The 98,945-nt window shown below is 72.7% G+C and carries 93 protein-coding genes, 1 rRNA gene and 1 riboswitch; of the genes, 58 read left to right on the plus strand and 36 right to left on the minus strand.

Annotation, left to right across the window (positions count from 1 at the left end; all coding sequences use genetic code 11):
- Window positions 1-309 precede the first annotated feature (309 nt).
- Window positions 310-957, minus strand: coding sequence for a hypothetical protein (locus tag ACGF13_RS30835; RefSeq protein WP_392881393.1), 648 nt, complete (start codon window positions 955-957; stop codon window positions 310-312).
- A 100-nt stretch (window positions 958-1,057) separates the two neighbouring features.
- On the opposite strand from ACGF13_RS30835, the gene ACGF13_RS30840 reads away from it, so the two are divergent.
- Together ACGF13_RS30840 and ACGF13_RS30845 are read left to right on the plus strand one after the other, a co-directional pair.
- Window positions 1,058-1,693, plus strand: a complete 636-nt coding sequence (locus ACGF13_RS30840) for a TetR family transcriptional regulator (protein ID WP_392881395.1) — start codon at window positions 1,058-1,060, stop codon at window positions 1,691-1,693.
- Window positions 1,694-1,698: 5 nt separating this feature from the next.
- Window positions 1,699-2,445 carry a TrmH family RNA methyltransferase gene (locus ACGF13_RS30845; RefSeq protein ID WP_392881398.1) on the plus strand — a complete coding sequence of 249 codons (747 nt, stop codon included), beginning with the start codon at window positions 1,699-1,701 and terminating at the stop codon, window positions 2,443-2,445.
- Window positions 2,446-2,484: 39 nt separating this feature from the next.
- On the opposite strand, the gene ACGF13_RS30850 is transcribed toward ACGF13_RS30845, so the two are convergent.
- The 6 genes from ACGF13_RS30850 to ACGF13_RS30875 all read right to left on the minus strand — a co-directional run bounded on the left by ACGF13_RS30850 (window position 2,485) and on the right by ACGF13_RS30875 (window position 12,777).
- Window positions 2,485-3,807 carry a peptidoglycan-binding protein gene (locus tag ACGF13_RS30850; protein WP_392881401.1) on the minus strand — a complete coding sequence of 441 codons (1,323 nt, stop codon included), beginning with the start codon at window positions 3,805-3,807 and terminating at the stop codon, window positions 2,485-2,487.
- 268 nt (window positions 3,808-4,075) lie between these two features.
- The gene (locus ACGF13_RS30855) at window positions 4,076-5,083 is read right to left on the minus strand and encodes an XRE family transcriptional regulator (RefSeq protein WP_392881404.1); all 1,008 of its coding nucleotides are present in this window, start codon (window positions 5,081-5,083) and stop codon (window positions 4,076-4,078) included.
- A gap of 301 nt (window positions 5,084-5,384) precedes the next feature.
- Window positions 5,385-7,541, minus strand: a complete 2,157-nt coding sequence (locus ACGF13_RS30860) for a protease pro-enzyme activation domain-containing protein (RefSeq protein WP_392881406.1) — start codon at window positions 7,539-7,541, stop codon at window positions 5,385-5,387.
- Window positions 7,542-8,005: 464 nt separating this feature from the next.
- Window positions 8,006-9,496 (minus strand): FAD-dependent oxidoreductase, encoded by a 1,491-nt coding sequence (locus ACGF13_RS30865; RefSeq protein WP_392881408.1) that lies wholly within the window; start codon window positions 9,494-9,496, stop codon window positions 8,006-8,008.
- Between the two features lie 146 nt (window positions 9,497-9,642).
- Window positions 9,643-11,343, minus strand: a complete 1,701-nt coding sequence (gene paaN, locus ACGF13_RS30870; protein WP_392881410.1) for a phenylacetic acid degradation protein PaaN — start codon at window positions 11,341-11,343, stop codon at window positions 9,643-9,645.
- A 165-nt stretch (window positions 11,344-11,508) separates the two neighbouring features.
- Window positions 11,509-12,777, minus strand: coding sequence for a hypothetical protein (locus ACGF13_RS30875; protein ID WP_392881412.1), 1,269 nt, complete (start codon window positions 12,775-12,777; stop codon window positions 11,509-11,511).
- 139 nt (window positions 12,778-12,916) lie between these two features.
- On the opposite strand from ACGF13_RS30875, the gene ACGF13_RS30880 reads away from it, so the two are divergent.
- Window positions 12,917-13,501: a TetR/AcrR family transcriptional regulator gene (locus ACGF13_RS30880; protein ID WP_392881414.1), complete on the plus strand. Its 585-nt coding sequence runs from the start codon at window positions 12,917-12,919 to the stop codon at window positions 13,499-13,501.
- Window positions 13,502-13,508: 7 nt separating this feature from the next.
- Here ACGF13_RS30880 and ACGF13_RS30885 read toward each other — a convergent pair whose 3' ends face one another.
- Window positions 13,509-13,970, minus strand: coding sequence for an Lrp/AsnC family transcriptional regulator (locus tag ACGF13_RS30885; protein WP_392881416.1), 462 nt, complete (start codon window positions 13,968-13,970; stop codon window positions 13,509-13,511).
- 149 nt (window positions 13,971-14,119) lie between these two features.
- Here ACGF13_RS30885 and pdhA point away from each other — a divergent pair, with 149 nt between their 5' ends.
- The 4 genes from pdhA (at window position 14,120) to ACGF13_RS30905 (ending at window position 19,407) form a co-directional block, all read left to right on the plus strand.
- Entirely contained in the window at window positions 14,120-15,262 is a 1,143-nt protein-coding gene (gene pdhA, locus ACGF13_RS30890; protein WP_392881418.1) for a pyruvate dehydrogenase (acetyl-transferring) E1 component subunit alpha, read from the plus strand.
- Between the two features lie 77 nt (window positions 15,263-15,339).
- On the plus strand, window positions 15,340-16,308 hold the full coding sequence (locus ACGF13_RS30895; protein ID WP_392881923.1) for an alpha-ketoacid dehydrogenase subunit beta: 969 nt from the start codon (window positions 15,340-15,342) through the stop codon (window positions 16,306-16,308).
- Complete coding sequence (locus tag ACGF13_RS30900; RefSeq protein WP_392881925.1) at window positions 16,308-17,654, plus strand: dihydrolipoamide acetyltransferase family protein; 1,347 nt, start codon at window positions 16,308-16,310, stop codon at window positions 17,652-17,654. Before ACGF13_RS30895 ends, ACGF13_RS30900 begins: the two co-directional genes overlap by 1 nt.
- Before the next feature lie 184 nt (window positions 17,655-17,838).
- Entirely contained in the window at window positions 17,839-19,407 is a 1,569-nt protein-coding gene (locus ACGF13_RS30905; protein WP_392881420.1) for a globin domain-containing protein, read from the plus strand.
- Here the strand turns inward: ACGF13_RS30905 and ACGF13_RS30910 are convergent, their stop codons facing one another.
- Window positions 19,408-19,968 (minus strand): NUDIX domain-containing protein, encoded by a 561-nt coding sequence (locus ACGF13_RS30910; RefSeq protein WP_392881423.1) that lies wholly within the window; start codon window positions 19,966-19,968, stop codon window positions 19,408-19,410.
- Window positions 19,969-20,209: 241 nt separating this feature from the next.
- Between ACGF13_RS30910 and ACGF13_RS30915 the strand changes: the two genes are divergently transcribed.
- Window positions 20,210-21,010, plus strand: coding sequence for an IclR family transcriptional regulator (locus tag ACGF13_RS30915; RefSeq protein WP_392881426.1), 801 nt, complete (start codon window positions 20,210-20,212; stop codon window positions 21,008-21,010).
- Between the two features lie 196 nt (window positions 21,011-21,206).
- On the plus strand, window positions 21,207-21,632 hold the full coding sequence (locus tag ACGF13_RS30920) for an SsgA family sporulation/cell division regulator (protein WP_392881428.1): 426 nt from the start codon (window positions 21,207-21,209) through the stop codon (window positions 21,630-21,632).
- Between the two features lie 139 nt (window positions 21,633-21,771).
- On the opposite strand, the gene ACGF13_RS30925 is transcribed toward ACGF13_RS30920, so the two are convergent.
- Complete coding sequence (locus tag ACGF13_RS30925; protein ID WP_392881431.1) at window positions 21,772-22,152, minus strand: phage holin family protein; 381 nt, start codon at window positions 22,150-22,152, stop codon at window positions 21,772-21,774.
- A gap of 120 nt (window positions 22,153-22,272) precedes the next feature.
- On the opposite strand from ACGF13_RS30925, the gene ACGF13_RS30930 reads away from it, so the two are divergent.
- The 4 genes from ACGF13_RS30930 to thiC all read left to right on the plus strand — a co-directional run bounded on the left by ACGF13_RS30930 (window position 22,273) and on the right by thiC (window position 25,850).
- On the plus strand, window positions 22,273-22,590 hold the full coding sequence (locus tag ACGF13_RS30930; RefSeq protein ID WP_392881927.1) for a cupin domain-containing protein: 318 nt from the start codon (window positions 22,273-22,275) through the stop codon (window positions 22,588-22,590).
- Between the two features lie 44 nt (window positions 22,591-22,634).
- Complete coding sequence (gene tenA / locus ACGF13_RS30935) at window positions 22,635-23,306, plus strand: thiaminase II (protein WP_392881434.1); 672 nt, start codon at window positions 22,635-22,637, stop codon at window positions 23,304-23,306.
- A 224-nt stretch (window positions 23,307-23,530) separates the two neighbouring features.
- On the plus strand, window positions 23,531-23,731 hold the full coding sequence (locus ACGF13_RS30940) for a DUF5326 family protein (RefSeq protein WP_049653234.1): 201 nt from the start codon (window positions 23,531-23,533) through the stop codon (window positions 23,729-23,731).
- 181 nt (window positions 23,732-23,912) lie between these two features.
- Window positions 23,913-24,047, plus strand: a riboswitch (TPP riboswitch).
- A complete protein-coding gene (gene thiC / locus ACGF13_RS30945) occupies window positions 24,042-25,850 on the plus strand; it encodes a phosphomethylpyrimidine synthase ThiC (RefSeq protein WP_392881437.1) in 1,809 nt (602 codons plus the stop codon). It overlaps the preceding riboswitch by 6 nt.
- A 165-nt stretch (window positions 25,851-26,015) precedes the next feature.
- On the opposite strand, the gene ACGF13_RS30950 is transcribed toward thiC, so the two are convergent.
- Window positions 26,016-27,407, minus strand: coding sequence for an FAD-binding oxidoreductase (locus ACGF13_RS30950; RefSeq protein WP_392881440.1), 1,392 nt, complete (start codon window positions 27,405-27,407; stop codon window positions 26,016-26,018).
- Window positions 27,408-27,724: 317 nt separating this feature from the next.
- On the opposite strand from ACGF13_RS30950, the gene ACGF13_RS30955 reads away from it, so the two are divergent.
- The 4 genes from ACGF13_RS30955 to ACGF13_RS30970 all read left to right on the plus strand — a co-directional run bounded on the left by ACGF13_RS30955 (window position 27,725) and on the right by ACGF13_RS30970 (window position 29,617).
- Window positions 27,725-27,955, plus strand: a complete 231-nt coding sequence (locus ACGF13_RS30955; RefSeq protein ID WP_392881443.1) for an antitoxin — start codon at window positions 27,725-27,727, stop codon at window positions 27,953-27,955.
- Window positions 27,952-28,359, plus strand: a complete 408-nt coding sequence (locus ACGF13_RS30960) for a type II toxin-antitoxin system VapC family toxin (RefSeq protein ID WP_360242984.1) — start codon at window positions 27,952-27,954, stop codon at window positions 28,357-28,359. The genes ACGF13_RS30955 and ACGF13_RS30960 overlap by 4 nt, the downstream gene beginning before the upstream one ends.
- Window positions 28,360-28,619: 260 nt before the next feature.
- Window positions 28,620-29,042, plus strand: coding sequence for a hypothetical protein (locus ACGF13_RS30965; protein ID WP_392881446.1), 423 nt, complete (start codon window positions 28,620-28,622; stop codon window positions 29,040-29,042).
- Window positions 29,043-29,179: 137 nt separating this feature from the next.
- Window positions 29,180-29,617 carry an SRPBCC domain-containing protein gene (locus ACGF13_RS30970; protein WP_392881449.1) on the plus strand — a complete coding sequence of 146 codons (438 nt, stop codon included), beginning with the start codon at window positions 29,180-29,182 and terminating at the stop codon, window positions 29,615-29,617.
- Window positions 29,618-29,680: 63 nt separating this feature from the next.
- Here the strand turns inward: ACGF13_RS30970 and ACGF13_RS30975 are convergent, their stop codons facing one another.
- On the minus strand, window positions 29,681-30,067 hold the full coding sequence (locus ACGF13_RS30975) for a VOC family protein (RefSeq protein ID WP_392881451.1): 387 nt from the start codon (window positions 30,065-30,067) through the stop codon (window positions 29,681-29,683).
- A gap of 130 nt (window positions 30,068-30,197) precedes the next feature.
- Here ACGF13_RS30975 and ACGF13_RS30980 point away from each other — a divergent pair, with 130 nt between their 5' ends.
- Window positions 30,198-31,127, plus strand: a complete 930-nt coding sequence (locus tag ACGF13_RS30980; RefSeq protein ID WP_392881454.1) for a LysR family transcriptional regulator — start codon at window positions 30,198-30,200, stop codon at window positions 31,125-31,127.
- 23 nt (window positions 31,128-31,150) lie between these two features.
- Here the strand turns inward: ACGF13_RS30980 and ACGF13_RS30985 are convergent, their stop codons facing one another.
- The 5 genes from ACGF13_RS30985 to ACGF13_RS31005 form a co-directional block, all read right to left on the minus strand.
- On the minus strand, window positions 31,151-31,714 hold the full coding sequence (locus ACGF13_RS30985) for a hypothetical protein (RefSeq protein ID WP_392881457.1): 564 nt from the start codon (window positions 31,712-31,714) through the stop codon (window positions 31,151-31,153).
- A gap of 159 nt (window positions 31,715-31,873) precedes the next feature.
- Window positions 31,874-33,385: an alpha/beta hydrolase family protein gene (locus ACGF13_RS30990; protein ID WP_392881460.1), complete on the minus strand. Its 1,512-nt coding sequence runs from the start codon at window positions 33,383-33,385 to the stop codon at window positions 31,874-31,876.
- A 130-nt stretch (window positions 33,386-33,515) separates the two neighbouring features.
- Window positions 33,516-34,436 carry a hypothetical protein gene (locus ACGF13_RS30995; RefSeq protein ID WP_392881463.1) on the minus strand — a complete coding sequence of 307 codons (921 nt, stop codon included), beginning with the start codon at window positions 34,434-34,436 and terminating at the stop codon, window positions 33,516-33,518.
- Between the two features lie 289 nt (window positions 34,437-34,725).
- Complete coding sequence (locus ACGF13_RS31000; protein WP_392881930.1) at window positions 34,726-35,883, minus strand: metallophosphoesterase; 1,158 nt, start codon at window positions 35,881-35,883, stop codon at window positions 34,726-34,728.
- Window positions 35,884-36,304: 421 nt separating this feature from the next.
- Complete coding sequence (locus tag ACGF13_RS31005; RefSeq protein ID WP_392881466.1) at window positions 36,305-37,462, minus strand: LacI family DNA-binding transcriptional regulator; 1,158 nt, start codon at window positions 37,460-37,462, stop codon at window positions 36,305-36,307.
- A gap of 342 nt (window positions 37,463-37,804) precedes the next feature.
- On the opposite strand from ACGF13_RS31005, the gene hisC reads away from it, so the two are divergent.
- The 5 genes from hisC to ACGF13_RS31030 all read left to right on the plus strand — a co-directional run bounded on the left by hisC (window position 37,805) and on the right by ACGF13_RS31030 (window position 43,292).
- Window positions 37,805-38,884, plus strand: a complete 1,080-nt coding sequence (hisC, locus tag ACGF13_RS31010; RefSeq protein ID WP_392881469.1) for a histidinol-phosphate transaminase — start codon at window positions 37,805-37,807, stop codon at window positions 38,882-38,884.
- Between the two features lie 298 nt (window positions 38,885-39,182).
- Window positions 39,183-40,589, plus strand: coding sequence for an efflux RND transporter periplasmic adaptor subunit (locus tag ACGF13_RS31015; RefSeq protein WP_392881472.1), 1,407 nt, complete (start codon window positions 39,183-39,185; stop codon window positions 40,587-40,589).
- Window positions 40,590-40,598: 9 nt separating this feature from the next.
- A complete protein-coding gene (locus ACGF13_RS31020) occupies window positions 40,599-41,420 on the plus strand; it encodes an ABC transporter ATP-binding protein (RefSeq protein WP_392881475.1) in 822 nt (273 codons plus the stop codon).
- Window positions 41,417-42,628, plus strand: a complete 1,212-nt coding sequence (locus tag ACGF13_RS31025; RefSeq protein WP_392881478.1) for an ABC transporter permease — start codon at window positions 41,417-41,419, stop codon at window positions 42,626-42,628. Before ACGF13_RS31020 ends, ACGF13_RS31025 begins: the two co-directional genes overlap by 4 nt.
- 10 nt (window positions 42,629-42,638) lie before the next feature.
- Window positions 42,639-43,292 carry a DUF5666 domain-containing protein gene (locus tag ACGF13_RS31030; protein WP_392881481.1) on the plus strand — a complete coding sequence of 218 codons (654 nt, stop codon included), beginning with the start codon at window positions 42,639-42,641 and terminating at the stop codon, window positions 43,290-43,292.
- Between the two features lie 100 nt (window positions 43,293-43,392).
- Here the strand turns inward: ACGF13_RS31030 and ACGF13_RS31035 are convergent, their stop codons facing one another.
- Together ACGF13_RS31035 and ACGF13_RS31040 are read right to left on the minus strand one after the other, a co-directional pair.
- Window positions 43,393-43,644 carry a hypothetical protein gene (locus ACGF13_RS31035; RefSeq protein WP_392881484.1) on the minus strand — a complete coding sequence of 84 codons (252 nt, stop codon included), beginning with the start codon at window positions 43,642-43,644 and terminating at the stop codon, window positions 43,393-43,395.
- On the minus strand, window positions 43,641-44,003 hold the full coding sequence (locus ACGF13_RS31040) for an ATP-binding protein (RefSeq protein ID WP_392881486.1): 363 nt from the start codon (window positions 44,001-44,003) through the stop codon (window positions 43,641-43,643). The genes ACGF13_RS31035 and ACGF13_RS31040 overlap by 4 nt, the downstream gene beginning before the upstream one ends.
- Before the next feature lie 228 nt (window positions 44,004-44,231).
- On the opposite strand from ACGF13_RS31040, the gene ACGF13_RS31045 reads away from it, so the two are divergent.
- Complete coding sequence (locus tag ACGF13_RS31045) at window positions 44,232-45,098, plus strand: helix-turn-helix domain-containing protein (RefSeq protein ID WP_392881489.1); 867 nt, start codon at window positions 44,232-44,234, stop codon at window positions 45,096-45,098.
- Entirely contained in the window at window positions 45,091-45,294 is a 204-nt protein-coding gene (locus tag ACGF13_RS31050) for a DUF397 domain-containing protein (protein WP_392881492.1), read from the plus strand. The genes ACGF13_RS31045 and ACGF13_RS31050 overlap by 8 nt, the downstream gene beginning before the upstream one ends.
- 51 nt (window positions 45,295-45,345) lie before the next feature.
- Here ACGF13_RS31050 and ACGF13_RS31055 read toward each other — a convergent pair whose 3' ends face one another.
- Window positions 45,346-45,891 carry a hypothetical protein gene (locus ACGF13_RS31055; RefSeq protein ID WP_392881494.1) on the minus strand — a complete coding sequence of 182 codons (546 nt, stop codon included), beginning with the start codon at window positions 45,889-45,891 and terminating at the stop codon, window positions 45,346-45,348.
- 232 nt (window positions 45,892-46,123) lie between these two features.
- Here ACGF13_RS31055 and ACGF13_RS31060 point away from each other — a divergent pair, with 232 nt between their 5' ends.
- On the plus strand, window positions 46,124-46,633 hold the full coding sequence (locus ACGF13_RS31060) for a hypothetical protein (protein WP_392881496.1): 510 nt from the start codon (window positions 46,124-46,126) through the stop codon (window positions 46,631-46,633).
- A 63-nt stretch (window positions 46,634-46,696) separates the two neighbouring features.
- On the opposite strand, the gene ACGF13_RS31065 is transcribed toward ACGF13_RS31060, so the two are convergent.
- The gene (locus ACGF13_RS31065) at window positions 46,697-47,335 is read right to left on the minus strand and encodes a nucleotidyltransferase domain-containing protein (protein ID WP_392881499.1); all 639 of its coding nucleotides are present in this window, start codon (window positions 47,333-47,335) and stop codon (window positions 46,697-46,699) included.
- A gap of 201 nt (window positions 47,336-47,536) precedes the next feature.
- Between ACGF13_RS31065 and ACGF13_RS31070 the strand changes: the two genes are divergently transcribed.
- Window positions 47,537-48,214 carry a class I SAM-dependent methyltransferase gene (locus tag ACGF13_RS31070; RefSeq protein WP_392881501.1) on the plus strand — a complete coding sequence of 226 codons (678 nt, stop codon included), beginning with the start codon at window positions 47,537-47,539 and terminating at the stop codon, window positions 48,212-48,214.
- Window positions 48,215-48,267: 53 nt separating this feature from the next.
- On the opposite strand, the gene ACGF13_RS31075 is transcribed toward ACGF13_RS31070, so the two are convergent.
- Complete coding sequence (locus tag ACGF13_RS31075; protein WP_392881504.1) at window positions 48,268-49,920, minus strand: IPT/TIG domain-containing protein; 1,653 nt, start codon at window positions 49,918-49,920, stop codon at window positions 48,268-48,270.
- Window positions 49,921-50,434: 514 nt separating this feature from the next.
- Here ACGF13_RS31075 and ACGF13_RS31080 point away from each other — a divergent pair.
- On the plus strand, window positions 50,435-50,914 hold the full coding sequence (locus tag ACGF13_RS31080) for a ricin-type beta-trefoil lectin domain protein (protein WP_392881506.1): 480 nt from the start codon (window positions 50,435-50,437) through the stop codon (window positions 50,912-50,914).
- A gap of 134 nt (window positions 50,915-51,048) precedes the next feature.
- Here the strand turns inward: ACGF13_RS31080 and ACGF13_RS31085 are convergent, their stop codons facing one another.
- The gene (locus tag ACGF13_RS31085; RefSeq protein WP_392881509.1) at window positions 51,049-51,609 is read right to left on the minus strand and encodes a YceI family protein; all 561 of its coding nucleotides are present in this window, start codon (window positions 51,607-51,609) and stop codon (window positions 51,049-51,051) included.
- A 141-nt stretch (window positions 51,610-51,750) separates the two neighbouring features.
- Between ACGF13_RS31085 and ACGF13_RS31090 the strand changes: the two genes are divergently transcribed.
- The gene (locus ACGF13_RS31090) at window positions 51,751-52,104 is read left to right on the plus strand and encodes a UBP-type zinc finger domain-containing protein (protein WP_392881512.1); all 354 of its coding nucleotides are present in this window, start codon (window positions 51,751-51,753) and stop codon (window positions 52,102-52,104) included.
- Between the two features lie 185 nt (window positions 52,105-52,289).
- On the opposite strand, the gene ACGF13_RS31095 is transcribed toward ACGF13_RS31090, so the two are convergent.
- Window positions 52,290-53,552, minus strand: coding sequence for a transcriptional regulator (locus tag ACGF13_RS31095; protein WP_392881515.1), 1,263 nt, complete (start codon window positions 53,550-53,552; stop codon window positions 52,290-52,292).
- 217 nt (window positions 53,553-53,769) lie between these two features.
- Between ACGF13_RS31095 and ACGF13_RS31100 the strand changes: the two genes are divergently transcribed.
- From ACGF13_RS31100 to aspS, 6 genes are all read left to right on the plus strand, one after another.
- The gene (locus ACGF13_RS31100) at window positions 53,770-54,888 is read left to right on the plus strand and encodes a radical SAM protein (protein WP_392881518.1); all 1,119 of its coding nucleotides are present in this window, start codon (window positions 53,770-53,772) and stop codon (window positions 54,886-54,888) included.
- Between the two features lies 1 nt (window position 54,889).
- Window positions 54,890-55,087, plus strand: coding sequence for a hypothetical protein (locus ACGF13_RS31105; RefSeq protein ID WP_392881521.1), 198 nt, complete (start codon window positions 54,890-54,892; stop codon window positions 55,085-55,087).
- Window positions 55,088-55,183: 96 nt separating this feature from the next.
- Window positions 55,184-56,029, plus strand: coding sequence for a GNAT family N-acetyltransferase (locus ACGF13_RS31110; protein WP_392881524.1), 846 nt, complete (start codon window positions 55,184-55,186; stop codon window positions 56,027-56,029).
- A gap of 85 nt (window positions 56,030-56,114) precedes the next feature.
- Window positions 56,115-56,333, plus strand: coding sequence for a hypothetical protein (locus tag ACGF13_RS31115; protein ID WP_392881526.1), 219 nt, complete (start codon window positions 56,115-56,117; stop codon window positions 56,331-56,333).
- Window positions 56,330-57,436, plus strand: coding sequence for a methyltransferase domain-containing protein (locus tag ACGF13_RS31120; protein ID WP_392881528.1), 1,107 nt, complete (start codon window positions 56,330-56,332; stop codon window positions 57,434-57,436). Before ACGF13_RS31115 ends, ACGF13_RS31120 begins: the two co-directional genes overlap by 4 nt.
- Window positions 57,437-57,561: 125 nt before the next feature.
- Window positions 57,562-58,869: an aspartate--tRNA(Asn) ligase gene (gene aspS / locus ACGF13_RS31125; RefSeq protein ID WP_392881531.1), complete on the plus strand. Its 1,308-nt coding sequence runs from the start codon at window positions 57,562-57,564 to the stop codon at window positions 58,867-58,869.
- 110 nt (window positions 58,870-58,979) lie between these two features.
- Here the strand turns inward: aspS and ACGF13_RS31130 are convergent, their stop codons facing one another.
- The 3 genes from ACGF13_RS31130 to ACGF13_RS31140 all read right to left on the minus strand — a co-directional run bounded on the left by ACGF13_RS31130 (window position 58,980) and on the right by ACGF13_RS31140 (window position 61,270).
- On the minus strand, window positions 58,980-59,693 hold the full coding sequence (locus tag ACGF13_RS31130) for an IclR family transcriptional regulator (RefSeq protein WP_030246527.1): 714 nt from the start codon (window positions 59,691-59,693) through the stop codon (window positions 58,980-58,982).
- Window positions 59,694-59,926: 233 nt separating this feature from the next.
- Window positions 59,927-60,043 (minus strand): 5S ribosomal RNA (gene rrf, locus ACGF13_RS31135).
- Between the two features lie 84 nt (window positions 60,044-60,127).
- Complete coding sequence (locus tag ACGF13_RS31140; protein ID WP_392881534.1) at window positions 60,128-61,270, minus strand: nuclear transport factor 2 family protein; 1,143 nt, start codon at window positions 61,268-61,270, stop codon at window positions 60,128-60,130.
- Between the two features lie 184 nt (window positions 61,271-61,454).
- Between ACGF13_RS31140 and sigJ the strand changes: the two genes are divergently transcribed.
- From sigJ to ACGF13_RS31245, 21 genes are all read left to right on the plus strand, one after another.
- Window positions 61,455-62,429, plus strand: coding sequence for an RNA polymerase sigma factor SigJ (sigJ, locus tag ACGF13_RS31145; protein WP_392881536.1), 975 nt, complete (start codon window positions 61,455-61,457; stop codon window positions 62,427-62,429).
- A 191-nt stretch (window positions 62,430-62,620) separates the two neighbouring features.
- Window positions 62,621-63,409: a response regulator transcription factor gene (locus tag ACGF13_RS31150; protein ID WP_392881539.1), complete on the plus strand. Its 789-nt coding sequence runs from the start codon at window positions 62,621-62,623 to the stop codon at window positions 63,407-63,409.
- Window positions 63,410-63,420: 11 nt separating this feature from the next.
- Window positions 63,421-64,920, plus strand: coding sequence for a sensor histidine kinase (locus ACGF13_RS31155; RefSeq protein ID WP_392881542.1), 1,500 nt, complete (start codon window positions 63,421-63,423; stop codon window positions 64,918-64,920).
- 239 nt (window positions 64,921-65,159) lie between these two features.
- On the plus strand, window positions 65,160-66,074 hold the full coding sequence (locus tag ACGF13_RS31160; protein ID WP_392881544.1) for an LAETG motif-containing sortase-dependent surface protein: 915 nt from the start codon (window positions 65,160-65,162) through the stop codon (window positions 66,072-66,074).
- A gap of 225 nt (window positions 66,075-66,299) precedes the next feature.
- On the plus strand, window positions 66,300-66,911 hold the full coding sequence (locus ACGF13_RS31165) for a Uma2 family endonuclease (RefSeq protein ID WP_392881547.1): 612 nt from the start codon (window positions 66,300-66,302) through the stop codon (window positions 66,909-66,911).
- The gene (locus ACGF13_RS31170; RefSeq protein ID WP_392881550.1) at window positions 66,904-68,277 is read left to right on the plus strand and encodes an oxygenase MpaB family protein; all 1,374 of its coding nucleotides are present in this window, start codon (window positions 66,904-66,906) and stop codon (window positions 68,275-68,277) included. Before ACGF13_RS31165 ends, ACGF13_RS31170 begins: the two co-directional genes overlap by 8 nt.
- Window positions 68,278-68,693: 416 nt before the next feature.
- The gene (locus tag ACGF13_RS31175) at window positions 68,694-70,238 is read left to right on the plus strand and encodes a cytochrome ubiquinol oxidase subunit I (protein ID WP_392881553.1); all 1,545 of its coding nucleotides are present in this window, start codon (window positions 68,694-68,696) and stop codon (window positions 70,236-70,238) included.
- A gap of 34 nt (window positions 70,239-70,272) precedes the next feature.
- Window positions 70,273-71,298: a cytochrome d ubiquinol oxidase subunit II gene (gene cydB, locus ACGF13_RS31180; protein WP_392881554.1), complete on the plus strand. Its 1,026-nt coding sequence runs from the start codon at window positions 70,273-70,275 to the stop codon at window positions 71,296-71,298.
- A gap of 4 nt (window positions 71,299-71,302) precedes the next feature.
- Window positions 71,303-74,794 (plus strand): thiol reductant ABC exporter subunit CydD, encoded by a 3,492-nt coding sequence (gene cydD, locus ACGF13_RS31185; protein ID WP_392881556.1) that lies wholly within the window; start codon window positions 71,303-71,305, stop codon window positions 74,792-74,794.
- A gap of 119 nt (window positions 74,795-74,913) precedes the next feature.
- A complete protein-coding gene (locus tag ACGF13_RS31190; protein ID WP_392881559.1) occupies window positions 74,914-76,728 on the plus strand; it encodes a GAF domain-containing protein in 1,815 nt (604 codons plus the stop codon).
- A gap of 235 nt (window positions 76,729-76,963) precedes the next feature.
- Window positions 76,964-77,377 carry a hypothetical protein gene (locus tag ACGF13_RS31195; protein WP_392881561.1) on the plus strand — a complete coding sequence of 138 codons (414 nt, stop codon included), beginning with the start codon at window positions 76,964-76,966 and terminating at the stop codon, window positions 77,375-77,377.
- A complete protein-coding gene (locus ACGF13_RS31200) occupies window positions 77,367-77,771 on the plus strand; it encodes a hypothetical protein (RefSeq protein ID WP_392881564.1) in 405 nt (134 codons plus the stop codon). The genes ACGF13_RS31195 and ACGF13_RS31200 overlap by 11 nt, the downstream gene beginning before the upstream one ends.
- A 391-nt stretch (window positions 77,772-78,162) precedes the next feature.
- Window positions 78,163-79,194 (plus strand): PstS family phosphate ABC transporter substrate-binding protein, encoded by a 1,032-nt coding sequence (locus tag ACGF13_RS31205; protein ID WP_392881566.1) that lies wholly within the window; start codon window positions 78,163-78,165, stop codon window positions 79,192-79,194.
- A gap of 89 nt (window positions 79,195-79,283) precedes the next feature.
- Complete coding sequence (locus ACGF13_RS31210) at window positions 79,284-79,451, plus strand: hypothetical protein (protein ID WP_392881568.1); 168 nt, start codon at window positions 79,284-79,286, stop codon at window positions 79,449-79,451.
- 56 nt (window positions 79,452-79,507) lie between these two features.
- On the plus strand, window positions 79,508-80,101 hold the full coding sequence (locus tag ACGF13_RS31215; RefSeq protein ID WP_392881571.1) for a hypothetical protein: 594 nt from the start codon (window positions 79,508-79,510) through the stop codon (window positions 80,099-80,101).
- A 248-nt stretch (window positions 80,102-80,349) separates the two neighbouring features.
- Window positions 80,350-82,974, plus strand: coding sequence for a hypothetical protein (locus tag ACGF13_RS31220; RefSeq protein WP_392881573.1), 2,625 nt, complete (start codon window positions 80,350-80,352; stop codon window positions 82,972-82,974).
- Between the two features lie 115 nt (window positions 82,975-83,089).
- The gene (gene pstC, locus ACGF13_RS31225) at window positions 83,090-84,145 is read left to right on the plus strand and encodes a phosphate ABC transporter permease subunit PstC (RefSeq protein ID WP_392881576.1); all 1,056 of its coding nucleotides are present in this window, start codon (window positions 83,090-83,092) and stop codon (window positions 84,143-84,145) included.
- Between the two features lie 64 nt (window positions 84,146-84,209).
- The gene (pstA, locus tag ACGF13_RS31230; RefSeq protein ID WP_392881578.1) at window positions 84,210-85,445 is read left to right on the plus strand and encodes a phosphate ABC transporter permease PstA; all 1,236 of its coding nucleotides are present in this window, start codon (window positions 84,210-84,212) and stop codon (window positions 85,443-85,445) included.
- Window positions 85,446-85,480: 35 nt separating this feature from the next.
- Window positions 85,481-87,292, plus strand: coding sequence for a phosphate ABC transporter substrate-binding protein PstS (locus ACGF13_RS31235; RefSeq protein WP_392881581.1), 1,812 nt, complete (start codon window positions 85,481-85,483; stop codon window positions 87,290-87,292).
- On the plus strand, window positions 87,289-88,200 hold the full coding sequence (locus tag ACGF13_RS31240) for a sortase (RefSeq protein ID WP_392881583.1): 912 nt from the start codon (window positions 87,289-87,291) through the stop codon (window positions 88,198-88,200). Before ACGF13_RS31235 ends, ACGF13_RS31240 begins: the two co-directional genes overlap by 4 nt.
- Before the next feature lie 23 nt (window positions 88,201-88,223).
- Window positions 88,224-89,138, plus strand: a complete 915-nt coding sequence (locus ACGF13_RS31245) for a phosphate ABC transporter ATP-binding protein (RefSeq protein ID WP_392881585.1) — start codon at window positions 88,224-88,226, stop codon at window positions 89,136-89,138.
- A gap of 50 nt (window positions 89,139-89,188) precedes the next feature.
- Here the strand turns inward: ACGF13_RS31245 and ACGF13_RS31250 are convergent, their stop codons facing one another.
- Window positions 89,189-90,031, minus strand: coding sequence for an HAD family hydrolase (locus ACGF13_RS31250; protein ID WP_392881587.1), 843 nt, complete (start codon window positions 90,029-90,031; stop codon window positions 89,189-89,191).
- Between the two features lie 161 nt (window positions 90,032-90,192).
- Between ACGF13_RS31250 and ACGF13_RS31255 the strand changes: the two genes are divergently transcribed.
- Entirely contained in the window at window positions 90,193-90,381 is a 189-nt protein-coding gene (locus ACGF13_RS31255; protein ID WP_392881589.1) for a hypothetical protein, read from the plus strand.
- Window positions 90,382-90,465: 84 nt separating this feature from the next.
- Here the strand turns inward: ACGF13_RS31255 and ACGF13_RS31260 are convergent, their stop codons facing one another.
- Together ACGF13_RS31260 and ACGF13_RS31265 are read right to left on the minus strand one after the other, a co-directional pair.
- Entirely contained in the window at window positions 90,466-90,735 is a 270-nt protein-coding gene (locus tag ACGF13_RS31260) for a response regulator transcription factor (RefSeq protein WP_392881592.1), read from the minus strand.
- Window positions 90,736-90,793: 58 nt separating this feature from the next.
- On the minus strand, window positions 90,794-91,006 hold the full coding sequence (locus ACGF13_RS31265; RefSeq protein ID WP_392881594.1) for a hypothetical protein: 213 nt from the start codon (window positions 91,004-91,006) through the stop codon (window positions 90,794-90,796).
- Between the two features lie 383 nt (window positions 91,007-91,389).
- Here ACGF13_RS31265 and ACGF13_RS31270 point away from each other — a divergent pair, with 383 nt between their 5' ends.
- Complete coding sequence (locus tag ACGF13_RS31270) at window positions 91,390-92,418, plus strand: LuxR C-terminal-related transcriptional regulator (protein ID WP_392881597.1); 1,029 nt, start codon at window positions 91,390-91,392, stop codon at window positions 92,416-92,418.
- Window positions 92,419-92,466: 48 nt separating this feature from the next.
- Here the strand turns inward: ACGF13_RS31270 and ACGF13_RS31275 are convergent, their stop codons facing one another.
- The 6 genes from ACGF13_RS31275 to ACGF13_RS31300 are packed head-to-tail and all read right to left on the minus strand — an operon-like array spanning window position 92,467 to window position 98,758.
- A complete protein-coding gene (locus ACGF13_RS31275; RefSeq protein WP_392881600.1) occupies window positions 92,467-93,567 on the minus strand; it encodes a GNAT family N-acetyltransferase in 1,101 nt (366 codons plus the stop codon).
- A 41-nt stretch (window positions 93,568-93,608) separates the two neighbouring features.
- Complete coding sequence (locus ACGF13_RS31280) at window positions 93,609-94,769, minus strand: insulinase family protein (protein ID WP_392881602.1); 1,161 nt, start codon at window positions 94,767-94,769, stop codon at window positions 93,609-93,611.
- Window positions 94,766-95,980, minus strand: a complete 1,215-nt coding sequence (locus ACGF13_RS31285; protein ID WP_392881604.1) for an insulinase family protein — start codon at window positions 95,978-95,980, stop codon at window positions 94,766-94,768. The genes ACGF13_RS31280 and ACGF13_RS31285 overlap by 4 nt, the downstream gene beginning before the upstream one ends.
- Window positions 95,977-97,242 carry an MFS transporter gene (locus ACGF13_RS31290; protein WP_392881606.1) on the minus strand — a complete coding sequence of 422 codons (1,266 nt, stop codon included), beginning with the start codon at window positions 97,240-97,242 and terminating at the stop codon, window positions 95,977-95,979. Before ACGF13_RS31290 ends, ACGF13_RS31285 begins: the two co-directional genes overlap by 4 nt.
- Window positions 97,235-97,963 carry a hypothetical protein gene (locus ACGF13_RS31295; protein ID WP_392881608.1) on the minus strand — a complete coding sequence of 243 codons (729 nt, stop codon included), beginning with the start codon at window positions 97,961-97,963 and terminating at the stop codon, window positions 97,235-97,237. Before ACGF13_RS31295 ends, ACGF13_RS31290 begins: the two co-directional genes overlap by 8 nt.
- Before the next feature lie 42 nt (window positions 97,964-98,005).
- Window positions 98,006-98,758 (minus strand): hypothetical protein, encoded by a 753-nt coding sequence (locus ACGF13_RS31300; RefSeq protein WP_392881610.1) that lies wholly within the window; start codon window positions 98,756-98,758, stop codon window positions 98,006-98,008.
- Between the last annotated feature and the right edge of the window lie 187 nt (window positions 98,759-98,945).

Genomic DNA, 98,945 nt, shown 5'->3' on the forward strand with positions numbered 1-98,945 from the left:
CTCCGGGGGCTGGATGATTTTCAGACTGCCAACCCTGGCGGTGGGGCGTTGAGACCGTTGGCAGTCTGAAAATCACCCGCCACGCCCCTCTCCGCGCCCACCCCCTCCGCCGCCCCCTCCCGCAGCGCGTCCCTCTCGCTGGGGTGGGACGGGTGGGTGGGTGGTTGCTGGGGGTGGGGACGGTTCCCTCGCTGGGGGGGGGTGGGGTGTCAGCCGGGTGGGGTGGGAGGGGGCGGTGGGTGGTTGCTGGGGGTGGGGGCGTTTCCCTTGTTGGGTGGTGGGGCGCCCGCTGGGTGGGGGTGGTTGGGGTCAGGCGGCGTGGGCGGCCTCGAGCCAGTTGGTGAACTCGCAGGCGAAGTGCCACTGGTGGCCGGTGGGGAGGAGGTCGGGGGCGGCTTCCGGGAACTGGACGGTGAGGCGGATGCGCAGGCCGTCGGGGGTGTCGGCTAACTCGTGCAGGACGTGGAGGATCTCGGTGCCGTCGGCGAGGGTGCCGGTGCCGCCGATGCGGACGGGGAAGGTGTCGTCGCCGGGGGTGTCGTGGAAGTGGAGGAAGAAGCGGGTCGGGCCGGTGCCGATGGTTTCGATGATCTCGACCCGCTCGCCGGTGGAGTCGGCGAGGTAGTGCTCGGGGTTGGCGGCCAGCAGGGCGGTGCGGTCGCCGGCCTGGAGGCGGCCCTGCCACCAGGTGAGGAAGGTCTCGGCGTCGATGCCGGTGGCGGTGAGTTCGGTGACGGCGGTGCGCCGGCGGCCGGCGGAGGCCTGGGCCCAGGAGGCCAGGGCGGTGTCGGAGGCGGTGGTGTCCGGGGTGAGGAGTTCGCGTGTGCGGTCGTCGTCGAGGCGCTGCTTGAGCAGGCTCAGGGCGGCGCGGGCGCGGTCGAGTTCCCAGGCGAGGACGGCCTCCCGAGGGTGGGTGGTGCCGTCGATCTCGGTGCGGACGGTGAGGCTGGTCGACATGGTGGCGCTCCTCGGGGAGGGCGGTTAGGCGGAGAATTATTCTCCGGTTCTGGTGACGCTAGCATAGGGGGAGAGATTTTCTCCGGTTAGGGAGCTGTGGATGAGGGCCGACGCGGAGCGCAGCCGGCGCAGGATCCTGGACGCCGCCTGCGAGGTGTTCCTGGAGCGGGGCCCGGACGCCCCGTTGGACGCGGTGGTGCGGCGGGCGGGAGTCGGCCCCGGCACGCTCTACCGGCGGTTCCCGGACCGGGAGGCGCTGGTCCGCGCGCTGGTCACCGACCTGCTGACCCGGCTCGCCGGGGCCGCGGAGGAGGCAGGGCGCGTCGAGCCGGATCCGTACCTGGCGCTGCGGCGCTTCGTGCACGCCGCCGCCGATCTGCGGATGGGGGCGGCGATCGTGGTGCTGCTGGAGCACCTGGTGGTGGACGAGGAGCTGGTGACGGCCCGTCGGGGTGCCGTGGTGGCCGTGGAGGAACTGCTGCGCGCGGCGCGGGAGGCCGGGCGGCTGCGGGCCGACGTCGGGATGGGGGACCTGGTGCTGCTCTGCGTCCGGGTGTCGCGTCCGTTGCCGGGCGCTCTGGCGGCGTTGGAGGCGGACGGTTCGTTGGTCCACCGGCACCTGGACCTCGCCTTGGACGGGTTGGCCCGCGATGCGGGCGGGCCGTTGGGGCGGCCGCTCGGGTTCGAGGAAGTGATCGCCGCGGCGGGGCGGCCCGGGGAGCAGGTGGGAGAGTGAACGGCATGGACGAGCTGGTGCGCGGGTGGCGGGCGGCCGAGCGGGAGCCGGGGGCGGTGCTGCTGGACGGGTTCCACGCGCTGAAGCACGCGCTGCGGTTCGGCGGCGAGGTGCGGTGGGTGCTGACCGCCGACCAAAAGGCCCTGGCGGCGTTGGCGGGCGAGTTGGCGCCGGATGTCGCTCCGGCGTTGGAGGGGCTCGCGGTGGAGGTGCCGGAGCCGGTGCTGCGGGGGCTGGTGCCGCGGTTGCATCCGACGGGGGTGGCGGCGCTGGCGGTGCGGCCCGGTGCGGAGGCGAACCGGGCGGTGCTGGGGCGGCGGCCGCGGAAGGCGCCGGTGGTGCTGTTGGAGAACCCGCGCAACCTGGGGAACGTCGGGGCGGTGATCCGACTGGCGGCCGGGTTCGGCGCCACCGGGGTGGTGACTACGGGGGACCTGGACCCGTGGCATCCGAACGTGCTGCGCGGGAGTGCGGGGCTGCACTTCGCGACCGCGGTCGAGCGGTTGAACCTGCCGGAGCTGCCGGACGGGCCGTTGTTCGTGCTGGATCCGGAGGGCGAGGACATCCGGGACCTGCCCTTCCCGGACGACGCGCTGCTGGCCTTCGGTACGGAGCGGCACGGGGTGTCGGACGAACTCAAGGCGCGCGCCGACCGGTTGGTGGCGGTGCCGATGCAGCCGGGGGTGTCCAGCTTCAACCTGGCGACCAGTGTCGCGATGGGCCTCTTCCACTGGATGTCGGGGAAGCGCTGAGACGCGGCGCCCGGGTGGGCGCCGCGCCTCGGCGGGGTGTCAGGAGAAGAGCCGGCGCCAGGTGTCGGGGCCCGGGTAGCCGTCGGCCTCACTGCCGCGCCAGCCCTGGGCCTGCTGGAAGGCCTGGACGGCGCGGCGGTCGCTCTCCGTCCACCGCGGGCCGGGGCCGACGCCGTACGAGCCGCCGAAGCCCTTGCGGACGAGCTGTTCGCCGAGGCGCCGGACGTGGTCGTTGTTCTGGCCGGGGCCGAAGTACTGGGCGCCGGGGAAGCCCTCGGTGGTGGGCGGCGGCGGGGGCGGCAGCGGGGTGCCGCCGTTGATGTTGCGGCCCTTGCCGTTGACCAGGTAGTCCCAGGTGTCCTTGCCGGGGATGCCGTCGGCCTCGCCGCCGCGCCAGCCCTGGGCCTGCTGGAAGGCCTGGACGGCGCGGCGGTCGCTGTCCGTCCAGCGCGGTCCGGGGCCCGTGGAGTAGAACGCGGCGCCGCCGCGCTGCACCAGCATCTGGCCGAGCCTGGTGACGTACGCGTTGTCGGCGCCGGGGCCGAACCTGTCCGCGCCGGGGAAGGCGGTGGAGGAGGTGCCGCCGCCGCCGTTGCCGCTGCCGCCGGCCGACAGGCCGGTGTAGCGGTACGGGACGTACGCGCCGGAGTTGTTCCAGTACGCGTACGGGGTGGAGCGCTTCTTGGTGGAGGGCCCGGTCTGCTCGTAGGCGACGTACGTGGTGCGGGAGGAGTCGGTCCAGCCGCCGAAGATCGTCACGTGCGAGCCGGCCTGGGGGCTGGCCGGGTTGTTGTAGAGGAGGATGTCGCCGGGCTGGAGGTCGTTCTTGCCGATCCGCTCGGCGAAGTTGGGCAGCGTCCAGGTGGTCTGGCTGCTGTTCAGGCCCCAGGCCATCGAGACGAAGCCGGAGCAGTCCTGGCGGTAGCCGTCCGACCAGTAGCGGCTCATGCTGTACGGCACGCCCTGGTCGACCCAGCTCTGGGCGCGCTGGATGATCTGGGCCCGGGTGAGCGGCGTCGCGGCGGCGCGCGGGGCGGCGAGGGAACGGGCCCCCGGCGCCTGGCCGTAGAGGCCGCTGATCTCGCCCTGGGGGTTCTGCGAGCGGGTGGCGCTGCTGTCGCCCGGCGTGGGGGCGGGTGCCGCGGTAGCGGCGGCCGTCCCGCCGCCGATCGCGGTGCCCATGGCGGCCATCAGCACGGCGGCCCGGCGGCGGACGCTGCGGGCGGCGGCGTGTCCGTCCTCGTGGACCGGCGCGGCGTGCAGCCGGGCGCGGCGGCGGGCGTTGCAGCCCCCGCATATGCAGTCCTCCGCCGGTTCGACGTCGTCGAACTCCATGAGCGGGGACAGGTCGGTCAGGGTCATGTTCCGCCTCTTTCCTGCGGTCTGTCCGGGCACCGCCTGACGGCGGGACAGGAGTGGCCTTCCCTGGCCGATTCCGCGTGTTACCGGGACCAAAGTCCCAAAGCGGGCGGGATGCGTCACGGTGGGTTGAGCCGAACGGGTGAGACTCGTGCGACTCCCGGACGTGGCGGGGCGTTCGGGGCCGGCCTCACCCGTGACAAGCGGCGCCCCGCCGGACCCTGACGGTCCGACGGGGCTTCGGGACTTCGGGCTTCCGGCGCGGGAAGGGCTACGCCCACTCCCAGCGGATGCCGATGTGGCCCGGCTGCTGGTCCGGGGCCAGGACGTGGGCGCTCGCCGAGGCGCCGATCCAGAGCTGCTCGCGGCGGTGGTCGACGTCGGCGCCCGGCTCGCGGTCGTAGCGCTCGCAGTGCGCCGGGACGGCGGCCGGGTCGAAGTGCACCTGGAGCACGTACTCGCGCACCGGTGTGGCGAAGCGGCGGCTGTACTCCGTGGTCGGGCCGCCGGGCGGGATCTCCACCTCGTACTCGAAGACCGTGCTGTCGCCGAGGCCGAGCGGGCGGTCCAGCATCAGCTCGGCGACGATCAGCCCGGCCTCCGGGCGGCGGCGCACCCGGCCCAGCCGGCCGTGCCGAACCGAGGTGATCTCCGGGCAGCCGGCGGCCTCCTCGTCGGCCATGTGCACCACCAGGCAGCGGCCGACGCCACCGACCGTGGCGCGCACCACCTGGCGCATCCGCAGCAGGTTGCCGCGCCGCTCGGCGTCCACGTAGTAGGAGTCGTGGATGCTCAGCCGCTCCAGCTCGCCGGCCGGCGGGGCGTTCAGCTCGGCGAAGATGTCGGCGATCTGCTGTTCGCCCGGCCAGACGTCCTCCAGCCCGAGGTGGCAGGTGTTGGCCGCGGCGGCCCAGCGGCCGCGCGGGCGCGGCGGCCCGAGCAGCGAGGAGAGCGCGCTGTGCGGCAGGCCGAGCAGTTCCTCCAGCAGGTGGACGGCGCGCAGCGAGCTGGCCCGTTCGGGCTGGCTGCGGCCGCGCCGCCAGTAGCTGAGGGTCGTGACGCTGACCCGGACGCCGCGCCCGGCGAGGGCGGCGCGGATGCGGTCCAGGCTGAGGCCGCTGGCCTCGATGGCCAGGTGCAGGGTGTCCGCGAAGCCGCCGACCGGGGTGAGCCGGCCGGGCGCCGGGACGGGGGCGGCGGCGGGGGGCGGTCCGGGACGCTCCGTGTGCGATCCGACCAGCCGCAGCCGCGCGGCGTCCTGAGGTTGCTGTGCGGCCATGCGGTGACCCTCCCCACCAGGTGAGTTCGGTGGGACCGGGTCGGCGCCGGGGCGCGCCGCCAGCGGCTTCACCGAGCTTTGGGGAACCCTATGCACGGTCGAGAGGCTACGTCATCAGTCGTGCGTATGACAGTGGTCACGGCAGGTGGACCGAAGGGTTAGCGATCTTGAAACAGTCCGGAAACACGGGCCGCCGCCCCGGGCCCGCGCACCCCTGCGGCGGGCCGGGACGGACACCGCCGGGGCGGGCCCTGACGGCGGCCGCCCCGGCGGGGGGTTCGGTGGTGCTACCTGCCGGTGATCAGTTGACGTTCAGCGCGACGTCGTCGATCACGAAGCTGGTCTGCAGCGAGGAGTCCTCGGTGCCGGTGAACTTGACGGTCACGGTCTGGCCGGCGAAGGAGGTCAGGTCCAGGGTGCGCTGGACGTAACCGGCGGCGGCGTTCGCGTTGGAGTAGGTCGCCAGCGTGGTGCTGTTGGCCTGGACGGTCAGCTTGTCGTACGCGGTGGTGCCGGTCTCCGCGGTGTCGATGTGCAGCCAGAAGGTCAGCTTGGCGGAGGTGCAGCCGGCCGGGATCGAGACGGTCTGCGACATGGTGTCGGTGTGGGCCGAGCCGTAGCCGTTCATCCAGGCCTTCCAGCTGCCCGAGTGGGCGGCCTGGGAGGAGCTGTTGTCGACCACGCCGCTGGAGGTGGTCCACGGGGAGGCGGTGCCGGTCTCGAAGCCGCCGTTGGTGATCAGCTGGGCGGCGGTGCAGCCGCCGGACGGCGGGGTGGTGCCGCCGCCGAGCAGGGCGGTGGTCAGCGCGTCGGCGACCGGGGAGCCCCAGCCGGTGACCTGGTCGTAGCCGGCCTTCGCGGAGAAGTCCTGGTTGGCGCCGGTGGTCACGTCGTGGAAGGTGCTGCCGTAGCCGCTGCTGTTCGCGACCGAGTACAGCCGCGGGCTCGCCTCGCCGAGGACCGGCTGCCCGACGGCCTTGGCCTTCTGGTTGAACTGGGCCGCGTAGCCGGACCAGAGCGGCGCGGCCGCGCTGGTGCCGCCGTAGACCTGCCAGGCGCCGGCCGTGTAGATCGCGAAGCCGCTGGCCGGGTCGGCGTTGGAGGAGACGTCCGGGACGGTGCGCATGGTGCCGCTGACGCCGGTGCCGGTCTGCCAGCTCGGCTTGGCGAACACGGTGGAGACGCCGCCGCCGGCGGTGCTCCAGGCGCTCTCCGAGGAGTAGGCGTTGCCGCTGGACACCTTGAGGTTGGTGCCGCCGACGCCGGTCTGGTGCGGGCTGGAGGCCGGGAAGTCGACCGCCTTGACGGAGGAGCCGCTGGTGGAGCGGGTGCAGTCGCGGGAGCCGTCGTCGCCGGAGGCGGAGAAGATCGAGATGCCCTGGGCGGCGGCCTGCTTGAAGGCGTTGTCGACCGCCGTCATCGAGGAGGCGGTGGTGTCCGGCTCGCAGGAGCCCCAGGAGATCGAGATCACCGAGACCCTGTTGTCGGCCACGATCTTGTTGGCCATGTCGATCTCGCCCTGGTCGCTGTTGGGCGCCTCGTAGACCAGCTGGGTGGCCTTGGGCGCCGCGCCGCGGACGATCTCGCTGTCCAGCTCGACCTCGCCCTGGCCCTGGCCGGGGGCGGAGTCGTAGTTGGCGCCGTCCACCGAGACGGTGGAGACGGCCGGGCCGGACAGGCCGTACTGGGAGTCGTAGGTGGTCAGGTTCGAGGACTGGTAGCCGTCGAACTCCCACAGCGCGACCGTGGTGCCGGTGCCGTCCGCGCCGGTCTTGTTGAGGTTGTACGCACCGGTGTACTGGGCCGGGGCCATGCCGCTCGGGGTGGCGCTCGCGGTGTTCGGGGTGACGGCCTTCGGCGTGGCCAGGCGGTTCTTGCGCACCGCGTGGTTGTCCAGGCCGCTGATGCCCTGGACCACGGCGGCGAGGTCGGAGGGGATCGAGGCGGCGGCGTCGTTGGCGAAGAAGGCGCGCTGGAGCTGCGGGTCCAGGTACGAGCTCTCGTGGGTGCCGAAGGCCTGGGAGACCTGGGCGGCGGTGCCGTGGGCGTTGACGACCTGGCGGTTGGCGCTCACCTCGGTGACGGTCAGGCCCTGCTGGGCCAGGTACGTCCTGACCTGGTCGACGGCGGCCTGGGTCGGGCCGAACCGCGCGGTGAACTGCTCCGGCGTCAGGTAGTGGCCGTACTCCGGGGTGCCCGGGGTGGCGACGGCGGTGAGGAAGCGGTCCAGGGCGTCGGCGTCGCGCAGCTTCAGGCTGACGGACACCGCGATCTGCTGCGCGGCCGGGACGTCACCCTTCTTCTCCGAGTGGGCCACCGCCGGGTTCACGGTGTTCGGCAGGGCGACGCGCGGGGTGGCGTTGGGAGTGGCGGCCTGCGCGGTGGAGACACCGAGCGAGACGGCGGTCAGCGGCAGCACGGCTATCGCCGCGGCGAGGGCAAGGGAGCGGGGGCGCAACGGATCCTCCTCTGGCCGGCTGTGGGGGCCGGCAAGGGACCAGGCGTTCAGGGGGTCGAGAACGCTGGCTCGAACATGACAGAACCCGTGTGCGAAGTGGCTCATGGTCGAGCAATTCGTTGCTAAAAAACAGTCAACTGTGGAAGGTGGGAAACTCGGCGGTTCCATACAGTGAATGACGGTGATTCCGGAGCCGGTCCAGACCGATTCGGGCTGCCTGGAGCGGACGTGTCATCGGAACGAGCCGAGGGAGAGCGCCGACTGACGCGCAGCCGGACCCGCGGGGCCGGCGACCGCTGACCGGCGGGAAGGCTCGGCCGACGGGCCTGCGGCGGGCCGGAGTTGCGGTGAGGGGGCCTCGGCGGGCCGGAGTTGCGGCGAGGGGGCCTCGGCGGGCCGGAGTTGCGGCGAGGGGGCCTCGGCGGGCGGGCGCGCGGTGGACCGGGCGCCCGCCCCGAGGACGGTCAGGCCGGGGTGCCGAGCCAGTCGGTGAGGGCGGTGCGCAGTTCGCCCTGGCCGGGGTCGACGGCGGCCCAGGCGACGTAGCCGTCCGGGCGGATCAGCAGGACGGTGTCGCGCAGCTTGCCGTGCGGGTCGGCGGGGGCGGCGGAGACCATCCGGTCGGCCCAGGGTTCGGCGGCGGCCAGCTCGTCATTGCTGACCAGGACGAACTTCCCGGCGCGCAGCGCCTCGTAGAGCCGGTCGGGGCCGGCCGGGGCGCCCTCGGCGGGCTTGCTCAGCGCGGTCAGCCGCAGGTCCGGGACGCGCTTGCCGACCTGCGGGTGGCTGTCCTTGGGCGCGGGGTAGGAGATGCCGATGCCGGAGACCAGCCTGGCGCCGCGCTCGGTGACCGGGTCGAGGTGGCCGCCCAGCGCGGTGAGCGCCCCGCGCAGGGCGCGGGTGGGGGCGGACTCGGCGAGCGCCAGCCGGATCAGCGCGCCGGAGGTGCGCAGCACCGTCTTGCCGACCGGGTGCCGCTCGGTCTGGTAGGTGTCCAGCAGGGCGTCGGTGGCGTGGCCCCGGACCGCCGCGGCGAGCTTCCAGGAGAGGTTGGCGGCGTCCTGGAGGCCGGTGTTCATGCCCTGGCCGCCGGCCGGGGAGTGGCAGTGCGCGGCGTCGCCGGCCAGGAAGACCCGGCCGGAGCGGTAGTTGGGGGCCTGCCGTTCGTCGCTGTGGAAGGTGGAGCTCCAGCGCACCTCGTGCAGGCCGTAGTCCTCGCCGAGGATGGCCCGGACGAGGGCGGTGAGCTGCTCGGCCGAGGGGGTGGTGCCGTCCGGGTACCGCTCCTCGCGGTCCCAGGCGATGATCCGGAACCAGCCGTCGCCGAACGGGGCGATGAAGGCGAAGCCGGCCTGGTTGGCGCCGACGGTGATCGCCTGGGCGGGCTCGTGGTCCAGCCGGACGTCGGCCAGCACCACCGAGTCGACCACCGACTCCCCGGGGAACGGGATGCCCAGCAGGTCGCGGACGGTGGAGTGGACGCCGTCGGTGGCGACCGCGTAGGCGGCGCGGTGGCTCTGCCCGTCGCGGGTCTCCAGGGTCACGCCCTCGCCGTCCTGGCGCAGCCCGGTGACCTCGGCACCGCGCAGCACGGTGGCGCCGGCCTGCTCCGCGCGTTCCAGCAGCAGCCGTTCGACGTTGTACTGCGGGGTGATCAGGACGAACGGGAAGCGGGTGGGCAGCGAACCGAGGTCGATCCCGAAGCGGTCGAACATCCGCAACTCGGAGAGCGGCCGGCCGGTGGCGATCAGCTCCTCCGCCAGGCCCCGGGCGTCCAGCAGCTCCAGGCTGCGGGCGTGCACGGCGAAGGCCCGGGTGAGGTTGGACTCGGCGGCCCGCTTCTCCAGTACGGTGACGCCGACTCCGGCGGCGGCGAGATCGCCGGCCAGCAGCAGTCCGGTCGGTCCGGCGCCGACGATCAGGACGTCGGTTTCGCTCGTCGGCTTCACGGCCATGTATCAGCTCCCGTTGTTCGGAGGGCGGTCGTACGCCGTTCCCGGCGTTCTCCCAGCCTCCATCATCGCGGGCGCCGTCGGGGCTGTGAACCGCCGGGCCCCGGCGGTGGGTGACCGCCGGGGCCCGGGGGATGCCGCCACGGGGCTCAGGAGTGCCTGCGGATCTCCACCGTGCGGAACCGGTTGGCGACGAACGCGCCGTCGCAGTAGGCCGAGTTGGCGGCCGGGTTGGCGCCGGTGCCGTGCAGGTCGGAGAAGGCGGCGGTCTGGTTGGGGTAGACCCCGCCGGTCAGGTTGAGCGAGAGCGAGACGCCGGAGTCCAGGGCGGCCTCGACCAGCAGCGCCTCCACCTCGGGCGAGGTGGTGTAGCCGGAGGCCGTCATGGCGCCCTTCTCGCGGACCGTGGTGCGCAGCAACTCGACCGCGGCGGGGGTGGATTCGACGGCGACGGCGAAGGAGACCGGGCCGAAGCACTCGGTGCGGAAGAGCGCGCGGTCGTCCGGCTTGTCGGCGTCCAGCCTGACCAGCGCGGGGGTGCGGACGGTCGCGCCGGGGAAGTCCGGCGAGGTCACCGCGCGCGGGGCGAGGGCGAGTTCGCCGTACTCGCCGCCGGCCGCGGCGGCCGAGCGCTGGAGCACCCCGGGGTTGACCACGGCACCGAGGATCGAGGCGGCGCGGGTGTCGTCGGAGAGCAGGCCCTCGATGGCGCCGGCCAGGTCGTCGACCACCTGGTCGTAGGACTTGTCGCCCTGGTCGGTGGCGATGCCGCCGCGCGGGATCAGCACGTTCTGCGGGGTGGTGCACATCTGGCCGCTGTAGAGGGACAGCGCGAAGGCGAGGTTGCCCAGCATGCCCTTGTAGTCGTCGGTGGAGTCGATCACCACCGTGTTGACGCCGGCCTTCTCGGTGTACACCTGCGCCTGCTTGGCGTGCTCCTCGAGCCAGTCGCCGAAGGTGGTGGAGCCGGTGTAGTCGATCAGCTTGATCTCGGGGCGGACCGCGAGGGTCGCGGCGACGGTGCCGCCGTCGTGCTCGGCGGCCAGGCAGACCAGGTCGGGGTCGAAGCCGGCCTCGGCGAGCACCTCGCGGGCGACCCGCACGGTCAGCGCGAGCGGCAGCACGGCCCGCGGGTGCGGCTTGACCAGCACCGGGTTGCCGGTGGCCAGCGAGGCGAACAGGCCCGGGTAGCCGTTCCAGGTGGGGAAGGTGTTGCAGCCGATCAGCAGCGCGAGGCCGCGCGGGACGACGGTGAACTCCTTGGTCATCACCAGCGGGTCGCGCTTGCCCTGCGGCTTGGTCCAGCCGGCCTGCCGGGGCAGCCGGGTCTGCTCGGCGTACGCGTAGGCGACGGCCTCCAGCCCGCGGTCCTGGGCGTGCGGGCCGCCGGCCTGGAAGGCCATGCCGTAGGCCTGGCCGGTGGTGTGCATGACGGCCTGGGCGAACTCGTGGGAGCGGGCGTTGATCCGGTGCAGGATCTCCAGGCAGACGGCGGCGCGCTCCAGCGGGGTGGCGGCGGCCCAGCCGGGGCGGGCGGCGGTGAGTGCGGCGATCAGCGCGTCCGGGCCGGCGTGCGGGTAGGTGATGCCCAGCTCGACGCCGTACGGGGAGGCCTCGCCGCCGACCTGGTCGCCGTCGGTGGGGTGGCCGTCGAGGGTGAAGGGCTTGCCGAGCAGGGCGTCGAAGGCGGCCTTGCCGTCCGCCGGGCCGCTCTCGCCGTACGCCTTCGGGAACTCGGGGTAGGGCGACCAGTAGTCGCGCTTGGCGGCGGCGGCGAGCGCGGCGTCCAGGGTGGCCTGGTGGCGCTCGACCAGCTCGCTGACGAGGGGGTGGGTGACCGCTGCGGACATCTTGTGCGCTCCTGGGAGGGCCTCGAAAAGCAGGACGGGACACGTCACAGGGTAACCGAACGATCGGTCGGCTCAAGAGGGTGCGGCGAGGGGAATCCGGGGAGACGGAACGGGGGCGCGTCCGGGTCGGACGCGCCCCCGTGGGCTCGGGTGGGTGGTCCGGGTTTACGGCACGCCCAGCTCGAAGATCACGTACCCGGCGTACCAGCCGGAGGCGATGGCGCCGGTGCCCAGGACGGTGGCCAGCACCGGCAGGCTCAGCTTGCGCATCCCCACCGCCAGCGCGATGAACAGCGGGAACGCGGGCAGCAGGTAACGGGAGACGTTGCCGAAGATGCCGAGGCTGCCGAGCACCGAGACGATCGTCGCCACCGTGTAGGCGGTCAGCACCAGCGGCGGGCGCAGCCGGACCAGCAGCACGATCAGCATCGGCAGGCTGAGCACGATCAGGGTGGCGAGCAGGTCCGGCAGCGGGAAGGCGAAGGGGTAGTCGCTGCGGCCCAGCAGGACCCCGCGGATCGCGTGCCAGGTGCCCTGGCCCCAGTCGAAGTAGTGCAGCCAGGCGTCGTGCTGGAGCCGGAAGTAGCCGCCCCACTCGCCCGTCCGCCAGCCCACCCAGCCGACGTAGCCGAGCAGGCCGAGCGGGGCCAGCAGCATCGCGGCCAGCGGGCGCAGGACACCGCTCTCCCGGCGGTACAGCTCGACCAGCGCGGCCAGGCCGACGGCGCCTATCAGCGCCGCCGAGGTCGGCCGGTTGAGTCCGGCGACCAGGGTGACCACCCCGGCCGCGATCCACTGCTTGGTCATCACGCAGTAGCAGGCCCAGGCGGCCAGCGCGACGAAGAGGGAGTCCGAGTAGACGGCCCACTCGGCGCCGGAACCCGGGGCGATCGCCCAGATGCCGGCCGCGATCACGCCCGAGCGCGCGTCGCCGGTCAGCTTCTCCACCACGGCGTAGATGCCGGCCGCGGCGAACAGCGAGGCCACCACCGAGACCAGCATCCCGGCGCCGTACAGGCCGAGGCCGGTGACGTCCGAGGTCAGCCGCATCAGGCCCGGGTAGAGCGGGAAGAAGGCGGCCGAGTTCTGCTCGATGCTGAAGCCGACCGGGCCGTTCGGGATCGGGACGAGTGCCGGGTGGTAGCCGTACTGGGCCACCTGCTGGTACCACCAGCCGTCCCAGCTGGCCACCACGTCCCAGGGGTTGGCGCCGCCTCCGAACCGGGCCGGCTTCTTGGCGTACTCCCCGGCGAAGGAGAGCAGCTTCATGAAGACGGTGAAGCCCACCAGCTTCAGCACGGCGTAGCACCACACGGCCGGTCCGAACCGGACCACCAGGGCGCGGCCGCGCTCCTGCCAGGTGCGTGAGGTCCCTTCGGGATCCTCGCTGCGCTGCTCTGGCACGTCGGAGGCGACTGCCGGTATTGCGTTCATCAGCCGTGGACCCCAGTGCTCTGGACGTGGACGGATCGTCCGGAGAGTCTAGGGCCTGGCCCTGTCCGGCACCCCTGGTTGGTACGGACCAGTCGGACCCGATCGCGTACCGCCGCGTACGGCCGGGGATACTCGGAGGATGGCCGATCACACCACGCGCACCGCCTACACCGTGGAGTCACTGCTCGCGGTGACCGTCGACGTCTTCAACGAGCGCGGCTACGACGGCACCTCCATGGAGGACCTGTCCCGGGCGGCCGGGATCTCCAAGTCCTCCATCTACCACCACGTGCGCGGCAAGGAGGAGTTGCTGCGGCTGGCGGTCGGGCGGGCGCTGGACGGGCTGTTCGCGATCCTGGCCGAGCCGGCCGCGGTCGAGGGCCCGGCGGTGGAGCGGCTGGAGCACGTGGTGCGGCGCACCGCCGAGGTGCTGCTGGACGAGCTGCCGTACGTGACGCTGCTGCTGCGGGTGCGCGGCAACACGGCCACCGAGCAGTGGGCGCTGGAGCGCCGGCGGGACTTCGACCACCAGGTCGCCGAGCTGCTGCGGGCGGCGGTCGCGGACGGCGCGCTGCGCGCGGACGTGGAGCCGCGGCTGGCCACCCGGCTGCTGTTCGGGATGATCAACTCGATCGTGGAGTGGTACCGGCCGGGGCTCAAGGCCGCCGACGGGGTCGCGGACGCGGTCGTCCACCTGGCCTTCGACGGGCTGCGGGCGCGCTGAGCCGTATCTAGAGCGGCGGCACCTGGTCCGTCTCCTCGAAGACCAGCATCGTCCGGGTGCCGAGCACCTGGGGGATGGACTGGATGCTGCCCAGCACCAGCTCCCGCAGGGCCTGGTTGTCGGCGGTGTGCACCAGCAGCAGGACGTCGAAGTCCCCGCCGACCAGCGCGATGTGCGCCACCCCGGGCAGCGCCAGCAGCTGCTCGCGCACCGTCCGCCAGGAGTTCTGGACGATTTTCAGGGTGACGTACGCGGACGCGGTCTGGCCTGCCCGCTCGTGGTCCACCCTGGCAGTGAAGCCGCGGATGACACCGTCCTCGACCATCCTGGAGATCCGGGCGTACGCGTTCGCCCGGGACACGTGCACCCGCTCGGCCACCGAGCGGATGGAGGCGCGACCGTCCTGCTGCAGCAGCCGCAGGATCTGCCGGTCGACCCGGTCGAGTCTGGACATCTGTTCAGCCGACATGACCCCCCACCCCCACCGATTGGACGCACTGCCACCAGTCGACCGCCGAACGGGCCGAATGTCCACCACCTTGTCACGCTTCTGGTCAAGATGAACAGACGACCGAACAATCGGTAGGGAGCCCCCGCCACCCCTGGAGGTGCCCCGAGATGACCGTTCTCGACCACAGACACCACACGGGCGTGCCCGGTTGGATGCCCGGAGCGACCGCCCCGCGCACCGATCCGGCACCCCTCCTCCCGGACCCCTCCCCGGTCCGGACGTTCGGCACCCCCGCGCTGGAGAAGTACGATCCGGCCCTGCTGTGCGAGCTGTACCGCCGCCTGGTCGTCGGCCGCCGGTACAACCAGCAGGCCACCACCCTGACCAAGCAGGGCAGGCTCGCCGTCTACCCGGCGTCCACCGGCCAGGAGGCCTGCCAGGTCGCCGCCGCCCTGGTGCTCGACGAGCACGACTGGCTCTTCCCCAGCTACCGCGACACCCTCGCGGTGGTCTCCCGGGGCGTCGACCCGCTGGAGGCGCTGACCCTGCTGCGCGGCAGCGCCCACACCGGCTACGACCCGCGGGCCAGCCGCACCGCCCCGCTCTGCACCCCGCTCGCCACCCAGGCCCCGCACGCCGTCGGGCTGGCGCACGCCGCCCGGCTGCGCGGCGAGCCGGTGGTCGCGCTGGCGATGCTCGGCGACGGCGGCACCAGCGAGGGCGACTTCCACGAGGCGCTGAACTTCGCGGCCGTGCTGAGCGCCCCGGTGGTCTTCCTGGTGCAGAACAACGGCTACGCGATCTCGGTCCCGCTCAGCGCCCAGTCCGCCGCCCCGAGCCTGGCCCACAAGGCCGTCGGCTACGGCATGCCGGGCCGGCTGGTGGACGGCAACGACGCGCCCGCCGTGCACTCGGTGCTGACCGAGGCGGTCGAGCGGGCCCGGGCCGGCGAGGGCCCGACCCTGGTCGAGGCGCTGACCTACCGGATCGACGCCCACACCAACGCCGACGACGCCACCCGCTACCGCACCGAGCCCGAGGTGGCCGCCTGGCGCGAGCACGACCCGATCCTGCTGATGGAGCGGGCGCTGCGCGGACTCGGCGTGCTGGACGACGGGCTGGTGCGGGACGCGGCCGAGGAGGCGGAGGCGCTGGCCGCCCGGATGCGGGCCGAGTTCCACGCCGACCCGGACCTGGACCCGATGTCGCTGTTCGCCCACGTCTTCGCCGAGTCGACCCCGCAACTGCGGGAGCAGGCCGACCAGTTGGCCGCCGAGCTGGCCGCCGAGGCGGAGGTGGCGGACCGGTGAGCACTTCCCACCCGTCGCCCGCCCCCGCCCTTGGCCGAGCCGCCGCGCGGCACCCCTCCGGTGCTCGCACCGCCTCCATGGCGCAGGCGCTCAACTCCGCGCTGCGGGACGCCATGCGCGAGGACCCGTCGGTGCACGTGCTCGGCGAGGACGTCGGCGCGCTCGGCGGTGTCTTCCGGATCACCGACGGGCTCACCGCCGAGTTCGGTCCGGAGCGCTGCCTGGACACCCCGCTGGCCGAGGCGGGCATCCTCGGCACCGCGATCGGCATGGCGATGTACGGGCTGCGCCCGGTGGTCGAGATGCAGTTCGACGCCTTCGCCTACCCGGCGCTGGAGCAGCTGTTCTCGCACGTCGCCAAGATGCGCAACCGCACGGCGGGCAGGCTCCCGCTGCCGATCACCGTCCGCATCCCGTACGGCGGCGGCATCGGCGGCGTCGAGCACCACAGCGACGCCTCCGAGGCGTACTACACCAGCACCCCCGGCCTGCACGTGGTCACCCCGGGGACGGTGGCCGACGCGTACGGACTGCTGCGCGCCTCGATCGCCTCCGACGACCCGGTGGTCTTCCTGGAGCCCAAGCGGCTCTACTGGGGCAAGGCCGACTTCGACCCGGCGGCGCCGGTCGAGCCGATCGGCCGGGCGGTGCTGCGGCGCACCGGCACCTCCGCCGTGCTGATCACCTACGGCCCCTCGCTGCCGGTCTGCCTGCAGGCGGCGGAGGCGGCGCGGGCCGAGGGCTGGGACCTCGCGGTGCTGGACCTGCGCACCCTGGTGCCGTTCGACGACGAGACGGTCTGCCGGGTGGTGCGCTCGCTCGGCCGGGCCGTGGTGGTGCACGAGGCGAGCGGTTTCGGCGGCACCGGCGCGGAGATCGCGGCCCGGGTCACCGAGCGCTGCTTCCACCACCTGGCCGCGCCCGTGCTGCGGGTCACCGGCTTCGACGTCCCGTACCCGCCGCCGATGCTGGAGCACCACCACCTGCCCGGGGTGGACCGGATCCTGGACGCGGTCGCCCGGCTCCAGTGGGAGGACCGAGGATGATGCCCGTCGTGCGGGAGTTCCGGCTGCCCGACCTCGGTGAGGGACTCACCGGGGCGGAGGTGGTGCGCTGGATGGTCGAGGTCGGCGAGGTGATCGCGGTCGACCAGCCGGTGGTGGAGGTGGAGACCGCCAAGGCCGTGGTGGAGGTGCCCTGCCCGTACGGCGGGGTGGTCACCGCGCGGTACGGCGAGGAGGGCGAGGAGATCGCCGTCGGCGCTCCGCTGGTGACGGTCGCGGTGGCGGCGGCGGAGGGGAGCGTCGGGCAGGCTGTGGCCGAGCCGGGCGTCGTGACCGCCGAGGTGGAGCGGCCGCTGGTCGGGTTCGGGGTCGCCGAGCCGGGCCGGGGCGGGCGGCGGCGCCGGGTCGGGGTGCCGGCTTCGGCCTCGGCTGCGGCTGCGGCTGTGGAGCCGGTCTCGGCCTCGGCTGCGGCGGTGGCCGGTGCGGTTGGCGGTGCCGTGGCCGTGCAGGCTCCGGCGGTGCGGGCTCCGGCGGTGGTGCCGGTGATCTCGCCGCTGGTGCGGCGGCTGGCCAGGGAGCAGGGGGTCGACCTGGCCTCGCTCACCGGGAGCGGGCCGGACGGGCTGATCATGCGCGCGGACGTCGAACGGGCGGTCGCGGCCAAGGTGGCGACTCCGGCGCCCGCCGGGCCCGCCGCGCAGGACGGTGTCGTCCCGCTGCGCGGGCTGCGCAAGGCGGTGGCCGAGAAGCTGATCCGCAGCCACCGGGAGATCCCGGCGGCGACCTGCTGGGTGGACGCGGACGCCACCGAACTCATGGCCTTGCGTCGGCAGTTGAACGCGACACCGGGGCCGAAGGTGAGCGTGCTGGCGCTGCTGGCGCGGATCTGTACGGTCGCGCTGGCCCGCTTCCCCGAGCTCAACTCCTCGGTGACCGAGGACGGTTCGGGAATCGTCCGGCATGCGGCGGTGCACCTGGGCTTCGCCGCGCAGGGCGAGCGCGGGCTGGTCGTTCCGGTGGTGCGGGACGCGCAGAGCCGCAGCACCGAGCAACTCGGCGAGGAGCTGGGCCGGTTGACCGAGGCGGCGCGCAGCGGTGCGCTCACCCCGGCCGAACTGACCGGCGGCACCTTCACGTTGAACAACTACGGCGTGTTCGGCGTGGACGGATCCACTCCGATCCTCAACCACCCGGAGGCGGCGATGCTCGGGGTCGGCCGGATCGTCGCCAAACCCTGGGTCCACCAGGGGGAGTTGGTGGTGCGCGAGGTGACCCAGCTGTCCTTCACCTTCGACCACCGGGTCTGCGACGGCGGGACGGCCGGCGGTTTCCTTCGGTTCGTCGCGGACTGCGTGGAGCAGCCGGGGATGCTGCTGCGGCAGCTCTGAGCCCGGTCGTCGACCGCGGCCGGGGAGAGTAGCGCGTTCCGGGCCCGGCTGTCAGGGCTTCGCGTGATTCGTCGGACGGGCGGTCCGGCCGTGCCACGCTGCCCTGGCGCCAACAGGGACAAGCCAGGTGGTGGCGCAGCCGGCCGGAGGCGAAACGATTCACTTGGGTACTCGAAACGTAGCGGTGAAGTCCCGCGGGACAGTCCTGGTCCGCACCGGGCACGGCTCGGCGGGGGTCGCCTCGGTCCCGGGCCTGTCGACGGCCGCACCCGAGGCGGACGCGCCGACGGCGGTGCTGCCTCCGGTGGCGTCGGTGCCCCCGGTGCCTCCGGTGTCGCTGCTGGAGCCGGTCCGTCCGGTGATCCCGGCCCGGCCGACCCGGCCGCCGACCGTCCCGGTCCACTCGCCCGCGCCCGCCCCCGCGCCCGTTCCTCTCCCCGACCACGCCTTCCGCCCGCCGTTCGCGGACACGCCCGGCCGCAACTGGGCCGGTCCGGGCGACCGGTGGAGCGAGGCCTGGGGTGTGTGGACTCCGGTCGGGCAGCTCCCGGCGACGCCCCCGTCCGCCGCGCTGCCGACCGCCCGGCCAGGTCGGGCCGCCGAGCAGGCGCCGCTCACCGCCCGGGACGTCGAGCTGGTCCGGGCCGGCGTCGCCGCTCTGCAGCCGGTCGCGGACCGGGCCACCGCGCACTTCTACGCGCTGCTCTTCCTGCGCCACCCCGAGCTCCGCGCGCTCTTCCCCGCCGCCATGGACGTCCACCGCGACCGGTTGTTCCGCACCCTGCTGGCCGTCGTGCGCGAGCTGGACCGGCCGGCGGCCCTGCGCGCCACGCTGGCCGAACTCGGCCGCGGCCACCGCCGGTACGGCCCACCGGCCGGCCACTGCGCCGCGGTGGAGGAGTGCCTGGTGCGGACGCTGGCCCGGTACGCGGCCGGCTGCTGGGACGCCGAGGCCGAGTCGGCCTGGCTCCGCGCCTGCCGGATGGTCTCCTCGGTCATGATCGAGGCCGCCGAGGAGGACGCCCGCACCTCGCCGCCCTGGTGGCAGGGCGAGATCGTCCGGCACGAGCGCCGGACCCGGGACGTCGCGGCGATCACCGTCCGCCCGGACCAGGCCTACCCGTTCCGGGCCGGGCAGTACGCCGCCCTGGAGACGCCCTGGTGGCCGCGGGTCTGGCGGCACTACTCCTTCGCCGGGGCGCCCCGCCCGGACGGGCTGCTCACCTTCCACGTCAAGGCCGTCCAGGCGGGCTGGGTGAGCAACGCGCTGGTCCACCGGGCGGTGCCCGGGGACGTGCTGCGGCTGGGCCCGGCGGCCGGCTCGATGACCGTCGACCACGCCGCCGGCCCCGACCTGCTCTGCCTGGGCGGCGGTACCGGCATCGCGCCGATCCGCGCCCTGGTCGAGGAGGCCGTCGCGTACGGTGCGTCCGGCCGCCGGGTCGAGGTGTTCTACGGGGCCCGCCGGGCCGAGGAGCTGTACGAGCTGGACGGGCTGCGCGAACTGGAGCTTCGGCACCCGTGGCTGACGGTCCGTCCGGCGCTGTCCGGTGTCGCCGTCGGTCCGACCGGGGGCCTGCTGGCCGGTGAACTGCCCGAGGTGGTGGGCCGGTTCGGCCCGTGGAGCGGCCGCGAGGCGGTGCTCAGTGGGCCGCCCGCGATGGTGCGCCGGGGCGTGGGCGTGCTGTTGCGCGCCGGGGTGCCGGCCGGGCGGATCCGGCACGACCCGGTCGGCGGGCCGGCCGTCGGCTGATCACCCGAGGTCGGGGGCGAGGAGCGCGCGGATGCCCTCGATGTTGGCCGCCAGGTACGCCCGCAGCCGGGGCGGGACCACGTTGACCGAGGTGACCCCCTCGCGCGTGAACGGCAGCCGGACCACCTCGTACTCGCCGTTGGGGTCGGTCACCTCGGGCCCGTGCCGCCGGCTGAGGTCCATCGAGGCGAGCCGGCAGACGAAGAAGTGCTGCACCTTGACCCCGTGCGGGTGCAGCAGGGTGCCGTCGTCGTGGAGCGTGTGGCTGATGGTGTCGACGAAGGCGGGCACCACGTCCACGACCTTGCCGCCGAGCTCCTCGTCCACCTCGCGGTGCAGCGCCTCGACCACCGTGCGGTCCTCGCGCTCGACCCCGCCGCCGGGGGTGATCCAGTACGGGTGCGGCGCGCCCGGCCGGACCCGCCGGATCAGCACGATCGAGGCCGGGCCGTACGGGTCGTCCGGGTCCAGTTCCAGCAGGATCGCCCGCGCGGTGCGCTTCACGACCGGGCGCGGTGGCGGGGTGTGCTTCGGTGGCGGAGTGTGCTTCTCGGGGCCCATGGCCACCTCCGGGGCTGGCGCGTTGTGCGTGAGTCTCCCGCGCCGGGGAGCGGGCGAAACCAGGGGAACGGGTCGAAACACACCGGGATCGGGTCGAAACGCCGATCCGGGCAGGTGCATCCGTTCGGGGGTCCGCTGTGCTGCAATGAGCAGCTATCGGGCAAATGGGAGGTTTCGTTCCGCGTGCCCGCTCTGGGCACGGACCTGCACGAGGGACTCGGGCTGCTGGGGGTCGGGTGACATGGATCGGATCGCACAACCGTTCGAGATCACGCGGGAGGCCGTGCCACAGCGGCCGGCGGCGGAGCGCGGACCCACCCTGATCGGTTCCGTCCAGCGGGCGCTGCGGCTGCTGGAGGCCGTCGGGGACTTCCGGCAGGGCGCGACCGCCAAGCAGCTGGCCCGCGCCGCCGAGCTGCCCCTCGGCACCGCCTACCACCTGCTGCGCACCCTGGCCCACGAGGGCTACCTGCGGCGCTCCGAGGGGCGCTTCTTCCACGGCGACGCGCTCGACGGCATCGCCGGCCCCCGCGCCCGGACCGGCGATCCCGACCTCCGGACCCGGATGCAGTGCTTACGGGACGAACTCGGCGCCGCCGTCTACTTCGCGCTCTACCGGGACGGCGAGGTCCAGGTGGTGGACGTGGCCGAGGACCCGAACCGCCCCGCCGTCGAGCCCTGGGCCGACTTCCGGGCCACCGCCCACGCCCACGCCATCGGCCAGTGCCTGCTCGGCCAGCTGCCCGAGGAGGCGCGCCGTGACCACCTCGCCCGCCACCCGCCGGCCGGGATCACCCCGTCCACCCTCACCGGCGAGAGCGCCGTGCTGCGCCGGCTCGCCTCGCTGCGGCCGACCATGCCCGTGCTGGAGCGGCAGGAGTACGCGCTCGGGACGGTCTGCGCGGCGGTCCCGATCACCATCGGCCCGGTGGTTGCCACCATGGCCCTGTCGCTGCCGGTCGAACAGGCCGACCGGTTGGGGCCGGCGGCCCGTCAACTTCGGCGCGGGGTGGGGGCGATGAGCCCGACGTTCATCTTCTGACGCCACTTGGTCTGGACCTGCTGCGGCTCGTTCACCATTTGAAAAAGCACACCTTGTCCACTACATCCCCAAACGTGGACGATGATGATCGAACGTGGATTGGTTGCATAAACCGTCACAAAAACCGTCGAAAGAATGTCCGGCCGCCATCGGACCAGGGACCGACGGCGCGGGCAGAACGAGAGGTACTGGCGCCATGCAGCACAGCACAGTCCAGGGTCACCTGGTGATGAACCTCGTGGTCTCGCACGAGCTCTCCTTCCGTCTCCCGGTGGACCTGGCGTACGAGGCCGACGACCCGTACGCCGTCCGGCTCACCTTCCACCTGCCCGGCGACGCCCCGGTCACCTGGTACTTCGCGAGGGAGCTGCTGCTCGACGGGATCAGCGGACCGGCCGGCGAGGGCGACGTGCACGTCCGCCCGGTCGGCGAGGAGCTCTCGGAGGTCTCCATCGTGCTGCGCTCCCCCGACGGCGACGCCCTGCTGCGGGCCTCGTCCGCGCCGCTGATCGCCTTCCTGGCGCGCACCGACCGGCTGGTGCCGATGGGGCAGGAGTTCTCCGGGCGGGACATCGACGCCCAGCTCGCGGACCTGCTCAGGGGGCGTGAGAACGCGGGTTGAACGCTCCGGCGGTCGACCCGGCGGACGCGGTCGGCCCGGCAGGCCCGGCCGACGCGGTCGGCGCAGGAACGTCGAAGGGGCCCGTACCCGGTGGAACACCCCGGGTGCGGGCCCCTTCCTGTCGTCCTCACGACACCGGTCAGTCGTCGTCCAGGGCCAGGTGCAGACCCCACGCCACCAGGCTGATGATCAGGGAACCCACCAGCGCGGCACCGAAGTTGACCACGTGGAAGTCCAGGTTCAGCTTCCCGGAGGCCCAGGAGGTGAGCATCAGCATCAGGGCGTTGATCACAAAGGTGATCAGGCCCAGCGTGAGGATGAACAGCGGGAACGAGAACAGCTTGACCACCGGCTTGATCAGCCAGTTCACCACGCCGAAGACGACGGCGACGCCGAGCACCGTCAGCGCCTTGTGCTGCCAGTCGGCGTCCCCCTGGGCGAGTCGGATGCCGCTGACGATCCAGGCGGCGACCCAGATGGCCGCCGCGTTGATCAGTGTCTTGATGACGAAACCCTTCATGCCGCCCAAGCCTGGCAGGAACCACGGTCCCGGCGGAACCACCGGACGGCGGGGTGGTGTTGAATGCCCCTGGTCCGCGAGGTGGACGGACGGCTCCGAGGACGAGGGAAGACGGCGGCGGTGAAGCTCTTCCGGCTGGACGAACTGGACGCCGAACGGGCGGCCAACGACGGTGCCTACCTGCGGTTCCTGCGCGAACCCCGGATGTCCGCCGGGCTGTACGCGCTCGCCCCCGGCGACACCGACACCCAGACCGCGCACGACCAGGACGAGATCTACCAGGTGATCAGCGGCCGGGCCGAACTGACCGTCGGCGCCGAGACCGCGACGGTCGGGCGCGGCACCGTGGTGTACGTGCCGGCCGGCACCCCGCACCGGTTCCACCACGTCACCGAGGAACTGCGGGTCCTGGTGGTCTTCTCCCCGCCCGAGGACTGAGAACTCCGGCGCTCGCCGAGAACCCCGGCGGTTAGGGTCGCGTCATGAGCACCAAGACGCTGACCGAAGAACTCTGGGCGGCCATCGAGCCGGTGTACGCCGAGATCCTGGCCCACCCCTTCCTGGCCGGGCTCACCGACGGCACCCTGCCGCGCGAGGCCTTCCGCCACTTCGTCGTCCAGGACTCGCACTACCTGCGCGACTACGCCCGCGCCCTCGCCGTCTGCGCCGCCAAGGCACCCGGCGAGGAGGACGTCCGGGCCTTCGCCGACGACGCGGTCGGCGCGCTGGCCGCCGAGCAGGGCATGCACGCCGAGTTCCTCACCGCCTTCGGCGGCAGCGCCGAGCAGGCCGCCGCCGAGCCGGTGCTGCCCACCACCCGGGCGTACACCAGCTACCTGCTGGCCACCGTCTACGGCGGCTCCTTCGCCGAGGCGGTCGGCGCGGTGCTGCCCTGCTACTGGATCTATGCCCGGGTCGGCGAGACGCTGCTCGCCCAGGGCTCGCCCGACCCGCTGTACGCCAAGTGGATCGCCACCTACGGAGACGAGGCCTTCCAGGCGGTGGTCCGCCGGGTGCTGGCGCTCACCGACCGGCTGGGCGAGGAGCTGTCCGCGGCCGAACGCCGCAAGGTGGTCGAGCACTTCGTGACCACCTCGCGCTACGAGTGGATGTTCTGGGACGCCGCCTGGCGCGGTGAGCGCTGGCCGGTCTGAGCTGCACGGGAGCCCCGTCGTCCCGGCCGTCCGGGGTGGTTCGGGCCGAGGGCCGGGCGGATTCTCAGGGGTCACCCGGGGGTTCGGGCTCGGGGTGATCTCGGGGTTCTCTCCGGGCCGTTGGGCCTCGTTCCGGCACTCGCGCCACCGTACGATCGAAGTACGAAAGCAAGCGGGATGCGGCACCGGACGGCGGCCGACCCGAGGGGAGAAGAGGAACCGACATGGCTGAGCTCTGGAAGTCGCTGCCCTCCTGGGTGCGCAACATCGTCATCCCGGTGCTGGTCCTGGTGCTGGCCTGGAACATCGTCGCCTTCGTGTTCGGCGTCGTCGGCGCACTGCTCTCGATCGTGATCAAGCTGCTGGTGGTGGTCGGCATCGCGGCCGCCGTGGTGGTCCTGGTGAAGAAGGCCGCCAAGAGCTGACCGTTCGCCCCGTACCGCCGCCCTGAGGCCCGGCCCCCCGCGAGACGGGGGGCCGGGCCTCGGCCGTTCCCGCATCTCGCGGGGGGCCGATTCCCCGGGGAGGCCGGCCGGCCCGGCTGTTGCGCTCTGGACCTGCGGCGATCGGCTCGCTACGGTGTTGGGCGTCGTGTGCAGGCAACACCGCCTGCGACGCGGGAGCTCGGAGCACCGGGCTGAGAGGACGCTGACCGGGACGTCGACGGACGGACCGACGGCTGCGTCGACCGCAGGAACCTGACCGGGTAATGCCGGCGTAGGGAGTAGAGGTCAGATGACCACGTTCGAAGCACAGCCGCAGTCTGCCCAGGGCGCCCCCAGCAGCGAGCGCACCGGCTACCCGACTCCGGCCTGGCGCAAGGCGTACCGCGAGGGATCGCGCCCCGACCTGCGCGTCCCGTACCGCGAGGTGCGGCTCACCAACGGCAAGTCCGTCCCGCTGTACGACACCTCCGGTCCGTACACCGACCCGTCCTACGAGCCCGACGTGCGGCGCGGCCTGCCCGCGCTGCGGGACGCCTGGATCCGCCAGCGCGGCGACGTCGAGGAGTACGACGGCCGCGAGCCGCGCCCCGAGGACGACGGGATCAAGCACACCTCGCCGCGCGGCGGGAACCTGCGCAACCTGGACGCCGTCTTCCCCGGCCGTCCGCGCCGCCCGCTGCGCGCCCGCGATGGCGCTGCCGTCACCCAACTCGCCTACGCCAAGCGGGGCGTGGTGACGCCGGAGATGGAGTTCACGGCGCTGCGCGAGGGCCTGGCGCCCGAGTTCGTGCGCGCCGAGGTGGCCCGCGGCCGGGCCGTCATCCCCGTCAACGTGAACCACCCGGAGGTGGAGCCGGCGATCATCGGCACCAACTTCCTGGTGAAGATCAACGCCAACATCGGCAACTCGGCCGTCACCTCCTCGATCGAGGAGGAGGTGGAGAAGATGACCTGGGCCACCCGCTGGGGCGCCGACACCGTCATGGACCTCTCCACCGGCCGCAACATCCACACCACCCGTGAGTGGATCCTGCGCAACTCGCCGGTGCCGATCGGCACCGTGCCGCTCTACCAGGCCCTGGAGAAGGTGGACGGCAAGGCCGAGGAGCTGAGCTGGGAGGTCTACCGGGACACCATCGTCGAGCAGTGCGAGCAGGGCGTCGACTACATGACCGTCCACGCCGGCGTGCTGCTGCGCTACGTCCCGCTCACCGCCCGCCGCAAGACCGGCATCGTCTCCCGCGGCGGCTCGATCATGGCGGCCTGGTGCCTGGCCCACCACCAGGAGAACTTCCTCTACACCAACTTCGAGGAGCTCTGCGACATCCTCGCCTCCTACGACGTCACCTTCTCCCTCGGTGACGGCCTGCGGCCCGGCTCGATCGCGGACGCCAACGACGAGGCGCAGTTCGCCGAGCTGCAGACCCTCGGCGAACTCGGCCGGATCGCCCGCGAGCGGGACGTCCAGGTGATGATCGAGGGCCCGGGGCACGTCCCGATGAACAAGATCAGGGAGAACATGGATCTCCAGAAGGAGATCTGCGACGAGGCGCCGTTCTACACCCTCGGCCCCCTCACCACGGACGTCGCGCCCGGCTACGACCACATCACCTCGGGCATCGGCGCCGCGATGATCGCCTGGTGGGGCACCGCGATGCTCTGCTACGTGACCCCCAAGGAGCACCTGGGCCTGCCCAACCGCGACGACGTCAAGACCGGCGTGATCACCTACAAGATCGCCGCCCACGCCGCCGACCTCGCCAAGGGCCACCCCGGGGCCCAGGCCTGGGACGACGCCCTCTCCGACGCCCGCTTCGAGTTCCGCTGGGAGGACCAGTTCAACCTGGCCCTGGACCCGGAGACCGCCCGCGACTTCCACGACGAGACCCTTCCCGCCGAGCCCGCCAAGACCGCCCACTTCTGCTCGATGTGCGGCCCGAAGTTCTGCTCGATGAAGATCAGCAAATCCATCAATGAGAAGTTCGGCAACGGCGCCTCCTCCCCGGAGTACGACGAGGAGGCCGTAGAGGGCATGAAGGCCATGTCCGAGGAGTTCAAGGCCCAGGGCAACAAGGTCTACCTCCCGCTGGCCGACTGACCCCGCGTCCGAAGTACCGCCCCGAGAGCTTCCGCTTCCCGGGGCGGTGCTCCCTCGTCTGCGGTTACTCCTCGACGATGACGCGCTCGCCGTCGGCGTGGAACCCGTGGAAGGTGACACTGACGTCCCGGGTGAACAGGACCTCCGCCGTCTCGGCAGCCGTCCTCATCCGGCCACGCTCGTGATCCGGGGCCGGATGTTGTGGTTGACGTGGAAGAGGTTGCCGGGGTCGTAGGCCTGCTTGACGGCGACCAGGCGGGCGTAGTTGTCGCGGTAGTCGGAGGTGACCCGCTGCTGGTCGTCGGCACTGACGAAGTTGACGTAGCCGCCGGCAGCGGAGTGCGGTTCCAGGGCCGCGTAGTAGTCGCGCACCCATGCGATGTTGGCCTCGGAGTCGGCCGGGTCGGGCCAGGCGCCGACGATCACGGTGGCGAAGTCGGCGTCGCGGTAGGAGAAGGCCGTGGCATCGGGGGCAACCCGGTGGACGGCGCCGTTGAGCGGATAGACGTGGCAGGCCGAATTGACCGTCGGTACCCGCGGACCGTACTCGACGTGTGCGGCGATCGCCCCGTCGGTGAGCTCGGTGGCGAACGTGCCCTTCCAGTACTGGTGCAGGCCGGGCGGCAGCAGCGCGTCGAACATGCCCACCACCGCCGGGTACGGCATCGGGCCTACCATCTCGGCGACCACCGGCGCCACCTCTCGGTACGGCCGCACAGCCCGCTCGGCCTCCTCCATCGCGCCGCTCCAGCAGACGACCATCATCGCGAAGGTGTCGCCGTGCCGGTCCGCCGGGATGAACGGCAGTGGCGGTGCGATCTGGAATCCGGGGAAGACGCTCAGCTCCTCGGGGGCGTCCACGATGGCGTCGCGGTAGAACCGCATGATCTCGGCCGTGTGCCCCAGCTCGTAGAGGATCGGCCCGGCATAGACGTCCTGGACCGGGAAGAGCCGGTACTCGAAGGAGGTCACCACGCCGAAGTTGCCGCCCCCGCCGCGCAGCGCCCAGAACAGGTCGGGGTGGCTCCGCTCGTCGACGACCAGGAACCGGCCGTCTGCCGTCACCACGTCAGCGGAGATCAGGTTGTCGCAGGTCAGACCCAGCCTGCGAGCCAGATAGCCGAAGCCGCCGCCGAGGGTGAGCCCGCCGACCCCGGTGGTGGAGATGATCCCGCCGGTGACGGCCAGGCCGAAGGGGTAGGTCGCCGCGTTGAGGTCCGCCAGGGTGGCCCCGCCCTCGACCCGGGCCGTCCGCCGTTCCGGGTCCACCCGGACACCGCGCATCCCACCGAGATCGGCCACGATGCCGTCGTCGCAGGTCCCGTACCCCGGGGCGCTGTGCGACCCGCCGCGGACCGCCAGGTCGAGTAGGTTCTCCCGGGCGAAGTCCACCACGGCCATGACATCGCCCGCGTTGGCGCACCGCACGACCGCGGCCGGTCTCCGGTCGATCATGGCGTTGTAGACCCTGCGGGCCTCGTCATAGCTCTCGTCGCCGGCAGTGACCACCGCACCGTGCACCCGGCCCGTCAACTCTTCAACCGTCTGTTTGCTCATTTGCGCCGCTCCTGCCGTGGGCCCCGTCCTGTCAGCGGAACGATCGGCGCACTTCGCCGACGGTCCCTGGTTGGCCACCTTTCACGCTACGCCGCGCTGGTGGACGGCCCCACAGGACGCGATGTGCGACCAACGACCGTCCGAGGAGTTCGCCGCTCAGGGCAACCGGGTCCACCTCCCGCTCGCAGACTGACGCAGGAGCCTGGCACCTGAGCGCCGCCCCGAGAGCTTCGCTTCTCGGGGCGGCGCTTCGTTGTTCTCGCTCCGGATGCCCTCCAGTATCTGCATTTTGCAGATACTGGAGCTAGAATGCAGACATGACTGCCCTCACGATCCGGGACGTCCCGGACGACCAGATCCAGACCCTGAAGGTCCGCGCAGCTCAGGCCGGCAAGTCGCTGCAGGCGTTCATGCAGGACCTGATCGCCAGGGAGGCCTCCAAGCCCACAATGGCGGAGATGATGGAAAGGCTGAACCGGGAAACCACTGCCAACGTCAGCGCCGCCGACGTTCTCGCTGCCATCGATGAAGGGCGAGCCGGGCGTTGATCGTCATTGACTGCTCTGCCCTCGTCCTGGTTCTCACGGCCCACGGTTCCGACGGGGAGCTCATCCGCAACCGCCTGGCCGAGGCTGGGGACGTCTACGCTCCTACCCTCCTTGACTACGAGATCCAGTCAGCCCTCCTCGGCATGCAACGTGGCGGCAAGCTGACCGAGAAGGAAGTGGAGAGGGCGGTCGCCGCATACCGGCTGCTTCCCATTGCCAAACGGGAGACGCTGCCTTTCTGGGACCGGGTGAGGAAGCTGCACGCCAACCTCAGCGCCTACGACTCCCAGTACGTCGCCCTGGCGGAAGCCCTGGGCGTACCACTGATCACCAGCGATGCGAGGATCAAACGCAGCGGTGCGGCGAAGTGTGAGATCGAGGTCTTCGCCTCGATCCACCCCTGACTGACGCAACCCTGTGCAGTGGCGCCTTTGTTGACCTTCTGCTCGATGAATATCTCCAGAAGATCCGCGACGGGCACGGCGCCGGATCCACCGCCGTGAACACCGAGTTCGTCGCCGATGCCTCGGTGCATTGCCGATTCTTTGCATCTCACTTGGGTCACGCGCGGGTTGGTATCGCCGTGAATGCCGGAAACGCGTAGGTCGGGCGCCGATAGGGTGCGGCGGCCCCACCAGCTACGTTGCGCACATCAGAGGATTTCATGACCACCCCGCAGAACCCCCAGGCCCCGTCGTCCCCCGAGGCGGTTGCCGCGACTCCGTCCCCGTACGCCGAGGCCCCGCAGGCGCCGGCGCCCGCGCCCACGAAGAGCAAGCGCAAGAAGGTGCTCTCCGTGCTCGGCACGCTCGTGGTGATCGTCATCGTGGCGATCGTCAAGGTCGCCGTCCTCGACGCGGCCGACGGGCCGGTGCGTGCCAAGGTCGGCGACTGCGTGCAGGTCACCGGGACCGAGAACCACCCGAAGGTCGACACGGTCGGCTGCGGTGACAGCAAGGCCACCCACACGGTGTCGAAGGTCGTCGACAACACCTTCGACGTGAACGCCTGCGGCGGCGACTTCGACGCGCTCGCCCAGCAGATGGACAGCGAGAAGTTCGTGCTCTGCCTGACCCCGAAGAAGTGATCTGACGTCGAGCAGCCTGCCCGGGGGCGACCCCGGGCGGAGGCCGTCGAAAAAGTTTCGCGGGGAGCGATGAGTTCTCGGCGCCGTTCCGGTCTACCCCTGTGCAAGCGATCACCCGACACACAGGAGACACCGAGATGACCGAGAACCTGGGCGAGCTGACCATCACCCGCGAGCTGCCCGGCACCCCGGCGGACGCGTTCGAGGCGTACTTCGAGCCGGAGCGGTTCGTCTGCTTCTGGGGCCCGGTCGGTACCCACGTGCCGCTGGAGAGCGTGACCGTCGAGGCCAGGGTGGGCGGTCGCTACGACAGCACCATGGTGGTCGACGAGTCCGGCGAGCAGTACCCGGTGAAGGCGGAGATCGCCGAGTTCCGGGCCGGCGAGTCCTTCACGATGGTGGAGGAGGGCTCGGGCATGCGCTCCACGATCACCTTCAGCGAGCTCGGCGAGGGCCGCACCCAGGTGGTGCTGCACCAGACCGAGGTGCCGGAGATGTTCCGCGGCCCGGAGGCCGAGGCCGGGCTCAACTCCAGCTTCGACCGGCTGGTCGAGCACCTCGCCGGCCGGAACTGACCAGCGGTCAGGGCGTTTCGGTGCCGTCCCGGTCCACCCCCGTGGGTCCGGGACGGCACCCGTTCAGGCGGTGGCGTCCTGCGGGTACCAGCGGAGCTCGACCGTGTTGCCGTCCGGGTCCCGGACGTAGACGGAGGTGGCGGTGCCGCGGGCGCCGAAGCGGGGGACCGGGCCTTCGAGGGCGTCGAAGGTGCCCGCGTCGATGACCTCCTGCCAGTCGAGGGGATCGACGGTGAGGCAGATGTGGTCGACGTTGGACGCGTGCCGGGGGCCGTGGACCAGGTCGATGATGGTCTCGGGGGTGATCCGGACGGACGGGAACGACACCTGTCCGGCCCGCCACTCGTCGACCCGCACGGGGGCCAGGCCGAGGAGGCCGGAGTAGAAGGCCAGCGAACGCTCGACGTCGGCGACGTTCAGGACGAGGTGGTCGAAGGCTACGACGCGCATGGGTGACCGGCTCCGCTCGGGTGCGACTGCTGGGGACGGGTTCCACGATCCTCCGGGCCGCACGGGTGATCAATGCCGGATCGCCGTACGATCGTTGAGCCGGATTCAACGATCGAGGGGCGGGGCCGGGATGCTGGAACGGCTGGAGGTCGAGGTCTTCCTCGGGCTCGCCGAGGAGCTGCACTTTGGCCGGACGGCCGAGCGGCTGCACCTGACCACCGGGCGGGTCAGCCAGGTGGTGCGGAAGCTGGAGCGCCGGATCGGCGGCAAGCTGTTCGACCGCACCAGCCGCTCGGTCCGACTCACCGCGGTGGGGCGGCAGTTGGCCGACGACCTGGTCCCGGTGGTGGTGGCGATGGAGGCGGCGCTGCGTCGGGCGGAGGACGCCGGCCGGGGCGTCACCGGGGAGCTTCGGGTGGCGTTCCTCGGCGAGTGGACGGCGCCGGTGCTGCTCAGGGCGGTCGCGCTGTTCGGCGAGCGGCACCCGGAGTGCCGGGTGGACGTGCGCGAGGTGCAGCTCGCCAACTCCCGTTCGAGCCTGGAGGACGGCTCGGTCGACGTCCTGATCGCCTCCTACCCGTTCGACGGCATGGCCCGCGGCCCGGTGCTGCTGACCGAGCGGCGGGTCCTCGCGGTGGCCGCCGGGCATCCGCTGGCCGCGGAGCGGTCGGTGTCGGTCGAGGTGCTGGGCGACCACCCGGTGGTGCAGTACCCGGCCGTCACCTCGGCGGCCTTCAAGCGCGACCGCACGCCCGAGCGCACCCCGTCCGGCCGTCCGGTGCCCAAGGGGCCGTCCGGCGCGACCTTCTCCGAGCTGCTGAGCCTGGTGGCGATGGGCCGCGGTGTCCTCCCGGTCGGCGAGCACTCCCGCCGCTACTACCCGCGCCCGGACGTCGCGTACGTGCCGATCCACGACGCGCCGCCGATCGAGCGCGGCCCGGTCTGGCTGGAGAGCAACACCACCGCCCGGGTCCGCGCCTTCGTCCGGGCGGCGGCGGACGTGGTCTCGGAGGCGACCGCCGAGGCGGCGCCGCTGTGCGTGGTGGCGGCGACGGACTGACCGGAAGCTCCCGGGGAAGCGGCTCAACTCGCCCTGCGCCGACGGTAGTAGTGCACGGTGAGCACGGCGAGCAGCGGGCCCCAGGCGGCCAGCGGCAGGTAGCCGACCCAGAACGCGACGGTCTGCCAGCCGTGGGTGATCAGCCCCGAGGCCCGGTCGCCCCGGAGGGTCAGGCCGAACGCGAACATCGCCATCGAGTACGGGAAGACCATCAGCGCCGCCGAGCCCAGCCCGGCCGGGAGCACGGCGGCGAGCACCGGGACCGGCCGGCCGCCGAGGACGGGGATCCAGCGCGGCCACACCTCGCCCCAGCGGGCGACCAGGCCGAAGCAGAGGAGGGCCAGCGCCTCGCTGACCACGCTGAGCGCGAGGATGTACGCCCAGCCGCCGTCGAAGGAGGTCGGGTCCTGCTCCGGGGGCGTCGGGCCGGGTTCGAACAGCGGCAGTCCGAGGATGAAGCCGCCGATCCGCCAGAGGCAGGAGGGCAGGACGGCCAGGGTGATCGCGTACCCGGTCCGGACCGCCCAGCGGGGCACGCCCGGGGCGGGTGTGCCGTGCAGTCGTGCCCCGATCGTCCGTGCGCCCATGGTGCCGCCTCCCGCCCCGGGCGGACGCCGTCCGTCCGCTACCGGCTTCGACGTTCCCGGAATCCGCCGGCGGGGGCGTCCTCACCCGGGCTGAACCCGCTCCCCCGGGCGAGGGAGCGGGCCTTGACCCCAGGACGATGCCGGAGACGAAGCGCGCGGTCAGGGCAGCAGCAGCCCCCAGGACAGGGCCCAGGGCAGGAACACCGCCCCGGCCAGCAGCAGGGCGCCGAGCCGGAGCCGGTCGACCGGGCCGGCGGCGGCCAGGGCGGCCCGCTCCCGCCGGGCCCCGGCCGCGGCGACGGCCGCCGCCCCGAGCGCGAACAGTCCGAGCAACTGGACGGCCAGCCAGATCACTGGGCGGCCGAACAGGACCGGCCCGGGGTACATCGCGGCGGTGACCATCAGGAAGAGCAGGTAGCCGAGCGCGCCCAGGACGGCGGCGGTTCCGGCGAGGGCGGCCCAGCGGGCGGCCCGGGGCAGCGCGGCCGGGCGCGGGCGGCGGCGCAGACGGCGGACGGCGCCGGTCAGCGCGTAACCGGCGAAGCCGGTCAGGCACAGCAGGGTGGCGACGGCCTCGACCCAGGTCGACTCGTACCAGGGGAGCGGGTCGAGTGCGCGGCTGGCGGCGTCCTGGTGCGGGGCCGGGTCGGCGGAGGCGGTGGGGAGGCCGGTGGCGAGCCGCTGGATCCAGGCGGACTCGGTGTCGGCGTAGTCCGCCGGGAGGAGGTCGGGTCGGTCGTAGCCGTCGTCGCCGGTCAGGTGCAGGTTGTGCCGGACGCCGGGGACGGTTCGCAGCGTGTAGTGGGTGTTGCCGCCGTGGTCGAGGGCCCGGCGGATGGTCGTCGCGCTCTCCTCGGGCGCGGCCTCGCGGTCCAGCGCGCCCCATTCGGCGAGGACCGGCTGCCGGACCCGCTCCCACACCGGCACCGGGTCGTACTCGGCCTCCGGGAACAGCCCGGCGGCGGCGAGCTGCCGGACCGAGGTGTCCGCGAGCGCGGTGACCAGCGAGCCGGAGACGCCGGCGTGGTGCAGGTAGCCCCGGTACGCCCAGGCCTGCTGGCGGGCCGGGCCGAGGCCGACCGCGCCGACGGTGACCAGGTACGTCACGTCGGCGGAGCGGGTGGCGGCGAGCGTGGCCGGCCAGGCGCCCTCGGACAGGGCCCAGAGGCCGACCCGGTCCGGCGCGACCTCCGGCCGGGAGCGCAGCAGCCGTACGGCGGCCAGGGCGTCGTCGGCCAGCTGCCCGTAGTCCCGGTGGGTCATCGAGTAGCCGTCGGTGCGCTTGTCGAAGATCAGCGTGGTGATGCCGTGCCGCGCGTACGCCTCGGCGGCAGCCCGCAGCTCGGCCAGCGGGCCGGGGCCGGCGCCGGGGAGCATGACCAGCCCCGGGCCGCGGCTGCCGGCCGGCGCGGCGGGTGCGGCCAGCACCAGGCCGTGCAGGGTGGTGCCGCCCGCGCCGGTGAAGTCGACCGGGCTGGGGACCGGGTCGCCGCCCGTCGCCGACGCGGTGCTCATGGGCGCGCCGCTCATGGGCGCGGCGCTCGCCGGCCCGGCGGCGGGGAGCAGCACCGCCAGCGCCGCCAGCAGGGCCGCCAGCAGGGCCGCCAGCAGGGCGGTGGCCGGCAGCGGCGCCGGTCCGGTGCGTGACGGTCGGTCGGGTCCGGTGCCCATCGCTGGTCTCCCCCGGTCGGTCTCCACGTGTGGGTTCCAGCCTGGCGGGCGGCGCGGTCGCCGACGATGGTGGCCGCACCCGGACCGGGGGTGGGGATGTCCCCCGGGACGCCCCCTTGCGGGAGAAGGCTCAGCCGACCTCGTCGGGCCCGGTGAAGTCGGGCGGCGTGTACCCGGGCCCGGTGAAGTCGGGCGGGGTGAAGGCGGCCGGGCGGGGCGTGCGGCCGTGGGGGTCGGTCAGCCCTTCGGGGCCGGGGCTGGTGAACCCGGGGGAGGTGTAGCCGGGCCTGCTGAAGTCCGGGCTGCTGAAGTCCGGCCTGGTGAAGTCCGGCCTGGTGAAGTCGGGGCCGCTGAAGTCGGGGCTGCTGAAGTCGGGCCCGGTGCCCGTCGTGGTCCGGGCCGCCGAGCCGGGCACCGGCGGCAGCGCGTCGAGCAGGTACGGGACGAGTCCGCGCTCGCGCAGCGTGGTGCGCCACTCGCGGTGGGCGTCGCCGAGTTCGGCGGCGAGTTCCGGGTCGGTGCCGGCCGGGGCGGTCGAGGCGCTCTCGCGCAGGGCGGTGAGCAGCAGCCCGACGATGCCGATGGCCATCGCGGCGACGCCGGCGGCGAGCGCCACCCAGCCGGCCGTGACCAGGGAGTGGGCGAGCGCGAGGTTCGGGCTGGTGGCGCGCAGCAGGTAGCCGATCAGCAGCAGGAACAGGGCGGCGGCCCAGGCCAGGATCGGGGTGAGCACGGTGAGGGCGGGGAACAGTCCGGCGCCGCCCCCGGAGCGCAGTTGGCTGAGCAGCCCGGGCGCGGCGCTGTCGCTGCCGGGCGGCGGCGGGGGCGCGCTGTGCAGGCTCTCGCGCAGCCGGGTGTAGTGGGTGTACTCGGTGGCGGCCGCGGCGTTGATCCGGTCGGCGTCGCGCAGGGCGCTGATGCGCAGCTGGTCGGTGGTGAGCGCGCCGGGCGCGCGCAAGGCGGTGAGGACGGTGCGGTCGCGCAGGGCTTCCGTGAGGAGGCGCTCGTACTCCGCGCGGTCCTCGGCGAGCAGTGGCGGGGGGTTGGACATGGGGACCCCGTTCGTGCGGACCCCGTTCGCCGCGCCCCGGGGGCGCGCGGCCCTCAGGGCGCCGGAACGGGCGCGGAGGCGGGCCGCCGGACGGGCGGCCGGGTGTGGTGTGCCTCATGGTAGGGGCGGGCGCGCCCGGGCTGACAGTCGGTTTCCGGAATTTCGCGCCCCGGGACGCGCGCGTGCGACGGCCCGAGCGCCGGGAACAACTGTTCTGCGGTGATGGTGGGTTGACGACCGGTCGGCGGACGTGCCTGGTTCGGCGGCCGCCCGGCCCACGCGCCGTCGCTCAGCCGATCGGCAGCCGGGCGACCAGCAGTCGCCCCTCCATGGTGACGCCGCCGTCCATCGCCACCGCGAGGTCGTCCGCGTACACGTACGGCCCGGGGATGTGCGGCGGCTGGCCGTCGTCGTTGTGCACCGCGCCGGTGAGGTACGGGATCGGGCTGTGCCCGTGCACGATCCGGGTGCCGCCGTAGGTGTCCAGCAGCTCGTGGACGGCCATCGGCCCGGCGTCGCCGCGGAAGGCGAAGCGCTTGGTGAAGCGGCGGAAGCAGTCCCACCAGTCGTCCACGCTGCCGTCGGCGAGCAGGCCGTGCACGGCGTCGTTGACGTCGGGGATGGACTCGCCGTACTCCAGGTACGCGGTGGTGTCGGAGTGCAGCAGCAGGTGGCCGTCCTCCAGCGCGATCGCGGGCAGCCGGGAGAGCCAGCTGATGTGGTGCGCCTCCAGCCGGTCCAGGTCGTTCTGCTGGCCGCCGTTGAGCCGCCAGGCGGCGAGGAAGGAGGCGGTGCCGGCGGTGGACTGGACGGGCTCGTCGCCGTACTTGGCGGCGCCCAGGAAGAGCAGTTCGTGGTTGCCCATCAGGGCGCGGCAGTAGCCGCCGGCCGCGGCGGCCTCGGCGGCGAGCTGCATGACCAGGTCGATGACGCCGATGCCGTCGGGGCCGCGGTCGGTGAAGTCGCCGAGGAACCAGATCCGGGCGCGGCCGGCGGACCAGTGGCCGTCGTCGTCGATCAGGCCCTGGTGGCGCAGTTCGGCGCGCAGCTCCTCCAGGTAGCCGTGCACGTCGCCGACGACGTAGACGGGGCCGGGCGGCTCGCCGGGGCCGGGGGCCGGGTACGGGTAGGTCGGCGCGGCGGGGTCGGGCAGCGGGGGGCCGAGTTCGATGGTCGGCGGGTCGTCGCGGCCGGCGAGCTGGAGCGCCGGGGAGGGCTGGTCGGGCAGGGTGGGCTCGTAGCCGCTCTGCTCGCGGCCGTCGTACCCGCCCTGGTCCTGGCTGTCGTAGCCGCCCGTCTCCTGGCCTTCGTAGCCGCTCTGGTCCCGCCCCTCGTAGCCGCCCTGCTCCTGGCCTTCGTACCCGCCCGTCTCCTGGCCTTCGTACCCGCCCTGTTCCCGCCCCTCGTACCCGCTGCCCGGGTGCGAGAAGGTCGGGGTGTTGTCCATGCCGATCCCCTGGGCGTGCACGGTGTGCCCCTGGCTTCCGGCGGGCCAGTGCTGCTCCAGGTAGCGGGCTCCGCCGTAGCCGCTGTAGGTCTCCCCGCCGTAGCCCTCGCCCTCGTAGGGGGCGGCCTGGTAGCCGGGGGCGGGGTCGGGTTCGTAATAGGTGCCGTACGGCAGCACGTCGAGGTCCGGCTGGTGGCGGGGGCCCGGGTGGGGGTGCTCGGGCCCGGGGAAGCGGTCCTCGGGTGTCATTCGCCCATCATAGGAAGACCACTCTCCCGGCGTCGTCACCTGGTGGGTATCCAATCCTCCGGAGCGTCAGCCGGGTGGACCCGCAAGGTCCGTTTTGTCCCGGCTCGGTACGGTCTCGTCAGCCCCGGCCGGGTACCGTGCTCCGGCTGCGGGGCTGCTGCTGCGCGGTGGTCTAAACCTCGCCCGGGGGGCGGGGCGGGCTGACGGTGGTGCGCGGATTCCGGCGTTGGGAGGACGCGCGGACGATCAGCTCGGTCGGCATCAGGGTGCCCGGCGGCGGCCCGGTGCCGGCGGTGCGGAACCGCGGCGGGAAGAGCCTGGCGATGTCGACGCCCGTCCCGGAGTCCACGCCCTCGATCGCGTCGATGAGCAGGTTGACCACGGTGGTGCCGATCTTGCGCGGCTTGAGCGAGAGCGTGGTGATCGGCGGTTCGGTGGTCGCGTAGACGTCGCTCTCGCTGCAGCAGACCAGCAGCAGGTCGTCCGGCACCCGCAGGCCGTAGCGGCGGGCGGCGGCCAGCAGGTCGGTGCCGTTGGGGTCGAACAGTCCGTAGACCGCGTCCGGCCGGTCGGGGCGGGCGAGCAGCCGGTCGGCGGCGACGGCGCCGGCGGCCGGGTCGTGCGCCGGGTAGGTCTCGTACACCGGCTCCTGACCGACCTTGGCGCACCAGCCGAGGTACGCCTCGGTGGACAGCCGGGTGTACGTGTCGGTGCTGGTGCCGGTGAGCAGGCCGATCCGGCGGGCGCCGGCTTCGGAGAGGTGGTCGAGGATGCCGAGCACGGCGGCCTCGTGGTCGTTGTCGACCCAGGCGGTGACCGGGCAGTTGCCGGGTTTGCCGTCGCTGACCACCGGGACGCCGGACCGGTACAGCTCGCTCACCAGGGGGTCCTGATCGGGCGGGTCGATCACCACGGTGCCGTCCAGGGCGATGTTGCCCCAGACGTCGTGGCGGGAGGAGGCGGGCAGCACCACCAGCGCGTAACCGCGGCCCAGGGCGGCACTGGTGGCGGCCCTGGCCATCTCGGCGAAGTACGCGAACTCGGTGAAGGTGAACGGCTCCTCGCCGTAGGTCGTGACGGTCAGCCCGATCAGGCCGGACCGGCCGGTGCGCAGGGTGCGGGCGGCCGCGGAGGGGCGGTAGCCGAGGCGCTCGGCGACCTCGCGCACCCGGCTGCGGGTCTCGTCGGGAAGGCGGCCCTTTCCGTTCAGCGCGTCGGAGACAGTGGTGATCGACACTCCGGCGGCTGCTGCCACATCCCGGATGCCGGCCCGCTCCAGACGCCGCGAGGTGGTGGGTCGCCGACCGCTCTGGTTGGCTGCTGCTGTCATGGCGGACCGATCGTATGGCTCCTGACAAGGGTCTGTGACCGGCGCATCGGGAGCCCTCGGAGATACGTTTCTCCAAGAGTGAGCCGGGGTGCGCCCCTTCGATACCCGTCTGAAACCAGCCTTCTTACCTCTGACATGTGCCAAAGGAACGCGGCAGAATGGCTGGTCTGCGCCTGTAACCCGACCGGGCATCTCACTCCTACGGGTGAGGGGCGATCGGTATCGTGCAAGGCACCCGACCGGGTGCTCCGGGTGCGACACGAGGTCCCGGGCACGGAGGCGAACCCGTCCGTGGCGGGCGAGCACACCGGAGAGTTCCGCAACTGGAAACGGAGTACGACCGTGAGCAGTGGTACGTCAGCGCAGGGCCCGCGGCTGCGGCCGACCCTCGACGGCATCCCCACCTACAAGCCCGGCAAGCCGGCCGGCGCCGACGCCTACAAGCTGTCCTCGAACGAGAACCCCTACGAGCCGCTGCCCGGCGTGCTGGAGACGGCCGTTCAGGCGGCCGGTTCGTTCAACCGCTACCCCGACATGGGCGTCACCGAGCTGACCTCGGTGCTCGCCGAGCGCTTCGGCGTGCCCGCCGAGCACATCGCCACCGGCACCGGCTCGGTCGGCATCGCCCAGTCGCTGGTGCTCGTCACGGCCGGCCCGGGCGACGAGGTGATCTTCGCCTGGCGCTCCTTCGAGGCGTACCCGATCGTCGCCACCGTCTCCGGCGCCACCCCCGTCCCGGTGCCGCTCAAGGAGAACGGCGACCACGACCTGGACGCGATGCTCGCCGCGATCACCCCGAACACCCGGCTGGTCTTCGTCTGCAACCCCAACAACCCCACCGGCAACGTGATCCACCGCGCCGAGCTGGAGAGCTTCCTGGACGCCGTCCCGAGTGACGTCCTGGTCGTGGTGGACGAGGCCTACATCGAGTTCATCCGCGACCCCGAGGTGCCCAACGGCATCGACCTCTACCGGGACCGCCCGAACGTCTGCGTGCTGCGCACCTTCTCCAAGGCGTACGGCCTGGCGGGCCTGCGGGTCGGCTTCGCGATCGCGCACGAGCCGGTGGCCGCCGCGCTGCGCAAGGTCGCCACCCCGTTCGGCGTGAGCCAGCTCGCCCAGAACGCCGCCGTCGCCTCGCTGCGCGCCGAGGAGGCGCTGCTGGAGCGGGTGGAGGCGCTGGTCGCGGAGCGCACCCGGGTGGTGGCCGGGCTGCGCGCCCAGGGCTGGGAGATCCCGGACTCGCAGGCCAACTTCGTCTGGCTCTGGCTCGGCGAGCGCTCGTTCGAGTTCGCCGCCGCGTGCGCCGAGGCCGGCGTGGTCGTGCGGCCGTTCCCGGAGGGCGTGCGGGTGTCGATCGGCGAGGCCGAGGGCAACTCGATCTTCCTGTCGGTGGCGGAGGCCTTCCGCAAGTCGCTCTGACGTCCTGCTGTTGATCGCAGGGGCGCGCCGGTCCTCCGGCGCGCCCCTGCGGCGTTCCGCCCGGGTCGTCGACGGGCCTCCTCGGGTCTTCGACGTCCTTCGACGCCCGCCGTGCCTCCTCCCGGAAGGCTGTGGGTCGCTGGGAGCCCGCTGGGAGTTCGGCCAACGGCTGGCCACGGAGCGGCCAAGGCGCCGACGGAGGACGGGGTATCCGTCCGGAATGCCCGGATCCGGTCGGTCAGTCTTCTCCCAGTCGGTGCCCAGGGCAGCGCAAGAGCGCACCGGGAAGCTGTCCGGCATGAAGGTGCTCCCACGGCGGCGAGGCGCCGTCCTCGTCAACTCCGCGCTCGGCGTGGCCCTGCTGGGCGGGGCCGCCCTGGTGTACGTCACGGTCAGTGGCAGCTCCGGCCCGGCCTCCGCCAAGCCGGCGGCCCGTACCGCGACGGTGTCCAAGGGCACCGTCCTGGCCACCGTGTCCGGAACCGGCACCCTGGTCTCACCGACCGACGCCGCCCAGGACTTCACCACCGGCGGCCGGCTCACCGCGCTCAAGGTCGCGGTCGGGGACGCCGTGAAGAAGGGGCAGGTGCTCGCCACCGTCGACACCACGGCGGCCCAGCAGCAGGTGGACGCGGCCCAGGCGTCCCTCACCACGGCCCAGGCCAACCTCACCAAGGCCCAGGCGGGTGTCACCACCACGACCACCGAGCCGCTGCCGGGCGCCACCTCCGACGCCTCTCCCGGCGCCGGGGCCGGCGGCGGCGGTGGTGGCGGCCGCGGGGCGGGCGGGAGCAGTACGCCCGCCCCGCAGACCACCACCATCACCACCACCAAGGTCGACGACGCGGCCGTGGCCCAGGCCCAGCAGCAGGTCACCACCGCCCAGACCAACCTCGCCAACGCCCAGGCGGCGCTGGCCGGGACCACCCTGACCGCCTCGGTGGACGGCACCGTCGCCTCGATCTCCGGCAAGGTCGGCGACACCGTCGGGGCCACCGGCTCCGGCTCGGGCTCCGGGACCTCCTCCTCCGGTAAGTCCACGGGGACGGGCGCGAGTTCGACGGCCGCGCCGAGCGGCTTCATCGTGCTCACCAACCCGACCGGGATGCAGGTCACCGCCAACTTCTCCGAGCTGGACTCGCTCAAGCTGAAGAAGGGCGAGGCGGCCACCGTCACCCTGAACGCCCAGTCCGACACCAAGCTCAACGCGACCGTCCTGTCGGTCAGTTCGCTGCCCAGCAGCAGCGGCTCCGGCGGTGCGGCCGGCTCCGCCGCCGTCCAGTACGCGGCCACGCTCCAGCTCTCCGGCGACACCAGCACGCTGCGCACCGGCCTCAGCGCCACCGTCCAGGTGATCACCGGCGAGGCCGACAACGTGCTCTCGCTGCCCACCTCCGCGCTCTCCGGCACCGGCGCCTCGCGCACCGCGACCCTGGTGCAGCCGGACGGCGCCTCCGAGCGGGTCACCGTCACCGTCGGGGTCGAGGGCGACAGCACGGTGCAGGTGGTCTCCGGGCTGAAGGAGGGCGACAAGGTCGAACTCCCCACCACCAGCGGCGGGAACGGCTTCCCGAACGCCTCCTTCCCGGGGGTCGGCGGCAACCGCGGCGGCAGTGGCGGTGGCGGCCAGGTCTTCCCGGGCGGCAGCGGCGGCGGTGGGGCCGGTGGGGCCGGTGGCGGCACCGGCCGCGGCGGCAGGGGCTGAGACCAGGTCATGCGTCACGTCATCGACAATCGCGTCCCGGCGCACCCCGTCCCGGTGATCCGGCTCCGCCGGCTCACCAAGGCGTACGGGCACGGCGACGCCACCGTGCACGCGCTGCGCGGCCCGTCCGACCCGCGGAGCGGCGAACCGCAGGGCGTCGGCCTGGACATCGAGCAGGGCGACTACGTCGCCGTGATGGGCAGCTCCGGCTCCGGCAAGTCCACGCTGATGAACATCCTCGGCTGCCTGGACGTCCCGACCTCCGGCCAGTACCTGCTGGACGGCACCGACGTCGGCCACCTGGACGAACACCAGCTCGCGCTGGTGCGCAACCGCAAGATCGGCTTCGTCTTCCAGTCCTTCAACCTGGTGCCCCGCACCACCGCCCTCGCCCAGGTCGAGCTGCCGCTCGCCTACGCGGGCGTCCGCACCGCCGAACGGCGCCGCCGGGCGATGGCCGCGCTCTCCCTGGTCGGGCTCGCCGAGCGGGCCGGCCACAAGCCCAACGAACTGTCCGGCGGCCAGCAGCAGCGCGTCGCGGTGGCGCGGGCACTGGTGACGGCGCCCGCGATGCTGCTCGCCGACGAGCCGACCGGCAACCTCGACAGCCGCTCGACGGAGGAGGTGCTGGCCCTGATCGACGGGCTCAACGCCACCGGCCGCACGGTCGTGCTGATCACCCACGAGGACGAGGTCGCGCGGCACGCCAAGCGGGTGCTGCGCCTGGTCGACGGGCAGATCGTGAGCGACCTCCGGCAGGCGCCCGTGGAGGGCCCGCCGCCCTACCTCGACGAGGCAGGGGTGGCGTACGAGGCGGGGGTGCCGGCGTGATCCTCTGGCAGACGCTCCGCTTCGCGGTCGGCGGCCTGGCCGCCAACAAGGTGCGCTCGGCGCTCACCATGCTCGGGGTGCTGATCGGCGTGGCCTCGGTGATCCTGCTGCTGGCCGTCGGCAACGGCTCGTCGGTGGCGGTGAAGGAGTCGATCACCTCGCTCGGCACCAACTCGCTGACGGTCAGCTCCGGTTCGGCGAACGGCGGCTCCCGGGCCACCTCCTCGGTCAAGAAGCTCACGGTCGCCGACGCCAAGGCGCTGGCGAGCGACTCCTCCAGCGGGGCGATCAGGTCGGTCGCCCCGGTGGTCACCACCAGCGCGACGGCGCTCTACGGGAACATCTCGTACAGCCCGGGCTCGGTCGTCGGCACCTACCCGTCGTACTTCGAGACCGCCAACCAGAAGGTCGCGCACGGCGAGTACTTCACCGACGACGACGTCCTCGCCTCGCGCAAGGTCGCGGTGCTCGGCGCGACCACGGCCAAGCAGCTGTTCGACACCGAGGACCCGGTCGGCAAGTCGGTGGTCCTGGGCGGCACGCCGTTCACCGTGGTCGGCGTGCTCCAGGCCAAGGGCGGCAGCGGCTTCACCGACCCCGACGACGTGGTGATCGCCCCGCTCCCGACGGTGCAGAACGCCTTCACCGGCTTCGGCTCCGTCAACCAGATCCTGGTCCAGGCCTCGTCCGCGGACAGCACCACGGCGGCCCAGTCGGAGATCACCCGGGTCCTGCTCGGGACGCACGCGATCGCCGACCCGGCCAAGGCGGACTTCCGGATCACCAGCCAGGCCTCGCTGCTCACGGCGAGGGAGAGCACGACCAAGACCTTCACCGTGCTGCTCGGCGCGGTGGCGGCGATCTCGCTGCTCGTCGGCGGGATCGGGATCACCAACATCATGCTGGTGACGGTCACCGAACGGACGCGCGAGATCGGCATCCGCAAGGCGCTCGGCGCGCCGCGCGCGGTGATCCTGGGGCAGTTCCTCACCGAGTCGACGCTGCTGTCGGTGATCGGCGCGGGGCTGGGCGTGGCGGCCGGGATCGCCGGCTCGCACTTCAGCATCGTCGGCATCAAACCGGTGGTGATCCCCGAGTCGGTGCTGGGCACGTTCGCCATCGCCGTCGCCATCGGGCTGTTCTTCGGCAGCTACCCCGCCAACCGGGCCGCCTCGCTGCGGCCGATCGACGCCCTCCGGCACGAGTAGGACTCCATCCATGAGCAGCAGCAAAGAGATCGCCACGGTCGCCACGGCCGAGGCCGGTACGCCGGCCGAGCAGGTCGCCCTGCTCGCCACCCCGCCGGACGCGCGGGACGTGAGCGCCGAACTGGCGGCGCCGCCGAGGAGGAAGCTGCCCTGGCTCAGCCTGGTGCTGGCCGGTGGCGTGATCGCCAGCGGCGCGTTCGCGGGCGGGGTCTGGTTCCAGCAGGGCCAGGGGTCCTCCTCGGGGGGCGGGAAGTCCGCCCGTCCGGCGGCTGCCCAGACAGCTGCCGGTGGTTACGGGCAGAGCGGCTCCGGCCGTAGGGGCCAGGGCCAGGGTGGTCAGGGGCAGGGTGGACAGGGCCAGGGCCAGGGCGGGTTCGCGCGCGGCACGGTCAAGGCCGTGGACGGCAACACCGTCTACCTGACGGACACCAACGGCAACACCATCAAGGTCACCACCGGCGACGCGACGAAGGTCCAGCTCAACAAGGAGGGCAAGGTCGCCGACCTCCAGCCCGGCCAGAGCGTGACCGTCGTCGGCACCCCCGACGCCAACGGTGGCTACACCGCCAGCCAGCTCGTCGAAGGCGCCGCAGGCGCGGGCGGGTTTGGCGGCGGCTTCGGTGGTGGTGGCGGTGGCGCGCCCAGGAACCCGTCCGGCGGCTGACCCGGAGCCGACGGACGACCGCGAGGCCCTCGCCCCTTCCCTGGGCGAGGGCCTCCGCATGTGCTCGGCGCGGTCGGAAGTCAGTGTGGTCGGGGAAGGGTCACCGCTCCCACGCCGCCTCCCGGTCCAGGTCCCGGAGGAGGTGGAGGAGGTTGAGGAGGGTGGAGACCGGGGCGTTGCCGAAGTCGACCAGGAGCCGGCCGTCCAGGATGGTCTCGCCGGCCGAGGCGGAGCCCCAGAGGAGCCCGTACGGGAGGCCGCGCCGGTGGAGTTCGCCGAGCAGGGCGGTGATGTGGGAGGGGGTGAAGTCCCGCATCCGGGGGTCGTCCGGCGCGACCGGCTCGCGGGTCACGCGGCCGAGTCCAGCTCGTACCAGACCGTTTTGCCACGCTTCTGGGGGTCGACGCCCCAACGGTGGGTGAGCCCGGCGACGAGCTGGAGGCCCCGGCCGGACTCGGCGTGGAGGTTGAGGGACTGCTCGTCGGGGAGCATGGAGCTCTCGTCCGCGACGCAGACCCGGAGGGTGCGGTCGAGGAGGGAGAAGTAGACGACGGGCGAGGCGGTGTCGGCGTGCCGCCAGGCGTTGACGATCAGCTCGTCGAGGGCCAACTCGGCGGCGATGATGGTCTCGGAGTCCCAGGCGGCGCGGGTCAGGACGTCCCGCAGGGCCTGCCGGGTGAGGGTGATCGAGGGGGTGTTACGGGTGCACACGGGAACCTCCGCGAGGCTGTGGTGTGGAGAGTGGGAGCCGTGAGCCAGGCCGGGGTGCGGTTGCTCTTCGGCAGGAGGGCAGCAGGCGCCTACTGCCCGGAAACCATGGGATGCTGACGATCCGTCGGATCGATCTGGGAATGACGATAGCGTTGATCGCCACAAACTTGTGGCGATCTGCGAGAAGTTCACCCGGACGTGGCTACCGCTCTGAGGCAGACTGATCCCATGGCCCTACGATCGAACCCGACCCTCCGTCAGCTGCGGTTGGGAGCCGAGCTGCGCAGGATGCGGGAGCAGGCCGGTCTCGGCGGCAGCCAACTCGCTCGCGCTCTTGGTATCAACCCCGCCCACGTGACCCAGATGGAGAGCGGGAAGACCGGCATCAGCGTCGAACGCCTGCGTACGATCGCCGCGTTGTGCATGTGCGTGAACGAGCCCTTGATCGATGCGCTGGCGGACATCATCACGGATCGCGACAAGGGCGGTTGGTGGGAGGAGTACCGCGGGCGCCTCTCGCAGGACTTCCTTGAGATCGCCGAGATCGAAGGTCACGCACGAGGGCTCTCGGCCTACACGATGGCCTTCATCCATGGGCTGCTTCAGACGAACGACTATGCCTCAGCCATCTTTGCTCGTTCCTATCCACTTCTTCCGGGTCACGAGGTCGACTTGAGGACGGCCTTTCGCTTGCGGCGTCAGCACATCGTCCAAGCCGAATCGACTCCGTTCGCCGCATACATCCACGAGGCCGCACTACGCATGCAGTTCAGTGGAGCCAGGGTCCAAGCAGAGCAACTCGGTGCCCTTGTCGAAGCCTCCGAACGGCCCAACATCTCGATTCGAGTCGTGCTGTTCGATGCCGACACGATCCCGCTCCCCAACGAGAACTTCACGTATGCCGAAGGGCCGGTTCGGGAGCTTGACGCAGTCCAAGCGGACTCGGGTGTAGGCAACCTGCTCTTCGATGCGCCAGCCCACACAGCCAGATTTCGGTCACTGCTCGCCCAGATTGGTTCGGCTGCTCTCTCGGAGGAGGACTCCCGAGAGTTCATTCGGTCAATCAAGAAGAACATGGAAAGTAAATATGCGTAACTCTCCCTGGCAGAAGTCAAGTTACTCCGGCTCGAACGCCGACTGTGTTGAGGTCCGTGTGTCTGGCGCCGCGATCGAACTCCGCGAGTCCGACGAGGGCGACGTCATCGTCCGCACGACCACCCCCAGGTTCGCCGCCCTCCTCGAGGGCACGAAGGCCGGCGACTTCGACCACCTGACCACCACCACCGCCTAGCGATCCGCCCTCTGGCCTGTCGCTCCTGCGCGACAGGCCAGAGGGCGAGGCTCACTGCCCCACGTAGCTGAAGGTCCACAGCTGATTTCTGGTGGGCGGGCCGACGGTCGAGACGAGCGTGACATCGTTGCCGGTCCCATTCGATCGCAGTGCGGTGTTCTTGAACTTCATGTTCACGATCGCGCTGTGCTCCTGGGCCGTTGTCACCGCCCATTGCTGAGCGAGGTCGGCCTTGTCGCAAGGTGCCAGGATGGCGCGGTTGCCGAGACCGTTGTTCGTGATGCACGACGTGGTTCCATCTGACCTGATCGCATAGATCCCGGTCCCTCCATCCGTTTCTCCGACGTATTGGAAATCCCAGGTCACATCCAACGGGTGGGCGGTAGAAATCGAGTCCAAGGTTTGGACGTAGTTGCCGATGGGGTGATAGAGATATGTCCCATCCCCCTCGTTCCGGACGTTGGCGAAGAATCTCGCCCGGGCGGCAGTCGGCGGATCCTCGCAGTCGGCTGCGGCCGGTACCGCAGTAGCGGCCGTGAAGGCCGAAATCAGGGCCGCCCCCGCGGCTGCGACGGAAACTCTCCTGGTCATGGCCACTGCTTTCTCCTCGGGCGTTCAGTTGTGCGACCTCATGCCATCGAATGGTTCCCGTGGTGAGCTGCGACCGCATGTTCTCGCCCGGCAATGACCCGATTGAATCAACCGGCTAGGTCATCCGAGTTGTTCGCCAACGATCTCATGCCTAGAAAGACTCTGTACGAACCTTGCGCTGCTACGTTCCCGTCGGCGCCCATGGTCGTGGGTGCGGGAAATATCAAGGAGAGAACGAGTGAGCATCACCAGGAAGATCGCCGTAGCCGCGATGGGGGCAGTAATGCTCTCGGGGGCCGTGGTCGGCACCTCGTCTGTGGCGACCGCCGCAGACACGGTGGGTTTCTGGGCGCGAGCGCAGAACGAGGCGGACGACACCAACCTCGCGTACACCAGCACCTGGGCAGTCGTGACTCAGAAGCCGGGGGCCACCTCCCTGGAGGGCTGGTACTTCACGAAGGTCGATGAAACCACCGAAGGGACCGGGATCTACACGATCGAGGGAGACAACAGCAGGAACTGCGTCACGGACAAGGGGACCGGGCAGGACGTCCGACTGGAGCCGTGCGAGCCCGGGAAACTGACGCAGCAGTGGGTCGTGGACACCGGTCAGGAGCACACCACGATCGCGAGCAGGAAGAACCTGAACGAGGTCCTGACGGCGGAGGGTGTCGGCAAGAACGTCAAGCTCGTCCAGACGTACGGCAAGCCCTCGCTCAACCAGCTCTGGACCCTCATCTACTTCTAGGCCCGTAACGTCGTGGCCCCGTCGAGCCGTTGCTCGACGGGGCCACGACGTTCGAAGTGTCCGCTACCCCGCCAGTTCCGCCAGCCACGGATGCCCGGGGTGGATGTGCTCCAACCACCCACCCAGGGCCTCCCGCCTTGCCCGACTCAGTAGCGGCAGCACGGTGCCGAAGTCCTCCTGGTCCTTGGGCCGTACCGCCTTCGCCTTGAACAGCAGCACCAACTCCGGTGCCAGGTAAGGAATCCCGTCGGCCGTCCGCTCGGTGATCTCCTCGTACGGCAGCCGCAGCCCCGCGTCCCGGCGGCAGATCCAGGTCCCGCCGTCGTGCGGCTCGCGGAAGACGTCGAGCAGGAACCGCCCGCTGTCCGGCTCCCGCAGCCAGGTCTGGTGGGTGGCCGCCAGGGCCTCGGCGCCGGCCGCCGGCCAGACCCGTCCCGAGCCGGCCGCGTCGAACACGTACTCCGGGAAGCGGTCCCGGACCTCCGGGAATCCCGCCGCGGGCACCGCGATCTCCAGGTCACCGTGCGGCCGCGACTGCTGCCCGAGGAACAGGTCCAGCGCCCACCCCGCCGCGACGCACCAGCTGGTGCTCACCCCGGCCAGCCGTTCCGCCGCCTGTTCCGGCCGCCACGGATTCGCCCACCGGGTTGCCAGTTCGTCCGCATCGAGCACGACGCCGCCGGGCGGCAATGAGTCGGTCATCACGACAACCTACGTGCCGCACCGGCCGAATCCCGCCGGCCCGGCCACCACAGCTCAGGGCCGCTCCGACGCCAACCTGCGTGGGAAGTCGGGCCGGCCGACTTCCCACTCCGCCCTGCGTCCCCCTGACACCGGGCCGCCCCTGTCTCGTACCTTGGGGCAGGGGCACTCGCCTGCCAACTCCTCCTCAAGGGAAGCCCGTTGCCTGCACAGCACGACATCGAGTCCGAGCGCGAACTCTGGAACACGTACGCCGCCGGCATCAAGGACGACGTCTTCGACACCGGGCCGGTGTTCCGCTGGACCCAGTACGCCGATCACGGGCCCGGCGCGGAGTTGCTCGGGTCGCCGGCCAGTGCCCTGGAGATCGGGTGCGGTGCCGGCCGCGCGATGGCCGCGCTGGCCGATCTGGGCGTGAAGGTCACAGGAGTGGATCTCTCGCCCGTCATGGTCGAGAAGGTCTCCGAGCGCTGGGGGGCGTCCGGCGTCCGGATCCGGTGTGCGGAGGTCCTGGACTATCTGAGCGGCACAGACGAGACGTGGGACGCGGTCTATTCGATCTTCGGCGCAGTGTGGTTCACGGACCCGCTGAAGCTGTTCCCCCTCATCGCTTCCCGCCTGAACCCCGGCGGCATCCTGGCCTTCTCGCAACCGCCCGCCATCCCTGGTGCGTATGGCCCGCAGGGCATGTACAAGGGTGGTTTCGCCGGGAGGGCGCTCTATACGTACCGCTACTCCTACACACCCCGTAGGTGGGTCGGCCTGCTCCTGCGGAGTGGATTCGAGTCGGCGGAAGCCGCGGTTCTCGACGCGCCGACCGAGGGGCACATCGGCACTCTGATCGTCACGGCCAAGGCCCGAAGGGCGCCCCGTCACTGAACTGCGGCGTACGGCCCGAACCCTCGGGCCGCACGCCGTCAGAGTCTGCCGGTTCAGCCGTGGCGGCGCCGGCGGCGGCTGAGGGCGACGGTGAGGCCGCCGAGTATCAGCAGGGCGCCGCTGATCGTCGCCGTGGTGAGGGTGGTGGAGCCGGTGCTGGCAAGGAGGCCGCCCGAGGCCCGCGCGGCCGGCGGGGTCTGCGTGTCGGACGACGTCCGCGGCGTGGTGGGGGCCGAGGAGGACTCCGGGGTCCCCGGCGTCGTGGTCGACGGGGCGGGGTCGGGGGTCTGGGCGTCGGTGGGCGTGGGCGTCGGGGTGGGCGTCGGGGTGCTTGCGGCGGTCGCGGTGTGGTCGGTGCCGCAGTCCTTCTCCGCCGCGCAGGTGCCGCGCTTGCCGTCCGTCGTGGTGACGGCGCTGTGCAGCTGCTTGTCGCCGTTGCCGTTGACGGTCACGGAGTACGTGATCGTCGCGGTGCCGCCCTGCGGCAGGTCGCCGGTCCAGGTCAGCTTCCCGTCCTTGACCTCGGCGGTGCCGGAGGTGGCCTTGACGTCACCGTTGTAGGCGGCGTCGTCCAGCACCTTCGACAGGTCGCCGGTCACGGTCGCGCCCCTGACCTCGCCCGTGCCCCGCTGGGCGACGGTGACGGTGTAGGTCACCTTGTCACCGGTCTTCACGGTCGAACCCGACGTGGGGTCGGAGGTCTGCGAGAAGACGTACGAGCCCTCCTCGTAGGTGTACTTCCCCGCGGCGCCGGTGCCGCCCGGGGTGGTGACGGTGACGTCGACCGGTCCCGCGGCGCTCCCGGCGGGGGTGGTGGCGGTGATCTGGGTGTCGCTGTCGACGGTGAAGGCCGTGGCGGGCGTGGTGCCGAAGTTCACCGCGGTCGCGCCGTTGAGGTGGGTGCCGGTGAGAGTGACCTTGGTGCCGCCGGCGAGCGGGCCGTGGTCGGGGGCGAGGCCGGTCACCGCGGGTGCCGGAGTGTCGTAGGTGTACTTCCCCGCGGCACCGGTGCCGCCCGGGGTGGTGACAGTGACGTCGACCGGTCCCGCGGCGCTCCCGGCAGGGGCGGTGGCGGTGATCTGGGTGTCGCTGTCGACGGTGAACTCGGTGGCGGGCGTGGTGCCGAAGGCCACGGCGGTGGTCCCGGTCAGATTGGTGCCGGTGAGCGTGACCTTGGTACCGCCGGCGAGCGGGCCGTGGTCGGGCGCGAGGCCGGTCACCGCGGGAGCCGGGGACGCGATCCGCGTGTTGAGGGTGTCGCCCCCCACCTGCTTGGCGCCGCTGAAGTCCATGGCCTTGACGTCGGTGGTGACGGTCCCGCCCGCGGTCGGCATGACGGTGAGGGTGATTGACACCGGGGTGGTGAAGCCGGCGAGGTGCCAGCACGTGCCGGACGATCCGGCGGCGAAGTTGCAGGTCCACCCGCTCTGCGAGGTCCGTGCGGACGTCACTGTGGCGGCGGCGCCGGTCAGTGCGAACTCGATGTCGGAGGAGTTGAGGCGGAAGTTCGGGTTGTTGTTGGGGACGTTGACGGTGACGGTGTAGGCGGTGTTCGTCGGCAGGGGCCCGGCCGGGCCGGCGATCTGTACGACCGAGTCGGCGTGAGCGGGGCTTGCCACGGTCAGCAGGCCGAGCGTGGCGGTCGCTGTGGTGAGCAGCGCCGCGGTGCGGCGGGCCGACGTCGTGGCGAGGACGGAACGAGACATGGACGCCCTTCGAAGGGAGTTGGGCCGCGCCACGACGGGTGATCCCGGTCCGGCGCGGCGAAGCGGGGGCGCGCGGAGCGCGGCCGCCCGCTGAACGGCAGTCGTCGGTGGGGCCCACCGCACCCAGCCGCCGCTGGTCACGTCAGGGAGCCGGTTGTGCGGGGTGTGCCACCAACGGCGATCATCGCACAGTATTCACAATCGGAGGCCAGTTCCCTCAAATCCCGGCACGAGACCGGGATCTGATGCCACCACGGCTCCGGCCGGCCCCGAACCGGCCGAACCGGCCGCGTCGAACGTGTGCTCCGGGAAGCGGCCCCGGATCTCCGAGCTGGTCGCACGTCCCGTCAGCCCGGTGCACCGGGTTGCTCGTTCGGATGAACATGCTGCACGACACCATGGGTTCGTCCACGATCGCTGCTATCACTTTCCTTGCGCTCGGGCCCGAGCAGGGAAAGAACCCCCATGGCTGTGCGCGAACCGCATGGCCTCCAGCGAGAACGGAATCCGCCTCATGGCTGTTGCACTCCGCAAGACGCTCGCCGTCGCCACGCTGGCCCTGACGGCCTCCTTCCTGCCGGCCGGCGGGGCCGGGGCCGCCGACACCACCCACCGCGCCACGCGCACCCCCGGTCTCTACTGCCTCGCCAACGCCTGGGGAACCCCGAACGTCTCCACCAAGCCGTGCGACGCCAACGACAACGGCCAGCACTGGAAGCTCTCGGGCGAGCAGATCTCCCTCGCCAAGGCGCCGGCCTACTGTTTCGCCAACACCTGGAACGCCCCGGACGTCTCCACGAAGGCCTGCAACCCCAACGACCAGGGGCAGTACTGGACGGTCAACGGCCAGCAGATCTCCCTGACCTTCGCCCCGGCCTACTGCCTCGCCAACGCCTGGGGCACCCCGAACATCTCCACCAAGCCGTGTGACGCCAAGGACCCGGGCCAGCACTGGGTGGTCTTCAACGAGCAGATCAGCCTGGCGCTCGCCTGATACCCGCCGGCCCTCCCCGACCCGCCGCTCCCGATCGTCACCCCGTGGCAGTGGACGCCGGTAGGGCCTTCATCCGGCTTCATCGGCCGGGCACCCCGCTGTACGGGGGTGCCCGGCTGTCCGTTGTGGGCCGGTCAGACGCTCTCCAGGACCGCCTCGACATCGACCTCGACGTCGATCATGTCGCCGACCACCACACCGCCCCGGTCCACCACGTCGTTCCAACTCACGCCGAAGTCCTGCCGGTTGATCCGGGTGGTCGCGGTGAAGCCGGCGCGCCGCCGCGGGCCCAGGTCACGCCCGTCCTCCCACCACGGGGTGTCCCACTGCCCGAGGTACGTCACGTCGAAGGTGACCGGGCGGGTCACACCGCGGATGGTGAGCTCCCCCGTGACCTCGAAGCAGCTCGCGCTCACCTGGTGGACCTTCGACCCGACGAACGTCCAGGTCGGGTGGTGCTCGACGTCGAAGAAGTCGGCGCTGCGCAGGTGCGCGTCCCGCTCGGGCGCGCCCGTGTACACCTGGGTCGCGTCGATGGTCGCCTCGACCCGGGCCTTCTCCGGGGCGTCCGGATCGACCTCCAGGAGGCCCTGCACGTTCTTCAGCTGGCCCCGCACATAGGTGACCATCATGTGGCGGGCGCGGAACTCCGCGCCGGTGTGGCTGGGCTCGAAGAACCATTTCGTGGCGGCCATGGCGACTCCGTGTGAGGTGGTGCCGGTGATGACGGTGCTGCCCCGAGCCCCCTCAGCCAGCGTAGGACCACGCCGGACTGGCAGCACCACCACGGCGGGGCCACGCTGGTGGGGACGGACCGCCCAGCCGAGGAGGCAGGCATGACCGGCGACCCGATCCCCGGAATCGACCCCACCGCGGTGCCCAGCGGCGACGGCTGCGCGGAGTGCCTCGCCGGCGGCGGCTGGTGGCTCCACCTGCGCCGCTGCGCGGCCTGCGGCCACATCGGCTGCTGCGACTCCTCCCCCGGCCAGCACGCGACCAAGCACGCCCGCCAGGCCGGCCACCCCTTCCTGGTCAGCTTCGAACCCGGCGAGGACTGGTTCTGGAACCTCGACACCGGCGCCTACTACGAAGGCCCGCCCCTCGCACCCCCGACCGCCCACCCCACCACCCAACCCACCCCGGGCCCCGCCGGCCAGGTCCCCGCCGACTGGCAGTCCCAGCTCCACTGACGCCCCGTGTCCGCGCGGGAAGTCGGCCCGCCCGACTTCCTGTGCAGCGCAGTTCGTCCCGGCTGCTCCTTGCTCCCCGCAAGGAGCAGCCGGTGTACGGGCAACGTGATCCTCTTGCTTGCACTTCGCCCACTTCGGGAGCATCGTCCGCGGAGAGAACGACCAAGGAGGCACTCTCGTTGTAACTAGCCGGCCAGTGCCTCCCCGAGCAGCGCGTACGGCCGACCGGTGAGCCGGCGATGCAGCGTCTCGGTGCGGGAACGGATCAGGCCCTCACGGTAGGCGGCCGACAGTCGCTCCCACACCCCGGATGCCATCTCGGCCGCACCGGTCAGGTCGCCGTCGACGCGGAGGCATGCGGCGGTGTCCACTGCCAGCAGGGCGCGCGCCATCACCGACGGAGAGTCCGTGAGTGCCAGGGCGTCCTCCTGCGCCTGGTAGGCGCTGCCCGTGTCGCCCAGCAGCGTGTACACCTGCGACAGGTGCACGTGGTGCTTCTGCTCGGGGTAGCCGAACCAGGTGTCGGCCGCCTCGGCGCCGTCCAGGCGCTCCGCCAGCTTCCGCGTGTCGCCCACCGCCCGCCGGGCCCCTTCGAGGTCGCCGGAGGCTGCCAGGGCACGCGCTGTGACGGCCGCGGCGAGCGCTCCGGCCGCCGTCGGGCTGCTCCCCGCCTCCCGCCGGGCCTGCTCGGCGATCCGAGCGGCCGCCCCGGGAGCGCCGTAGTTGAGCGGGACCATGGCGTGCCGGGCCAGCACCCACGCGATCATCCGCTGATCACCGGACTCCCGCGCGGCCTGTTCGGCGGTGGCGAACCACCGGTGGGCGTCGCGCTGGTCACCGCGGTCGTGCTGGACGATCGCCACCAAGCCCGCGATGCCTGCCGCTGTCCGGGCGAGGTCCACCCGGGTACGCACCGGGTGGGGGCGGTTCAACACCTCGCCCAGCAGATCGAGATCACCCATCATCTCGGCCAACACCGCATCCGGCGCCCGGCCACGGTAGCCGCCCCGGTGCCGCTCGAACGCCGACTCCAGGTAGTCGAGATCGCCCTCGCCGGATGGCCTGAGCGCTGCGGCGATCCCCTCGCGTGCCTGCGCGATGCCGGGCAGCGCGACGATGCCGGCGGCTGCTCCTATACCTGTTCCGATGAACTTCCGCCTGTCCACGCTGTTGCCCTTCGTGCTGCGCTCACTCCGGTACCGCCGGGAGACGGCGGCGGCCTCGGCCACCTGATCCACAGTCAGGCCGTACGCGTTGGCGATCCACTGGTACGAGGGCCTCTGCGGAATTCGTTTCTCCGTCTCCCATCGCTTGATGGTCTCCCAGTCGCACCACTCGCCGCTTGCCGCGGCGACTGACGCGGCCTGCTCGACGCGTGTCTTCTTCGGGTGCGCCTCGCGGATGGCCCGCAGCAGCCGACCGATCCCGTCCGAGCTGACACCGCTCACAGGTAGCCCCTCGCTCGAAGCCGACATGACCTCAATTCTGGCCCCGTAGGCGACCCCCGGCTGAAGAATGCACCCCTTCGTGGCCCCTCTCCTGCGGCATGCCCGCGCCGTTCAATGACTAACAGTCGCCTGGTCGGCCTCTGGCCGCCGGAGGTCGCCCTGGCCGGCTCTCAGGGCGTCACCGCCATCGAATGCCGCTCAGCGAAGGAGGGAACGCGTGCACAACCTGATCGCCAGTCCGTTCCTGGATGAATACCTGTTGGTGCGTCCCGGTGGCCGGGGTGGTCTCAGGCTCCCGCAGGCCGACTACGAGGGGCTGCGCGCCCACAGCCCCGCTCAGGCGGTTCCTTCGTGGCTCGCGGACGCCGTGCGCGCCCAGTGGGTCGACCTGGACGTGACCGGCCGTCCTGCGGGTGACGTCCTGCTGGTCCGGCAGCCCTCCACGTGGGGCTACTCGCGAGCCAGCTGGGAGATCAACCTCGGCTGCAACTACAAGTGCAAGCACTGCTATCTCGGGCTCAAGGTCAACTCGGGCATGCCGCTCGCGGACAAGCTCACCTGCCTGGACATCATGGCCGAGGCCGGCGTCCTCTGGCTCCAGATCACCGGGGGTGAGCCCACCGTGGATCGGGACTTCATGCCCTCGTACCGCCGTGCGTTCGAGCTGGGCATGATGATCACCGTCTCCACCAACGCCTCGTTGCTGTGGCGGGAGAACCTGCTGGAGATGTTCCGCGAGTGCCCGCCCTACCGGGTCACGGTGTCGATGTACGGGGCGACCAAGGCGAGCTACGACGAGCTGACCCAGCGGCAGGGGGCCTGGGACCTGTTCATCCAGGGCATGAACGCCGGGCGCCGGGCCAAGCTGCCGCTGCGGATGAGCATCATCGTCACCGAGGACAACGCCGCCGAGGAACAGGCGATGATCGGCCTGTGCGAAGGCTGGGGGCTGGAGTACAACGTCTTCACCAACATGACCCCGACGATCTACGGCGGGGCGGAGTCGCTGACCGCGCAGTCCAAGGAGCACCTGCGGATGCGCAAGCCGTTCGGCGGCTGCAACGCCGGACACACCTTCTTCCACACCGACCCACACGGCCTGGTGTCCATCTGCAAGATCGGCCGTGACGACCAGATCAGCCTCCCCGCCGAGGGGATCGACGGCCTCGCCCGGCTCGGCGCCATCGCCGACCGTCTCATGCTTCGCACCGGTGGCTGCTCCGGCTGCCGGCTCTCCGGCGCGTGCACCGTGTGCCGGCCGCTGGCCAAGCACTACCAGGAGGCGAAGGCACCACTCGCAAGTTACTGCCAGCACGGGATCAAGAAAGCAGGGTGACATGACCGCTGTAGCTGTCGAACTCTCGCCGAAGCGTCCGCTCCCGGACGACGGACCGGCCCAGCGCCTGCCGTACCTCACGCGGCCGATCACCGCCCCGACCCCGCCCGTCACCGAGATCATCGCCGTCGGCGACCTGGACGAGGTCATGGACAGCGTGAAGTGCTCGTGCAACGCGGGCGACGACAACCCGCACTGAAGCACCCGCTGATCGCACCTGATCAGTGACGCTCGGGCACCGGCGCTCTCCGCGTCGGGGCCCGAGCCGTGAGGGACGGGCGAGTAGGGTGCGGACATGGATCTGCGCTGGGACTTGCTGCGTCCCGTGATGTGCGTCCCGTATGTTCCGACGCTCGGGCCGCTCCACCCCGAAGCTGTTTCCGCTGAGCTTCTGGCCGACGTGTTCGCCGTCGCTGGCACCGGAGAATTCCTGCCACACGACAAGGACCGGCGGTGGTCCGACCACAAGGACGAGCACGTCCTGGTGGACGCCGTCGTTCAGGACCAGGCTCGCACGCTGATCCCCACCATCACCGGTCGCGGCATCCTGCGCGTCCATCTCTACGGTGCTCGCGAGCACAGGCAGGAGGCCGAGGAGCTGGCCGCCAAGCTCGCCGCCGGGCGCGACGCATCTCAAGCCCGTGTGGTGTGGTTCCAGGAAACCGCGGACCCAGTGGCTGTCTCTACCCGAGTGCAGCTCCGTACCTTCGACCAGGACGCACCAGCCGTCGAGGGAATCGAGGCCCTCGGCCAACAGCCCGAAGCCATCCGGACCACCTTCCCCGAGTTCGCCGAGAAGCTGGTCGGCGAGGGCTTCGAGTTCCTGCACTCCCGGATCGACAGCATCGGCCCCGTGCTGGTCGCTGTCCAGGACGAGCGCGTAGTAGGCGCAATCGGCCCCATGGAGACCATGACTGACCCCATCGGTAGGCGACGACTCCTCCCGCAGTACTTCGGTGTTCTGCCCGAATACCGAGGCCTCGGCCACGGTCGCCTCCTGTGGCGCTCGGCGATGCACTGGGGCAAGGAGCACGGCGCCGACTACCAGCTCCTGCAGACAGTTGCCGGGGGTGCATCCGACCGGCTGTGCCGGAGCGAGGGCCTGGCCGACCTCGGATTCGTCTGTACCGCCACCGTCTGACGAGAGCCTCACGACGGCCGAGGACCCGCTGTACCGCCCCGACCGCAGGCTTCCGTGCAGCGACTACGACAGCCTGACGTACCAGGTGTGCGATCCGCTGCCTGAAATCGCCAAGGCGGTCATCCGCATGCTTGATCTCTTGGAATTCCCGTACGGCGCCTTCGACTTCGTCGTGTCCCCCTCGGGGGAGTGGACGTTCCTGGAGGTGAACCCCAACGGGCAGTACGGGTTCGTCGAGCAGGCGACCGGCCTGCCCATCACCGCTGCCATCTGTGATTACTTGGAAGGGACCGACCGATCATGACGACGACCTCCCGCTACGGCGAAGACCAACTCCTGCGGGCGCGAATGGCCCTCGCCTCGGAGGTCGAGCGCGGGAGCGCCGGGCTGTCCTCGCGGGTGGTCGAGGCGTTCCTGAACGTGCCCCGGCATCCGTTCGTGCCGGTGCTCTACCGTGAGGAATCCGGTGTCCACCGGCCGTGGCGGGACGACGAGGTCTGGCTGCGGGAGGTGTACTCGGACCGGGTGCTGGTCACCGAGGTCGACGGCGTGCACGCGGAGAACGCCGGGCCGGAGGGTGTGAGTGGGCCGGCGACCTCCTCGTCCACGCTGCCGAGTCTGATGGCCGACATGCTCGACGCGCTGGATGTCCGGCCCGGGGACCGGGTGTTGGAGATCGGCACCGGCACCGGCTACAACGCGGCCCTGCTCTGCCACCTCGCCGGCGCGGCCTACGTCACGACCGTCGATCGCACCGAGCGGCTGGTGGCCACCGCTCGAACCCGGCTGCGCGAGGCCGGATTCGAGCCCACCGTGGTCCAGGCCGACGGGGCTGACGGGTACCCGGCCGCCGCGCCGTACGACCGGATCATCGCCACCTGTGCCGTCCGCCGCATCCCCCGCGCCTGGCTGGACCAGTGCGCGCCCGGCGGTCTCATCGTCGCCCCGGTCGGCAGCGCGGTGGCCAGGTTGACCAAGCTGACGGACGGCCGTGCGGTCGGGCGGTTCCTGCACCGTCCGGTCGGCTTCATGCCGTTGCGAGACGGAACGGACGCGGCGCTGGAAGCGCCCGAGCAGCAGGCGAACAGCAGGGCCACGGAGGTCGACCCGCACGTCCTGGACGACCCGGGGTTCGCGTTCTGGGCCGATCTCCACCTCGGCCCCACCGTCGTCCGCGACGGCCATGCTCTGCGCGACGACGCCGACGGCTCGACCGCCCGTGGGCGGGGCCGCACGGTCGTTCTCGGCGGCCCCCGGGACCTCTGGCGGACGGTCGAGGCCGCCCACCGGACCTGGCTCGACCGGAACCGGCCTCGCCGGGAGTGGTTCACCGTCGAGGCAGGGCCGGGGGGCCAGTTCGTCGGATACGCGGCGCCGGACGGTGCGCGGAGCAGGTGGGATCTCTGACACGGGGGAAAACGGGGCGACTCGCGCGGGCTTGATCCACTACGGTGAACGCGCCCAGGGCGGCCGTTTACCGCCCGTCGACGTGGCGCGACCAACGCGCCCGCAAACCCAGGGAGTTCCCTGTCATGACGCGCACCCTTGTCGCCGAGCTGCCCGAGCACCTCGAGGAGACGGTCACCGTCTACGGGTGGGTCAACACGCTCCGGCTCCAGCGGCGCATCCAGTTCGTGCTGGTCCGGGACCACACCGGGCTCGTGCAGGTCACCCACCTCCGTGGTGGGGAGGGCGACGCCATCGAGGCGGCCTTCGAGGGCGTGACGGTCGAGTCCGCCGTGAAGATCACCGGGAAGGTGGTCGCCAACCCGCAGGTGAAGCTGGGCGGGCTGGAGATCGTTCCGTCCCGGGTGGAGATCGTCTCGCCGGCCGAGCCGAAGCTGCCGATCGACGAGAAGACCGGCATCGACCAGCGCCTGGACTGGCGGTTCCTCGACATCCGGCGCCCCTCCCAGCACCTGGTCTTCGACGTCCAGACCACCGTCGAGCGCGCGATGCGCGAGGTGGCGGGCGAGGAGGGGTTCACCGAGCTGCACACGCCGAAGCTGATGGGGACGGCCTCCGAGTCGGGCGCCGAGGTGTTCGAGGTGGGCTACTTCGGCCGGACCGCCTACCTGGCCCAGTCCCCGCAGTTCTACAAGCAGATGGCCATCGCCGGCGGCATCGACAAGGTCTTCGAGATCGGGCCGGTGTTCCGCGCCGAGCCGTCGTTCACCTCGCGGCACGCCACCGAGTTCACCGGGGTCGACGCCGAGATCGCCTGGATCGACGGGGTCGAGGACGTGATGGCCTTCGAGGAGCGGATGCTGCACCGCGTCCTCACCGCCGTGGCCGAGCGGCACGGCTCGGCGATCGCCGAGCACTTCGGCACCCCGGTGACGGTTCCCGAGCTGCCGTTCCCCCGGATCACGATGGCCGACGCGCTGGCCCGGCTCCGCGCCACCGGCTGGGACCCGGAGGGCGTCAAGGACGACCTCGACCCCGAGGGCGAGCGCACGCTGTGCGCCCTGAACGCCGAGGAGACCGGGCACGAGTTCGTCTTCGTCACCCGCTTCCCGGCCGCCGTGCGGCCGTTCTACCACCTGCGGCCGGAGGACGACCCGACCGTCACGGAGTCCTTCGACCTGCTGTGGAAGGGCGTGGAGATCACCACCGGCGCCCAGCGCGAGCACCGGTACGACCGCCTCGTCGCCCAGGCCGGGGAGAAGGGCATGGACACCGCGCCGCTCTCCGGGTACCTCGACTGCTTCCGCTACGGCACCCCGCCGCACGGCGGTTTCGGGCTCGGACTCGGCCGGCTGCTGATGCTCGCCCTCGGCCTGCCGTCGATCCGCGAGGCGACTTTCCTCTTCCGGGGCCCGCACCGCCTCGAACCGTAGCTCGAACCGTAAGAGGAACGGACGGCCGAAAAGACGGGAAGGGCCGCGTGCGAGGAGATCGGATCCTCGGACGCGGCCCTTTTCCGTCGTGTTCCGTCAGCCGTGTTCCGTCAGCTGCGGCGGAGGGCCTCGGTGAGCCGGTTGGCAGCTTCGATGATGGCCTGGGCGTGCAACCGGCCCGGGTGGCGGGTCAGTCGCTCGATGGGGCCGGAGACGGAGACGGCGGCCACCACGCGGTTGGAGGGCCCACGGACGGGGGCGGAGACGGACGCGACGCCCGGCTCGCGCTCCCCGATGGACTGGGCCCAGCCGCGGCGGCGGACGCCGCTGAGTGCGGTGGCGGTGAAGCGGGCGCCCTGGAGGCCTCGGTGGAGGCGCTCGGGTTCTTCCCAGGCGAGGAGGACCTGGGCGGCGGAGCCGGCCTTCATCGGCAGGGTGCTGCCGACGGGGACGGTGTCGCGCAGGCCGGAGAGTCGTTCGGCCGCGGCGACGCAGATGCGCATCTCGCCTTGGCGGCGGTAGAGCTGCGCGCTTTCTCCGGTGACGTCGCGCAGGTGGGTGAGGACGGGGCCCGCGGTGGCGAGCAGTCGGTCCTCGCCGGCGGCGGCGGAGAGTTCGGACAGGCGGGGGCCGAGGATGAACCGGCCCTGCATGTCACGGGTGACCAGGCGGTGGTGTTCGAGTGCGACGGCGAGTCTGTGGGCGGTGGGGCGCGCCAGACCGGTGGCGGCGACCAGCCCCGCCAGCGTGGCGGGGCCCGACTCCAGTGCGCTGAGCACCAGAGCGGCCTTGTCGAGAACGCCGACGCCGCTAGTGTTGTCCATACCATGATATTGCAGTCTCAGTTGGCGAGACGCAAGTCTGTTTCGACGTTCGCCATCCTCTCAGATCCCCGCAAAGCGGCTCTTCCGGGACCTGATGTCTCACATGCCGGATGCGCCGGAGCGTGCGCCGCGGCGCGAGGGGCAGCGGGAAAGCGAAATGGCAGAGGAAATGCCGGGAAATGAAAAAAGCCCCTGCCGTGTCTCTGTCGGACACGGCAGGGGCCGTAAGAAGAATTCGGCGGCGTCCTACTCTCCCACAGGGTCCCCCCTGCAGTACCATCGGCGCTGTAAGGCTTAGCTTCCGGGTTCGGAATGTGACCGGGCGTTTCCCTCACGCTATGACCACCGAAATGATCGGGCCGGGCAATTGCTCGAAAGCACTGCCTTCGCCTCGACACAAATCATAGCAGGGGGAAACGGAGGGATTCCGCCCCTCAGAAGCCGATGGCCTTGCGCAGCAGCAGCACGGTCCCCGGGGTGAGCCGGGCCGGGGCGTTGAGCACCAGGAGCTGGTTCACGGCGCTCGGCCGGCCGTACGCGGCGCGGGCGCGGGCGGACTCCAGCGGGAGGACGTGGTGCTCCAGGCGGCGCAGGGCGGCGGGGAGGTCCGGGACGACCTTCTGGGCCCCGACGACCCAGATCGCCCGCCCGGCGCCACCGGCGTAGCCGGGCAGCTGGCTGCCGGTGGCCGAGGCGACGACCAGGGCGCCGGTCTCGGTGACGGCGGCGACGCTGCCGAGCGCGACGTCGGGAGTGGCGACCGTCCGGCGGATGTCGTCGGCCTCGGTGGCCCGGTCCATGGCCAGCGCGCGGGGCTTCACGGCCCGGTAGCGGTCGCCGCCGTTGACGTCCTCCTCGATGCCGGAGAGCCGGAGGGTCTCGCCGGCCCCGGTGAAGACGGTGGCGCCGGCCGGGATCAGCTCCGCGACCCGGGTGCGCGCGGCGGCGGCGTCGTCCAGCAACTCGACGGTGAAGCCGTTCGCCGTCAGCGCGGCGGCCGCCCGCTCCAGGCGGTCGGCCGGCGCCGGGTCGGTGTACGTCGGGTCGGTGTGCATAGGGTCGGTGTACGCGGCCGGACGGGTCGAGCCGGGCGCCGAACCGGTCGAACCGGTCGAGTCGGTCGGGCCGGCCGGGCCGGCCGGGCCCGGCGCCGCGCCGGTCAGCGGGCTGCGGTCCAGGTACCGGGTCTCGTAGACCCGCTCGGTGAACCGCCAGCCGTCCGCCGTGCGCCGGTAACGGTCGTGGTAGACGGCGTAGTTGAGCCCCTGGAAGCCGTTCTTCAGGCGGGCGATCTCATGCATGTGGGCGCGGCCGGTCGCGGTGTCGCCGTCGATCCGGATCGCGCCCGGGTGGGTGTTCTGGATGAAGAAGTCCCACTGTTCCTGGAGCTTCTCGCCGCCGACGCGGATCTGCTCCGGGCCGGTCAGCTCGACGGGGACGTCGGGCATCCGCAGCACGCCGTCCGGGGTGAACAGCGCGGCGAGGCGGGCGCGGTCGCGCATCATCACCGCGTCGGTGAACTCGGCCTGCAGGGCCGTGATCTCGACGCGGTCGGCGATCGCCTGGAAGTCGTTCATCGGGTTCTCCGTTCCGTGTGACCGGTGCGACGGATACGACAGAACAGTCGCCCGGATTGTGAGGTCGCGGGCGAAGGGCGCGGGGCGCGGGGGAGGTGTCACATTCCGGGCCGCCGTCCTGTCATAAGGGGAGCGGGGAACCGTCGAGTCGAACGAGTCGAACGAGGCGAAGGGGTGGGACACGGTGCGGGAAGCAGAGGGCGGCACCACGACCGAGCCGGGCCCGGGCGCGATCCTGGGCGAGCAGCGCCGGCTGACCAACCTGGCGTACCGGATGCTCGGTTCGCTGGCCGACGCCGAGGACGTGGTGCAGGAGACCTACGCCCGCTGGTACGCGCTGCCCCGGCGGGAGCGGGAGGCGATCGTCTCGCCCGGCGGCTGGCTGACCACGGTGGCCAGCCGGATCTGCCTCAACCTGCTCGGCTCGGCCCGGGTGCGGCGGGAGCGCTACGTGGGCGAGTGGATCCCCGAGCCGCTGCCGGACAGCCGGGAGTGGACGGACCCCGCCGGCGGCCCGGGGACGGATCCGGCGGACCGGATCACCCTGGACGAGTCGGTGAGCATGGCGTTCCTGGTGGTCCTGGAGGCCCTGACCCCGGCCGAGCGCGTCGCCTTCGTCCTCCACGACGTCTTCCGCTACCCCTTCGCCGAGGTGGCCGCGATCGTCGGCCGCACCCCGGCCGCCTGCCGTCAGCTGGCCACCTCCGCCCGCCGCCGGATCCGGGCCGGGCGGGCCCCGGCGGCGCCGACGGGCGCGCAGGCCGGCGTCGTCCGGGAGTTCAAGCGGGCCTGGGAGGCGAAGGACCTCAGGTCGCTGATGGGCGTCCTGGACCCGGAGGCCACCGTGATCGCCGACGGCGGCGGTCTGGTCGGCGCGCTGCCGCACCCGCTGACCGGGCGGGAGCGGATCGCCGCCGCCCACCTGGACTCCGACCGCTTCGCGCCCGGGATCACGCTGCTGGAGTGCACCGTCAACGGCGGGCCCGGCCTGGTCGCCCAGGTGGACGGCGTCACCGTCACGGTGTTCGCGTTCCGGATCGCCGAGGGGCTGATCACCCACATCTGGGCGGTGCGCAACCCGGAGAAGCTCCGGCCCTGGACGGAGGGGCGTTCGAGCGGGAGCGGGCTGCGGCCGAGCGGGAGCGGGGCGCAGAAGTGAGGCGCGTCGTGCCCGGCACGCGCCCGCTGGACGTGTTCACGCCCGTACGCACACCACCGAGCCCACCCCTGTGCGTCTCTCGCCCAAAAACCGACCGATAAGGTGTTAATCCAACATTCATCCATGCCGCATAGCCTCCGGGGGCTAGCCTCATGCTGAACGTCATCGTCCGACCGGGAGGCGAAAGCCCCGTGCAAGGCACTGTCACCACACCAGGCGGCTCCACGGTGGCCGGGGGCCAGGGCGAAGCGTTTCTGCTCGTCGTGGACGACGAGCCCAACATCCGCGAACTGCTCTCCGCCTCGCTGCGCTTCTCCGGCTTCCGCGTCGCCTCCGCCGCCAGCGGCACCGAGGCGCTGGAACTGGTCGCCGCCGAGCGCCCCGACCTGGTCGTCCTCGACGTGATGCTCCCCGACCTCGACGGCTTCACCGTCGTCGAGAAGCTGCGCGAGCGCACCAGCCGCGGACAGATAGCCGGACCGGCCCACGGGCACCCCGGCGACCACCTGCCGGTGCTCTTCCTCACCGCCAAGGACGGCGTCGGCGACAAGGTGCAGGGCCTGGCCGCCGGTGCGGACGACTACGTCACCAAGCCGTTCAGCCTGGAGGAGCTGATCGCCCGGATCCGCGCCATCCTGCGCCGGGCCGGCGGGCCCGCCGAGGACGGCCGGCTGGTCGTCGCCGACCTCAGCCTCGACCCGATCGCCCACGAGGTCACCCGGGGCGGCACCCCCGTCTCGCTCTCCCCGACCGAGTTCAAACTGCTGCACTACCTGATGGCCAACGTCGGCCGGGTGGTCTCCAAGTCGCAGATCCTCGACCACGTCTGGGCCTACGACTTCGGCGGGGACCTCTCCATCGTCGAGTCGTACATCTCCTACCTGCGCCGCAAGCTCGACTCCGGCCCGGCGCACGGCCCCAAGCTGATCCACACCGTGCGCGGCATCGGCTACGCCCTGCGCCGCCCCCCGCAGGGCTGACCGGCCCGCCCGTGCTCGCCCGGTTCTCCTCCCGGCTGTCGCTGCGCGCCCGGCTGCTGGTGCTGGCGCTCGCGCTCGTCACCACCGGGCTCGTGGTCAGCGACACCTTCGTGCTCGGCACCGTACGGAGCCAGCTGGTGCAGCAGCTGGACGAGCAGCTCCAGCGGTACGGGCCGCCGCTCTCCCGCAAGCCACCGGGCCAGCTGACCGCGCCGGCCGCCGGAAAGCCCGCCGTCGCCGGCCGGCGGGTCAGCCTGCCCAGCCAGTACCTGGTGCAGTACCTCTCCTCGGACGGCAAGGTCCAGGCGCTGATGCGCCAGCCCGTCTCGGACAGCGACCCGGCGCCCCAGCTGGCCGGGCTGGACCCGACCAGGACCGCCCCCGACGTCCCCTTCGACCTGCCCGACCAGCGCGGCCACCACCGCTGGCGGGTGCTGGTGCTGCCGCTCCAGCCGCCCCGCGGGCAGGCCGCCGCCCCCAGCGCGTACGCCGCGCCGGCGGTCACCCCGACCCACGTCATGGTGGCCGTCTCCCGCGAGGACATCGACGCCACCCTCGGCAAGCTGAACACCTCCTTCCTGGCCATCGGCGGCGGCGTCCTGGTGCTGATCGCCGCGCTCGGCTTCTTCGCGGTGCGGGCCGGACTGCGGCCGCTGGGCCGGATCGAGGAGGGCGCCGAACGGATCGCGGCCGGCGAGCTGTCGCACCGGATGCCGGAGCTCTCCCCGGGCACCGAGGTCGGCCGGCTGTCGATCGCGCTCAACGGGATGCTCACCCAGATCGAGGCGGCCTTCGCGGCCCGCGCCGAATCCGAGGCCCGGATGCGGCGCTTCGTCGCGGACGCCTCGCACGAACTGCGCACCCCGCTGGCCGGGATCCGCGGCTTCGCCGAGCTCTACCGGATGGGCGCGCTGCCCACCGAGGCCGACGTCAAGCGGACCATGACCCGGATCGAGAGCGAGGCCGACCGGATGGGCGCCCTGGTCGAGGACCTGCTGGTGCTCGCCCGGCTGGACGAGGAGCGCCCGCTCGACCTCGCCCCGATGGACCTGCGCACCCTCGCCGCCGACGCGCTGCACGACCTCACCGCCCTCGACCCCAGCCGCCCGGTCGCGCTCACCGGCCCGGCCGGCATCGGCGCACCCGGCGCCGCGCCCGTCATCGGTGACGAGGCGCGGCTGCGGCAGGTGGTCACCAACCTGGTCGGCAACGCGGTCAAGCACACCCCGGCCGGCACCCCGGTCCGGATCGGGGTGGGCGCGGGCCCCGGCGGCATCTGCCTGCTGGAGGTCGCGGACTCCGGTCCTGGCCTCACCGAGGAGCAGGCCCAGCGGGTCTTCGACCGCTTCTTCCGGGTCGACCCCTCCCGCAGCCGCGACAACGGCGGCGGCGCCGGCCTCGGCCTCGCCATCGCCACCGCCCTCACCCGCGCCCACGGCGGCACCCTCACCCTGCACACCGCCCCGGGGGAGGGCGCCACCTTCCGCGTCGAACTCCCCCGCCAGCGCTGACCGGATTTCCTTCCGTTCCGCCCGAATGTCGGGAATCCGGGTGTTTTGGGAGGCCGGATCGACCGCGAATTTGTCGACTCGTCAATTCCCCGGGGAACCGGGAAGATTCGTCGCCCGATCATTGCCGGAATCCGGCATGGAGCGTCAAGAATGCGTATGCCTAAGATCGGCGCTGCCCGGACATCGGAACTCCTCCGGGTCAAGGCTTTTGCCTTGCTTTAGACCCGAAAGGGGTCATCGTGAACCTCCGCCGTTCGCTGGTCTCGGCCGCCCTCGTCGCCGCCGTCGTCTCGCCCGCCGCCGTGCTCTGCGCCACCCCCGCCCTCGCGTCGCCGGCGTCGGCGGCGCAGACCCGGAGCGACAACGGCTCGATCGCCGAACTGGAGCGGGCCGCCGCCGAGGCCGCCAAGGCGTACACGGCCGCCGTCGCCAACGAGGCCAAGGTGCAGGCCGAGTCCGCCGCCTTCCTCGAGGACTCGCAGCCCTACCTGGGCGAGTACCAGGCGGCCAAGGCCGCCGCGGTGAAGGCCGCCGCCGCCAAGGAGGCCGCGCGGAAGGAGGCCGAGGCGGCCTCCGAGGCGTACCGCCTCGCCACCGACGAGGAACTGCCCGCGGCCAGGGAGCGGCTGACCAAGGCGTACGCCGCCGCCAACGAGGCCTCCGCCGCGGACGAGAAGGCCAAGGCCGCCGTGACCGCCGCGCGGACCGCCATGGACGACGCCAGGGTCGCGGTGTTCCGGCGGCTCCACGAGGCGCAGCAGGCCACCAAGGCCGCGGCCGCAGCCAAGGCCGCCGCGGACCAGGCGCTCGCCGACGCCAAGGCGGCCCCCGAGCAGCCGGTCGAGCAGCCCACCGAGAAGCCGGCCGAGCAGCCCGCGGAGCAGCCGGCGGAGAAGCCCGCCGCCGTCACCCCGGTCTCGGACAGGACCACCGGCACTGCCAAGACCTCCTCCACCGCCGACAGCGGCACCGGGAACAAGTCGGCCGCCTCGACCACCACCCGGGCCACCACCGGCTCGGCCACCGAACTCGCCGACACCGGCTCCGACCCGGCCACCCCGTACCTCGCCCTCGGCTCCGGCCTCGCCCTCAGCCTCGGCGCCGCCGCCCTCTACGTCTCCCGCCGCAAGCCGGCCACCCGCACCACCTCCTGACCCACCCGTTCGCGCCCACTCGGGAGGAGGGCGCGACCACCCCGGAACCGCAGGACAGGCCCCGGCCCGTCCTGCGGTTCCGCCGTTCCCGGCCCCCAAACTCCCCGATCGAGTGAACCTGCCCCGTTCACCTGGTCGGCCCCCCCGGTCGTGTGCGACCGTCCAGCCATTGCTTGTGCGGACTCGCGCGGGCTGATCACACCGGACGGGGAATGGGGTGTTCCGATGAGCGCGGTTGCTGTCGAGGAGACCGGCGTGGACCTGGACCAGGCGCTGTGGGAGATGTGGAAGTCCGCAGATGTGCCCGAGGGCTATCGCCTGGAGATCATCGAGGAGAACCTCGCGGTGTCACCCACTGGCGGAACTCGCCATCTCACTGTCAACAGGCGGCTGGGGCGCGCCCTGCACGACCACCTGAGCGGTAGCGGCTACGGGCCCGCGCAGGACGGGAACGTCATCGCCGGTCTCAAGGTGCTCATTCCGGACGTCTTCGTGGCGCCCGACGACACCGACGAGATCGAGCACCCCGAGGGCCTGGGCCTGCTCGCCTCGGGAATCCCGCTGGTCGCCGAGACCGTCTCCCCCGGCGCCGAGAACCGCCGTCGTGGCCACGTCCTCAAGCGCCGTGCCTACGCCGCCGCCGGCATCCCGGTGTACGTGATCATCGACGACCACGACGGCGGCGGCGCCGTGACCGTCCTCACCGATCCTGATCCCAAGCTCCGTGACTACGCCTCCTCGACCAAGGTTCCCTACGGCAAGGAGGCCGTGATCCCGGAGGGCCCCGCCAAGGGCTTCGTGATCGGCCCCGACATCACCGGAGAGCACCGTGGCTGACCGCGGCGCCTCGTTCCGGCGGGACCTGTCGGAGTGGCGGATCGCGCTGGTCGCCTGGCGGCTGCTGGTGCTGCAGGCGGCGGACCCGGTGGTGTCGGCGGGGATGGCGGAGCACTCGACGTACCGGGCGCACCCGTGGCGGCGGGTGGAGCACACGCTGGGCAGCGGGCGGCGGCTGTTCTACCAGGACGAGGAGACGCTGCGCCGGGAGATCGCGCGGCTGGAGCGGGCGCACAAGCGGATCCGGGGGGCGGGGCCGGACGGGCGGCCGTACGACGCCGGGGACGCGGCGACCAGGGCGTGGGTGCTGCTGACGCTCTTCGAGTGTGTGGTCGCGATGCGCCGGCTGGGCGGGGACCCGTACGACGCGCGGGAGTTGGAGCTGGCGTACGCGGAGTTCCGCGGGGCGGTCGCCGCCTTCGGCCTGCCCGAGGGCGAGATCCCCGGCACCGCGGGGGAGTTGCCGGCCTACTTCGCCCGGTACGCCCGGGAGCGGCTGGAGTTCACCGAGGCGGCGCGCTACCTGCTGGGCGATCTGCTGCGCGAGGCGCCGCGGCCGCGCCGGCTCCGGTTCCTCGGCGACGCGGGGTGGCGGGCGGTGCGGCTGGTGGTCGCCGCGGTGATCCGCGAGCTGACGGTGGCGGACCTGCCGCCGGCGGTGCGGGAGCGGCTCGGACTGGTCCGCACCCGGCGGGCCGCGCTGCTGTCCGCCGTGCTGCACCGCGGCGCCGGCGCCGTCGTCCCCCGCCTCCCGGACCGGCTGCGCTACCGATCCCCGGAGCCGTCCCGGCCGAAGCGCCGCCACCCGAAGCGCAGCCACCCGCGGCGGGACGGCCGCGGGCCCCGGCTGGACCGCTTCTTCCGCGAGGTGCTGGACCAGACCGGCGACGGCTCGATCACCGTGCACGACCTGCGGGCGATGGCGCACAACGTGTGCTGGCAGCTGGAGCTGGACGAGGCCGGCGAGGCCCGGGTGTACGAGGCCTTCGACAGCTGGTGGGAGCAGCTGCGCGCGGTGATGGACGCCGACGGGGACGGGAGGGTCAGCCGGGAGGAGTTCGTGGCGGCCACCCTGGCCGGCTGCGACCGGGACGAGGCCTACCTGGAGCGCGGCCTGCTGCCCGCGCTGCGGGCGGTGTTCGCGGCGGCCGACACCGACGGCAGCGGCTTCCTGGAGTTCGACGAGTACCGCGCGGTGTTCGGCGGGCCGCGGGTGCACCCGGCGGAGCTGTCGCACGGTTTCCGCCGACTGGACACCGACGGGGACGGGCGGATCACCCGCGAGGAGTTCCTGGCCGGTTTCACCGGCTTCTTCACCGCCCGCGCCGACTCCGTCCCGGGCACCGAGCTCCTCGGCCGGGCGTAGGGCGCAGGGCGTCAGGGCGTAGAGCGCTGCAGCTGGAGCGCGCGCCTAGCACGCAGATCGAGCGGGCGCGACCGGCTCGGGCGCCTGTCAAGCGCCGGTTCGGCCAACAACTTCCGGCCATCCGCCCGGTCGTTCGTTGCCCCGGCCCGGGGGGGGGGGGGCCGGGGCGGGGGGGGGGGCCCCCGGGGGGGGCCCCCCCCCCCCGGGCCGTGACGCACCGCACGGGGCCGTCAACCGGCTGTCAACCCCACCCCACCTGCAGTTCCTCCGTAAGGATGATGGATACTGCTCCTTGTGAACGTGTTCACGTTCACAAGCGGACAAGCTTGCGTGGTTGCGCAACGGTCTACGGCTATAGATGAAGTTTGTCCGGAAGATGCCCGTCATCACGCGGGCAGGTTGGGAGAGAGGGCGACGTGGAACTGGCAATCGCTCACGAGACCATCGCGCGATGGCAATTCGGCATCACCACCGTCTACCACTTCCTCTTCGTCCCGCTCACGATCAGCCTGGCCGCGATCGTTGCCGGTCTGGAGACCGCCTGGGTACGGACGAACAAGGAGAAGTACTTCCACGCGACCAAGTTCTGGGGAAAGCTCTTCCTCATCAACATCGCGATGGGCGTGGTCACCGGCATCGTCCAGGAATTCCAGTTCGGCATGAACTGGTCCGACTACTCCCGCTTCGTCGGTGACGTCTTCGGCGCCCCGCTCGCGATGGAGGCGCTGATCGCCTTCTTCTTCGAGTCCACCTTCATCGGCCTGTGGATCTTCGGCTGGGACAAGCTGCCCAGGAAGATCCACTGTGCCTGCATGTGGATGGTGTCGCTGGGCACCGTGCTCTCGGGCTACTTCATCCTGGCCGCCAACTCCTGGATGCAGCACCCGGTCGGCTACGCGATCGACCCGGTCACCGGCAAGGCCCAGCTCACCGACATCGTCCGGGTGCTGTTCCAGAACACCACCCTCGTGGTCGTCTTCCACACCCTGACCGCCGCGTTCCTCACCGGCGCGGCCTTCGTCGTCGGCATCGCCTCCTTCCACCTCTGGAAGGCCAAGCGCAAGCCCGAGACCGCCGACCCGAAGCGGACCGCCGCGATGCGCACCTCGCTGCGGCTCGGCCTGGTGCTCGCGGTGGTCTTCGGCCTCGGCACCGCGCTCAGCGGCGACTCCCTGGCCAAGGTCATGTTCGAGCAGCAGCCGATGAAGATGGCCGCCGCCGAGGCCCTGTGGGACACCCAGGCGCCGGCGCCGTTCTCGGTCTTCGCGGTCGGCGACGTCAGCAAGGGCCACAACTCGGTCGAGCTGGAGATCCCCGGGATACTCTCCTTCCTCGCCCACAGCGACTTCAGCTCCTCCGTCCCCGGCATCAACGACACCGCCGCGGCCGAGGCCGCTCAGCACGGCGGCAACCCCAGGGACTACATCCCGAGCATCTTCGTGACCTACTGGGGCTTCCGCCTCATGATCGGCTTCGGGATGACCTCCTTCCTGGCCGGCCTGATCGGCCTGTGGACCACCCGGAAGAAGCTCTTCCTGCACCCCGAGTTCCGCACCGGCGAGACCGAGGTGCCCAGGCTGATGCTCACCCCCAGGCGTGAGCTGGGGCCGACGCTGACCAAGTGGAGCTGGCGGATCGGCATCCTGACCATGGGCTTCCCGCTGATCGCCAACAGCTTCGGCTGGATCTTCACCGAGATGGGCCGCCAGCCCTGGGCCGTCTTCGGCCTGATGACCACGGCCAGCGCGGTCTCCCCCACCGTCGGCATCGGCACCCAGATCGGGGCGCTGGCCACCTTCACCACGCTGTACGCGATCCTCGCCGTCGTCGAGGTCAAGCTGCTGGTCAAGTACGCCAAGGCCGGCCCGGTGGTGACCGAACAGCCGCCCACCAAGGACCCGTCGCTGCGCGGGCCGTCCTCGGACGAGGACGCCGACAAGCCGCTCGCCTTCGCCTACTGAGGCGCCGGGACCACCGGGGAACTGAGGATCTGACATGCAACTCCACGACGTCTGGTTCGTGCTGATCGCGGTCCTGTGGATCGGCTACTTCTTCCTGGAGGGCTTCGACTTCGGGATCGGCGTGCTGCTCAAGCCGCTGGCCCGCAACACCGCCGAGCGGCGGGTGCTGATCAACACCATCGGCCCGGTCTGGGACGGCAACGAGGTCTGGCTGCTGACCGCCGGCGGCGCCACCTTCGCGGCCTTCCCGGACTGGTACGCGACGCTCTTCAGCGGCTTCTACATCCCGCTGCTGGTCATCCTGGTCTGCCTGATCATCCGCGGCGTGGCCTTCGAGTACCGGCACAAGCACGACGGCGCCCGCTGGCAGCGGAACTGGGAGGAGGCCCTCTTCTGGACCTCCCTCCTCCCGGCCTTCCTCTGGGGCGTGGCCTTCGCCAACATCGTGCGCGGCGTGGACATCGACGCGCAGAAGAACTACGCCGGCACCCTCTGGGACCTGCTGAACCCGTACGCGCTGCTCGGCGGCCTGGTGACGCTCGCCCTGTTCACCTTCCACGGCTCGGTGTTCGCGGTGCTCAAGACGGTCGGCGAGATCCGGGAGCGGGCCCGCACGGCCGCGCTGATGTCCGGGCTGGCCACCGCCGCGCTGGCGCTGGTCTTCCTGATCTGGACCCAGGCCGAGCACGGCAACGGCCGCAGCCTCGTCGCGATGATCGTCGCGGTGGTCGCCCTGGTCGGTGCCCTCGCGGCCAACCGACTGCGGCGCGAGGGCTGGGCGTTCTCGCTCTCCGGGGTGACCATCGTGGCCGCGGTCGCGATGCTCTTCCTGGCGCTCTTCCCGGACGTCATGCCCTCCACCCTGAACCCGGAGTGGAGCCTGACCGTCAGCAACGCGTCCTCCTCGGCGTACACGCTGAAGGTGATGACCGTCGTCGCGGCGATCTTCACCCCGCTGGTGCTGCTCTACCAGGGCTGGACGTACTGGGTGTTCCGCAAGCGGATCGGCGTCCAGCACATCCCCGGGCACGACCCGGCCGCCCAACTCGAACAGGGCTGACGCCGTGAAGCCCGTCGACCCCCGACTCCTCGGGTACGCCCGCACCACCAGGGCCTTCCTCGCCGGATCCGTGCTGCTCGGCGCGGTCGGCGCGGCCCTGGTGGTCGCCCAGGCGAGTCTGATCGCCGAGATCGTCGTCCGCGCCTTCCAGCGCGGGGCGACGCTCGGCGAGCTGACCACGCCGCTGCTGCTGCTCGCCTCGACGGCGGTCGGGCGCGGGCTGGTCGGCTGGCTCACCGAACTCACCGCGCACCGGACCGTCGCCCGGGTGAAGTCCACCCTGCGGCGCCGGCTGCTCGACCACGCCACCGCGCTCGGCCCGTCCTACCTGGCGGGCCGGCGCACCGGCGAACTCACCACCCTCGCCACCCGCGGCATCGACGCGCTGGACGACTACTTCGCCCGGTACCTGCCGCAGCTGGCGCTGGCCGTGGTCGTCCCGGTGATCGTGCTGCTGCGGATCGTCGGCGCCGACTTCACCTCGGCCGCGATCATCGCCGGGACGCTGCCGCTGATCCCGCTGTTCATGGTGCTGATCGGGATGGCCACCCAGTCCCGGATGGACCGGCAGTGGAACACCCTGTCCCGGCTGTCCCACCACTTCCTCGACGTGGTCGCCGGACTGCCCACCCTCAAGGTGTTCAACCGGGCCCGCACCCAGGCCGCCACCATCGCCCGGATCACCGCCGACTACCGCCGGGCCACCCTGCGCACCCTGCGGATCGCCTTCGTCTCCTCCTTCACCCTGGAGCTGCTCTCCACCCTGTCCGTCGCGCTGGTCGCCGTCACCGTCGGGTTCCGGCTGGTGGACGGCACGCTCGACCTGGAAACCGGGCTGCTGATCCTGGTGCTCGCCCCCGAGGTGTACTTCCCGATCCGCCAGGTCGGCGCGCTCTACCACTCCAGCGTCGAGGGGCTGACCGCCGCCGACGAACTGTTCCAGGTGCTGGAGACCCCGCTGCCCGCCGCCGGCACCACCCCGGCGCCGGACCTCGCCGGCGCCGTGATCGCCGCCGACGGCCTGGTCGTCCGGCACCCCGGGCGCACCGAGCCCGCCCTGGACGGCGCCGCACTGACCCTGCGCCCGGGCTCCAGCACGGCGCTCACCGGCCCCAGCGGCGCCGGCAAGTCCACCCTGCTGGCCGTGCTGCTCGGCCTCACCGCCCCCACCGCCGGCACCGTCCGGATCACCGCCGCCGACGGCCGTCCGTACGACCTGGCCGAACTGGAGCCGGAGAGCTGGCGGCGGCAGATCGCCTGGGTGCCGCAGCACCCGCACCTGTTCGCCGGGACGGTCGCCGAGAACCTGCGGCTCTACCGGCCCGACGCCACCGACGAGCAGCTGTGGACGGCGCTGCGGGCCGCGCACGCGCTCGACTTCGTGACCGACCTGGCGGCCGTCCTGGGCGAGGACGGTGCCGGGCTCTCCGCCGGACAGCGCCAGCGCCTCGCCCTCGCCCGGGTGCTGCTCGCCGACGACAGGCCGCTGGTGCTGCTGGACGAGCCGACCGCCAACCTGGACGGCGCCTCCGAGGAGGCCGTGGTGGACGCCGTCCGGGCGCTCGCCGCCGACCCGGCGCGCACCGTGCTGGTGGTCGCGCACCGACCGGCGCTGCTGGCCGTCGCGGACCGGCGGGTACGGCTGGCGGGGCCCTTGTCCGGGCCCGCGGAGCCGGTCACCCCGCTCGCCCACAGCGGCCGCCCGACCCCCGCCCCCGCCGCCGCGGAGGAGCCCGGGGCCGAGGGCGGCAGCACCCCCCGACTGGCACTCTCGATCCTGCTCGGCGCGCTCGCCCTCGGCTGCGCCGTCGCGCTGATGGCCACCTCCGGCTACCTGATCTCCCGGGCCTCCGAGATGCCGCCGGTGCTCTACCTGATGATGGCCGTCACCTCCGTCCGGGCCTTCGGCATCGGCCGCAGCGTCTTCCGCTACGCCGAGCGGCTGGTCTCGCACGACGCGGTGCTGCGCACCCTCGGCACCCTGCGAGCCGCCGTCTACCGGCGGCTGAGCGCGCTCGCCCCGGCCGGGCTGCCCGCCTTCCGGCGCGGCGACCTGCTCTCCCGGCTGGTCGCCGACGTGGACGCGATCCAGGACCACTACCTGCGCTGGCGGCTGCCGGCCGCGGTGGCCGGGCTGGTCGGCCTGGCCTCGACGGTGGCGATGGCCGCCTTCCTGCCCGCCGCCGGGCTGGTGCTCGGCCTCGGGCTGCTGCTCGCGGGCGTGCTGGTGCCCGCGCTGGCCGCCCGCTGGTCGGCCGGCGCCGAGCGGCGCCAGGCCCCGGCACGCGGACGGCTGGCCACCACCGTGGTGGACGCCTTCACCGGCACCGCCGAGCTGACAGTGGCCGGCGCGCTGCCCGGTCGGCTGGCCGCCGTCCGCACCGCCGACGCCGCGCTGACCGGGCTGGCTGCCCGCTCGGCCGCCACCACGGCGCTCGGCACCGGGCTGATCGCCCTGCTCACCGGGCTGACCGTGGCCGCCGCGGCCGCCGTCGGCGTCCAGGGGGTGCGCGACGGGGCGCTGGCGCCGGTCTGCCTGGCGGTGGTGGTGCTGACCCCGCTGGCCGCCTTCGAGGCCGTCACCGGGATGCCGCTCGCCGTCCAGGCCCGCCAGCGCAGCCGCGCCGCCCGGGCCCGGCTGGACGAGGTGCTGAACGCCCCGGAGCCGGTCACCGAGCCCGCCGAACCGGCGGCGCTGCCCGAGCAGCCGCTGCCCGTCGCGGTGCGCGGACTGACCGTCCGGCACCCCGGGCAGCCGGTGGACGCGCTCACCGGGGTGGACCTCGACCTCACGGCCGGGCGGCGGATCGCCGTGGTCGGCCCGTCCGGCTCCGGCAAGACCACCCTCGCCCAGGCGCTGCTGCGCTTCCTGGAGCCGAGCGCGGGGACGGTGCGGTTCGCCGACGGCGGCCCCCGGGCCGTGGACGCCCGCGCGCTGGCGGGCGAGTCCGTCCGCCGGGTGATCGGGCTCTGCGCCCAGGACGCCCACGTCTTCGACAGCTCGCTGCGGGAGAACCTGCGGCTCGCCCGGCCGCAGGCGCGGGAGGAGGAACTGCGCGCCGCGCTGGCCGCCGCCCGGCTGCTGGAGTGGACCGAGAGCCTGCCCGACGGCCTGGACACCATGGTCGGCGAACACGGCGCCCGGCTCTCCGGCGGCCAGCGCCAGCGGCTGGCGCTCGCCCGTGCGCTGCTCGCGGACTTCCCCGTACTGGTCCTGGACGAGCCGGCCGAGCACCTCGACCTGCCCACCGCCGACGCGCTCACCGCCGACCTGCTGGCCGCCACCGAGGGCCGCACCACGGTGCTGATCACCCACCGGCTGGCCGGGCTGGACGACGCCACGGTGGACGAGGTGCTGGTGCTGGACGGCGGACGGGTGGCCGAGCGGGGCCGCTGGTCGGAGCTGGTCGCCGACCCGGACGGGCGGCTGCACGCGATGTGGCGGCGGGAGCGGGAGGCGGACGGGCTGCTGGAGGCCGTCCCCTCACACCGCTAGTCGGCCCGGCTGTCGGGCAGCGCGCCCGTCGGCCCGCCCGTCGGCCCGCCCGTCGGCCGGTCGTCGGCCGGTCGTCGCGCCGTCCTTCGGCTGAAAAGCGTACAAACTAGGCTTTCTCCATGGACCCCACGCCGGACCTTCCCGAGGCCACTGCCGAGCCGACGCCCCATCGGGTGCCCGAGATCGCCTCGCTCGGGCTGGACACCCTGGTCACCGAGGTCGCCGAGCGCCTGCAGTCGGCCGCCGCGGTCACCGACCGGATGCAGCGGCTGCTGGAGGCGGTGGTCTCCATCGGGGCCGGGCTGGACCTGCACGCCACCCTGCACCGGATCGCCATGGGGGCGGCCGAACTGGTCGACGCCCGGTACGCGGCGCTCGGCGTGATCGCCCCCGGCGGCACCGGCCTGGCCGACTTCATCCACGTCGGGGTCGACGACGAGACCGCCGCCGAGATCGGCGAACTGCCCACCGGCCGGGGCATCCTCGGCGCGCTCATCGACCGTCCCGAGCCGCTGCGGCTGACCGACCTCGGCGCCGACCCGCGTTCCTCCGGGTTCCCTCCGCGACACCCGCAGATGAGGACCTTTCTGGGCGTGCCGATCCGGGTCCGCGCGGAGGTGTTCGGCAACCTCTACCTCACCGAGAAGAAGGGCGGCGGCGCCTTCACCCCCGAGGACGAACAGGTGGTGCACGCCCTCGCCGCCGCGGCCGGCGTGGCCATCGAGAACTCCCGGCTGTACGAGGAGGGCCGCCGCCGGGAACGCTGGATCGCCGGCGCCGCCGCCGTCACCACCGCCCTGCTCTCCGCCGAGCAGGCGGAGACCGCGCTGACCGTCGCGGCCGAGCAGGTGCGGGAGCTGGCGGACGCCGCGCTCGGCATGATCCTGCTGCCCACCGGCCCCGACGGCAGCGGCGAGGACGACGGGCAGATGCGGGTCGCGCACGCCTCCGGCGAGCTGGCCGAGTACGTCCGCGGCGAATTGCTGCCCAGGGAGAGCTTCGCGGCCCGGCTGCTCGCGGGGGAGAGCGTCTACCTGGACGACATGTCCAGCGACCCGACCGTGGTGATCCGGCTCGCCCGCCGCTTCGGCCCGTCCATGGCCGTGCCGATGGTCGCCGCGGGCCGGGTGCTCGGCGGGCTCTGCGTCTGGCGCCCCTGCGGCGCGGTGCCGTTCACCGACAGCGAGAAGCAGCTCGCCGAGACCTTCGCCTCGCAGGCCGCGCTGGCCCTGCGGCTCGCCGAGGGGCAGCGCGACCAGCAGCGGCTGGCCGTCTTCCAGGACCGCGACCGGATCGCCCGCGACCTGCACGACCTGGTGATCCAACGGCTGTTCGCCACCGGGATGATGCTGGAGAGCGCCGCCCGCCGGGCGGTCGTCCCCGAGGTGAAGGTCGGCATCGGCAAGGCGGTGGACGAGCTGGACGCCACCATCCAGGAGGTCCGCACCACCATCTACGCCCTCCAGCACGACAACCACGGCGACGCCCCGGACACCCTGCGCACCCGGGTGCTGCGGGAGGCCAGCCAGGCCGCGGCGGCGCTCGGCTTCAAACCCTCGGTGAGCTTCATCGGACCGGTGGAGAGCCTGGTGGGGGAGAAGACCGGACGTCAACTGCTGGCCGCCCTGCGCGAGATGCTCTCCAACACGGCCCGGCACGCGCGCGCTTCCCGGGTCGGCGTGGAGATCGACGCGACCACCCACCTGGGCGAGGACGGCCGCCCGATGGGCGGTGACCCGGAGTCGCTGGACCGGGGCGGGCGGCCCGGTGTGCTGCTCACGGTGACCGACGACGGGGTGGGCATCCCGAAGGGCGGGCGGCGCAGCGGCCTGCTCAACCTCACCCGGCGCGCCGAGGCGCTCGGCGGTGACGCGTGGCACGAGAGCGGGCCGTACCGGAAGGGGACGATGGTGCGCTGGACAGCCCGACTCTGATGGTTCCAGGCCGACTTCCGACCGCTTCCCGACCGCTTCCCGGTCGCTTTCCGATCGACTTCCGGACGGCTCCCGATCGGTCCCCGGACCGATACGAGTGAAAGTTAAACGAGAGAGAACTTCCCGGCCAACAGCGCAAGTTGTGAACGTTCTGGGCTTTCGGGGCCTCCGTGTGCACACATAGCTTTGCTCCCGCTCGGAGGGGAATCCGGAGGGCAACCGGACGGAGGGGGCAGTGAACGCTGCCGGCCGCGGTCACACCGCAGCAGGGGCAAGTCGAGGAGGGTTCCGCGCCGAACGGGCGGCGGACGGGCGCTACCGCTGGCAACTGAAGGCGTCCAACGGTCGGGTGGTCGCGATCACCCCGGCCGCGTTCGAGACGGCGGGCGAGGCCGAGCGGGGCTTCGACGGCCTGCGCGCCACGGCGGCCGGGCTCACCCCGCGGATCACCCACGTACGGGAGGGCATCGGCTGGATCTGGGTCGTCCCGGGCTCGCGCGCTCTCCCCGAGGTGCGGTCCAGCCGCGCGTACGAGCGGTACGCGACCTGCCAGAACGCCTTCCGGAGGTTCGTGGTGCTGCTCTCCAAGCAGCCGCCGCGCGAACTGCCGGAGCCCGCCGTGACGTCGAGACGCACCGATGGCCGCTGAGCGGCGCGGTCCGCGGCTGCTGATCGTGCCGGCGGGCGACCGCTGTCTCGGCTGGGCGTTGCGGGCCGCCAACGGGCGGCCGCTCGGGGTCGGCGTGCGGACCTATCGCAGTGAGGAGGAACTCGCCGATTCCGTGCGGGAGTTGCTGATCGAACGGGCAGCGCTGCGATGTTCGGTCGGCCAGTCCGAAGGGCGTCAGTGGGTCTGGGCCGCCTACCTGCCGGTGCGCAGCACCCGGCCGGGGGCGGCCGACGCCGTTCCGGTCGCCCGCAGCGCGCGCGGGTACCTGCGGCGGGACCAGTGCCAGGCGGGGATCGACGGGTTCCTGGCCGGACTGCAGTGGGTGGGGCAGGAGTTGCGGCGGTCCGGACGGGACGGCCGCCGGCCGCTGTAGGTGTCCGGATCCATGACGGTCGGTCGTTCGACGGACCGTCATGTCGGCGTTCCCGGAGGCGATGCCCCCGCATCGGATCTCCCTCCGTGCTGTTCCGGTGAAGGGGAGGTTTCCGGCAACACCCCGAGCAGCCTCCTGCAGAAGAACGTCGACCCGGTGCCGAGGCCCGGTGGTGCCCCTGTCACGTGCACGCTGACCAGTGGCTAAACCTCGCTGAACCGATGAGTCGACATTCCCCGGCCGGAGTCGACCTCTCTTCCGGCGGAACCTCCCCGCCGGACAGGATCGGCACTGCCGGCGAGGCCGCAGCGGACGCGGCCACACGGCCCCGAACTCCCCAACGGAGTGCGGGTTCACGCGATGTACGTCTCTCCCCCGGAGGAAGAGGAACATGCGTAAGACCGCTGCCAAGCTGCTCACCGTCGCCGCCCTGGCGACCTCCATCGCGACCGTCGCGGGCGGCACCGCCGTCGCCGACCCGGCCGCCGGCGTGACCCCCCGCGTCATCGACTTCGTGGGCACCGGCTCGGACACCACCCAGTCGGTCGTGAACCAGCTCGCCGCCGACTACAACGCGTCGCTGACCGACCCGAACGCCCCCCGCGTCTACAGCTGGGACGCGACCCCGGTCGGCACCACCATCACCCCGAAGGCCGGTTCCGCCGCGATCGCCCGCCCGAACGGTTCCGGTGCCGGCATCAAGGCGCTGACCACCTACACCAACACCACGGTGGACTTCGCCCGCTCCTCGCGCGGCCCGCAGCCGACCGACCCGACCACCGACGACTTCGTGAGCCTGGCCAAGGACGCCGTCGCCTGGGCCGCCCCGGCCACCGGCAACGCCCCGGCGAACCTGAGCACCGCGAACCTGAAGGCCATCTACACCTGCGCGGTCACCAACTGGCACGACATCGACGCGTCGCTGCCGAACGCCACCATCAAGCCCTTCCTGCCGCAGGCCGACTCCGGCACGCGCGCCTTCTTCCTGACCACCATCGGTGGCGGCGTCGCGGTCACCCCGGGTGCCTGCGTCGTCAGCGGCACCCAGGAGAACCAGGGCAGCGACCCGGCGCTGGCCGACGTCAACGCGCTGGTGCCCTACTCCGTCGCCCACTACATCGGCCAGGTCTACTACGGCAAGGGCAGCGGCGCCGACGTCCAGGGCCCGCTGACCATCCGCAACGTGGACAACGTCGCCCCGGTGGACACCACCGCCAAGACGATCAGCGCCGCCTTCGCGGCCACCCCCTACTCCCGCGTGGTCTACAACGTCTTCCGTGACAGCGAGTGGACCTCGAACGCCACCCTGCGCGCCATCTTCGGCAAGAACGGCTGGCTCTGCACCAACGGTGCCAACGACCTCAAGAGCTTCGGCTTCCTGCCGCTGTCCGCTTTCGCCTGCGGCTCCGTCACCCACTCCTGATCCACCCCGCACCACACCGGCGGCCGCGGGGCCTCGCCCCGCGGCCGCCGGGCCACCTTCGACGACGGCGTGACGAGGCAGTTCCGTTGATGCGCAGGGCCGCGACGAGGCCGGGCAGCGCCCTCGTCGGTACCGCGTCGACGGCGATGACGGCGACCGGCACCGCACTCGCCGACCCGGCGGGCGGTGTCACCCCGGGTGCCGTCGACGTTGTGGGCACCGGCGACGAGACGACCCGCAGCTCCACCCACTCCTGAGCTTCCACGAACCGCACCACCAGCACATCACCTCTCCCTCTCCCAAGGAGTCCAGCATGTCCCGCATCAGCGCCCGCCTGGCCGCGACCGGTGCCGCCGTCGTCCTCTCCCTGACCGCCGTCAGCGGTGCCGCCGTCGCCGACACCGCCACCACCCCGGCCGCCGGCCAGGCCGTGATCACGACGGATGTCGACTTCCTGACGAACGCCGCGCTCAACGGCATCGTGATCATCCCGCTCCAGCCCGCGAACCCGGCGTTCGACCAGACCGCGGGCCTCACCGTGACGCTCCCGGTGACCGGCGGCGCCGCGAACATCCCGTCCTTCTACGGCGACGTGCAGTTCGGCGGCGGCCTGCTCTTCCTGAACCTCACGACCGGCAAGAGCGTGACCTTCAAGCAGCTCGACTTCTCGGTCGACAACGGCTACTTCACCGCGGTGCCGAACGGCTCGACCACCCCGGTCCCGCTGCTCGACCCGTCCGGCGACAACGTGATCACCCGCAACGGTCTCACCCAGAACCTGGCCTCCTCCAGCTTCGAGGTGGACGCGGCGGGTGCGCAGTACCTCGACACCAAGCTCGGTACCGGCTACTTCACCGCCGGCCAGAAGATCGGCAAGCTCGCGCTGTCCTACACGCCGGCGCACTGAGCCGTCGGGTACCGGACCGTCCGGTACCGAACCGCAGGTCGGCGGGCCCGCGCCTCGGCGTGGGCCCGCCACTTGCGGAGTTCCCAACTCCGGTACGGAGTCGTCGCGTTGTGGTCTCGTACATCTGGCCGACCGGATCCCGCCATGTCCGGCTGGCCGAATAGTACGCACGGAACAATCCGTCCCCAGCGCGATCGACGCCCTCGCGCCGCCTCCCTCGGCGGCCCGCATCTCCCGGAGGCCTCGCCATGAGAAACCGCGTACCCGACCCGAGAGGCCGAGGGAGGTGGCGCCGTCGACTGCCGGCCCTGGCGCTCGTCAAGGCCGTGGTGGCGGCGCTCGCCGTGATTCCGATCGGGTTGGGTGCGGCGCCGCAGGCGCACGCCGACTCGGCCGTGACGGTCCCGGGCCCGAAGGTCTGGATTCCGGCCACCAAGACGTACGGCCAGGCGGGCAGTGTGACCGTCTCCCAGACGACCAACCTGACCAACCAGGTCCTCCAGGTTTCCTGGAGCGGTTTCACCCCGACGGTCTACCTGGGCTCCAACGCTCCGGCCCCGACAGCACAGCCGCTGTCGACCCACATCCTCTACGCGGTGCGGATCTACCAGTGCCGCGGTACCGACCCGTCGGTGACGGACTGTTACGGCAGTACCCTCTACGGCGGCGATCCCACGAAGGGCTTCGAGCAGCCGCCCCGGCCGACGCGTACGGAGACGCCGGAGTGGCCCACCAACCAGGTGATCGCCGCCACCGGCCCGGACGGATCGGGCACCGCCTCGGTTGAGGTGTGGAGCTCCAAGGAGAGCGCCACGCTCGGCTGTGACGCGACCCACCCCTGTTCCCTGGTGGTCGAGCCGAACTACGGCGGCGACCCGCTGGACCTCTACCAGGTCCTCGACGGCAAGGCCGACTGCGAGTTCCACGACCTGGACACCGACCCGGACGGCTACACCGCCGCCGACGGGATCATGGTCCCCGGCAACCAGAACTGGAAGACGGGCAACCGGACCAGCGAGCAGTGCGCCTGGCAGCACAAGACCGTGATCCCGCTCTCCTTCGCCCCCACGGCGGACTCCTGCGCGGCGAGCAACCAGGCCTTCGGCGCCGCCGGTCTGGAGATGGCCAACCGGGCCATGCAGCAGTGGCGGGCCGGCCTGTGCCTGGGCGACTCGCCGATGACCGTGGGCTACGTCCCCGCCGGCGGCGAGCCGCAGGCCCGCGCCGCGTTCCTGGGAGGCAGCAGCACGACGGAGATCGCGCTGACGGCGCGGCCCGACGCGTCGCCGCCGCCGAGGCCGTACGTCTACGCTCCGCTGGCCACGACGGGCATCTCGGTCACGTACCTGATCGACGACCCGAACACCGGCCGGCAGATCCGCGACATGAAGCTGAACGCCCGGCTGGTGGCCAAACTGCTCACCCAGTCCTACGCCTCGCCGGGTTCGAACATCCCCTCCGTGGCCGGCAACCCGACCTGCCTCTTCACCGATCCCGAGTTCAAGCAACTGAACCCGGAGACCGCGGCCAACGGGATCCACTGGCCGACGAGCTGCGGCGGAACGCTGACGATCTACCCCGGCGTCCCCGGTGGCACCACCGACTTCACCCACCAGCTGACCTCGTGGTTCGCCGCCGATCCGGACGCGAGCCGCTTCCTCGACGGTGAGCCCGACCCGTGGGGCATGCACGTCGACAGCTTCTACCTGAAGCCGAAGTTCGCCGGCTATCCGGCGGAGGCGTTCCAGGCCCAGGACTTCTCCGGGCCCGCGCAGGGCAGCGCGGGCGTGGACTTCCAGCACTGGAAGCAGTACGAGTGGAACCCCTCCATCGACGGTCTCGGCCGGGTGACACGCAACCTGATGCAGTACCAGCCGAACTGTCAGCAGCCGAACGCCGAGTCCGACGGCAGCCATAAGCCCTGTCCCGCGCAGATTCCGGGCGTGCGTTCCCTGCTCGCCATCATGGACACCGCCCAGGCCAAGGCCTTCTCGCTGCCCGAGGCCTCGCTGCTCAACCCGGCCGGCTCCTTCGTGTCGCCCGGTACGGCCGGCTTCCAGTCCGCCGTCGCCGACATGCCGACCGACGCCGCCACCGGGGTCCAGCAGCTGCCCTACGGCGCGCCGGACACCGCGTTCTCGCGTGACCAGCGGGCGTACCCGCTGACCACCGTGCAGTACGCGATGGTGCCGACCGGCGGGCTGCCCGCCGAGAAGGCCGCCTCGATCTCGCGGTTCCTCAAGACCGTGACCACCGACGGCCAGACCTACGGCTTCGCGCCGGGCCAGCTCGCCCAGGGCTACCTCGCCCTGACCGGTGCCCAGCGGCAGCAGGCCCAGGAGGCCGTGGAGCACGTCGCCGCCCAGGACGGCAAGCTTCCCGGCAACCAGACCGCCCCTCCGGCCGGCGGCGAGCCGGGCACCCCGGAGAGCGGAAACGGTTCCTCCGGCTCCGGCGGCACGGGCGAGGGCACCACCCCGGTGAGCGGCTCCGGCGGCACCACCGCGGACGGCAACTCCGGCGGCACCGGCTTCGGCTCCTCCGGCGGCCTGTCCGGCAGTGGCTCGACCGGCAGTGGCTCCACCGGCACCGGTTCCACCGGGACCGGCACGGCCGGCGGCGCCGCGGCGCCCGGCGGTGCCAAGCCCGGCGCGAGCGCCGCGCCCTCCGGCAACGCGATCGCCGCGGCCCCGGTCGGCACCCCGGTGCCCGACCGTCCCGGCACTGCCCGGCTGCTGCTGCCCGTCGCGCTGATCGCCGGCCTGGTGCTGCTGGTCGGTGGACCGGCCGCGCTGTTCCTCGGCGGCACCCCGGCCGGGGCGAAGGCCCTGGCCGGCGCCCGCGCCCAGTGGTCGCGGCTGCGCCGCAAGTAGGAAACCGCGCTCGGCGGGGCCGCCGTTCCGGCCCCGCCGAGCGCTTTCCCTCCCGCCGAGGCAGCGCCCCGGTCCCTCACCGAGCACGCCCGTTCCCGAGCACGGAGAGCACACCATGACATCCGCCGCCGAGCCCGCGGCACCGTACGCCGGGGCATCACGCCAACCCGACCACGGGCCCGACCACGGGCCCGACCACGGGCCCGACCAGGACGTGCCGCGCACCATCACCGCCCCCGCGACTCCGGGCGACCGGGTCTTCCGCGGCGCGCTGCGGCTGGCCGGCCTCTCGGTCTTCGCGATCATGGGACTGATCGCCTTCTTCCTGATCCTGCGGGGCACCGACGCGCTGCGCGCCGTCGGCTGGTCCTTCCTGACCGAGCAGAAGTGGCAGACCGCCGCCCACAACTTCGGCATCGGCGCCGTCCTGCCCAACGGCCTGCTGATCGCGCTGATCGCGCTGGTCATCGCCGTCCCGGTGGCGCTCGGCACCGCGATCTTCATCGCCGAGTACGCGCCGGTGCGGCTGCGGGCCGCCCTGGTCTCGCTGATCGACCTGATGGCGGCGATCCCCAGCATCGTCTACGGCCTGTGGGGCCTGTTCTTCCTCCAGCCGCGGATCCTCGGCTTCGTCCGCTGGCTGGCCAACCACCTGGGGGAGTACATCCCCTTCCTCAAGGTGCGCACCGGGGACATCGGCACCTCGTACACCTCGTCGACCTTCATCGCGGGGGTGGTGGTCGCGCTGATGATCATTCCGATCATCACCTCGCTCAGCCGGGAGGTCTTCTCCCAGGCCCCGCAGGGCGAGCGGGAGGGCGCGTACGCGCTCGGCTCGACTCGCTGGGGCATGGTCCGCACGGTCGTCCTGCCGTTCGGCAAGGGCGGCGTGATCGGCGCGGTGATGCTGGGCTTCGGCCGGGCGATGGGCGAGACCATCGCCGTCGCGCTGATCATCTCGCCGAACTTCAAGGCCATCACCCACATCCTGGAGAACGGCGCCAACTCGATCTCCGCGCTGATCGCGCTGCGCTTCGGCGAGTCGGACGCGCTGTCGCTCTCCGCGCTGATGGCCGCCGGTCTGGTGCTGTTCGCGCTCACCCTGCTGGTCAACGTGCTGGCCGGGTTCGTCATCAACCGCTCGCGCTCCGGCGCCGCGACGGCGGACTGAGCATGACGAACCGCCAGTCCGCCCGTGGGGCGCGCCGCCACCCGAACAGTGAAGGGACCATCCGATGACCACGCTCGACCTGCCGCCGGTCGCGGCGTCCGGGCCCGTCGGCGAACCGGTGCCCGCCGGGCCCGCCGCGGCCCCGCAGCCGGAGAAGAAGCTCCGGATCGGCGGCGTCACCCGCGACGACGTCCTCACCGTGGCGGGCGCGGCCGTCGGCTCGCTCGCGCTGAACTGGGTGCTGTACGAGCGGGTGCTGCCGTTCAGCGGCGTCTTCGGCTTCCTGATCTGCTGGTACCTGCTCTTCCTGGCCGGCTACTACCTGCTCGGCCGGCTCCAGTGGCACCCGATGATGGTGCGGGACCGGCTGATCTCCGTGGTCGCCTGGAGCTCCGGGCTGCTGGTGGTGGCGCTGATCGCCGAGCAGATCGGCTACGTCGCCACCCGCGGCTGGCAGGCGGCCCAGCACCTCAACTTCTTCACCCAGTCGATGGACCACACCGGCCCGCTCGATCAGCTGACCTCGGGCGGCGCGCTGAACGCCGTCGTCGGCTCGCTCGAACAGCTGGGCCTGGCCACGCTGTTCGCCGTCCCGCTGGGCATCGCGGCGGCCGTCTTCATGTCCGAGGTCGGCGGCCGGATGGCCCGCCCGGTGCGCACCCTGGTCGAGGCGATGACGGCCCTGCCGTCCATCGTGGCCGGCCTGTTCATCCTCGGCGTCGTGATCCTCACCTTCGGCTTCGAGAAGAGCGGCTTCGCGGCCTCGCTCGCGCTCACCGTGATGATGATGCCGATCGTCACCCGGGCCGCGGAGGTGGTGATCCGGCTGGTGCCGGGCACCCTGCGCGAGGCCTCCTACGCGCTCGGCGGCAGCCAGTGGCGCACGGTGTGGAACGTGGTGCTGCCCACCGCCCGGCCCGGCCTGGTGACGGCGGTGGTGCTCGGCATGGCGCGCGGCGTCGGCGAGACCTCGCCGGTCCTGTTGACCTCCGGCTTCACCTCGCAGTTCAACGGCAACCCGTTCGCCGAGCACCAGGTGTCGCTGCCGCTGTACATCTGGAACTACGTCAAGCAGCCCTACGACGGGATGATCGCGCGCGGCTTCGCGGGCGGCCTGACGCTGATGGCCGTCGTGCTGGTCCTCTTCGTCACCGCGCGCGTGCTCGGCGGCCGCCGTCCCGGACAGCTGACCCGCGCCCAGAAGCGCCTGATCAGCCGGGAGGCCCGCCGCCAGGAAGCGGCCGCCCTCGGCGGCATCGCCCGTCCGTACGCCCTCCACTCCGAGGCGAAGCATCGATGACAAGGCCAACCACCCTCCGTACCAGAGGAGTTCACATGTCCAGGGGCCTCAGTCGCTCCGTGGCCCGGCTGCTGGCGGGGACGATGTCCCTGATGCTCGCGGCAGCCTCCCCCCTGCTGGGGCAGACCCCGGCGTTCGCGGCCTCCGTCTCGCTGAGCGCGGACGGCTCCAGCTGGGCCGGTCCTGCCATCGACCAGTGGCGGCAGGACGTTTCTCCGCAGGGCATCCAGATCAACTTCAACCCGGTCGGTTCTGCCGCCGGCCGCACCCAGTGGTCGGTCGGGCAGGACGACTTCACCGCCTCGGACGTGCCGTTCCGCTCCGCGCAGGACACCGGCGTGGGGCAGGGCGGCAAGTCGTCCGGCACCGGGAGCGCGGAGAACCCGGTCTACGGCTACTCCTACGTGCCGATCACCGCGGGCGGCACCACCTTCATGTACAACCTGGTGGTCGGCGGCAAGCAGGTCCGCGACCTGCGGCTGTCCCCGCAGACCATCGTGGACATCTTCACCAGCAAGATCACCAACTGGAACGACCCGAAGATCACCGCCGACTACGGCAAGGCGCTGCCCAGCCTGCCGATCACCCCGGTGGTCCGCTCCGACGGCTCCGGCGCCACCGCGCAGTTCACCCGCTGGATGGAGCACACCCACAAGGACCAGTGGGACGCCTACTGCGCCTCCGTCAACGGGGTGAGCTGCGGTGACTACACCGAGTTCTTCCCGCCCTCCGGCCGGATGACCGCGCAGAACGGCTCCGACGTGGTGGCCGGCTACATCAAGTCCCCGACCAACGTCGGCACCATCGGCTACGACGAGTACGCCTTCGCCAAGCGCAGCAACTGGCCGGTCGTGAAGGTGCTCAACCAGGCCGGCTACTACGCGCTGCCGACCGCCTCCAACGTCGCCGTCGCGCTCACCGCCGCCAAGATCCGCGGAGTGGACGACGGCACCCCGCCGAACGACCCGAACTACCTGCAGCAGAACCTCGACGGCGTCTACACCATGGACGACCCGCGGGCCTACCCGATCTCCAGCTACAGCTACCTGATCGTGCCGCGGGCCGGGGCCGCCAGCCCGCCGCCGCCGCGCTTCAACAACGACAAGGGCTCCGCGCTCAGCCGCTTCCTGTCGTACGTGCTGTGCGAGGGCCAGGGCAAGGCGGACGACCTCGGCTACTCGCCGATCCCGCGCGGACTCGTCAAGGGCGGTCTGCTGCAGACCAAGAACATCCCCGGCAACGCCAGCCCGGTCGACCCGAACACCCTCGCCAACTGCGCCAACCCGACCTTCAACTCGGCCGGCGAGCTGACCGTCCTCAAGAACGCCCCGATGCCCAGCCCGTGCGACAAGGCGGGCACCCCGATCGACTGCACCGTGCAGAACGGTCAGCCGGTCAAGACCGGTTCGGGCTCGGGCGGTTCCGGCGGCGCGGCCGGCGGCTCCGGTGGTGCGGCGGGCGGTTCCGGCGGCACCGGCGGGACCGGTGGTGCCGGTGGCGGTGCGGGCGGCGCCGGGACCGGTGGTGCCGGGGACCCGAACGCGGCCGGCGGCGCCGGCGACCCGAACGCCGCAGGCGGCGCGGCCGGCGGTGACCCGAACGCGCCCGGCGCCGGCGACGGCACCGGGGACGTGATCGACCCGCAGACCGGCCAGGTGGTCGCCCGCGGCCGCGGCGGCGGCGCCGCCACCGAGGTGGCGGCCAACGTGGTCGAGGTCAGCGGCAAGCCCGAGGACTGGATGCTGTCCTCGCTCACCGCGCTCGAACTGCTCGCCGTGGTGCTCGTCCCGCCGCTGCTCGGCCGCCGGCTGCTGCGCCGCCGCAACGGTTCGGGCGGCACCTCGTGACGGCCCCGGTGCTGGAGAAGCCGGTGGCGCCGAGCGCCCCCGCGCAGCCGGCCGCCCCCGTCGAGCCCGCCGCCCCGGCCCGGCCCGCCGCCTCCCCCGGGCGGCGGCGGTTCCTCCAGGGCGCCTGGGCGGTCAGCCTGGCGGCCGCGCTGGTGCTCGGCTTCGTCGGGTACCTGTTCACGCTGTCGCACATCCAGCAGCGGCACTACCAGTCCACCGCGTACAAGACCTTCCGCGACCAGCTGGCCCGGGCGGTCGCCCCGACCGGCGCGGCCGCCGACGGCGACCCGGTGGCGCTGCTGGACATCCCGGCGATCGGCCTGCACCAGGCCGTGGTGGTCGAGGGCACCACCGGCCGGGACCTGATGCGCGGCCCCGGCCACCGCCGGGACACCGCGCTGCCCGGCCAGCGCGGGGCCGCCGTGGTCTTCGGCCGCGGCGCCACCTTCGGCGCGCCGTTCGCCGAGCTGTCCAAGCTGCGGGTCGGCGACAAGATCGAAGCCACCACCGGCCAGGGCAAGTTCACCTACACCGTCAACGCGTACGGCGACGGCGACCACCCGATCGTCGACCAGGCCCGCAACCGGCTGGTGCTGGTCACCGGCGACTCCGACTGGATCCCCGGCTCCACCGTGCTGATCGGCGCCCGGCTGGACGGCGACCCGGAGCAGAACCCCGGCCGCCGGCCCGCGACCGTCCCGTACGACAAGGCGCTGGCCGCGGACAAGGGCGCGCTGGCCACGCTCCAGCTGTGGTCGCTCGGCCTGCTCGGCGCGGTGGCCGGCGCCCTGGTGCTGGCCCGGTACTGGCGGCGCTCGGCCGCGTACCTGAGCTTCGCGCCGGTGGTCGGCGCGCTGCTCTGGGCGGTCTACGAGAACGCCGCCGCCCTGCTGCCCAACCTCTACTGACGCGCGCCCGGAGGACCGTTCCGATGACCGACGCACCACTGACCGACACCCAGGCGACCGACCCGGTCGCCGACACGATCACCCTCCCCCCGGTCGCCCCCGTCCCGTACGCCGGCCGGGAACACGCCGGCGCCCACCCCGGCGCCCACGCCGACGGCGAGCCGCTCGCCGGACTGGAGACCAGGGACGTCTCCGCCTGGTTCGGCAGCCGCAAGGTGCTGGAGCGGGTCTCGCTGGCGATGCCGGCCGGCGAGGTCACCGCGCTGATCGGCCCGTCCGGCTGCGGCAAGTCCACCTACCTGCGGATCCTCAACCGGATGCACGAGATGGTGCGCGGCGCCGCCCTCTCCGGCGAGGTGCTGCTGGAGGGCGACGACGTCTACCGCCCCGGCCGCCGGCCCGCCGAGGTGCGGCGCCGGATCGGCATGGTGTTCCAGCGGCCCAACCCGTTCCCGGCGATGTCCATCCAGGACAACGTCTCCAGCGGGCTCAAGCTGGCCGGGATCAAGGTGTCCAAGGAGGAGCGCCAGCACCTGGTGGAGACCAGCCTGCGCCGGGCCGGGCTCTGGGACGAGGTGTCCACCCGGCTGCACACCCCGGGCGGGGCGCTCTCCGGCGGCCAGCAGCAACGCCTGTGCATCGCACGGTCGTTGGCCGTCTCGCCGGACATCCTGCTGATGGACGAGCCGTGCTCCGCGCTCGACCCGACCTCCACCCGACGGGTCGAGGAGACCATCGCGGAGCTGCGCGGGCGGCTCACCATCGTGATCGTCACCCACAACATGCAGCAGGCCCAGCGCGTCTCGCAGACCTGCGCGTTCTTCCTGGCCACCCACGACACCCCGGGGCGGATCGTCGAGGCCGGGCCGACCGGGCAGATCTTCGGCAGCCCGGCCGACCAGCGGACCTCGGACTACGTCAACGGCCGCTTCGGCTAGGCCGGTTCGGCCGGGGAGCTTCGGCTGGGACGGTTCGGCCGGGGCGCTTCCTACAGGCCGAGGAGCTGCTCCAGCACCGCCGCGACACCGTCCTGCTCGTTGCTCACGGTGTGCAGCGGCACCGCCGCCAGCACCTGCGGGTGCGCGTTGGCGACGGCGTACGCGGTGCCGGCCCAGGCCAGCATCTCCAGGTCGTTCGGCATGTCGCCGAAGGCCACCACCTCGCTCCGGTCGATCCCGCGCCCGGCGCACCAGCGGGCCAGCGTGCTGGCCTTGGTGACGCCGGGCGCGCTGATCTCCAGCAGCGGGATCGCCGCGGAGCGGGTGATCTCGGCCAGGTGCCCGGCCGCGTCCCGGGCCTCGGCGAGGAACTTGTCCGGCTCGAGGTCCGGGTGCTTGGCCAGCAGCTTGAACAGGCCCCGGACCGGCCCGCCGGCCCCCAGCAGCTCCTCCGCCGTCCCGACCTCGACCTCCAGCTGGTCGCCCCACATCGGCACCGCGTACCCGGCCTCGCGGGCCCAGCCGCCCGGGTACTCGAAGGCGAACGCGGTGCCCGGCAGCTTGGCCCGCAGCGCCTCGACCACCGCCAGGGTGGTCTCCACCGGCAGCGGGAAGGTCTCCAGCAGCTCGCCGCGCCGCACGTCCACCACCGCGCCGCCGTTCGAGCAGATCGCCACCCCGTGGCCGCCGATGTGCGGGCTCACCTGCTGCATCCAGCGCGGCGGCCGCCCGGTCACGAACACCACCTGCACCCCGGCCGCCTCGGCCGCCGCCAGGGCCGCGGCGGTGCGGTCGGTGACGGTGCCACCGGAGCAGAGCAGGGTGCCGTCCAGGTCGGTGGCGATGAGGCGGGGTGCGGTACGGGGTGCGGTCACCGGTCCATCTTCGCCCATCGGCGCGGACGGGTCACCGGCCCGTGCCCGCGGCCGCCGCCCGCCCCGACCGTGATCAAGCCCTTCATGCGCCGTTTCCGGCCGATCCGCCCGCCCCCCGGGTGCCCGTCCGGCCACGGCGGGCATGACTGCCCACGGCCACCCCGTCGGCAGGAAGAGCCATGCCCACACGCCAGCTCCGCGACCAGCCGCCCCCGACCGCCCGCCCCGACGCCCACGACCCGCGGGCCTCCGACGCCTCGCGCGACCCGGTCCTGCTCGGCGACGTCCTCTTCCACACCCTCGCCGAACTCGCCCGCCGCACCTCGGCCCCGTCCCTCCCCGCCCAGCGCACCCGCCCGCACCCGTAGCGCCGGCACCCGCCGCGGCCCGCTGCCGTTCGGTCCGGTTCGGTCCGGTTCGGTCCGGTGCGGCGCCCGTGACCGGGACGGCGCTCAGGCCCGGGGCCTGAGCGGCGCGGAGAGGCGGGGCCCGACCGCGGCCGGCTCCGGCCGGTAGCCCAGCTGCGCGGCGAGCACGGCCAGCTGGGTGCGGTTGGCCGTCCCGGTCTTCGTCCGCAGGTGCCGCAGGTACGTGTCGACGGTGTGCTCGCTTATGCCCAGTCGGCGGGCGATGCCCCGATAGGTCTCCCCTCCCGACAGGAGGACCAGCACCTGCTGCTCCCGGGGGGTGAAGGCGTGCGGCGAGTCGGTGACGTGGGCCATTGCGGTCTCCTGGGGTCGGATCGGGCGGACGCGCGCGAACGGTCGGAGCCTGGCCGGGTCAGCCGCCCCAGGAGGTGTCCTCGCACCAGGGGCACTCGGGGTCGGTCGAGCCCTGCTGGACCTCGTGGGCGTGGCTCTCGACGGCGGTCGCCCGGGCGGTGGAGGAGACCGTGCCCTGGCCCGGCGTCGCCGCGGCGGCCGGGGCGGCCGCGCAGAGGACGAGCAGTCCGGCGGCCACTGCGAGTCGGACGGGCAGGGGCGATCGCGCCATGGTGGTTCTCCTGTTCTCTCCCGGACCTGTCGGCCGGGGCCGCCGGTTGCGGACGAGCACCAGACTGCCCCGTCCCCGGCACCGTGCGAGGACGAACGCCCCGTCAGGAAACCACCTGGCAGCAAGACGCCAGGCCGCATAAGGGACTCTTCGTGACAAGAGGAGGCGCCGCCGGATGCGGTCCGTTCGCGAGGAGCCCGTGCCGGGCGGGACGGCGGCCCGCTGACGGTGGTTCGCCCCGGATCCACCGCGGGCATCCGGGCCCTGACCAGCGGCGGCCCGCCCGGCGCGCCTACGTGCCGCGCGCCCCCTGGTGTCTAGGCTGATCGGGTGAACCGTACGGCTCTCCGAAGGGCCCGGCAGACCGGTGGGGGGCAAGGCCATTGGGACCGAACGACACCCTGGACGACGTCCAGGAACTGCAGGACTCCGACATAGCCGTCTACGGCTGGGTGCTGGAGCACGGGGCCGCCGACACGGCCGCGATCGCCGCGGCCGCCGGGATCAGCCGGGAGAGCGCCGCCGCCGCCATCGCCCGCCTGCTGCGGGTCCGACTGCTCCAGGGCAGTCCGGACGGGCCGTCCGGGATCTCCGCGGTGGCACCCGGGACGGCCTCGGCCCGGCTCACCGCGCCCATGGAGGCGCAGATCCGCGAGCGTCAGCGGCAACTGGTCGACATCCAGCGGGAGTTGAACCGGTTCGCGCCGTCCTATGACCGGCACTGCTCGCGTTCCGGGGCGGTGGAGGTCCTGGCGAACGTCCAGCTCGTGCGCGACGCCCTCAACCAGGCGTCGGAGCACTGCCGCACGGAGGTCCTGACCAGCCAGCCGGGCGGGGGCTCCCGGGCCTCCGAGGCGATGGAGGAGGCGCTGGTCCGTGACCGGGCGATGCTGGAACGCGGCATCCGGCTCCGCACCCTCTACCACCACACCGCCCGCTTCAACGGTCCCAGCCAGGCGTACGTCGCCGCGGCCGCCGCGCTGGGCGGGGAGTACCGCACGGCGCACGAGCTGTTCGGCCGCCTGATCGTCTTCGACCGCGAGATGGCCTTCATCCCGGCCCAGGACGGAAGTTGGGGGGCGGTCGTGATCCGTGAGCCGTCCATCGTGGCCTATCTGTGCGAGATCTTCGAGCAGACCTGGGAGCGGGCCACGCCGTTCACCACGGCCGTCGGCCGACAGCTGGAATGGGTCTCCCGGGAGATCGACGAGACGATCGTCCGGCTGCTCGCCGCCGGCCTGAAGGACGAAGCGGTGGCCCGCCGTCTGGGCATGTCGCTGCGGACCGCCCGCCGTCACATCGCCGACATCATGGAGGATCTGGGCGCCGAGAGCCGGTTCCAGGCCGGGTTCCGCGCCGCCGCCCGGGGGCTGCCGGACGGGGCGCCGACCGAGCTGGCCACCGCTCCCTGAGGCCCCCGGCGTGGTCCGGGGAACGGGTGACCGCCGCACGAGGGGGCCTCAGGCCAGGAGCGCGGTGCGCGGTACGACCGGTCGCGGGGCGTCGGCACCGGGCGGCGGGAGCGCACCCGTGTCCGGCCGGGCGGCGAGGAGTACCTGACGGCGGAACCCGGCCCGGGTGAGGACGCCCTGCAGCCGGGTGTGGTGGGGTGCCTCGTCGGCGGCCAGCAGCTCGATGCCGACGCCGAACGCCCAGCGCGCCAGCAGCCCGACGCCCCGCGCCGCGAGCTCCGGAGCCGTCTCACCCCGGGCGAGGACGGCCCGCAGTTCGGCGCGGCCGGCCCCGGGATCCTGGTACTCCAGCGTCAGTTCGGCCGCCACCTCGCCCGTTGCGCCCACCACGAGCACCTCCGCGCACTCGCCGGCCAGCCAACGGGCCGGCGCGTGGGCGCAGTGCCGGGCGAGGTCGTCCCGGTCCGGCGGCGTGTCCGGACCTCCGGCGTGGCCCCGCAGCGCGGCGAGGGCGGCGGTATCGTCCGGGCCGACCGGGCGCAGGGTGACCACCGCGTCGGTCAGCCCGCCCTCCGGAAGGTCCGGCAGCAGCCGCGGGGTGCGGGTGTCGCCGTCGGCCGGCAGCCGGGACCAGAGACCGGCGTCGTGCCGCTCGGTGCCGACACCCGGTAGGACGCCGCGGAGTTCCCCCTCCCGCCGGAAGCCGGCGGCCAGCGCCACCCGCTGGCTGCGGACGTTCTCCCCCCTGATGAACATCTCGGCCCGCTGCAGGCCGTGCGCGAAGCACAGGTCGGTCAGCGCCCGGGTGAGCGCCGTCGCCACGCCGCGGCCGCGGGCGGTCGGGGCGACCCAGAAGCCCAGTTCGGCGCTGGAGCGGCGGCGGGTGACGTGGACGACGGCACCGGCCAGCAGGGCGTCGTCGGCCGGGTCGGCGACGGCGTAACCGAGCCGGTCGGGGTTCTGCCGGGCCCGCTCCGCCGACGCGCCGACCCAGGAGCGCATCGTCCCGGTGGTGATGACGCCCGGGGTGCCGGACATGAAGCGCAGGGTCTCGGGGTCGTTGCCGTTGGCCACCAGGGCCGGTACGTCCGAGTCCCGGTAGGGGCGCAGTCGCAGCCCGCGGGCGTCGAAGGCGCTGGGGAACTCCATGGGTTGCTCCGATACGGCTGGGGACGAGGTGTCCGATGAGGTCAGGGGAGTGGGTGGCGGGCCAGGCACTCGGGGGTTCCGCCGGTGACCCGCCACAGCGCGATCCGCCGCGGGCCGCACGGACGCCCCGGGAGGGCGTACCGGTCGGCCGCGTCGCCGACCCGGCCGAGGGGCGTGGCCAGCTGCCAGTGCCGGGCGGCCGCGCGGGCGTCGCGCAGCCGCCCGGTGAGCGCCGCCAGGGGCGCCCGCCAGTCGCCCGCGACCAGCTGTGCCAGGCGTCGTTCGAGCGGGACGGCGATGTCCTCGGCGCGCCAGACGACCATGTCGACGCGCTCGGACCGGCCTTCGACGACGGTGCGGCCGATCGGCCGCGGGCCGTCCTCGGCCGGGTGGCCCACGATCGGCCCCCGGGGGTCCAGGAGGGCGTCGAGGGTGAGTGACGGGGTGTCGCGCGGGCGCAGCAGCGTGACGGCCACCAGGCCGTCGAGACCGTGGAGCGGGAGGTGCCCGCCGGGCTCCGCCGGGCGGCGCGGCACGGTGGTGTCGCCGCCGGATCCCCGGGGAGGCGCGCAGGTCGGTCGGTGGCGGTCGAGGGCCGCCCGTACGCCGTCGGCGGCGCCGGGCGGACCGGCCAGGAAGAGCCGGGCGCCGGCGCCCGGGTACCCCCGCTCGACCACACCGCGCACGTCGGCCGGAGTGATCCGGCCGACGGACCGTGTGGTGGTGCGGCCGACGGCGTCCAGACCCGGTTCGTCGGCCGCCGCGGCGGCGAGCGCCGGCCCGAGCCGCAGCATGGGCCGGTGGTCCATGCGGCGGGTCTCCAGGAGCACGGCGTTCCGTTCGCCCTCGAAGACGTCCGGGGCGGTGCGGGGCCCGCGCCCGGACGCGATGTCGAGGAGGCGGCGCACCAGCCGTCCCGCGTCGTCCGGGTCGCCGGTGCCCCGGAACGTGGTCCGGTCGACGCCGGTCACGGCGTCCAGGGGGACGCCCCCGGCTCCGGCGGCCGGGTCGGCCAGCACCTGGAGGTGTTCGGCCAGGTGGGCGGTGCCCTCGCGGCCCGCCGGGTCGTCGCGGGAGCCGCAGCCCACCACGAGGGCGGCGCCGACCGAGTGGGCCCACGGCAGGGCCTCCCACTCGACGTGGAGCCCGCCGGAGCCGAGGACGGTGCCCCGTGCCGCGGGGACCGCTTCCGTGTCGTTCACCGGATCTCCTCGTACGCTGCGGCGAGTTGCCGTCGGTGTCGCTCGTCGAAGGGGCCGACCGCCGCGACCGCAGGGGGGAGCGGGGCGAAGGACGGCCCGGGCAGGACGTCGAGGTCCGCCACCGCCGCCAGCCGCTCGCCGGTGCCGGATCGACCGAGCACGTGCCGGCGGAGTTCGTCGGCGGGACCGAACGGGCCGTCGGATTCGGCGAGCAGCCCGGCCCGGTACCTCCACCGCGCCGAGGCCGTCTCCTCGGGACCGACGCCTTCCGACAGCCGGCGCAGGGCCGCCACCAGCACGCGCACCGCCGCCGCGGCGTGCTGTGGTGCCACCGTGGCGGTGGCGTCGATCGAGGCGCGGCCGTGCTGCCGCGAGCAGGCGGCGGTGAACCCGTAGGCCAGGTGGTTGCGGTGGCGCAGCTCGTGGTGGAGCCGGCCGTCCGTGCCGTTGCCCAGCACCTCCACCAGGAGTTCGAGGACCCCGGGCGGCGGGTCCTGCACGGGGAGGCGGACGGCGACCCGCGCGTCGCTGTCGGCCCGCACGTCGGTGTCGAGTCCGCCGTGCCACGAGGGTGCGTCGTCGTCGGCGCGGCGTGCCACTCCCCGCACTGCCCCTTGCGGCGTCCCGTGCGGCGCCCCGCCGTCGCGGTCCGGCGCCGTGGTGGCGTCGTGCACCCGCGCCCGGTCCACCAGCAGGTCGACCGACCGGGCCAGCTCGGCGGGCGTCACCTCGGCCACGGTGTCCCGGGTGGTGATCCGGTCGTGCGGGAGGGCTCCCCAGGAGGCCCGTTCCAGCTGACGCCTGACCAGGACCAGCAGGGGCGCACCGTGCCCCTCGGCCGCCGCCACCACGCGCGCCCGGAGTCGCGCGAGGAGCTCTTCCCCCGCGGCTCCGGCGGGCAGCCGGGTGCGCCGCAGGTCGTCGACGACCGAGGCCAGAGCGGCGGGCCGGTGCGACCAGTACGCGAACGACGAGCTGTGGTCGTCCAGGTGGTGCCGGGTGCGCCAGCCCTCGACGGCGGCGCGCGCCGCGGCGCCGCCGCACCGCGGTTCGTTCAGCACGGCGGCGAGCAGCGCGGCCAGGCCCGCCCGGCCCGGCGGGTCGTCGAGGTGCCCGGCCGGGAGGTCCACCAGGACCGAGCCGCCGGGGCGGGGGACGGCCGGGTCACCGGCGCGGACGACGGTGGCCGTGCCCGGCGGGACGGCGGTCACCGGGCGCCTCCCCCGGTCGGCGCCGGCACCGGCGCGGCCGTGGCCGCCGGCCGGTGCGGGCGGTCGGCCCGCAGCGCCCGCCACGCCCACGGGGTCGCGGCCGCGGTCGCCAGGACACCGCCGCAGGCCACCACCGCCGGCACCGGTACCCACTGGGTCAGCAGCGCCGCGGCGCCGAGGCCGGCGAGCTGCCACACCGCCTTCCAGGCGCGGCGGACGGCGGTGACCCGCCCCCGGAACCGCTGGTCCGGACGCTGCTGGCAGTGCATGGTCGGCCCGATCACGATCAGGTACGCGTGCACGCCCAGGAGCAGTCCGGCGAGCACCACGCGCCAGGTGTCGCCGCCGGCCGCGAGCCAGGCCACCGCGAGGGCCACCGGCGCGGTGCCGAGCACCGCGACCGTGAACAGGGACGCGGCCGGCACGTCGCGGCGGACCCGGGCGAGGATCAGGGTCACCGAGAGGCTGCCCAGACCGGCGCCGAGCCCGAACAGCCCGGGGGCGTGTTCGAGCGCGGACGCGCCGAAGTGCATCAGGACCAGCTCGCTCGCCGCCCCGAAGCACAGGTTCCAGGGCGCCTCGGCGGCAACGGTCGACCGGAGCACCGGGTCGGTGCGGACCGCGGTCAGGCCCTGCCACAGCTGCGTGCGGACCCGGCCGTGCGCGGGTGCGTCGGCGTGGGCGGCGCCGGGTGTCCTCGGCAGCATGCACCCGGCCGCCACCAGGTAGGACAGCGCGTTGATCCACACGACCACGGTGATCGAGGAGTGCGCCAGCAGTGCGGTGCCGAGCAGCGGTCCGACGGTCACGGCCGCTCCGGCCGACGCGTTGAGCAGGGAGTTCGCGGCGAGCAGACGACCGCTGGGCACCACGTCGGGGAGCATGCTCATGAACGCGGGGACGCTCAGCGCCGAGAGCACCTGGAGCACGGCGAGGTGCGGGTAGACCCAGCCCAGCCGGTGCGGGTCGACGCTCAGGGCCAGCGAAGCCGCCACCGCGAAGGCGGCGAGGTCGACGGCGATCACCAGGCGGCGGCGGTCGAACCGGTCGGCGAGCACGCCCGCGAAGGGCGCGCAGACGATCTGGGGCACGAAGTTCATCCCGAGGGCGAGCAGCCCGGCGACGGTGGACCCGGAGACCTGCCGGATCCACAGCGGGAGCGCCAGGTACTGGACGTAGCCGCCCAGCAGCGACAGCGACCGCCCGGACCAGATCAGCAGGAAGGCGCCGCCCAGCCGCGCGGGGCGGGCGGCACTACCCACCGGCCCGGCCGTTCCGCTCGGCCTCCCAGGCGCGCTGGGACTTGCTGGTGCGGTCCCGGGGCACGCCGAGCCGTACGTCCAGCCGGCGGGCCAGCCGGTCCAGGCCGGCCAGCACGGCCGGGAGCGAGGAGTTGACCTCGACCTCGACGCAGTCGTAGCTGCGGCGCTCGGCGCGGGGGGTCGCCGGGTCGCCGAACTCGACGTGGTCCAGGCTGCAGCAGACCTCCGTGCCGTCGGCGGTGCGCCCGTGCCACTTGTACCTCCGCTGGACGGCGACACCGGCCGGCCGCAGGGCCCCGGCGACCAGGCCGAGCCCCCTCGCGTGGACGACGGGCAGCAGCGAGCCGTCCTGGATGCGGGAGCCGACCTCCCGGTGCGGTACGCGCTGGCGTACTTCGAGGCCGTCGCGCCAGCCCCGGCGGTGGATCGTCTGCTTGAGGACGACGACACAGGTCCCGGACGGGGCACCGCTGTTGACGACGATGCTCAGGGAGTGGCCGGCGCGGGCGAGGCTGCCGGAGGCGTCGTCGAGGTACAGCGCCGACTGCAGGTGGTCCTGCGGCTCGGCGGCCGCGTCGACGAGCTCGGCGAACACCGCCGCCTCGACGAAGGCCGCCGGATCCGCCGTGGCGGCCGGCGGGAGCTGCCACTTGCACTCGTGCTCCACGCCGATGTGGATGTCGTCGTCGCGCAGGGGCGTGGCCGCCGATGCCGTCTCCATCGGTTGACTCACCTTTCAACAGGTCGGGGTGACCGTCGGCTTTCAACAGGTCGGGGTGACCGTCGGTTGCGGCATGGTGAACACGTCGACGTCGACGGGACTGGTCAGCTCCAGGGCGCTTGTCGCGGCCCGGCGGATCTCCGCAGCGCACGCGCGCGGCGGCCGGAAGTGTCCGGACTTCAGGTTGGCGGTGACGAAGACGCGTTCCGGCGACCCCACCACCACCAGTTCGCCGGCGGCCCTGACCCTGAGCCGGTCGGGGACGAGCATGGGGTGCACGACGCGGGGCCCCTCGGCGGGTCGGCCCGGCGCCCAGCCGAACATCACGTCCGCGAGCCGGTGGGGCTGTGGCCACACCCACAGGTCACCCTCGTCGTCGACCGCGTAGAGGTAGCAGGCCCCGGCGGTGAGCAGCGCGAGCGCCTGGTCGCGGTCCCGGAGCCGAACGGCCCGCCGGCCCAGGTCCCGCAGGGCGCGCCGGTACCGCAGCTCGAAGAAGCCACGGTCGAACTCGATCACCGTCGGGTCCACGGACACCGTCCGGTGGTACACCTGCGCCGGCTCGACGGCCCCGGCCGTGTCGTACCGGCTCTGGATGTCGGGGACCAGTTCGTCGATCCGGTCTCGCGCGGGAGCACAGCCGGGATCCCCGGCGAGCAGCGTCCGCATCGAGATCAGTTCCTCGTACAGCAGGAAGGTGACGGCCTGTGAGTCGGGCCCGTAACGGGCCGCCGCGGCCGCACGCACGCGGGCGAAGCGCTCCACCACCGGGTGGGGGTCCGAGCGGACCGGCATCGATCGCACCTCTCTTCGTCGCCTGTCGTCCGGCGCCGGCCGCGGTCGTCCCGGCCGGAGCCCGGGTGGTGGGGGGGGCCCGGGCCCCCCCCCCCCCCCCCCCCGCCCGCGCGGGGGGGGGGGGCGGGGGGGGCGGGGGTAAACAGCGGCGGCGGGCCCCACAACGGGGGGGCGTGCCGCCCCCACG

It is taken from the genome of Kitasatospora sp. NPDC048286 (assembly GCF_043201735.1).
In the GTDB taxonomy this organism is placed as follows: domain Bacteria; phylum Actinomycetota; class Actinomycetes; order Streptomycetales; family Streptomycetaceae; genus Kitasatospora.

Coding starts and splice junctions, on each gene's coding strand:
- ACGF13_RS30835 (WP_392881393.1), bottom strand. CDS start 957: ATGTCGACCAGCCTCACCGTCCGCACCGAGATCGACGGCACCACCCAC.
- ACGF13_RS30840 (WP_392881395.1), top strand. CDS start 1,058: ATGAGGGCCGACGCGGAGCGCAGCCGGCGCAGGATCCTGGACGCCGCC.
- ACGF13_RS30845 (WP_392881398.1), top strand. CDS start 1,699: ATGGACGAGCTGGTGCGCGGGTGGCGGGCGGCCGAGCGGGAGCCGGGG.
- ACGF13_RS30850 (WP_392881401.1), bottom strand. CDS start 3,807: ATGACCCTGACCGACCTGTCCCCGCTCATGGAGTTCGACGACGTCGAA.
- ACGF13_RS30855 (WP_392881404.1), bottom strand. CDS start 5,083: ATGGCCGCACAGCAACCTCAGGACGCCGCGCGGCTGCGGCTGGTCGGA.
- ACGF13_RS30865 (WP_392881408.1), bottom strand. CDS start 9,496: ATGGCCGTGAAGCCGACGAGCGAAACCGACGTCCTGATCGTCGGCGCC.
- paaN (WP_392881410.1), bottom strand. CDS start 11,343: ATGTCCGCAGCGGTCACCCACCCCCTCGTCAGCGAGCTGGTCGAGCGC.
- ACGF13_RS30875 (WP_392881412.1), bottom strand. CDS start 12,777: ATGAACGCAATACCGGCAGTCGCCTCCGACGTGCCAGAGCAGCGCAGC.
- ACGF13_RS30880 (WP_392881414.1), top strand. CDS start 12,917: ATGGCCGATCACACCACGCGCACCGCCTACACCGTGGAGTCACTGCTC.
- ACGF13_RS30885 (WP_392881416.1), bottom strand. CDS start 13,970: ATGTCGGCTGAACAGATGTCCAGACTCGACCGGGTCGACCGGCAGATC.
- pdhA (WP_392881418.1), top strand. CDS start 14,120: ATGACCGTTCTCGACCACAGACACCACACGGGCGTGCCCGGTTGGATG.
- ACGF13_RS30895 (WP_392881923.1), top strand. CDS start 15,340: ATGGCGCAGGCGCTCAACTCCGCGCTGCGGGACGCCATGCGCGAGGAC.
- ACGF13_RS30900 (WP_392881925.1), top strand. CDS start 16,308: ATGCCCGTCGTGCGGGAGTTCCGGCTGCCCGACCTCGGTGAGGGACTC.
- ACGF13_RS30910 (WP_392881423.1), bottom strand. CDS start 19,968: ATGGGCCCCGAGAAGCACACTCCGCCACCGAAGCACACCCCGCCACCG.
- ACGF13_RS30915 (WP_392881426.1), top strand. CDS start 20,210: ATGGATCGGATCGCACAACCGTTCGAGATCACGCGGGAGGCCGTGCCA.
- ACGF13_RS30920 (WP_392881428.1), top strand. CDS start 21,207: ATGCAGCACAGCACAGTCCAGGGTCACCTGGTGATGAACCTCGTGGTC.
- ACGF13_RS30925 (WP_392881431.1), bottom strand. CDS start 22,152: ATGAAGGGTTTCGTCATCAAGACACTGATCAACGCGGCGGCCATCTGG.
- tenA (WP_392881434.1), top strand. CDS start 22,635: ATGAGCACCAAGACGCTGACCGAAGAACTCTGGGCGGCCATCGAGCCG.
- ACGF13_RS30940 (WP_049653234.1), top strand. CDS start 23,531: ATGGCTGAGCTCTGGAAGTCGCTGCCCTCCTGGGTGCGCAACATCGTC.
- thiC (WP_392881437.1), top strand. CDS start 24,042: ATGACCACGTTCGAAGCACAGCCGCAGTCTGCCCAGGGCGCCCCCAGC.
- ACGF13_RS30950 (WP_392881440.1), bottom strand. CDS start 27,407: ATGAGCAAACAGACGGTTGAAGAGTTGACGGGCCGGGTGCACGGTGCG.
- ACGF13_RS30955 (WP_392881443.1), top strand. CDS start 27,725: ATGACTGCCCTCACGATCCGGGACGTCCCGGACGACCAGATCCAGACC.
- ACGF13_RS30965 (WP_392881446.1), top strand. CDS start 28,620: ATGACCACCCCGCAGAACCCCCAGGCCCCGTCGTCCCCCGAGGCGGTT.
- ACGF13_RS30970 (WP_392881449.1), top strand. CDS start 29,180: ATGACCGAGAACCTGGGCGAGCTGACCATCACCCGCGAGCTGCCCGGC.
- ACGF13_RS30975 (WP_392881451.1), bottom strand. CDS start 30,067: ATGCGCGTCGTAGCCTTCGACCACCTCGTCCTGAACGTCGCCGACGTC.
- ACGF13_RS30980 (WP_392881454.1), top strand. CDS start 30,198: ATGCTGGAACGGCTGGAGGTCGAGGTCTTCCTCGGGCTCGCCGAGGAG.
- ACGF13_RS30985 (WP_392881457.1), bottom strand. CDS start 31,714: ATGGGCGCACGGACGATCGGGGCACGACTGCACGGCACACCCGCCCCG.
- ACGF13_RS30990 (WP_392881460.1), bottom strand. CDS start 33,385: ATGGGCACCGGACCCGACCGACCGTCACGCACCGGACCGGCGCCGCTG.
- ACGF13_RS30995 (WP_392881463.1), bottom strand. CDS start 34,436: ATGTCCAACCCCCCGCCACTGCTCGCCGAGGACCGCGCGGAGTACGAG.
- ACGF13_RS31000 (WP_392881930.1), bottom strand. CDS start 35,883: ATGGACAACACCCCGACCTTCTCGCACCCGGGCAGCGGGTACGAGGGG.
- ACGF13_RS31005 (WP_392881466.1), bottom strand. CDS start 37,462: ATGACAGCAGCAGCCAACCAGAGCGGTCGGCGACCCACCACCTCGCGG.
- ACGF13_RS31015 (WP_392881472.1), top strand. CDS start 39,183: ATGAAGGTGCTCCCACGGCGGCGAGGCGCCGTCCTCGTCAACTCCGCG.
- ACGF13_RS31020 (WP_392881475.1), top strand. CDS start 40,599: ATGCGTCACGTCATCGACAATCGCGTCCCGGCGCACCCCGTCCCGGTG.
- ACGF13_RS31030 (WP_392881481.1), top strand. CDS start 42,639: ATGAGCAGCAGCAAAGAGATCGCCACGGTCGCCACGGCCGAGGCCGGT.
- ACGF13_RS31045 (WP_392881489.1), top strand. CDS start 44,232: ATGGCCCTACGATCGAACCCGACCCTCCGTCAGCTGCGGTTGGGAGCC.
- ACGF13_RS31050 (WP_392881492.1), top strand. CDS start 45,091: ATGCGTAACTCTCCCTGGCAGAAGTCAAGTTACTCCGGCTCGAACGCC.
- ACGF13_RS31065 (WP_392881499.1), bottom strand. CDS start 47,335: ATGACCGACTCATTGCCGCCCGGCGGCGTCGTGCTCGATGCGGACGAA.
- ACGF13_RS31075 (WP_392881504.1), bottom strand. CDS start 49,920: ATGTCTCGTTCCGTCCTCGCCACGACGTCGGCCCGCCGCACCGCGGCG.
- ACGF13_RS31080 (WP_392881506.1), top strand. CDS start 50,435: ATGGCTGTTGCACTCCGCAAGACGCTCGCCGTCGCCACGCTGGCCCTG.
- ACGF13_RS31085 (WP_392881509.1), bottom strand. CDS start 51,609: ATGGCCGCCACGAAATGGTTCTTCGAGCCCAGCCACACCGGCGCGGAG.
- ACGF13_RS31090 (WP_392881512.1), top strand. CDS start 51,751: ATGACCGGCGACCCGATCCCCGGAATCGACCCCACCGCGGTGCCCAGC.
- ACGF13_RS31105 (WP_392881521.1), top strand. CDS start 54,890: ATGACCGCTGTAGCTGTCGAACTCTCGCCGAAGCGTCCGCTCCCGGAC.
- ACGF13_RS31110 (WP_392881524.1), top strand. CDS start 55,184: ATGGATCTGCGCTGGGACTTGCTGCGTCCCGTGATGTGCGTCCCGTAT.
- ACGF13_RS31120 (WP_392881528.1), top strand. CDS start 56,330: ATGACGACGACCTCCCGCTACGGCGAAGACCAACTCCTGCGGGCGCGA.
- aspS (WP_392881531.1), top strand. CDS start 57,562: ATGACGCGCACCCTTGTCGCCGAGCTGCCCGAGCACCTCGAGGAGACG.
- ACGF13_RS31130 (WP_030246527.1), bottom strand. CDS start 59,693: ATGGACAACACTAGCGGCGTCGGCGTTCTCGACAAGGCCGCTCTGGTG.
- ACGF13_RS31140 (WP_392881534.1), bottom strand. CDS start 61,270: ATGAACGACTTCCAGGCGATCGCCGACCGCGTCGAGATCACGGCCCTG.
- ACGF13_RS31165 (WP_392881547.1), top strand. CDS start 66,300: ATGAGCGCGGTTGCTGTCGAGGAGACCGGCGTGGACCTGGACCAGGCG.
- cydB (WP_392881554.1), top strand. CDS start 70,273: ATGCAACTCCACGACGTCTGGTTCGTGCTGATCGCGGTCCTGTGGATC.
- ACGF13_RS31190 (WP_392881559.1), top strand. CDS start 74,914: ATGGACCCCACGCCGGACCTTCCCGAGGCCACTGCCGAGCCGACGCCC.
- ACGF13_RS31200 (WP_392881564.1), top strand. CDS start 77,367: ATGGCCGCTGAGCGGCGCGGTCCGCGGCTGCTGATCGTGCCGGCGGGC.
- ACGF13_RS31205 (WP_392881566.1), top strand. CDS start 78,163: ATGCGTAAGACCGCTGCCAAGCTGCTCACCGTCGCCGCCCTGGCGACC.
- ACGF13_RS31210 (WP_392881568.1), top strand. CDS start 79,284: ATGCGCAGGGCCGCGACGAGGCCGGGCAGCGCCCTCGTCGGTACCGCG.
- ACGF13_RS31215 (WP_392881571.1), top strand. CDS start 79,508: ATGTCCCGCATCAGCGCCCGCCTGGCCGCGACCGGTGCCGCCGTCGTC.
- ACGF13_RS31220 (WP_392881573.1), top strand. CDS start 80,350: ATGAGAAACCGCGTACCCGACCCGAGAGGCCGAGGGAGGTGGCGCCGT.
- pstC (WP_392881576.1), top strand. CDS start 83,090: ATGACATCCGCCGCCGAGCCCGCGGCACCGTACGCCGGGGCATCACGC.
- pstA (WP_392881578.1), top strand. CDS start 84,210: ATGACCACGCTCGACCTGCCGCCGGTCGCGGCGTCCGGGCCCGTCGGC.
- ACGF13_RS31235 (WP_392881581.1), top strand. CDS start 85,481: ATGTCCAGGGGCCTCAGTCGCTCCGTGGCCCGGCTGCTGGCGGGGACG.
- ACGF13_RS31245 (WP_392881585.1), top strand. CDS start 88,224: ATGACCGACGCACCACTGACCGACACCCAGGCGACCGACCCGGTCGCC.
- ACGF13_RS31250 (WP_392881587.1), bottom strand. CDS start 90,031: ATGGGCGAAGATGGACCGGTGACCGCACCCCGTACCGCACCCCGCCTC.
- ACGF13_RS31255 (WP_392881589.1), top strand. CDS start 90,193: ATGCCCACACGCCAGCTCCGCGACCAGCCGCCCCCGACCGCCCGCCCC.
- ACGF13_RS31260 (WP_392881592.1), bottom strand. CDS start 90,735: ATGGCCCACGTCACCGACTCGCCGCACGCCTTCACCCCCCGGGAGCAG.
- ACGF13_RS31265 (WP_392881594.1), bottom strand. CDS start 91,006: ATGGCGCGATCGCCCCTGCCCGTCCGACTCGCAGTGGCCGCCGGACTG.
- ACGF13_RS31275 (WP_392881600.1), bottom strand. CDS start 93,567: ATGGAGTTCCCCAGCGCCTTCGACGCCCGCGGGCTGCGACTGCGCCCC.
- ACGF13_RS31295 (WP_392881608.1), bottom strand. CDS start 97,963: ATGGAGACGGCATCGGCGGCCACGCCCCTGCGCGACGACGACATCCAC.
- ACGF13_RS31300 (WP_392881610.1), bottom strand. CDS start 98,758: ATGCCGGTCCGCTCGGACCCCCACCCGGTGGTGGAGCGCTTCGCCCGC.